The 102,118-nt window shown below is 38.9% G+C and carries 74 protein-coding genes and 1 pseudogene; 44 read left to right on the forward strand and 31 right to left on the reverse strand.

The features are described from left to right. Window positions 1-114 precede the first annotated feature (114 nt). Complete coding sequence (locus EFD62_RS09155; protein WP_069195984.1) at window positions 115-483, forward strand: RNA polymerase sigma factor; 369 nt, start codon at window positions 115-117, stop codon at window positions 481-483. Between the two features lie 43 nt (window positions 484-526). Here the strand turns inward: EFD62_RS09155 and EFD62_RS09160 are convergent, their stop codons facing one another. Genes EFD62_RS09160 through EFD62_RS18050 form a run of 4 tightly spaced genes read right to left on the reverse strand, consistent with a single transcriptional unit; the run spans window position 527 to window position 4,009 of the window. Beyond that, the gene (locus EFD62_RS09160; protein WP_069195985.1) at window positions 527-1,162 is read right to left on the reverse strand and encodes an ABC transporter ATP-binding protein; all 636 of its coding nucleotides are present in this window, start codon (window positions 1,160-1,162) and stop codon (window positions 527-529) included. 38 nt (window positions 1,163-1,200) lie between these two features. Continuing rightward, window positions 1,201-2,076 (reverse strand): hypothetical protein, encoded by an 876-nt coding sequence (locus EFD62_RS09165; RefSeq protein WP_235832612.1) that lies wholly within the window; start codon window positions 2,074-2,076, stop codon window positions 1,201-1,203. Next, entirely contained in the window at window positions 2,073-2,846 is a 774-nt protein-coding gene (locus tag EFD62_RS09175; RefSeq protein WP_194087092.1) for a hypothetical protein, read from the reverse strand. Before EFD62_RS09175 ends, EFD62_RS09165 begins: the two co-directional genes overlap by 4 nt. 2 nt (window positions 2,847-2,848) lie before the next feature. Continuing rightward, complete coding sequence (locus tag EFD62_RS18050; RefSeq protein WP_235832613.1) at window positions 2,849-4,009, reverse strand: hypothetical protein; 1,161 nt, start codon at window positions 4,007-4,009, stop codon at window positions 2,849-2,851. A gap of 654 nt (window positions 4,010-4,663) precedes the next feature. On the opposite strand from EFD62_RS18050, the gene EFD62_RS09195 reads away from it, so the two are divergent. From EFD62_RS09195 to EFD62_RS09205, 3 genes are all read left to right on the forward strand, one after another. Then, a complete protein-coding gene (locus tag EFD62_RS09195; protein ID WP_128706014.1) occupies window positions 4,664-9,340 on the forward strand; it encodes an S-layer homology domain-containing protein in 4,677 nt (1,558 codons plus the stop codon). Between the two features lie 61 nt (window positions 9,341-9,401). Then, the gene (locus EFD62_RS09200) at window positions 9,402-9,818 is read left to right on the forward strand and encodes a hypothetical protein (protein WP_069195990.1); all 417 of its coding nucleotides are present in this window, start codon (window positions 9,402-9,404) and stop codon (window positions 9,816-9,818) included. 428 nt (window positions 9,819-10,246) lie between these two features. After that, on the forward strand, window positions 10,247-13,201 hold the full coding sequence (locus tag EFD62_RS09205; protein ID WP_128706015.1) for a GH36-type glycosyl hydrolase domain-containing protein: 2,955 nt from the start codon (window positions 10,247-10,249) through the stop codon (window positions 13,199-13,201). Between the two features lie 79 nt (window positions 13,202-13,280). Here EFD62_RS09205 and EFD62_RS09210 read toward each other — a convergent pair whose 3' ends face one another. Further along, entirely contained in the window at window positions 13,281-13,496 is a 216-nt protein-coding gene (locus EFD62_RS09210; protein ID WP_069195992.1) for a hypothetical protein, read from the reverse strand. 153 nt (window positions 13,497-13,649) lie between these two features. On the opposite strand from EFD62_RS09210, the gene msrB reads away from it, so the two are divergent. From msrB to EFD62_RS09250, 8 genes are all read left to right on the forward strand, one after another. Continuing rightward, on the forward strand, window positions 13,650-14,651 hold the full coding sequence (msrB, locus tag EFD62_RS09215; RefSeq protein WP_128706016.1) for a peptide-methionine (R)-S-oxide reductase MsrB: 1,002 nt from the start codon (window positions 13,650-13,652) through the stop codon (window positions 14,649-14,651). An 82-nt stretch (window positions 14,652-14,733) separates the two neighbouring features. Next, entirely contained in the window at window positions 14,734-16,671 is a 1,938-nt protein-coding gene (locus tag EFD62_RS09220; RefSeq protein ID WP_069195994.1) for an NAD(P)/FAD-dependent oxidoreductase, read from the forward strand. A gap of 578 nt (window positions 16,672-17,249) precedes the next feature. Then, entirely contained in the window at window positions 17,250-17,687 is a 438-nt protein-coding gene (locus tag EFD62_RS09225; RefSeq protein WP_069195995.1) for a hypothetical protein, read from the forward strand. 220 nt (window positions 17,688-17,907) lie between these two features. Beyond that, a complete protein-coding gene (locus tag EFD62_RS09230; RefSeq protein ID WP_069195996.1) occupies window positions 17,908-18,432 on the forward strand; it encodes an RNA polymerase sigma factor in 525 nt (174 codons plus the stop codon). Between the two features lie 69 nt (window positions 18,433-18,501). Continuing rightward, window positions 18,502-19,560, forward strand: coding sequence for a hypothetical protein (locus EFD62_RS09235; RefSeq protein WP_128706017.1), 1,059 nt, complete (start codon window positions 18,502-18,504; stop codon window positions 19,558-19,560). Window positions 19,561-19,996: 436 nt separating this feature from the next. Further along, window positions 19,997-22,015 (forward strand): hypothetical protein, encoded by a 2,019-nt coding sequence (locus EFD62_RS09240; protein ID WP_069195998.1) that lies wholly within the window; start codon window positions 19,997-19,999, stop codon window positions 22,013-22,015. A gap of 104 nt (window positions 22,016-22,119) precedes the next feature. Then, on the forward strand, window positions 22,120-22,332 hold the full coding sequence (locus EFD62_RS09245) for a hypothetical protein (protein WP_235832614.1): 213 nt from the start codon (window positions 22,120-22,122) through the stop codon (window positions 22,330-22,332). A 138-nt stretch (window positions 22,333-22,470) separates the two neighbouring features. After that, window positions 22,471-23,049 carry a DJ-1/PfpI family protein gene (locus tag EFD62_RS09250; protein ID WP_128706019.1) on the forward strand — a complete coding sequence of 193 codons (579 nt, stop codon included), beginning with the start codon at window positions 22,471-22,473 and terminating at the stop codon, window positions 23,047-23,049. Window positions 23,050-23,158: 109 nt separating this feature from the next. On the opposite strand, the gene EFD62_RS09255 is transcribed toward EFD62_RS09250, so the two are convergent. Together EFD62_RS09255 and EFD62_RS09260 are read right to left on the reverse strand one after the other, a co-directional pair. Continuing rightward, complete coding sequence (locus EFD62_RS09255; RefSeq protein ID WP_128706020.1) at window positions 23,159-24,964, reverse strand: DUF2201 family putative metallopeptidase; 1,806 nt, start codon at window positions 24,962-24,964, stop codon at window positions 23,159-23,161. Window positions 24,965-24,967: 3 nt separating this feature from the next. Further along, window positions 24,968-26,029, reverse strand: coding sequence for an AAA family ATPase (locus tag EFD62_RS09260; RefSeq protein ID WP_128706021.1), 1,062 nt, complete (start codon window positions 26,027-26,029; stop codon window positions 24,968-24,970). A 585-nt stretch (window positions 26,030-26,614) separates the two neighbouring features. Here EFD62_RS09260 and EFD62_RS09265 point away from each other — a divergent pair. Then, on the forward strand, window positions 26,615-28,342 hold the full coding sequence (locus EFD62_RS09265) for an ABC transporter ATP-binding protein (protein ID WP_069196002.1): 1,728 nt from the start codon (window positions 26,615-26,617) through the stop codon (window positions 28,340-28,342). 104 nt (window positions 28,343-28,446) lie between these two features. Here EFD62_RS09265 and EFD62_RS09270 read toward each other — a convergent pair whose 3' ends face one another. Further along, a complete protein-coding gene (locus EFD62_RS09270; protein WP_069196003.1) occupies window positions 28,447-29,019 on the reverse strand; it encodes an N-acetyltransferase in 573 nt (190 codons plus the stop codon). A 266-nt stretch (window positions 29,020-29,285) separates the two neighbouring features. Between EFD62_RS09270 and EFD62_RS09275 the strand changes: the two genes are divergently transcribed. Together EFD62_RS09275 and EFD62_RS09280 are read left to right on the forward strand one after the other, a co-directional pair. Next, window positions 29,286-30,338 (forward strand): inorganic phosphate transporter, encoded by a 1,053-nt coding sequence (locus tag EFD62_RS09275; protein WP_069196004.1) that lies wholly within the window; start codon window positions 29,286-29,288, stop codon window positions 30,336-30,338. A gap of 53 nt (window positions 30,339-30,391) precedes the next feature. Beyond that, a complete protein-coding gene (locus EFD62_RS09280) occupies window positions 30,392-31,015 on the forward strand; it encodes a DUF47 domain-containing protein (protein WP_069196005.1) in 624 nt (207 codons plus the stop codon). A gap of 105 nt (window positions 31,016-31,120) precedes the next feature. Here EFD62_RS09280 and EFD62_RS18320 read toward each other — a convergent pair. Then, a pseudogene (locus EFD62_RS18320) lies at window positions 31,121-34,563 on the reverse strand (NAD(P)-binding protein). Window positions 34,564-34,859: 296 nt separating this feature from the next. Here EFD62_RS18320 and EFD62_RS09290 point away from each other — a divergent pair. Then, window positions 34,860-36,098, forward strand: coding sequence for a LysM peptidoglycan-binding domain-containing protein (locus tag EFD62_RS09290; protein WP_069196007.1), 1,239 nt, complete (start codon window positions 34,860-34,862; stop codon window positions 36,096-36,098). Between the two features lie 164 nt (window positions 36,099-36,262). On the opposite strand, the gene EFD62_RS18055 is transcribed toward EFD62_RS09290, so the two are convergent. From EFD62_RS18055 to EFD62_RS09305, 3 genes are all read right to left on the reverse strand, one after another. Further along, window positions 36,263-36,616, reverse strand: a complete 354-nt coding sequence (locus tag EFD62_RS18055; protein ID WP_235832619.1) for a L,D-transpeptidase — start codon at window positions 36,614-36,616, stop codon at window positions 36,263-36,265. A gap of 559 nt (window positions 36,617-37,175) precedes the next feature. Further along, complete coding sequence (locus EFD62_RS09300) at window positions 37,176-37,868, reverse strand: LysM peptidoglycan-binding domain-containing protein (protein WP_069196008.1); 693 nt, start codon at window positions 37,866-37,868, stop codon at window positions 37,176-37,178. A gap of 108 nt (window positions 37,869-37,976) precedes the next feature. Continuing rightward, window positions 37,977-38,648 (reverse strand): superoxide dismutase, encoded by a 672-nt coding sequence (locus EFD62_RS09305; protein ID WP_128706022.1) that lies wholly within the window; start codon window positions 38,646-38,648, stop codon window positions 37,977-37,979. Window positions 38,649-39,155: 507 nt separating this feature from the next. Here EFD62_RS09305 and EFD62_RS09310 point away from each other — a divergent pair. Continuing rightward, complete coding sequence (locus tag EFD62_RS09310; RefSeq protein ID WP_128706023.1) at window positions 39,156-41,045, forward strand: carbohydrate-binding protein; 1,890 nt, start codon at window positions 39,156-39,158, stop codon at window positions 41,043-41,045. A 180-nt stretch (window positions 41,046-41,225) separates the two neighbouring features. Here the strand turns inward: EFD62_RS09310 and hypE are convergent, their stop codons facing one another. The 14 genes from hypE to EFD62_RS09375 form a co-directional block, all read right to left on the reverse strand. Further along, on the reverse strand, window positions 41,226-42,203 hold the full coding sequence (hypE, locus tag EFD62_RS09315) for a hydrogenase expression/formation protein HypE (protein WP_069196011.1): 978 nt from the start codon (window positions 42,201-42,203) through the stop codon (window positions 41,226-41,228). 4 nt (window positions 42,204-42,207) lie between these two features. Then, window positions 42,208-43,257 carry a hydrogenase formation protein HypD gene (gene hypD, locus EFD62_RS09320; RefSeq protein WP_069196012.1) on the reverse strand — a complete coding sequence of 350 codons (1,050 nt, stop codon included), beginning with the start codon at window positions 43,255-43,257 and terminating at the stop codon, window positions 42,208-42,210. Further along, entirely contained in the window at window positions 43,244-43,471 is a 228-nt protein-coding gene (locus EFD62_RS09325) for a HypC/HybG/HupF family hydrogenase formation chaperone (protein WP_069196013.1), read from the reverse strand. Before EFD62_RS09325 ends, hypD begins: the two co-directional genes overlap by 14 nt. A gap of 5 nt (window positions 43,472-43,476) precedes the next feature. Beyond that, entirely contained in the window at window positions 43,477-45,738 is a 2,262-nt protein-coding gene (gene hypF / locus EFD62_RS09330; protein WP_069196014.1) for a carbamoyltransferase HypF, read from the reverse strand. Then, window positions 45,711-46,364 (reverse strand): hydrogenase nickel incorporation protein HypB, encoded by a 654-nt coding sequence (gene hypB / locus EFD62_RS09335; protein ID WP_069196015.1) that lies wholly within the window; start codon window positions 46,362-46,364, stop codon window positions 45,711-45,713. Before hypB ends, hypF begins: the two co-directional genes overlap by 28 nt. 14 nt (window positions 46,365-46,378) lie before the next feature. Continuing rightward, window positions 46,379-46,717 carry a hydrogenase maturation nickel metallochaperone HypA gene (gene hypA / locus EFD62_RS09340; protein ID WP_128706024.1) on the reverse strand — a complete coding sequence of 113 codons (339 nt, stop codon included), beginning with the start codon at window positions 46,715-46,717 and terminating at the stop codon, window positions 46,379-46,381. Next, window positions 46,662-47,048, reverse strand: coding sequence for a 4Fe-4S dicluster domain-containing protein (locus tag EFD62_RS09345; RefSeq protein WP_128706025.1), 387 nt, complete (start codon window positions 47,046-47,048; stop codon window positions 46,662-46,664). The genes hypA and EFD62_RS09345 overlap by 56 nt, the downstream gene beginning before the upstream one ends. 59 nt (window positions 47,049-47,107) lie before the next feature. Beyond that, window positions 47,108-48,187 (reverse strand): hydrogenase large subunit, encoded by a 1,080-nt coding sequence (locus EFD62_RS09350; RefSeq protein ID WP_069196018.1) that lies wholly within the window; start codon window positions 48,185-48,187, stop codon window positions 47,108-47,110. Continuing rightward, window positions 48,187-48,540 carry an NADH-quinone oxidoreductase subunit C gene (locus EFD62_RS09355; protein ID WP_069196019.1) on the reverse strand — a complete coding sequence of 118 codons (354 nt, stop codon included), beginning with the start codon at window positions 48,538-48,540 and terminating at the stop codon, window positions 48,187-48,189. Before EFD62_RS09355 ends, EFD62_RS09350 begins: the two co-directional genes overlap by 1 nt. A 61-nt stretch (window positions 48,541-48,601) precedes the next feature. Next, window positions 48,602-49,036 carry an NADH-quinone oxidoreductase subunit B family protein gene (locus tag EFD62_RS09360; RefSeq protein WP_069196020.1) on the reverse strand — a complete coding sequence of 145 codons (435 nt, stop codon included), beginning with the start codon at window positions 49,034-49,036 and terminating at the stop codon, window positions 48,602-48,604. 9 nt (window positions 49,037-49,045) lie between these two features. Next, on the reverse strand, window positions 49,046-49,909 hold the full coding sequence (locus EFD62_RS09365; RefSeq protein WP_069196021.1) for a respiratory chain complex I subunit 1 family protein: 864 nt from the start codon (window positions 49,907-49,909) through the stop codon (window positions 49,046-49,048). Next, entirely contained in the window at window positions 49,906-51,816 is a 1,911-nt protein-coding gene (locus EFD62_RS09370; protein WP_069196022.1) for an NADH-quinone oxidoreductase subunit 5 family protein, read from the reverse strand. Before EFD62_RS09370 ends, EFD62_RS09365 begins: the two co-directional genes overlap by 4 nt. A gap of 326 nt (window positions 51,817-52,142) precedes the next feature. After that, a complete protein-coding gene (locus EFD62_RS17775) occupies window positions 52,143-52,301 on the reverse strand; it encodes a hypothetical protein (RefSeq protein ID WP_170176853.1) in 159 nt (52 codons plus the stop codon). 164 nt (window positions 52,302-52,465) lie between these two features. Further along, window positions 52,466-52,963, reverse strand: coding sequence for a GreA/GreB family elongation factor (locus EFD62_RS09375; protein WP_069196024.1), 498 nt, complete (start codon window positions 52,961-52,963; stop codon window positions 52,466-52,468). 404 nt (window positions 52,964-53,367) lie between these two features. Here EFD62_RS09375 and EFD62_RS09380 point away from each other — a divergent pair, with 404 nt between their 5' ends. Then, on the forward strand, window positions 53,368-54,738 hold the full coding sequence (locus EFD62_RS09380) for a citrate/2-methylcitrate synthase (protein WP_069196025.1): 1,371 nt from the start codon (window positions 53,368-53,370) through the stop codon (window positions 54,736-54,738). Between the two features lie 115 nt (window positions 54,739-54,853). Here EFD62_RS09380 and EFD62_RS09385 read toward each other — a convergent pair whose 3' ends face one another. Next, window positions 54,854-56,053: a histidine decarboxylase gene (locus EFD62_RS09385; protein WP_069196026.1), complete on the reverse strand. Its 1,200-nt coding sequence runs from the start codon at window positions 56,051-56,053 to the stop codon at window positions 54,854-54,856. Between the two features lie 567 nt (window positions 56,054-56,620). Here EFD62_RS09385 and EFD62_RS09390 point away from each other — a divergent pair. The 6 genes from EFD62_RS09390 (at window position 56,621) to EFD62_RS09415 (ending at window position 61,980) form a co-directional block, all read left to right on the forward strand. Then, window positions 56,621-57,121: a chemotaxis protein CheW gene (locus EFD62_RS09390; protein WP_069196027.1), complete on the forward strand. Its 501-nt coding sequence runs from the start codon at window positions 56,621-56,623 to the stop codon at window positions 57,119-57,121. Between the two features lie 126 nt (window positions 57,122-57,247). Next, entirely contained in the window at window positions 57,248-59,743 is a 2,496-nt protein-coding gene (locus EFD62_RS09395) for a methyl-accepting chemotaxis protein (RefSeq protein WP_069196028.1), read from the forward strand. 133 nt (window positions 59,744-59,876) lie between these two features. Beyond that, window positions 59,877-60,293, forward strand: coding sequence for a hypothetical protein (locus EFD62_RS17475; RefSeq protein ID WP_069196029.1), 417 nt, complete (start codon window positions 59,877-59,879; stop codon window positions 60,291-60,293). 223 nt (window positions 60,294-60,516) lie between these two features. Beyond that, window positions 60,517-60,957 carry a DUF4190 domain-containing protein gene (locus EFD62_RS09405; protein WP_069196030.1) on the forward strand — a complete coding sequence of 147 codons (441 nt, stop codon included), beginning with the start codon at window positions 60,517-60,519 and terminating at the stop codon, window positions 60,955-60,957. A gap of 154 nt (window positions 60,958-61,111) precedes the next feature. Beyond that, window positions 61,112-61,528 (forward strand): DUF4190 domain-containing protein, encoded by a 417-nt coding sequence (locus EFD62_RS09410; protein ID WP_069196031.1) that lies wholly within the window; start codon window positions 61,112-61,114, stop codon window positions 61,526-61,528. After that, window positions 61,528-61,980, forward strand: a complete 453-nt coding sequence (locus EFD62_RS09415) for a DUF2752 domain-containing protein (protein ID WP_128706026.1) — start codon at window positions 61,528-61,530, stop codon at window positions 61,978-61,980. The genes EFD62_RS09410 and EFD62_RS09415 overlap by 1 nt, the downstream gene beginning before the upstream one ends. 58 nt (window positions 61,981-62,038) lie before the next feature. Here the strand turns inward: EFD62_RS09415 and EFD62_RS09420 are convergent, their stop codons facing one another. Then, the gene (locus EFD62_RS09420; RefSeq protein WP_069196033.1) at window positions 62,039-63,214 is read right to left on the reverse strand and encodes a phosphoglycerate dehydrogenase; all 1,176 of its coding nucleotides are present in this window, start codon (window positions 63,212-63,214) and stop codon (window positions 62,039-62,041) included. A 223-nt stretch (window positions 63,215-63,437) separates the two neighbouring features. Then, window positions 63,438-64,082 (reverse strand): PAQR family membrane homeostasis protein TrhA, encoded by a 645-nt coding sequence (trhA, locus tag EFD62_RS09425; protein ID WP_069196034.1) that lies wholly within the window; start codon window positions 64,080-64,082, stop codon window positions 63,438-63,440. A 172-nt stretch (window positions 64,083-64,254) separates the two neighbouring features. Between trhA and EFD62_RS09430 the strand changes: the two genes are divergently transcribed. The 4 genes from EFD62_RS09430 to EFD62_RS09445 all read left to right on the forward strand — a co-directional run bounded on the left by EFD62_RS09430 (window position 64,255) and on the right by EFD62_RS09445 (window position 68,957). Next, entirely contained in the window at window positions 64,255-64,461 is a 207-nt protein-coding gene (locus EFD62_RS09430; RefSeq protein ID WP_069196035.1) for a DUF896 domain-containing protein, read from the forward strand. A 239-nt stretch (window positions 64,462-64,700) separates the two neighbouring features. Further along, a complete protein-coding gene (locus EFD62_RS09435) occupies window positions 64,701-66,404 on the forward strand; it encodes a methyl-accepting chemotaxis protein (protein ID WP_128706027.1) in 1,704 nt (567 codons plus the stop codon). A gap of 59 nt (window positions 66,405-66,463) precedes the next feature. Further along, the gene (locus tag EFD62_RS09440) at window positions 66,464-68,275 is read left to right on the forward strand and encodes a glycoside hydrolase family 3 protein (protein WP_069196037.1); all 1,812 of its coding nucleotides are present in this window, start codon (window positions 66,464-66,466) and stop codon (window positions 68,273-68,275) included. A 43-nt stretch (window positions 68,276-68,318) separates the two neighbouring features. Next, the gene (locus tag EFD62_RS09445; protein WP_069196038.1) at window positions 68,319-68,957 is read left to right on the forward strand and encodes a nitroreductase family protein; all 639 of its coding nucleotides are present in this window, start codon (window positions 68,319-68,321) and stop codon (window positions 68,955-68,957) included. Window positions 68,958-69,034: 77 nt separating this feature from the next. On the opposite strand, the gene EFD62_RS09450 is transcribed toward EFD62_RS09445, so the two are convergent. After that, window positions 69,035-69,529, reverse strand: a complete 495-nt coding sequence (locus tag EFD62_RS09450) for a hypothetical protein (protein ID WP_083225274.1) — start codon at window positions 69,527-69,529, stop codon at window positions 69,035-69,037. A gap of 326 nt (window positions 69,530-69,855) precedes the next feature. Between EFD62_RS09450 and EFD62_RS09455 the strand changes: the two genes are divergently transcribed. From EFD62_RS09455 to EFD62_RS09515, 13 genes are all read left to right on the forward strand, one after another. After that, window positions 69,856-72,018 carry a DNA topoisomerase III gene (locus EFD62_RS09455; RefSeq protein WP_069196039.1) on the forward strand — a complete coding sequence of 721 codons (2,163 nt, stop codon included), beginning with the start codon at window positions 69,856-69,858 and terminating at the stop codon, window positions 72,016-72,018. 142 nt (window positions 72,019-72,160) lie between these two features. Next, window positions 72,161-73,777, forward strand: coding sequence for an ABC-F family ATP-binding cassette domain-containing protein (locus EFD62_RS09460; protein WP_069196040.1), 1,617 nt, complete (start codon window positions 72,161-72,163; stop codon window positions 73,775-73,777). Between the two features lie 154 nt (window positions 73,778-73,931). Further along, window positions 73,932-76,622 carry a DNA translocase FtsK gene (locus EFD62_RS09465; RefSeq protein ID WP_235832615.1) on the forward strand — a complete coding sequence of 897 codons (2,691 nt, stop codon included), beginning with the start codon at window positions 73,932-73,934 and terminating at the stop codon, window positions 76,620-76,622. A gap of 87 nt (window positions 76,623-76,709) precedes the next feature. Beyond that, a complete protein-coding gene (locus tag EFD62_RS09470) occupies window positions 76,710-77,144 on the forward strand; it encodes a ferritin-like domain-containing protein (RefSeq protein ID WP_069196042.1) in 435 nt (144 codons plus the stop codon). Window positions 77,145-77,222: 78 nt separating this feature from the next. Next, a complete protein-coding gene (locus tag EFD62_RS09475; protein ID WP_128706028.1) occupies window positions 77,223-78,185 on the forward strand; it encodes a 1,4-dihydroxy-2-naphthoate polyprenyltransferase in 963 nt (320 codons plus the stop codon). Between the two features lie 289 nt (window positions 78,186-78,474). Next, complete coding sequence (locus EFD62_RS09480) at window positions 78,475-79,296, forward strand: rhomboid family protein (RefSeq protein WP_069196044.1); 822 nt, start codon at window positions 78,475-78,477, stop codon at window positions 79,294-79,296. A 409-nt stretch (window positions 79,297-79,705) separates the two neighbouring features. Next, window positions 79,706-80,344, forward strand: coding sequence for a hypothetical protein (locus tag EFD62_RS09485; protein ID WP_069196045.1), 639 nt, complete (start codon window positions 79,706-79,708; stop codon window positions 80,342-80,344). 163 nt (window positions 80,345-80,507) lie between these two features. Then, on the forward strand, window positions 80,508-81,275 hold the full coding sequence (locus tag EFD62_RS09490) for a DUF975 family protein (RefSeq protein WP_069196046.1): 768 nt from the start codon (window positions 80,508-80,510) through the stop codon (window positions 81,273-81,275). Between the two features lie 180 nt (window positions 81,276-81,455). Next, window positions 81,456-81,905: an FHA domain-containing protein gene (locus EFD62_RS09495; protein WP_069196047.1), complete on the forward strand. Its 450-nt coding sequence runs from the start codon at window positions 81,456-81,458 to the stop codon at window positions 81,903-81,905. Between the two features lie 11 nt (window positions 81,906-81,916). Further along, window positions 81,917-83,185 carry an FtsW/RodA/SpoVE family cell cycle protein gene (locus tag EFD62_RS09500; protein WP_069196048.1) on the forward strand — a complete coding sequence of 423 codons (1,269 nt, stop codon included), beginning with the start codon at window positions 81,917-81,919 and terminating at the stop codon, window positions 83,183-83,185. Beyond that, window positions 83,178-84,590, forward strand: a complete 1,413-nt coding sequence (locus EFD62_RS09505; protein WP_069196049.1) for a peptidoglycan D,D-transpeptidase FtsI family protein — start codon at window positions 83,178-83,180, stop codon at window positions 84,588-84,590. The genes EFD62_RS09500 and EFD62_RS09505 overlap by 8 nt, the downstream gene beginning before the upstream one ends. A gap of 103 nt (window positions 84,591-84,693) precedes the next feature. After that, window positions 84,694-85,359, forward strand: a complete 666-nt coding sequence (radC, locus tag EFD62_RS09510; protein WP_069196050.1) for a RadC family protein — start codon at window positions 84,694-84,696, stop codon at window positions 85,357-85,359. Between the two features lie 54 nt (window positions 85,360-85,413). Then, window positions 85,414-86,283 carry a VanW family protein gene (locus EFD62_RS09515; protein ID WP_235832616.1) on the forward strand — a complete coding sequence of 290 codons (870 nt, stop codon included), beginning with the start codon at window positions 85,414-85,416 and terminating at the stop codon, window positions 86,281-86,283. A 555-nt stretch (window positions 86,284-86,838) separates the two neighbouring features. Here the strand turns inward: EFD62_RS09515 and EFD62_RS09525 are convergent. After that, on the reverse strand, window positions 86,839-88,614 hold the full coding sequence (locus EFD62_RS09525; protein ID WP_069196051.1) for a tetratricopeptide repeat protein: 1,776 nt from the start codon (window positions 88,612-88,614) through the stop codon (window positions 86,839-86,841). Between the two features lie 294 nt (window positions 88,615-88,908). Here EFD62_RS09525 and EFD62_RS09540 point away from each other — a divergent pair, with 294 nt between their 5' ends. The 3 genes from EFD62_RS09540 to tnpA form a co-directional block, all read left to right on the forward strand. Then, window positions 88,909-100,443 (forward strand): Kelch repeat-containing protein, encoded by an 11,535-nt coding sequence (locus tag EFD62_RS09540; protein WP_235832617.1) that lies wholly within the window; start codon window positions 88,909-88,911, stop codon window positions 100,441-100,443. A 238-nt stretch (window positions 100,444-100,681) separates the two neighbouring features. Then, window positions 100,682-101,191, forward strand: coding sequence for a hypothetical protein (locus EFD62_RS09545; RefSeq protein ID WP_069196052.1), 510 nt, complete (start codon window positions 100,682-100,684; stop codon window positions 101,189-101,191). 650 nt (window positions 101,192-101,841) lie between these two features. After that, on the forward strand, window positions 101,842-102,118 hold a 277-nt coding region (gene tnpA, locus EFD62_RS09550), incomplete at its 3' end, for an IS66 family insertion sequence element accessory protein TnpA (protein WP_128706030.1).

The raw sequence follows: 102,118 nt of genomic DNA on the forward strand, positions 1-102,118 counted from the left end.
TTGACCTGCTTTTTATTTGCTTTTTTTCCGGTAGTATTATGCGTATAGAATTTTATTTTGCTGTTTTCACTGGTATTAAGAGAATTTTAATTTGATTTTTGCTCCGATTTTAAAGTGCTGAACTACACTATAGCAGTAAACGTATCTAAAGATATGCTAAGGCAGAAAATAAAAAATAAAAGCAAAATTGTATACTTATTTGATAAGGATAGTAGTATGTTGGATTATATACATAAAACAGCTTGGGTTGACAGTATAGAAGAACAATATGTAAAGAGAGAAATGTTGAAAGATATATTAGTACATATAGATAAATTGAGTTTGGAAGAAAAGCAAATTTTATATCTGAAACATTATGAAAATTATACATATTTTGAAATAGCGAAACACATGAATATGAAACAAAGTACGGTGGGAATGAAATTATTAAGGATTAAAGAAAAGATTGCCAGCAGGACAAAGGAAAGTACTTGCCAACTTTAACCAAGCCTATATGAGACTTGATTAAAGTTGCAATTAATAATACTTAACGTATTTGAGTCAATTTACCAGCATCCATTTCACAAACGGTATCGCATAAAGCATCTATATCTTCGCTGTAATGAGATGATAGGATAATCGTAACTCCTTGCTTATTTAAGTCTTTAAACAACGCTCTCATTTCAGTAACGCCGTGTTTATCAAGTCCATTCATTGGTTCATCAAGTATTAATAATTCTGGCTTTTCCATTATGGCTTGTGCTATTCCCAGCCTATGGCGCATTCCCAAAGAATATTTTCGGACGTGCTTTTTCATTTGGGGATCGAGCCCTACCTTTAAAAGGGTTTCTTTAATCTCATCGTCACTTACTTTTTTATGTATGTCGGCTAGCAGCTTCAAATTTTTATATCCGCTTAATGAGCCAATAAAGCCTGGGGTTTCCAAGATTATCCCTATATTTTGAGAAACAGATGGCTTCACTTTCTTTCCATTCACGATAATCTCACCTGAGGTGAGCGTCATAAAACCGCATATGCACTTGAATAATACTGTTTTACCCGAACCATTGCGACCGATAATACCATGTATTTTTCCTCTCTCAAAATTAACATTTACATTACTTAAGGCTTGAGTTTCTTTAAATGATTTGTAGGCATTTCTTACTTCTACTATATTATCCATTTATATCATCCCTTCTCTTTCATAAATTGAACAAACCGTCATTCCACACCTTCAGCTATATTTATATCTTTTTTAGAAAATGAGATAGCAGAAATTATGCTGAGTATTATTGATGTTCCTAAAAGAAATATGACAGCATATTGAAGTGACGGAGAGTCACCCGAGTTATACCAATCTATATACTGTAAACTACTCCAGCTAAGGGGTGAAAAATAGTAAACCTTGAGTCCTCTTGTTATGCGGCCTACAAATATGGAGAAGTATGAAATAAAAACTAGTATACCTGCTGTTATTATACCACTCATCTTACCAATTATCAGATTTAAACTAAAAATGACAATTCCTATAAATAGTGTAACCAAGAAAAATAACCCTAAGCTTATCAGTGTAGCTTCAATTGCTGAAAAGGTAGTAACTATACCGTTATTTATTATGACTGTAAGGTGAATTCCTTTCTGAGATGCACTTGAAGGGTTCATAGCCAATGTTCTGATAACTTTTCCCCAGTCGCTGGTAAATTGCATATAGGGAAAAAAGCAAATTACTGTTATGATATAATTGATTAGAGTGTATAATAAGCTCGTAAATAAAATGTAAAACAACTGCCCTAGCACCCAGGAAGTTCTTCCTGTTCGCATCATAAGAAATGGTGTATGTCTGTCTATAAAAGGAGCATCGCAAAATAGAAGCATCGCAAAACAACCGTAAACAGGCATCAGTGTAGGAAAAGTTAATAAATGTGGAAATATCCATGGACTGACACCTTCTCCAACTAACCTTGCATACTCATATACTCCGGAAAAATTCCATATATTAAAGGCTAATATAAGTGCAAAAAGAGTATAGATTTTAATATCTACTATCCACTTTTTATAATTAACAATTGAGCACAATAGAGCGTTTTTTATATTCATGATCTCCCAATCCTTTTCTTAATTTGTTTTATAGTAACATACAAAAGCATACCAAGGATTCCGACTACAGGTATCAACTTGTGCAAGAAAGCTGCTGCAGGGCTTACATCAGAATAAATACCTTCAACCAAAAAACTTGGTTCCAAGAAATTGGGTAACGAAGCTTGTGTAGTCAGCCGCATTAGAACAAAGTATATAACTATAGGTGATGCCATTGTACTGAATTTATTAGGTACGAAAGTTGATATTGTTAAAGCTGTGCCTGCAAATAACGCTCCTGACAATGAATAGTGTGCGGTGAGCACCAAAATGTATATCCATGGCTGATTTTCTTCTAATAACGTTGCATAAGAACTACCACTATTTATCTTTCCATCAAACAATGGAAAAAATATCGACATAATTAATGAGAAAATAACCATACTGCTGGTGACAGATAAAAAACCTGCAACGACCGAAGATGAAAATTTACTGATTGCATATTTTCTTGTTCCTGTGCGTATAATCCAAAATGGCAGAGCTTTATCTTCCAGATCTGATGCAAAAGACATGGCATACGGTAATATAGGTGCAATACATAATATAAACAAAGTAGACCCACTGCCAGTTAAAGCTTTACCGAGCAACTCTAAAACATTGGATGTATTGCTAATGTATCCTGAACAACTGATAAACATAGCAAACATAGTAAATATTATTGATATAACAAAATTAAGCGATAATAAAGCTCTGTATAGATCCATTTTTAACAAAGCTATAAATGTTTTCATTGTTACCACCTTGATTGATATAATTTACCTGTTACGGCATTGACGACATCATATTTATATTGTGTATATAATTTGCTATCATATTCCATAGTTTGACTACTGCAGAATACCCATCCGGGAATCAATTCAAAAATATCACCTTGAGGGATACTTAGATAACATAATTCTGCCGAAACAATACTGACGTCATTTTCTAAGATTGTGAGCGAATAATCTTGTATCAATGTATTCAATGCTTCATAAACATTAATTAGACTATTGGTTTCAATTTCATTGCTAATGTTGAGAATGGAATAAGTACTTATATTCGTTATGCCATTACTGTCATAAACCAAATTAATGTATGTTGGAGGCATCAAATTTCCAAAAGCTGAGCTCTTGGTACCGTCAGGCATTTGCCATTCTCTGTTAATAATTGGTATATTATCAACGAGTTGTCTCAAGGAAAAAATGTAACATTCATCTTCCTTAGTCCAATTTAAGTTTTTTAAATCATCTTCAATTGAAGCACTCTTAAGATATAATTCATAATGAGATTTCATAGTTTTAAGATTCAATGAATAGGACTCTTGAACATCAAATTGAGGTAGCCCAGCTTCATTTAGTATTCTTTTAATGTGAGTTAGCGCTTTTTCATAAGGTGAGAAATCCAAATCAGTATATGATGAATAATCATCATTGGAGTTATAATCATTTTTGGAAAATGATGGATAATAAAAATCGATATTTGCAACAGTAGATAGCTTATTCATCACACCATTAACAGTCCTCCCATAATTAAATCCTCCTTTTAGACCAGTTACAATACCAAAGCTTTTACCACCGTCATATATGCTTAAAAATTCCTTTGTGTTCCCGTCAGATGCAATAAATTGTGGACCTTCCGCCCAGATTTTTTCTTCGGTTATGCTATTTTTAATAAAAGCATTTATAAGCTTTTGATTATCAAAAACAATATGATCTGCTTTATATGTTTTTGCTGTATCAACACCTTTAACATTATCGAAATCTATGTGTATCGATAAATTTTCGGACAGATTTACATGTTCAAGAAAAGTTTTGCTGTCCATATCCTGAAAATTAATAGCTTTTTCAGGGGTATTACATGAAGCCAATATAACCAGTATGAATATTGATATAGAAAGCATAATGTTTTTTTTCATTTTCCTGTTCCTTTCATAATTTTGAGAATTACTTTGTCAACATAAGGTTGCTATTTTTGTTTATTTATCTTCAACTATACATAGTAAAGACCTACGTGATTTTTCTTATTCTATTAATATAAGACTGCCATAGATGATAAATTATCACATAAAAATAAAACATTTTTAAATTTTTTTGATGTCCTTCTTCTTTAAAATATAGTCCTTCATCTCTTTATTGGAGTCCTGAACTGACAAGCTAAACACATAGCCATCTTTAAAGGAAAGAGCGAACTAAATGTTGCTTCCTGTATTAATAGCTTTGTCAGCAACAATCACCACCATATTCTGGCGTTCTCTTAAATAGTTTTAATGAAATACATATTCAACCATAGTTTGATAATATATATGCATTATATCATAATTCGTTAAAATAAGTTGCTAAAATTTTCATATTTTTTCACGGAGAAGCAGCTTGAAATCCAGTTGGCATTTTGGCTTTACGCTCTTAAGATTCATAATTTGGCTGAAAAACAGTTTAGCTCCAATGTTTTTTATTGTAAATACTGAAAGCATATTGTATAATATATAAAAAATATAGATAAGATGCCAATTGGTATCAAAGAAGGGCATTTAAAAAGTGTGCCTAAAAATTAAGATGGGGGGTACCTATTTATGAGGATTTGCAAAAAAGTACTTGCATTATTGCTCGTACTTCTGTTCATCATGAACAGCATGCCGCTGACATTTTCAGCAACTAACCATTACACTGATGTACCATCAAACCATTGGGCAAGCAAGGTAATTGCTAAATGGTCGGGCGACGGCTACGGTGTATTAAAAGGCGATGGAAACGGTTACTTTTTTCCAAGCAAAGGAATCACACTAGGAGAATTGGCTGCTATCCTGTCCCAAACCTTTGGATATACCGAAAGGGTTTCGGCAGAAGTAATCCCAACTTGGGCTGATGAGCACGTCGAAAAAGCTATTGCGGCTGGTATAATTGCCAAAGCAGACAAAATTGACGCAAGTAAAACAGTTACCAGAGAACAAGCTATTAAGTACATAGCCATAGCGTACAATATTGCTCCAGTAGAAGGCGAGACGACTTTTGCTGACAATAAATCAATCGATTCCGAGTATAAACCATACGTAAATGCATTCCAAAAGTTGGGATACATAATAGGTAAGGGAAACAATACTTTTGATCCTAAAGCGGTTTATACCCGTGCGGAAGCAATGCAGGTAATCGAAAACACTACGAGCGAAATCATTGATAAGTCGATTAGTGATCAGATATATGCAAAATCGCTTGTTGTGCGGAAACCTGGCGTTACAGTTAAAAATACCACTGTAAAGCAAAATTTTATAGTTGGGCAAGGCGTAGGCGATGGAGAAGTAACGCTTGATGATGTAACAATAAAAGGGGCACTGATAGTATATGGTGGCGGTTCTAAATCGATTAAGGTAAATGGCGGGAAGGCAGTTCCAACAACGGTGGTAAACAAACCGTTTGGTGAAGCCGTGCATCTTTATGGTGATTTCGATACAATTATAGTTAACGAAGGTTCAAAAGTAATTATAACAGGTAAAGTTGCAAATCTTATAATTCTTGGTAATGCTGAGGTTACGCTAACTAATGCAACGGTAAATAATATTGAGATTAACAATGAAAATGTAAAACTCGTTGTTGACAAAGACAGTACCGTTGAAAATGTAGCTATCAAAGCAAGCAAAGTTGTTATAAGCGGCGACGGCAATGTTAAAAATGTCAATGTTATGGAAGAAGCTAAGAATGATGTTGAAGTTCTTACTGTGCCTACAAAAATTTCAGTGAATGCTAAGGCTGGTGCAGTCAAAACAAAGAATAACGGTTATATACAGCCAGGGAAAACATTCATTACTACAAATCCATCAACATCTTCCGGCAGTAGTAGCAGTAGTGGTAGGAGCGGCAAGAGTGAAACGGTTCCAACACCTACACCTACATCTACTCCTATTCCAACTCCAACAATGAATGATTTGCCTGACGTGCTTAAAGATATGCTTGGTCTTGATAAGAGTAAAGATGATACAGATGGAGACGGCTTGAAGGACTTATTTGAGTTTTCATACCTCACCACAGATCTTTTATTAGTTGATACAGACGGAAACGGCATATCGGATGCTGATGAAGATTTTGATGAAGATGGCTTAACCAATATTCAAGAACAAGAATTGGGAACTCGTCCTGACAAGTTTGACACCGATAGTGATGGTGTGAGTGATGGAGACGAAGTTAATATTTATGGAACCGATCCATTAAATCCTGATACAGATGGTGACGGATTAAAAGATGGCGAAGAAATAAAATTAGGGCTGAATCCTAATAAAATAAAAACAGATGATGTAACGCTTGACAATGAGAAAAAAATCGATCAAGTCGCTGATGACACTGTCAAAGATGATGCCTTAATTAATAGTGAGAATTGGCTTGTTCCGTCAATTTCCGGTAATGTGCCCGGTGATATCTCGAAAAACGTTTTCTTGGAAAAGTCAGATAGTTATATCTTTGAAGATAATCGAGCAGTGTTAAGTGATGTGATAAACGTTTACACTTCATATGAGACATCATTGACTCTTTCGTTTGCATACAATCAAGAATATACAGGGGATATCAAGAACCTGACAATTGTGTCATATGGCGAGGAAGGATTAGAAATTATTGACACAGTTATAGATGAAGCTGAAAAGGTGATTTCCGGTAAAATTACCGGTAGCGGCATGTACTTTGTTATTGACCTTGATGAGTTTTTAAAAGGGTTGGGTATTGACGTTTTTGCAAATATTACACCTGATGATGTTACACACACCGAACCTTTATTGGCAAGATCTTTTAGATTCGATATGGCAACAGCTGGTGTTGAAGCGATTCAAGATGAGTTTGATTACTTTTATGATAACGAAGGAAATGTTATTGAAAAAAGGGAAAAGTATAGCGAGGATGAAGAGAATTTCCTTTTATCGCCACTTTCAGATCCATTTAATATGATGGCTCTGTCGGAAAAAAGTATCGATACTTTCTCTGTAAGTTCAGATGCGACAGGAAAAGCAGATATTGTATTTGTCATTGACACCACCGGTTCTATGGGCAGTGCTATAGCCAATGTAAAGAATAATGTAAATGTATTTGCTGAAAAATTGGTTAATGAATATAATGTCGATGCCAACTTTTCACTTATTGAATTTCGCGATATAAATGTTGATGGGGTGAATAGCACCAAGCAACATAAAAATATGACATCTAACTGGTTTACTAATGTGAATACATTTAAGAATGAAGTGAATAAACTGACTGTCGATGGAGGAGGGGATTTGCCTGAAACTCCTATTGATGGACTGGAGATGGCACGCAGACTTGATTGGCGTGGAGATGCAACAAGATTTGTTGTCCTTGTTACGGATGCAGAGTATTGGACGACCAATAGTTATGGAATCTCTAGCATGGAAGAAATGGTGAGCTTATTTGTGAACGATGGCATAATTGTATCCGCTATAGCTTCCGGTAAAAGCACTTATGCGCCGTTAACAGATAATACTGATGGACTTTATGGATACATATACGGAAATTTCAGTGATATATTGTTACGACTTGCAGATAAAGTTGGAGAAGCTACCAACACAGGTGGAGAATGGGTGTTCCTTAATGATTTCCAAGCTGTGAAACTCAGCGATACACTTGCCAATGCCGCAACTAATGACACGGATAAAGACGGATTAACTGATGCGGAGGAGTTAGGAACAAGCGTTGAGAAGAATATGATTCCATATATCATATCCTTATTGAATAGACATGAGATACCAATAGAATCTTATATGGGGAAAACCAAACTAACTGTTTGGAATTATGTGTCAAATCCTGTTCTGCTTGATACTGATTATGATGGAATTTCTGATGGTAATAAGGACTACGATGGAAAAACCGTTAAGCCTGACCCATTGCCAAAGAGCAATTCATTTGCTGGTAAGCTTCATTGGATAGAAGATGGCAAGGCAAAAGAAAGCAAGGAGAATCTTGAGTTTGTTGTAGATTATAGCTTGTTATTCAAAAACAATACTGTTTATAACAAAAATTTGGCTGTTTTAACGTCATTATATGTTGGTGAGATTTATGATAATACATATTTGACAGTTACTGAAGGGGTGACCGGCGGCGCTGACGATCCTACGGCATTAGGTTCGTTGTTTGGACTGAAGGACGTAGAAGACATTAAAATCAATGGTGCAGATTATGGGGTAGACGTTGACGATAGCACAGAATTTGTTATTGGACATCGCAGTGTTACTTATAAAGGCGCAACAAAAGAAGCAATTGTAGTTATTGTCCGCGGTACAAACGGAACAAATACTGAGTGGTCAAGTAATTTTGATGTTGGTGCAGATACTAGTGAATACTATGCAGCTACGGGTTCAAACCATCCTCATTGGAAAAATAAAAAGAATCACAAAGGATTTGATGTTGCTGCAAATAGAATCATAGACAAAATTGACAATTATTTATCTCGCCACTCGCTGACATCAGAGCCGAAAGCTATATTAATAGCAGGGCATTCTCGTGGTGGTGGGATAGCCAACTTAATTGGTGCATATTATGAAAAAGAGCCGAATTTCACATCATTTACTTATACTTTTGCCGGTGCAAATTCTACGACGGATAGTAACGCAGGAAGCTATAAGACTATATTTAACGTTGTCAACGAAGATGATATTATCACATATCTTCCTCTTTCGAGTTGGGGTTTCAAAAAATATGGGGTAGTAAAAAGCATAAGCGTTGAAAACCATTATGAGAATCACTGGGGAAGTGCTCAAAAAGGCACATGGGAATGGCTTACAGGAAATGACTACAACAATGATGGAGGACTTCAGCGTACATTGGATGCCTTTGCAAAAGTTGCAAGTAGTCGTGAAGAGCTATATATTTTAGATGATTCATCAGACGGGAAGGTTTGGGAAAACAATCTCGGGCACACCACATTAGAAGGCGCAGAAGAGGAATTAGAAGAGTTGACAAATACTTTAAGAAACGAAAAACTCCTCAAGTTCTGTAGTCTTAGCATTGTTGGAGGAGAGCTAATGACACCGTACCATGTTGAAGTAAACTACTCTCCTGCATATTTAATGCAGATACTGGCTAATATGACAACTGGGGTAGGTCCTACATTAGGCCGTGATGTTAAAGGTAAGTATGCGTCAGCAAAAGCTTCCTTTGTTGCATCAAGTGGAAAATTAGGGATTGGTGGAATGACACGTCCGCATTTAACAATAACCTATTACTTGATAGTTTATAACAATTTTGTTGACCATGTATAGTCTATATATAGTGTGTCGGCGAGTTCAATAGTTCTCGCTGACACATTAAATGGGGTGCGTTATGAGAAAAGCCTTATTAATGGTTGTATTGTCGGATTTGGTTTTATATGTGCTTCAATTCTTAATTATCCCATTAATTTATGATAATGTGATTGGGAGAGGGAATGAAGCAATAGCGGTATTATGTATAACCACAGTGTTAATTACAGCAGCAGGAATGATTGTCTTTTCGGATAAATTGCGTTTTTGGTTGCTTGGTGCATTAGTGTATGCATTGCTGATTACTTTGTATAGTCCAGAAGGTGCGTATGGGATAGGAATATCTGGAATTGATTTGGATGGATTGCATTCATACTATGATGCATCGAAAAGATATTTTGGAATCGCTTTAGTTGTTATATTGGTTACGTTTTTGCAACTTTTGGTATGGTGTTTGGTAAAATTATCAAAAGTAATCATAGGGAAATTAAATAATTAGCATTTTCCTGCTTAACCCACAAGGCTCACAAATAAGTCTTGTGGGTTTTATTTTGGCCTCTTGGAATGGAGTGAAAGAGGCAAAAGCAAAGGGACTCGATGTCCCGAGCTTTTATTTTGGCCTCTTGGAATGAAATGAAAGAGGCAAAGTTGTTTTTCCTTTGTAGATGGTAAATATGCTGAAAGTGTTACGATGAGCCTATACTCAGAAGGACTTATACTGTTAAATTCCTATATGGAAGATTTGAACTGTTTATTGATATTAAGGAAATAATTGCCGGCCTCAGCACCTGAAGAAAATGGGGTTGATGCTAAGAAAAGCCATCCGCTTATCTTATATTGACAATTAAAATACCATGTGAGATAATTGTTCTGAGTCAGCCCTACAGTAGGGTTTGGAACAAATACTTTGTTAGTAGGAGAATGATTATGATTACTAAAGTCACATCCAGAAATAATAAAATAGCACCTGTTGATTTACTAACTCAAAAGTTTGAAGGCAAAATTAATTTAGGCGACTTTGCAGATGCAGTTTTTAGTGACCCGACTTTCAAGAATGTAATAGGTATTGCAAATTTGCCTATGAAAGCACCAGTAATGCAGGTTCTTCTGGAAAATTGCATAGTATTGGAATATGTTAAACAGTTTATACCAAATCAATCTGTTTGTTTTGTTAATGAGGGACAGCAATTTTGTATAGTGCTTGAAGACGGTAAAAAAATTGAAGTGCCTCAGGATATAGATAAAGCTATCCGGGCAACTGTAAGTGATGTAGCACATTGGGCCGGCTATTTAACAGAAGAAGGAGAACATGTAATTGACCTTCTAAAACCAGCTCCGGGCCCGCATTTTTATGTAAATTTGCTTTTGGGAAACAGGCTTGGTTTCAATAGAACTTTGCAAACAACTCCTAAAAGTGTAGTTGATAGATTCGGTAGAGGTTCGTTCCGTTCCCATGCAGCGACCCAAGTATTGGCAACTAGATTCGATGTTCGCCAGGATGAAAATGGTTTTCCGGCAAATAGACAGTTCTACTTATATGAGGATGGCAAGCAGATATTTTATTCCGCATTAATTGATGACAATATTGTTGAGGCTACATGTAAGCATTCATGTAACCGCACAGTAATAAAGTATAAAACGGCGTGCAAATTGGAAATTACAAGAACTATTTTCTTGGTACCTCATAAAAAAGGGTTCCCTCTTGCAACAGAGTTACAGAGAATTGAAGTAAAAAATGCATCGGATAAAGCAAGAAATTTAGCTATTACATATACAGGAATGTTTGGGACAGGCGCTACTCATGCGATTTTTGAAGATGTTACATATACAAATGTTATTATGCAAAGCGCTGCCCTGTATAATGATAAGGGCGAGTTTATCGGAATAACTCCGGATTATTATCCTGAAGAGTTTAAACAAGATACACGATTTGTTTCTATGATTGTTCGTAATGGAGAAGAACAATCATTCCCGCAAAGTTTTTGTACGGACTACAATGATTTTATAGGAAAAGGTACATTAGAGCACCCATCTGGGGGATATAATTTGAATAACAAACTGAACCGTAAAGGTCCCGGATTTTTTGCATTGGGTTCACCACTTACGGTTGAGGCTGGTGAAACAGTTATAATAGACACCTTCACCGGGTTGTCTTCGAGTAAGGATAATGCAAATTACAGTGATGCGACAATGTGCAATGAATTGGATAATTTGTTGTGCTACTTTGAAAAAGGTGAAGCTGTAAAAGCAACATTAGATGAAATTATTAACTTCCAGGAAAATTACTGCAAATATTTTGAATTCCAGACAGGAGACAAACTGTTTGATTCCGGATTTAATAAGAATTTATCGTTCCAGGTATTATATCAAACGTTTATGTCTCGTTCTTTCTGTCAAACACAAAAAGGATATCGTGAAATCGGATTCAGAGAAATTCAAGACTTATTTGCCTCTATGTACTATTTCATAAACATAGGATATCAAGAATTTGTCAAGAATCTATTGTATGAATGGACAGCGAATGTCTATAAAATGGGTTATGCAAACCACAACTTCTATTGGGTAGGAAAGCAGCCTGGTCTGTATTCCGACGATAGTCTCTGGTTGTTACAAGCATATTATAGATATATCGTATATACGAAAGATACTTCAGTATTAAATGAAGAAGTAGCAGTTGCCGACGGAAATAACGAAAAGAGAGTTGTACGGGATACATTGCAGGCTATTATCCAGTACTCTGCTTGTATTTCCATTGGTGATCATGGGCTTCCGCTGTTAGACCATGCAGATTGGAACGATTGCTTGAAAATTGATAACAATTATATAGATGGTGCAACCAAAGAAAAATTGTACTACGAGCAATTGAAGAAGACAAATGGTAAGTATGGAGATCGCTTTGTGAGTGATCATTCCGAAAGTGTAATGAATGCTTTTCTCTTGAAGTTGGCAATTGACCATTTGGCTGAAATTGCAAGCTTGGATCAAGATATCCAATTAGCTCAAAAAATGAGCGAACTGTCAGAAGTAATTACAAGTAGAATTCAGGAACATGCATGGAAAGACAACTTCTTTGCTCGTGTTCTTTTGAATCGATATAAGGATGGTTCCTATACTTACTTAGGAGCAATAGGCGATAAGCTTTCCGATGATCCAAATATTGATGGTGTGTACTTCTTAAATAGTTTTTCATGGTCAATATTGTCTGAGGTTGCGACCGATGAGCAAATAGGGATAATGGTAGATACTATCAAAAAATATTTATTGACTAAATATGGCTTGCGTTTAATATCTCCTGCTGACTTAAATAAGCTTGCACATGATACTGCAACAGGACATTACTTCTTTGGTGATAGAGAAAATGGTGCTGTTTTCAAACATGCTTCAATGATGGCAGCTGCTGCACTTGCCAAGGCTGCTAAGAAAGTTAAGGACAATGAGCTCGCTAAAGAAATGACACAAATAGCGTACTTTATGGTGGATTTGGTATTGCCTTATAAGAACCTTGAAAATCCATTCCAAGTTGCAGGAAACCCAAGGATATGTACACAATACATCAATGCTGAGACAGGTGAGAATATTGGACCTTTGTTAAGTGGTACAGCAACTTGGTTGAACTTAACTCTTATTTCTTTGGCAGGAATAGATTATACTAAAGATGGAATTTCTTTCAGCCCGATACTTAGAGAAGAAGACACCCAATTGAATTTTGTAGTAAAGGCACCGAAGTGCTCATATAAATTTAGTATTACAAAGCCTGTTGGATTTATAAGAATGGAAAGCTCAGAATATGAACTTCTTGTAGATGGCAAGAAGGTTGATAGCTCTATCATTCCATTGTATACAGATGAAAAAGAACATACAGTGACTCTTCAGTTTAAATAAAACATTTATTGTATATCAATACTAAAAGAAAAACCTTGGCCAAATGTGATGGCCAAGGTTTTTTGTTAAAGAACTAATGCTACTTGAGGTTTTGCCATGATCCGTCTTCTGTGCATACTGTTTGAGAACCATCTTCATTTTCAATTTTTGAACCTACAGCATGCCTTCTGTGGTCATAAACGCAGAAAGGGTCTTTTCCTGCATTGCCGACAGGCTTATTGGAGACGGATTTGACATTATCCGGTGGTGATATGGTATTTAAAAAAAGTGAATCCTGCTTTTTGCGATTCTTCATAGTATCATTCCTTTCCCATACATATTATTGCTCAAGTAAAGGGAAATTATAAATAATCGGCGGATTAATGATTGGTATTCTTATATGTTTTGATGGTATTAATATTATATGATTCTTTTTGCAAAATCATAAAGCAGGGGAGGGAATTTTATCATGAATAATAACGTAAATGAATTAAATCTTAAACTTGCTGCTTTTGCAGGCGGATGCTTTTGGTGTATGGTTCCTCCGTTTAAGGAGCTTGAAGGTGTATATAAAGTGATTGCCGGTTATACTGGGGGGCATGTTGAAAATCCAACGTACGAGCAGGTTTGTTCGGGGAATACGGGGCACTATGAAGCAGTTCAAATTAGTTATGACCCTGAAGCAATCGGATATGAAAAGCTCCTTGAGGTTTTCTGGAGTCAGATTGACCCAACGGATCAGGAAGGGCAGTTTTTTGACAAGGGGCAGCAATATCAGACTGCTATTTTTTACTATGATGAGGAGCAAAGAGCGCTTGCTGAAGAAGCAAAGGGAAGGCTGGAAAGGGAAGGGGTCTTTGATAAGCCCATTGCAACAAAGATAATAAAGGCATCGGAGTTTTACCCTGCGGAGGAGTATCATCAGGATTATTATTTGAAAAATCCCGAACACTATAAGAGATATAAGATTGGATCGGGGCGGGAGGCATATATACAGAAGGCTTGCAGGATAAGAGGAACAAACAAAAAACAATATGCAAAATTGGATGACGAAACATTAAGGGAAAAGCTGACCAAAGTACAGTATCAGGTCACTCGGGAGAATGCTACAGAACCGCCTTTTGAGAATGAGTACTGGGACAATAAAAGAGATGGGATTTATGTAGATATTGTATCCGGCGAACCATTGTTCAGTTCGCTAGATAAGTTTGACTCCGGCTGTGGGTGGCCGAGCTTTACCAAACCCTTTGTAAAAGAAAATATTAAAGAAAGAATTGACAGAAGCCATTCGATGATACGTACTGAGGTAAGAAGCAAATACGCAGATTCTCACCTGGGTCATGTATTTGCCGACGGCCCGGCTCCTACAGGTATGAGGTATTGCATAAATTCAGCGGCTCTGCGCTTTATACCGGTAGAAGATATGAAGAAGGAAGGCTACGAGGAATATCTTTATCTTTTTGACCAGTAGTTGACCGGTTGCAGCAGTTTATGTATCATTTTGCGTTTTTCCCACAAACTATAGTTATCATATAGTTTGAGGAGGAATCTAAATGGCATATGACAAACTTTTTGAGCCCGGATATATTGGGAAGCTAAAGATTAAAAACAGACTGGTAATGTCACCAATGAATACGCAGTTTTCTACAGGGGACCCCTCCGTGCTGTCCGAAAGGTATTTTGAATACTACAAAGCACGGGCAAAAGGCGGAGTAGGTCTTATAATTACAACCCATGTGAAGGCAGAAAAAAACATTGACCCTTATCCCCTTACCTATGGTTATGCTACCTTGGATACTGCAAGTCAAATAAAGTATTTTAATGAAATAACCGAAATGGCTCATAGGTATGATGCAAAGATTGCAATTGAGCTGTCTCCGGGTACCGGAAGACTGGCGGATGCAACATTGAAAGACCGATGGCCTGTTGGACCTTCCGAAATTGAAATACTGGGTATGCCGGGAGTTAAAACACGAGCTCTTACCAAGGATGAGATACAAGGGCTTGTGGAGGCATATGGAAAGGCAGCGGGACTGGCTAAGCAGGCGGGATTTGACATAATATATGTCCACTTTACTGCATATCTCGGTGACCAATTCCTTTCTTCAGTTTGGAATCACAGAACAGATGAATATGGAGGTAGCCTCGAGAATCGAATGCGGTTTTTGCTGGAATGTATTGAGAGTGCACGTAAGAGTGTAGGAAATGATTTTCCTATGATTGTGGGATTGGCGTTGGATCATGGGTTCCCCGGAGGAAGGGAGCTTGGTGAAACAATAGAGATTGCAAAAAGACTTAAAGGAATAGGCATAGATACATTGCACCTAAGGCGGGGAAGCTATGACAACATGAATCTTCTTATACCGACGGAATATATGGAAGACGGAGTTTCTGTTGACTATGCCGCTAAGGTTAGAGAAGAGGCAGGAGTACAAGTGATTTCGGATGGAAATATTTCGGATCCTGTACTTGCCCATAAGCTGGTGCAAGAAAACAAGCTTGATTTTGTAGGCCTTGGAAGGTCTTTGCTGGCTGATCCCGAGTGGGTGAACAAAGTACGGGTGGACAAAAAAGAGGATATAATACCCTGTGTACGGTGCATGCAGTGCATTAACAGGGTGTTTTTCGGGCAGTTTGCCGCTTGCAGTGTGAATCCTGTTCTTGGAAAGGAGTACCTAAGTCCGATACTTCCTGCAAAGAAGCCTAAAAATGTGCTTGTGATAGGCGGAGGAATGGCAGGTATGGCATTTGCAAAGATGGCTGAAGAAAAAGGACACGATGTTACTTTACTTGAGAGTACATCGAAGCTTGGAGGTCACCTCCTTGAAGGTGCAGTGATGGACCACAAGAAGGAGGTTGACGCATACTGCGAGCACTTGGTAAGGGAGATCGAGGGTTCCGGGGTGAAAGTGAAGTATAATACCCGGGCAACAAAAGAATTGGTGAAGGAGCTCAAGCCGGATGCGGTTGTGGTGGCAACAGGTTCCGTACCTATAATTCCTCAAGTTCCGGGCATTGACAGACCGAATGTGAGGATAGCTACTGCACTTGCTAAAGAAGGGCAGGAAACAGGGCAGAATGTAATTATCGTTGGTGGAGGTCTGGTGGGTTGCGAGACGGGATTGCATCTTGCACAGAAGGGCAAGAACGTGACGATAATAGATATGCTTCCGGAGGTGGCTCAGGATGTTATTTACATGGCGAGATTTTCGCTGCTTGAGGCATTCAGGAATAAAGGGATAGAAACTCAGGGAGGACTTAAGCTGACAGAAATAACCGAGTCGGGTATTATTGTTGAAGATGCCAATGGAAATAAAAAGGAGATGGTCTGTGATACTGTGGTGATTGCTGTGGGATTAAAGGCCGACGACACCTTATATAATGAACTTGTGAATGAGTTTGATGAGGTATATAGAATTGGTGACTGCATTAAGGCAAGAAAGTTTATTGATGCAATACAGGAAGCGTTTCAGGTGGCAGCAGATATATGACAGTTTGAGGAATATAATGAAAAGGCACATACTGTATTAGGTTATTGTAGGAATTGCAAGGATAAGTTGGTAAATGTGAATTTGATTTACTACAATTATATAAAATCCTTTTGGCTAAAGGGCATTAGAAGAGAAGATTGCATAAGCTAATGCCTTGGATAGGTGTAATGCATGAGGATGGAGTGGTTAAATCTGTGAAAATGGATTTAGCCACTTTTTAATTAGACAGGTACTTAAAGAGGGGTACCTAGTGTGAGTTATGATAAGAGGAAATATCGAATATGCTACATCATAAAAAAGATAATAGCAATACAGTAATGCAATAATTGAATGTACTTACAAAGACATTAAATTTAGAGAATGATAGAGTTATACAACAGGTCAGATTTAAAATTTCTTAGGGAACAGGAGGATGGCAAGCTGCAGGAACATTAGGTTCAACAATAATACGGCCACTAAAGATTATTAACAATATTCGGTTTGTTGGTAATAAAAAAATTTGATAATATAGATAATAAATAGATCTTTGTAAAAATTTATATCTGTTATGAGCTATTAGGTCATAGGAGAATAATATCATGAGGGGTGATATTTTGAAGAAGAGGTTAGTATTGATAGTATCTTATTTTCTTGTCGCATTAATTTTCTTTTTTGCAGGATATTTTATTCGTAATTATACCCAATCAATAAAAATAAATGATATTTCATTTGCTACAATAAGTAATGAATTAAGTGAAGATAATTCTATTACAATACTTGATGCTTCAGATGCAAAAGAAATCATTAAAAGATTAAGTACAAAAAAGGATAATAATAGTAAAATGGCAATTGTGTTTCCTATTAGAATAAGAATATATGATTTTTCAGGAAAGGAGATTTATACGTTTACTACAGCAATTGTTGGTGGTGAAGTTGTTTCAGAAATACGCTCAGGAGGAAAATCATATACTACAGATGAGGAATTTACTTCATTTATTGAAGGGATAATAGAAAAATACAATATTAGTATCTGGTGAAATATACAATTCATATTGGCTCTATAAGATGGATATATGCTGCGTTTTGTTAATAGGAAGGGTAGCAAAAATGCAGCGCCCAATTTAGATTTTGTGTATTAGAAAATCAAAAGTCTCCTTCTTGGCAAGGTTGAAAACTGCAAAAAAACTTAGCATCTTCACGTAAAAAATTTTGTTACATTAATCAAAATAGTATATAAATATAATAGAGGTGGCCAAAATGAAAACTTTTGAGGAGCTTTGCCAAGAAAATTATAGTAGAATTTATAAATATATATTTTCAATGACAGGAAGCAAGGAGTCTACTGAGGATTTAATCCAGGAAGTCTTTATGGTTGCGTATGAAAAAGGCGAGACCTTTTTACAACATGAAAAACCTGTTGCATTTTTGTACAAAACAGCACGGAATATGTCGCTAACCCATTTAAAGAATTTAAAGCGCCAAAGGATTTCTTCAATGGAATACCTGTCTGAAAATATTCCCAAAGAAGATACCGACTTATGTGAAACACTCTTAATGGAATTGGACCGGAAAATCGACGAGACAGCCTATACCGGGGAAGTAATCGCCAATTTGAATGCAAACCAGCATAATCTATATAAACAACGTTATATAGACGGTAAGTCAATTAAAGAAATTGCTTCAGAGCAAGGGGTCAGTGAGACAGCAATGCGAATGCGCCTGGTAAGACTACGAAGAGAAATACAGAGTATTATCAAAAAATTGAAACTTGGTGAAAAGTAAGTTACATTGGACAAATTTTAATATATATAAGTGTAAAGCGCTTTACCAAGAAGGTGGAGGTAATTCATTATGGATAATGTTTCGCGATTGAAAAAGGAACTGGAAAAGGCTGTACAGCTCAATGACATCGAAAATGCAGACAAAATATCGGATCAATTGTTTCGGATGCAGAAAGGCAAGGAAGCCGATGCTGTGATGCCGGATCAATTTGTTGAGAAAATTATAGAGAAAAGCAAAGAAAAATCAGGAGGTCAAAAATCTATGAATATGAAGAAGATAATAAGTATAGTTGCTGTTGCGGCCGTTACCGCAACCCTTGGAATTACTGCTTTGGCTACTCGCTGGTATGGGATCAGGGACCTGGTTTTCCAAAACAGTGACAACGAAACGGCTCTGACAGATAATTCCCAAATTTCCGATTCGGAAGATGACATTGAAGCGTCTGCCGGTGGCTATGTGCAAGAAAAAATGGACTTGATTGTCCTGCAAGGATATCCCGACAGTAATGAATACAAAGCCAGTGCCGAATGGAATTTGTTCCTTGCGGGATATGATACCGACGGAAAATTTTTGAGTGAGGTGGGGAACGGTTCCAATGAGTTTACGGAGAAATACCCGATGTACTTGGTTTACACACGGGAAATGGCCGAGAAATTGGAGGAGATTGTTGCCAAATATCAGCTTAAACTCCATAACTCCATGACGATTGTCAACAATCAAAAAGAATTAATGCAAGAAGCCAATATAGGTGAGTTTTCCAAAAATGCCAATACAGTTTTGAGTGGCTATGTTTACGACGACGGTACATTTCATTATGATGGAGAAACACTGCTTAAAAACGGCACACACATTGATTATCAGTTTGGAAACTATGTAAAAGGCACTTTTTCATCTACTTATCTTAACGTCGGTGATGCAAGCTCTTACACGGAGTGGGAGTACAAAACAAGCAGCGGGCAAAAGGTTTCATTGGCTCTAGGCGATACTAAAGCACTGGTTATTACAGATTTGCAAAATTCATACGTTGCAATAAACGTGCTTTCAGGAAGGAATGCAGAATCAGGAGGCCTAACAGCTGAGGACTTGCAGGAATTTGCCGATACCTTTGATTTTATGCAGATAAAATAAGTATTTAAGATTTGAATTTCGATAATATCCCTTCAATAGTTTAAGCAAATTAGAGAGGCGATAATTCCCTGAAATTGCGGAGCTAGAGCCTCTTTTTTATGTCTGTTCAAAACTGTGACGATAAATATACTTTATGTTTACACCTTCGGAACTCTTTGATGCTCAATATAACTGAACCTTCAAGATTGGAGAATTAAAGTTTTAGGCAGATTGACACGAAAAATAATTAGCAGTATAATTACGTCATTAAAGTAAATGGAAGTATTTGCAGATTGATTCCAGTCATTTCCTTATACAACAATTTATTCAGTATCAACCATGAAATCTATGGCGTATAAATGTAAATAAAGTATCTGCAAAGGCAAATGAAAGCTAATGTCTATGACAAGAAGGCAGTCCGCAAGGAATAATATTCTCAATGAGGGAGCTGTGCGTTATGAAAAGAATTTTTCTTTCAATATTTAGTGCTTTAATATTGTTTGCTTTGCTACTTACCGGCTGTTCGTCCGACAAACCGAAAGATCCCAATGAAAATGAATTATACACTCAAAGCCCGGAGCAATCTCCGAATATACTTCCGACCCAGACTAAGACAGGATATAAGAAGTATATGGATTTTCTCGGAATTGATAAAGATGTGGAGAAAATTATAGAGGAGGACATTGATTTAGACGGAAAAACGGAATTTCTAATTGCATGTGAAGCAGATTACGGACTTAAGATTTTTGTGATAAGAGAAGACCTTGATGGTGAACTGCAAAAAATAGGAGAGCTTGGAGGAGCCCCCTATGCAACATCAGGCGTGGAAATAGTCGAAATGCAAAATAAAAAACAGAAATATATTTTAGAAAGTCTTACAAATGGAAGTGCATTATCGGGATTTGCATTGTATGAAATAGATGGAGATGAAATTGGGCAGATAGAATATAGTGCATCTGCTACAGGAGCTGGTGATGACCACTTGGTAGATGCAAACAATGATGGCTTCTATGATGGATATGTTCAAAACAGGTATAGCTATGATGTGTTTCATTTTTATGTATCTAGATTTTATAAGTGGAATGGTAAAGATTTCGTATTTGATTCAGCAAAAATACAGCTTGACGATTATCCGGATAATCCCCGGGATGTTGTTTCCCAGTTTTTAAAGTTAAATGTATTAAACGGCTACGAAGAGAAGATTGATGGGGTTTTAGAAAGATTAAGCGAACTGAATATCTCAAACAGGAAAATAACGTTAGAAAAGTCGGAGGATTGGATAAGTGATTTGCAAATCGATGGCATATATTATGATGCAGATGAGAAGGGAAACACAGCTAAGGTTAGTGTGACTTTGGGGTCCGAGACTATCACATTTGACTTGGCGAAAAAATCTAACAAGTGGCAGATAATCGATATAACCGGTACGAATGTTGTGGGCGCTTCAAAGGATAATTCCACTGACGGTTGGTTTGCGGGCTTTATTGGCAATAAACCGATACATGCAAAGTTTAATATTTCGGAAGGCAAGGTTTCAGGAGTTTACTATTATGATGAGTATAAAACAAGCATAAAACTCGAAGGTTATATTGATTATATTATTCAAATGCAAGATTTCCGGACAATTTATCTTTCCGAAGATACAAATGAAAAAGGAGAAATCATAGGTATATTCAAGACAGATGACTACATACAGGGATGCTGGAAAAATGATAATGTTATTTACCCGATGTATCTGATAAGAGAGGGCGCAGATATTATTCCTCCACAGCAGCCAAGTGCAGACAGCAAGAAGTTTGAGGGCCACTGGACCGGAAAAGAGTCGGCGTTTTTTGGCGGTTCTACAGCAGATATAAAAGTATTGTTCGATGATCTAATCTATTATGAACTGTATGCATTCAACGGTTTAAACACAGGAGTGCTTGAGAACTTCGGCATTATCAAAAAAGGTTCTGCAAAAGCTATTTTCAAGGATGACGCTAATAATGAGAATATCAATGGTGTTTTGTTTAAGTTCAGGGTTGAAAACGATCTATTACATTTAGATTGCGACGATTATAGTTTCGGCTGCGGGATGGGAGTGGCATTTGGCTCCGAGTATATAAAAGGAGAGATAGAAATTAAAATGCCTACGGCATTGGAAGTCGGCATTGTAGACACCAAAGAGCAGGATGAATTGTTTAAAAAGCTAGTTGGCGATAAATATGATGATTTCATTATGCATACATCATATGTGTTTTATTCCGAAGAAATTTGGAACGGTGAAGAAGTAAAGGCTGGTGAGTCCTATTTGAGAGGTTATAGCAACTGCTGCTCATATATTTTATCTAAAGAGCATATATATGCTGCTATTATTGGAGATGATTGTATCTATTATTATACCAATGATAAAAACTATGCAAATAAGATTCCCGAGCCAATGGCTGAATGGGCAAATAAGAGAGGCAAGGTATTCTACAATTACAAGGAAATATAGCACTATAGAGAGTATAAAATAATTTTTGCGAATAAATGAAGCGGTTTTAAGAGATTCTAATATTGTAAGAATACAAATTTTATTTGAAAGGTAGATTCTTTGCCATGACAGAAAATCAACCTGTAAAAGTGGGTTTGAAAAGCAAGATTACCAACAAACTGGTAGCAGTATATCCTCACAGCGTAAATGTAAGCTCAAAAGAAGTTGAAAAACAGGTGTTTGACTGGTATTACGCTCAGGGATGTGCCAACGAGGATGAACTACCCAACCTTTTCGTAGACACATTAACAGATGAAGAGCTAAAGAACTTTCACTAAGTTCTTTAGCTCTTTGCATATTTAATAAAAAGCAATTGGTTTGCTGTTCATAGTTGCAATTATAAGATATTTATGGAATTGTAGCCAACCTTTTGTCATAATAATTCTGTAAGCAAATTTATACAAGGAGGCTATAATATGGGAAAGAAGATACTTATATTGGTAGGGGATTATGTTGAGGATTATGAAGTAATGGTTCCATTTCAAGCTCTTTTGATGGCCGGTTATACGGTCCATGCCGTTTGCCCTGACAAAAAGGCTGGGGAGGTGGTTCGCACTTCCATACATGATTTTGAAGGCGATCAGACTTACAGCGAGAAGAGAGGGCATAATTTCATGTTGAATGCAACCTTTGACGAGGTAGATGAGAGGGGTTATGATGCTCTTGTTATCCCCGGTGGGCGTGCTCCAGAGTATATACGGCTGAATAAAAAAGTTTTGGAAATTGTAAAGTATTTTGCCCAGGAGAATAAACCTATTGCAGCTATTTGTCACGGGCCTCAAGTCCTTGTAGCTGCCGGTGTTGTAAAAGGCAGAGAATGTGCGGCATACCCGGCAGTAGCTCCTGATATTGAAGCTGTAGGGGGTAAATACATAAGTTTGGATATGGATAAAGCCCATGTGGATGGCAATTTGGTTACTGCTCCGGCCTGGTCGGCACATCCTGAGTGGCTTGCTAAGTTTTTGAAGGTGCTCGGTGCAGAAATAAAGATATAAAAAGACGTTGAAAATGTGGAAGAAACTAAAGTTTGACAATGTTTCTTCCACATTTTTTTATTTGTATAATACAATATGCATCCGATAATATGAACCCTGTTTTGTGCCGTCAACTGAACCTAAACACCTTACCCCGTGGGAGAAAAGGAAGGCTATGGCCTTTCGGTATCAAAAAAGCATGTTCCCTGTGAATCCTCAAAGGCTCACAATAACCGTCGGTAATGATCAAAAGGGGTCCGTTTTTCGGGAAATCCTCAGCTTTTTCCAAAAGATCAATACCTGGCTGCAGCAATGTTCCGCCGCGGCCTTTTACCTTTACTCTTTGGGCTATGGCCTCCGGAGCCATATAACCCTGGTCGTAAGCTACCGCATCACAGAAGACCACCCTTACATAGGGAACATCCCGTGAAATGCTGTAGCTGGCAATAGTACCTAATGCCTTTGCCAGCAATACCCGATCCATGGAGCCGGAGGTATCGAGTATGACACCGAAGGTTCGCCCGTCTTCCGCACCCGCCGCCGGCACCCAACGGGGACGGGGAATATCGGGACTGGCTGATTGACGGCGGCTGGGGCGGGCATAGGAACGCACTTTTTCCAACGGAGAAAAATAATTGTCGAACCATTTTGCAAGTTCTACATCCCAAGGGATAGGAGGCTGGTTTAATGCCCGTATTTCCTCTATCAATCCTGCAGGGATATAACCCCGGCCTTGCTCCTCATGATACGAAAGACCCTGAAGCAAGCAGCGGCGACAGAATTCGTCAAGGGTGATTGCGTCATTGGCGGACCACAATCCGGGATTGCCTTTATCAATCATGTCCCCTAGGCCGATTCCCCTCAGTGTTGAGAGCTTTCTGTATTTTCTGATATCCATAACCATCCGGTCATATATGCTTTCGGCCGACATTCCCTTAAGGTCGGGGTCATAGAGGGCTCCTATTTTGGGTAATTCCCCCAGCCCCATTTCTACCAGCCATCCGTTAATAACATAATCGCATGCAACATTCCATAAAAAAGGGTCACGGCCCTGACGCCTTGTATGGTGGCTTAAACCGACGTGCAGCAGTTCATGAGCCATTACAAAGCGGCATTCGTATTCATCCAAGCCGGCAGCCGGGTTGATATAAATTTCCTTCATATAGGCATTGACAGCTGCAACGGACACTTCCATCCGGGCACAAATTACAGGGTCCTCGATTATTGTGAAGTTTGTAGCCAAAGCTCCTAAAAGGGGATAGCTACTGATAAACCAGTTTTTTGACATAACCGCGGGAGTCAGGGATTTCTTTGAAGCCCCAAGAAAAGGTTCTTTGCCCGCAGCCACGTTAACAGCACTGGTAACGGCCATCGAAAGACCCCGGGCAAAACAGGCGGCCCAGTCGATTTTATGCCCGTACCAATCGATTTTTTCAGATGCCATAATCATATCCCCGCAATTTGCTCCGGCTGTGCCAAAGCCGGTCATTGACCGAGGGACACCGTTTTCTGCAAAATTGGCATATAGTTTTTCCTCGGAAGAAACATGAAAGTCAATGCTGTTTTGCATTTCCATCGGTGGTTTCCCCAATTTCATGTCGTACAAAAACCTTGCAATATAACAGTCACAGGCGATATTCCATTTGATAGGATCGGACTTTTCCTGAAAATGATCCAGCCCCAAATGGAGCAAGCAATGGGCAATAACATAAGCCCATTCCATGGGTTCACCCCGGCGAGTGGGATGAACATGGAGGTATCCGTTTCTGGTGATCACTGCCCATGCCTTTTCCGGGCATAAATTGCCTTTGCTCCGAATATCGCGAACGTGGTAGAGAAGGGGAGAAAAAACCGGATGCTGCTGTATAATCTCATATCCTTTAACATAGTTTTCATAAGCAATATCCTTCTGAGAAGAAGCTTTTTTCTTTGCCATAGCCTAATCTTCCTTCCTTTCTACCAGCCTCGGCAAATCCCGGACAATATCGACCATGAACCAACTGGGCAATCCTTCATCGTCGCCGTGTTTTGACACCACCATCTGCGCCATCTCAAGGCTGATGAGAGAAAGCTCCTTAATCAATGCTTTTGCTCTATGGGCAAGCATTTTCTGATTTTCATTCAGTGCATTTTTTTCGCCAGGTAGCTGTTTTATAAGCTGTGAGCGAAAGGATTGAGACAGAAAATAGAGAACATCACGGTCTTCGGGTTTGCCCGGCCATCTCTCTTCACCGTCTATAATAGCCGCCAGTTGATAGCGGTTTTTTATCTGCTTGATAAAAGCCTTGAACTGGCCTGCATGGTGAGGTGACAGGCAGCTATATGCCAATATCTCCAATGCCTCATCGGTTAAGCTGTCCCCATATTCGTTTAATGCGTCACTGAGCATATGCCATGAGCGTGGGGTGGAGAAGGGTTCTTCGGTTTTCGGTGGCTCTGTCCAGAGATGGTCGGGACGCAGGCTTATATACTCATAGACATAGGGGTGAATTCCGTTTGCCGATGCCCATTCCAGCCAATCTCTATGGGAAACCTTTAGCTGTACATGTAACATACGGTTAATCAAGGCCGATGACATGGGCTTTACAATGGCACTGTCCTGCGCCCTGTTGCCGGCACCGATTACAATAGAACCCTCGGGAAGCACATATTCGCCAACCCTGTGCTCATGAATCAGGCTGTAAAATGCCTTTTGGACCTCTTGCGAACAGGCATTCAATTCATCTAAAAACAGACAGTAAGGCTCTTTTCTTGCTATCATCTTCGGAGGACAAAAACGGCTCAATCCGTCAACGATTTGAGGCACACCGATAATATCTTCCGGAGCGAGCTGACTCCCAAGAAGGGAAACGCAGTCAAGCCCCAGCGATTCGGCAAACTGCTGTACCAGAGCGGATTTTCCAATGCCGGGAGGTCCCCATATGAAGACCGGCCTTACTACTGCGGTATTTAAAAGAAACTCTGACAATTGTCTTTGTGTTACGTTTATCGATATATTCATATATTATTATTCCTTTCTAATAAATCTTTCATATTTTTATTCCTTTATTGACAGCTGTGTACCACTGACAGCTGTTTTCGCTGCCCTCAAAAGGGCATAAAAATACCGTGATATGTAACCACGGTACGTTTTTGGCAATAAAAAAACACGATAACCCATCGTGTAGCCTTAAACAGTATATATCTTACTATCAAGTGACGGTTACTTATACTCATAAAGGTTGACCGCAAAAGCAATGAGATGCCTTCGGTCCGATATTAAGTTATATATAAAGCACCTCGCAGCATATTGTTTTTTTCATTTACAACACTCCTTTCACTTGATTTTAATCAATTACTAAATCTTACCTTATAATATTAATACAAAATAAGACTCACAGTCAATACCTGTAACAAAATTATAAAAGATTGTTTGGCATAAAATCATCATGGACAAGTTTGTATTAATATTCCGGTTGGAAGTGTATAGGAAAATATCCCTAGATCATCAAAAAGCAAAAAATATATTGAGATTCAAAACACCAATTGATATAATATATCAAATTTAGTCTTTAAAGCATTCGTGTTTATGAGGAGGGGGCACACTATGAAGAATTTTATCAGAATACTAAAACAAGGACGACAATATTGGAAATATTTAATAATCGCCGGGATAAGCCTGCTTGCAATTACAGCCTTCAATCTTGTTACTCCATGGAAAGTTAGAGAATTGGTTGATATATTGTCAAAAGAAGGCCCCAACGATATGATGAGAATACGCAACATTGCAATAATACTTGCTGCTGCATACGTTGCAAGGGCATTTTTTACTTATCTGTACCGGTATTTCAGCCATGTTGCCGCATGGAGACTGGTTGCGGACATGAGGGTAATTGTATACGAACATCTACAAAAGCTGTCCTTGAGTTTCTATCAAGACAAGCAGACCGGACAACTAATGTCGAGAGCAATAAATGACACGGCAACCTTTGAGGTACTAATAGCCCATGCCGTTCCGGACCTTGTTACCAATGTACTTATTCTTGTCGGTACCGGCGTCCTGTTGTTTATAATAAATCCTTTGCTTGCGGCGCTTACCCTTATACCTATTCCGTTTTTGATATTGGGTTCCGGAATTTTTACCAAAAAAGTGCTTCCGAACTTTCGAGAGGCGCAAGGGAAGCTTGGGGACCTTAATGCAGTGATGCAGGACAATATTTCGGGTATCAAGGAGATTCAGGCTTTCAACCAGCAGTCAAGGGAGAAAAAGCGTATTGAAAAAAGAGCAAGAAAATACACTTCTGCAATACTTCATGCTTTAAAGGTGAGTGCAATATTTCATCCCGTAGTGGAAATGATAAGCTCCCTTGGAACGGTTATTGTTGTGGCCTTTGGCGGGTGGTTTGCTTTGAAAGGTTATGTCAGCACGGCTGATATTGTAGGATTTATAATGTTTCTGGGGCTTTTTTATCAACCTATTACCACTTTGGCGAGAGTAATAGAGGATTTGCAGCAGGCTACGGCAGGGGCGGAAAGAGTGTTTGAGCTTATCGATACCCAGCCGGATATTGTCGACAGCGAAGGCGCAAGAACCATTACAAATTCCAAAGGTGAAATAGCCTTTAAAAATATAAATTTTCACTATATTCCATCAAATCCGGTTTTGAAAAACATAAGCTTTACCGCGAAGCCCGGTCAAATGATAGCGTTGGTGGGTCCGACCGGAGTGGGAAAAACCACTATCATCAGCTTGATGGCAAGGTTTTATGACCCGATTTCAGGAGAAATCCAGATTGACGGTATGAATATTAAAGATATAACAGTGGCTTCATTGAGAAGTCAGATAAGCATAGTGCTACAGGATATATTTCTTTTCAATGGAAGTGTGGCTGACAATATTGCTTATGGAACGAGGGAAGCTTCCTTTGAAGATATTGTGAAGGCGGCGAAAATTGCAAGGGCTCATGAATTTATAATGCAGCTGCCCGAGGGTTATGACACTGTCATAGGTGAAAGGGGAGTAAAGCTCTCAGGAGGTCAAAAACAGCGTCTGTCCATTGCTAGAGCGGTTCTTAGAAATACTCCGATTCTGATATTGGATGAAGCAACTGCATCAGTTGATGTTGAGACGGAAGCAGAAATCCAGCAGGCAATTGGTGAGCTGGCAGGGACCCGTACTATTATTGTAATAGCCCACAGGCTATCTACTGTGAAACAGGCAGACAACATCCTTGTTCTAAAGGATGGGGAGATTGTTGAATCGGGTACGCATGAAGAACTTGTAAAACAGGGCGGATTATACAGATATCTTTGTGAAGTGCAATTCGGAGGATAGCATAACTTGCCTTATTTAATGAACTGCACGAATTTATTTGCTTCGTGCAGTTCCGTTTTACTTAGCCACTATTAGTGAAATGAAAGAGGAAAAGGAGAAGGGGATTATCTATAAGACAGAAATACTTTCTTACCGCGAAGTACTTTTGGAAATATAGCATCATAGATTTTGTCAAGCTCCCTGTAAACAAAGGAGTCATCCCATTCCTTCTTTATAGGCAAATAAAATATGTCAAATTCCACGTCGAACAAGTTGCTGAAAATACCGGTTTTCTGCATGCCGTTTCTCTCATAGAAGGATATCCTTCTCTCCCTTTCTAACCGTTCGGTTTCGTTTTTGGCTGCATTAATGCTTTCTAATTCGACTATAATTCCGGAGAAATCATTAAGTGTTTCCTGTAAATTTTTCAAAAATATGCTTCCGTAGCCCTTGCTTCTGTCTGTTTGAGTTACGGCATAGTAGTCAAGAAGCAAGCAGTCACCTAACAAGGCGTGGCAGAAAAAAGCATATGCCTTTAAAACACCATCCACATAGAGACCATAACATGGATACAAATTTTGCTGCATAAGCTTTTTGATATTACTTAGTGGTCTGATTTCATTTTGAGGAAAATCAAATTGCATTGAATTTTTGAATATATCAGAAACATCTTCTGTTGAAAGGTGCTTTATGTTCATATTTCCAACTCCCTTTATCATATTTATCTGTAAACTCACAAAAAGTATACGAAAAGGCTGTTTTATGTTTAATTCTATCATTACGTTTTATTATTTACAAGGTAAAGCCTTTGTTTGCAACAATATAAAAAAGGATATAATATTGAATATAGACATGACTATTGCGAACCCTACTAAAATATGCTATGCTAAAACTGTTTGATGAATAATTGATAATTATTTATCAAAAAATAGTGAAATACATACATAAAGAAAGTTGAGGGAATATGACTGTAACACTTACTGAATTTTTAAGTCATTTAATATCAAGTCCGGCATTAGTTATAACTACGATTCTTACATTAGGAGTTATAATGGTTAATGGATGGACGGATGCTCCTAACGCAATCGCCACTTGTGTTTCTACACGGTCGGTGAATCCGCGTTCGGCTATAATAATGGCATCGTTTTTTAACTTCCTTGGTGTTTTTGTTATGTCAAAACTCAATGCTAAAGTAGCAGAGACCATTTATAAAATGGTTGATTTCGGAGGCGATTCTCACAATGCGTTGGTAGCACTTTGTGCAGCTCTTTTTGCAATTGTGCTTTGGGCGACAGCTGCCTGGTGGTTTGGGATTCCGACCAGCGAAAGCCATGCGCTGATTGCCGGAATAAGCGGTGCCGCAATTGCCCTTCAGAAAGGCCTGCGTGGTATTAATTTTAATGAGTGGGTTAACGTTCTTTATGGACTGGCACTGTCCCTGATATTGGGTTTTGTAGCGGGATGGACGGTAGTAAAGTTGGTTGAGAAGCTTTTCAGAAGGGTGAACCGGGCAAAAACTTTTTCGTTTTTCAAAAATGCTCAAGTCTGTGCCAGTGCGGGTATGGCATTTATGCATGGTGCACAGGACGGACAGAAATTTATGGGTGTATTTATGCTGGGTATGTTTTTAACCCAAGGACAGGCGAATGTAACAGAATTTATCATACCAAACTGGCTGATTATTCTTTGCTCGGTAGTTATGGCTCTGGGTACTTCCATTGGCGGCTATCGAATTATTAAGGCTGTGGGAATGGATATGGTCAAACTTGAAAAGTATCAGGGATTTTCTGCCGACCTTGCAGGGGTAATATGCCTGTTTATAGCATCAGTTCTTGGTTTACCGGTCAGCACCACCCATACTAAGACAACGGCTATCATGGGTGTAGGAGCAGCAAAACGTATATCTTCAGTTAACTGGGGAGTGGTGAAGGAGATGGTTTCCGCATGGATTCTAACTTTCCCGGGATGCGGACTGATAGGCTTTTTGATGGCGTTGCTGTTTATGAGACTATTTTAACGCCAGATTATTACTAGCAATGAAATATTTTTTTTGAGGAAGAGGTTTGGATTATGGCACGAAAAAAAGATTCATATTATTTTGACACGTTTGTAGAGTTAGTGGACTATTCTTGCCAGGCGGCAAACTTATTGAATCATATTATGAATAACTTCAAGGCAGAGGAACTGCCGGAAAGAATGAAGGAAATGCATGCTATAGAGCATAGCGGAGATGAAGCAAGACATGTAATGACCAAAAAGCTTGCAAAAGAATTTATAACACCTATTGAGAGAGAAGATATCATGGCATTGACGGATGCAATAGATAATGTGACCGATGCCATTGAGGATGTAGTAATGCGTATGTATATGTATAATATTACAAACATCCGCGAGCAGGCTATAAAAATGACTGAAATCGTTGTCAAGTGTTGTGATTCATTAAAGAAAGCGCTCGGTGAGTTTATTAATTACAGAAAGTCTCAGAACTTGCATCAATTAATTATCGATGTCAATCATCTTGAAGAAGAGGGAGATAGACTCTTTACAGAGGCGACAAGAGACTTGTATTGCAATTGTAACGACTTCAAAGAGGTTGCGGCATGGGATACTACCTTCCACTATCTTGAAAAGTGCTGTGACGCCTGCGAAGATGTTGCAGACGCTATAGAAAACGTTATAATGAAGAATTCGTAAATAATCTATGGCTTTATAATATTTCGATTATATAATGTGCATATAAATATAAATGAGGATCGGTTTTATCCGGTCCTCATTTATATTATATATTTTTTAGTTCTCTTATTTCAAGTTGTTTGGCATGCCGCCAAGCATTGGCTCTTCAATCTGTTTTCCGTTAAGGGCAATGTACACTCCTTTGCCGGGATGAGTTTCTTTTAAACGGATTGTCTTAATCCGAACAAACGGCTCCATTTTAAACATCTTTATTTTTGTACTCAAATCATGATACAGGTCTTCCGCACCCTTTTGAATACAGGACTCACACATACAAATCGTAAATTCCTGTACGTCAAATGCTGCGGTTGACTTTTTACGTTCAGGACTGCAGGTGTTGTCGCCATGTTTTGGACTATAATGGGTATGCAGAAGCTCGTGAGCCAGATGTGAATTTGCCTCACCGTAAAATTCTTCATACAGCCTTAATATGTCAGGATTTTCCTGAGATTTTCTGTATTTTGAAACCTTGTCTATGTTTACAAGTACTTGCTGGCGTTTTTCAAGAGAATCTACTTTTTCAGGAACCGGATGTCCTGCACCGCAGATACATCCTCCGGGGCACGCCATTACTTCTATCAGGTCGTATCCCACGTCAACTCCGTTGAGTATTTTCTCGATGATAGGCTCAGCGTTGCTCAGGCCGCTAACAACTGCAACACGGACTTTTGTACCGTTTGCCTCAACAGTGGATTCTTTTACTCCTTCAAAGCCACGAATCTCTTCAAAATCAAGGTGGTCAGTGAGCACATTTCCAGTAAGCTTTTCCACAGCCATACGAAGAGCAGCTTCAGCTACACCACCGGAAGCACCAAAGAGTATGCCGGCACCGGAAACCTGCTTGTAAGGCTCATCAAATTCCTGAGGAACTATTTCCGAAGGTTTGATATCCGCAAGTTCTACCATTTCAAGCATTTCTGTAGTTGTAAGAACTGCGTCAACATCACGGATGCCTTCTGGGGCAAACTCCGGACGGGCAGCTTCATATTTCTTTGCAAGGCATGGAACTATGGACACTACAAAGAGATCCTCTTTATTTATTCCTGCAAGTTTGCCATAGTGGTTTTTAACAGTAGCACCCATCATCATCTGCGGTGATTTGCAGGTGGACAGGTGAGGAATTATTTCGGGATATCTCTTTTCAACAAAATTGATCCATCCCGGACAGCAGGAAGTAAATTGAGGCATTACGCCCTTATTTTCTACCCTTGAAAGGAACTCTGTAGTTTCCTCAACAATAGTAAGGTCTGCTGCAAAGGTAAAGTCAAATACCTTGTCAAAACCAAGCTTTTTAAGCAGTCCCGCTATGAAAGGAGATGCTTCCTCATATGAAACGCCATAGGTATTGGAAATAAGACTGCGAACCGCCGGCGCAACAAATCCGACAACAGTCTTTTTCGGATTGTTGATTGCCCTTACAACTTTTCCTCTTTCGCGACGGTAATCGAGAGCAGCACAAGGACAGGCAGTAACACACTGACCGCAGCTGACACAATCTGTTTCCTTAAGAGGAAGACCGCTCTTGGTACCAACAAGCTGGCGACCGTTTTTCATATAAAAAGTGAGAACCCCTGGGCCTTCAATTTCAGCGCATGCAGCGATACAACGACCGCAGGATATACACTTATTATGATCCCGTACAATGAAGGGGTGGTCATCAACCTTAGGAATATATGGACGTTCATGGACAGGTTGTTCAAATTCAATTCCATGAATGCTTGCTTCTTTTCTCAGGTCGCAAGTAAAACGCGCGCTACAGCCGCACTTGAGGCAGCGACGAGCTTCCTTTCTTGCAATTTCTTCAGATAGACCCAATTCAACCTCATTAAAGTTGGTTTTTCGCTCTGTTACAGAGAGGGATGGCATTGATGCACGAGTCGAGTAACTTTTGGTATTTCACGGAATTCCCATTTTGGGAGATCCTCCATGGAGCCACGGCTACAACTGTAGTCTACGCTTGCTTCCTTAACATAACCCTGCATCAGGAAACTATCCATGGATTCAGCGGCATGACGACCTGCCGCAACAGCTTGAATTACCGTTGCAGGACCTGTTACACAGTCGCCTCCGGCAAATATATTGTATTCAGAAGTCTGCAGAGTCTTGCCGTTAACCTCGATATCCCCCCACTTGTTGAGTTTTACCGGAAGGTCGTTGTAAAGGAACTGGGTATTGGTGCTTTGACCTATAGCTCCAATTATTGTGTCAGCATCAATTTCAATATCGCTTCCTTCAATAGGAACCGGACGACGGCGGCCGGAACGGTCAGGCTCTCCGAGCTGCATCCGGATACAAATGAGTTTCTTTTTACCGTCTTTTAAGATAATCTTTGTAGGTGCCATCAGGAAGAGCATTTCAACTCCTTCATGGATAGCTTCTTCCACTTCGTATGGCTCTGCAGGCATTTCTTCGCGGGTACGGCGATATACAAGCTTTACAGATTTTGCGCCTTTTCTGAGAGCTGTACGGGCGCAGTCGATGGCTGTATTTCCGCCTCCGATTACCACAACATTGTCACCTAACTTGATATCATTATTCTTTGTTACCTGTTCAAGGTAGTTTATACCGGGCCATACACCCTCGAGTTTTTCACCTTCAATATGCATTGGGGTTGCTTGCCATGATCCAATTGCAAGATAAACAGCATCAAAATCCTTGTGGAGGTTTTCAAGATGGATATGGGTTCCTAAAGCCTTCTCCGTCATGATCTTTACTCCAAGATTTTTTATCATGTCAATTTCCCTGTCAAGAGTAGCTTTTGGAAGACGATATTCGGGTATACCATATCTCATCATTCCTCCCGGATGGGGCTGACGCTCAAAAACTGTAACATCGTGACCGTTGATAGCACTATAATATGCAGCAGAAAGACCGGAAGGACCGGCTCCCACTATAGCAATTCTCTTACCTGTTGGAGGATTTTTTACAGGAGCCCAAGACTCAGGTTGAGCCATATCCCAGTCAGCAGCAAAGCGCTTGACATAGTTGATTGCCACCGGTGAATCTACAAGATTTCGACGGCATTGGGACTCACAGGTATGAGGACAAACACGGCCGCATACAACAGGGAAAGGATTTTTTTCTTTAATGACACGAATCGCAGCTTCAAAATCCCCATTGCCTACATGGCGTAGGTAGGATTGAATGTCAATGTTTGCGGGGCATGTCATTACGCATGGGGCAACACAATCCGCATTGTGGTCGGAAAGAAGCTGCTCTAAGCGTATCTTTCTATAATTTTCAAGTCTCGGGCTGTTGGTGCATATTACCATACCCTCTTTGATAGGGGTCTGACATGCTTTGACGTCCCTCTCGCCATCGGTGCCCAAGGTAACCACACACAGTCCGCAGTTTCCGTTTGATCTTTCAAGCCTGATATCATAGCAGAGATGCGGAATGTGTATATCCTCCTGAAGTAGCGCCTGAAGGATAGTGAGGTTGTCATATACTTCCATTTCGCGACCGTTAACAGTCACTTTGATACGATTATGACTCTCTAATGTTTTCATTTTCTTCACCTCAAAAATACATTTCATGAATTTTACAAGCCATCTTATCGCATTAAAATCAAATATTGGAATTTTAATGAACGAGCCTGTACTTCCTACATTTATATATTATAGCTGAGGGATTCGATCTTGTCTTCATAATTTGATAAATTTTTAACTAAATTTTTTAACTTCTTATGTTTGCTTACCACAATTTACACAAAGGATTTGATTAGTGGAAGTCGAATAATTTTTTTATGTAAACCTAATAGCATCCGTGAAAGCAAACTATACACTAATCAAGGGGGATTCAATTAATGGGATTTAAGAAAAATATAATCTGTGGGGTTTTGAGTATAGGGGTCATGACGGGAAGCACAGGATTTGCTTTTGCTCAGAATGTTGACTACAAAGTACAATCCGGCGATACATTTTGGAAGATAGGTCAAAAATATAATATTTCTACAACCAGCCTTATGACAGCAAACAATGCCAATGAAAATACAGTGTTGTATCCGGGACAGACAATAATACTTCCGCTCAAAGACCAGTTGGTGCATGTAGTCCAATCCGGGGATACTTATTGGACTATAAGCCAGAAGTATGGACTGAATTTTCGTGAAGTGCTGACGCTAAACAATGCTAATGACAATTCGATGCTTCGTGTCGGGGATAAAGTAATTCTCCCCAGTACAGTAAATTATACTGTACAGAAAGGAGATACTTACTGGACTATAAGCCAGAAATTCAAGGTGAATTTTACGGAGCTGTTAAAATTAAACGGCGCCAATGACAAAAGCTACCTTGATATAGGTCAGGTAATAAAAATACCTGTATCCAGCACATCACAAACTACGGTAACTCAAAATGATTCTCAAACTGTTTCGCCGACCAAACCATATGTGACTTATACGAATTATACAGTTCAAAAAGGTGATAGTTCATGGAGTGTTGCAGAAAAATTTGGTATTCCTGCGTATGAATTGATGGAAGCAAATAACATTGATTCTTCGACGGTGCTTAACATAGGACAGAAATTAAAAATTCCGGTACATAATGTACCTGTAAAAAGTACTCCAGGTGCAAAGTACGGGGAACTACTGGATTGGTGGACAGAAGCACAATATGTAATTCCAAGGGGAAGCACCTTTGAAGTAGTAGATTTTTATACCGGTAAATCATTTTTCGCAAAACGTACTACAGGTTCGAACCATGCCGACTGTGAAACTCTTACCGTAAAGGACACCAACATTATGAAAGAAATATGGGGCGGCTTTAGTTGGGTAAGAAGACCTGTGATAATCAAATATAACGGAAGAAAAATTGCTGCCAGCATGACGGCAATGCCTCATGCAGGAAATGACAGTGTTGCCGGTGGGGTCTGGACATCATGGAGAAGCGGAGATTATGGTGCAGGTGCAAATTATGACTATATTAAAGGCAATGGTATTGACGGACATTTTGATATACATTTTTATAACAGTACAAGGCATAAGGATGGAAAGCTGGATACAAACCATCAACAGTGCATAAAAATAGCGGCTGGAGTGCAATAATGGGTTAATATGAAATATTGGGAGATAATTTAGCAGAGTATTGCTTGAGGCAGGTTATATTATTAAAATTATAGCCTGCCTTCTTTCTGTTTTAGCCTGTTGGAGTGAAAGGAAAGAGGCAAAAGGGGAGGGAGTCGATGTCTTGAGCTTTACTTTAGCATAATTTAGTAGATGGTTACTACTGTACCGACCGGCACTTGATTAAAGAGCTCATTAACATCGTCATTGTACATTCTAACACATCCATTGGATGCAGCTGTTCCTATGGAAGCAGGATTGTTGGTTCCATGAATACCGTAGTGGGGCTCTGAAAGGCCCATCCATCTCGTCCCAAAAGGCCCTCCGGGATTAACCTGTTTATTTATTATAGTAAATGTTCCTCGGGGCGTAGGGGTTGTCGGTTTACCTGTTGCTACAGGATATGACCTGACAAGTCTTCCTTCACGATACAGTGAAAGGGTTTTAGCAGCTATACTTATTATAATTCTCACGGGGGAGGGAGCTGCGGGTATACAGATTACCTGTCCGACAGAAATAATGTTAGGGTTTATTCCGGGGTTTGCATTTATTAGCTGCTGAACGGTTACATTGAATATTCTAGCTATAGCTGTCAAGGTATCTCCACGACCGATAACATAATAATTCTTCGTAGGACATTCAGGTTCCCCTGATTTTGGCTGTGGAATACAAATTACCTGCCCTATATATAGTCTTTCAGGAACAATGCCGGGATTGGCAGTGAGGATATCACTAACAGTTATGTTGAACCTTGCGGCTATACTTGCTAGCGTGTCTCCACTTTTTATCTCATAAGGAGATGTACCGATAGGGCATACAGTCTGTGGCGGCTGTACTTGTGGCACACAAATCACTTGGCCTATGTACAGTCTTTCCGGAACAATACCTGGATTGGCAGTAATAATTGCCTGAACAGTTGTATTGAACCTGTTTGCAATAAGATAAAGGCTATCTCCTGCACGTACAGTGTAGGAGATGGTGCCGACAGGGCATTGACGATTAAAATATGAATTCATCATTTAATTTCACCTCTTTTGAATGAAGTTGTAACCGCTCTGGTTAGGATACGGTTACAGTTGTTCCTACAGGCACAAGATTAAACAGCTCACTTACGGACTGATTGGACATGACGATACTGTTGCCGGTTGCCACAACGTCAATGAATTCCGGAGTATTTGTACCATGTATGCCAAAACCTGCTTCGGACAGACCTATCCATCTTGCTCCAAACTCAACACCGGCGTCAACTTGTTTGTTTAGAACGGTAAATGTTCCTCGTGGAATTGGAGATGCCGGATTTTCTACGGCTATGTTATACGTTCTGTAGACACTTCCGTTGCGGTATACTGTAAGAATTCGCTCTGCTACATTGACCCTGACGATAACAGGAGAAGGAGCAACAGGTATACATAAAACTTGATCGACATATAAATCGTTGGGATCGATACCATAGTTTGAATACAATAGCTGTTGGGGAGATACATTAAAATAAGCTGCTATTGAATCTATAGTATCCCCTGGCATTACCACATAGTAGTTTGTTGTTGGGCAGGAAGGGTACATCTGTACAATTAGAGGAATACATATTTGCTGGCCGACTCTTAAATAATAAGGATTAATACCTGGGTTTGCATTAATAATTTCCTGTACAGTAGTCCCATATGTACTTGCTATAACGTTCAGCGTGTCCCCGGCTCTTATGGTATAAGGAACTGAGCCCGCGGGACACTGCCTTTGATAATATGAGAACATAAGACATCACCTCAATAAATACACTGATATTATAGTATATTAATTTATGTAAATTGTGTTACAAGGAAGAAAAGTCAGAAGGAATTGCCCTCCTGACTCATTGCGGATTTAAGCGAATCGAAAATTGCTCATTAGAGTAAGGGGTACCTGACCGTTCATTGCGAGAAGAAGCCGTCTTTCAACCTCATTCCAGTTGATTAAGTCCCACCAACGATTTATATATTCCTTTCGCCTGTTCTGGTAGTCTAGGTAATAAGCATGTTCCCAGACATCACAAACCAGAATGGGAATACCGCTCCACTGGGTCAGATTCTGGTGTTTTTCCGCCTGCAAAATCTCAAGTCGTCTCCAAGTTGGCTGCCAAGTCAAAATTCCCCAACCTGATGCTTCCACATTTTCGGTGGCACTTTTGAATTGTTCCTTGAAAGCGTTGAAACTTCCAAAGTAGCTGTTTATCTGGTTTACAGTGTGTATGCCGGGTTGACCTCCCTTTCCCAAAGGTGCCATAATAGTCCAGAAAATACTGTGAAGAATATGTCCCGAGCCATTATAAGCTAGTTTGTTTTCCCAAAATTTTATATATTTGTAATCATTGCTCCTTCTTGCTTCCACTAAGCTGATTTCTGCCTGGTTCAGGCCATCGACATAGGCTTTGTGGAGTATGTCATGATGAATTCTCAAGGTTTCTTCGCCGATTATCGGCTCTAATGCATTGTAGGAGTAGGGAAGAGGGGGTAGCCGATGCTGCCCGGCCGCTACGGGCATCATTGCATATTGCATTGTCTAAATCGCCTCCAGTATAAGTGATTTACAATGCTATATTATTCTTAGGAGCATCGGTTGGTGTAAAAATAGTTTTATACTCCCCAGTCATGTATTTGCCATTCGCTATCAGGGGTGTCCTTTACTAATATGTAGTCTTTGTAGATTATATCGCTTATGACCATTATAAAAAAGCAATTATCTACAACTTTTAGGCTATAAATGCACTGACATTAAAGCATAAATAGTATAAAATAAAGTATAGATAGTCTACAATGATATATTATTTTGTAACATATATATCTATTGATGCTTAATATTATAGCTAATATATAATGAATTGTTGGATGTTCGTGATGTGTATTTTTGTAAAAGATCAAATGCTGATTTAAATTCCATTAACAAATTTCGATAATTAATTTTAAAATTCCGAACTCAAAAAGAAAACTGCATTCGAATATTTAACACGAGTGAAAGTATTCAATTTGCCTAAGGGATTATTTAATAAATATAGGGGGGAATAGTATGTGTAAATTAAGAAGATCGTTGCTATTTACTATTATCTTATCTGTTGTTTTTACCCAACTCTTTTGCTTTGCAATTACGGTAGAGGCAGCAGAAACGGCAACGATTAACTTGTCATCGGAAAAACAGGTGATCCGAGGTTTTGGAGGAATGAACCACCCTGTTTGGATTTCCGACTTAACAGCGGCACAGAGGGATACGGCATTCGGTAATGGTGATGGGCAGTTGGGCTTTTCTATTCTTAGAATTCATGTGGACGAGAATAAAAATAATTGGTCTAAAGAATTGGCAACTGCAAAAAGAGCGATTGAGCATGGGGCAATAGTTTTTGCTTCTCCATGGAATCCACCAAGTGAAATGGTAGAGACCTTCACCCGTAACGGTGTACCAAATCAAAAAAGACTAAAATATGATAAGTATGCGGCGTATGCACAGCATCTTAATGATTTTGTTACATACATGAAGAATAATGGTGTGAATTTGTATGCTATTTCCATTCAGAACGAACCTGACTATGCTCACGAATGGACATGGTGGACTCCTCAGGAAATACTCCGCTTTATGAAGGAAAATGCGGGATCAATTAACTGTAGAGTAATTGCACCGGAGTCATTTCAATATCTGAAAAATATTTCGGATCCGATTTTAAATGATCCTCAGGCTCTTGCAAATATGGATATACTGGGTGCTCACTTTTATGGCACCAGTGTCAATAATATGCCTTATCCTTTATTCCAACAAAAAGGAGCAGGAAAAGACCTCTGGATGACAGAAGTTTATGTTCCGAATAGTGATAATAACTCGGCAGACCGCTGGCCAGAAGCAATAGATGTTGCATATAATATGCACAATGCTTTGGTAGAGGGAAATTTCCAGGCATATGTTTGGTGGTATATCCGCAGGTCATACGGACCGATGAAAGAGGATGGCACTATAAGCAAGCGCGGTTATATGATGGCTCACTACTCCAAGTTTGTACGCCCGGGATATATAAGGGTCGATGCAACAAAGAATCCTACATACAATGTATACGTATCTGCTTACAAGAAAGATAAGAGCGTTGTGGCAGTAGTTATAAATAAAAGTACTGAGGCTAAGACGATTAATATATCTGTCCCCGGGACCAACATTGGAAAGTGGGAAAGATATGTTACTACAGGGACAAAGAATCTAAAGAAAGAATCAGATATAAATGCATCCGGAACCAGTTTTCAAGTTACTCTCGAACCTCAAAGTGTTACAACCTTTGTAGGTGGCTCGGATGGAACGGTTACACCTGTTGAGAGGAGTGCTTTTTCCAAGTTGGAAGCCGAAGAATATAACGATACCAATTCTTCTACCGTACAAGTAGTGGGTGCAAACGGCGGAAGCGGTGTAGGATATATTGAAAACGGTAACTATCTGGTATACAAAAATGTAGATTTCGAGAACGGCGCAGCTTCGTTTAAAATAATGGCTTCAACCACCGGTACTCCAAAAATAGAAATTCGACTAGGCAGTCCAACGGGCACTCTCGCAGGTACATTGCAAGTGGCTTCAACCGGAGGCTTTAACGCCTATAAAGAGCAAAGCTGCAATATTAATAAAGTCACGGGGCTCCACGATGTGTATTTGGTGTTTGGAGGAGCTGTAAATGTTGACTGGTTTACCTTTGGAAAGGAATCGGTGGGAACCATTAAATACGGTGATCTCAATGGTGATGGCAAGGTTAATTCCACTGATTCAACATTATTGTCAAGATACATTCTGAAGATTATTGACACATTCCCAATAGAAAATGGTGATAAAGCTGCGGATTTAAATGGAGACGGCAAAGTAAATTCTACAGACTACAACATTTTGAAAAGATATTTACTTAAAATAATTGATAAATTTCCTGTAGAATCATAAGCTTACAATACATTGTTCAAACAAAAAATGATTATAGTAAATTTTTCTTACCTCTATTAATAATTAGAAAAATCTCCAGTAGGGATTTCAAGTCTCTGCTGGAGATTTTCTTTTTGGCCTCTTGGAATGAAATGAAAGAGGCAAAAGCGAAGTGACTCGATGTCCCGAGCTTTTAGTTGCTTAACAAATTCGGGGAAGTCCTTCGCCATATAGAACATCCAAGATCCTGCTTCCTTGAAGGGTTGTAACCATCGTTACACCGCTTCCGTCCACAACACGGCCGATGATTTGGGCATTTTCGCCGTACTTGCTTTTCCTTACCGCTTGAAGAGCTGTTTCTGCCTGATTATCAGGCACAACGGCTATCATCTTTCCTTCATTTGCCATATAAAGAGGGTCAAGTCCAAGAATGCTACAAAAACCTTTTACTTCATTGCTGATGGGCAGAACAGCCTCGTATATCTCTACGCCGCAGGATGAGGCTGAGGATATTTCGTTGAGTACTGTCGCAAGTCCACCCCGGGTTACATCACGCATACAATGGACATCAATATTGCTTTCAATCAGGTTCTTAACTATTGAGGTAAGGGGAGCGCAGTCGCTCTTTATATTATTTTCTATTTCCATTCGTCCCGACATTATGGCAGCATGGTGGTCTCCCAAATTGCCTGAAAGGATAATGGCATCGCCTTTTTGGCAACTGGAAATACTGATGCCTTCTTTAGCTATTTCACCGATACCGGACGTGTTTATATAGATGCCGCCATGGCCTTCAATTACTTTGGTATCTCCGGCAACAATTTTGATTCCTGCTTCTTCTGCCGCAAGCTTCATTGAAAGGGCAATTTTATCGATGTCTTCAATTTCTGCCCCTTCCTCAATAATGAATCCTGCTGTAAGGTATTTGGGGATGGCACCCATCATGGAAATATCATTTACTGTGCCGCATACGGCGAGCTTCCCAATATCACCGCCGTTGAAAAACAGGGGAGTTACCACAAAGGAATCGGTAGTATAAGCAATCTTACCTTTTATATCCAGTACTGCCGCATCCTCAAGCCTATTTAGTATGTTGTTGTCAAAATGCTTTAAGAATATTTGGTTTATTAAATCTCCCGTCTGCTTGCCACCGCTGCCGTGGGACATATTTATTTTCATTTTTCTACACCTCACTATTTCTGTACCATATTCCGCAGGCGCCCTCAGAAGAAACCATGCAGGGCCCGACGGCATTTAATGGAGTACAGGCCCCGCCAAAGAGAGGGCATTTGGCAGGAGTTATTCTTCCCAATATTACATCAGTGCATTTACAGCCTGGAGGAGTAATATCAACATCTTCGGAAGTTGTGCTTCCCGCATCAAAGTCCTTGTATTCCGGTCTTAGCCTTAGGGCAGAATCTTTTATTATTCCAATTCCCCGCCAATAATCGTCTGCAACTTCAAAATATTTGTCAATCAAAGCTTTTGCCTTTTGATTTCCCTCGGAGCTTACGGCGCTTTGATACATGTTTTTCATATCATATTCCTTGCTTGAAATTTGGCGTACTATTTCATAAATTGCAGCTATAATATGTTCGCCATCAAAGCCGCCTATCACAAAGGGTTTGCGGTATTTTAGCGCCATTTCCCTATAAAGCGAGGAGCCGGTAATGACACTGACATGGCCGGGGCAGAGAAAAGCATCTATATTTTCTTCGTTTACGCAAATATATGAAACTGCAGGCATAATAGTCTTAATCGAAGTCATCAGCCTAAGGTTTTTTATACCATTCTTGATTATCTCCTCCATCATCAGCGCATAGATAGGAGCGGTGGTCTCAAATCCCACTGCTGCAAAAACAAATTGGGTATCAGGGCTTTTTATTGCAGCCTTGATTGCACTAAGGGGTGAATAGAGGATTTTTACGTTTCCACCCATCGCCTTTGCCTCAGTAAGGGATAATTTGCTGCCCTTTACCTTCATCATATCACCAAAAGTCAAAACGCAGTGATTGTCCTTTAGAGCATACTCTAAAAGCCTGTCAATATAGGACGATGCTGTTACACACACAGGACAGCCAGGCCCCGAAATAAGCTGTATTCGGGAAGATATAAGGCTCCGAATCCCATTTTTGAAAATGCTTGAGGTATGGGTGCCGCAGACTTCCATTATTTTAATATCTTTGCCGTCATACTCTTTAAGCTCTCTTTTTATACTCTCAAGAGTCTTCATTTTGCGCCTCCCCAAGTTCATTAAAAAGTGACAATATTTCTTCTGCCATATCCTTTTTAAGAACCTCAATGGCACAACCGGCGTGAATCAATACATAATCGCCGATGGTGGCCGAAACCAGCTTGATATTTGCTTCACAAATATTACCCAGGACGTCAACCTTTGCTGTATCTCCATTTATTTCTACGATTTTACCGGGTACTGCAACACACATATTTTTCACCTCTCTAATCCAATAAAGGTCTGTCCCAGACCAATCGAACCATCATTTGGCGGAACTGACACATTATAGTATACTTCAAAGTTTTGATTTCTTAAAATCTTAAGTGCTTGTTCCATCAGCACAGTATTTTGAAATACACCGCCGCTAAGGGCGACAGTGTTGATATTCTGCTCTGCCCGTATTATCTCGCATACCTCTAATATCATATCTGCAACGGCATAATGAAAACCCAGGGCAAGAGAGCCGATGTCACCGTTGTAACTAAGATGGCAAATGGATTCCAATAACGGTTTTGGGTCTATTTCTATTAAATCACTTTTTCGCTCAATTGCAAAGGCAAGCCTCTTTGGATCTATCCCTTTCCTTAATGCCAAAACAGCCGCTTTTTCCAGCATTGCGGCACATTCTCCCTCATAGCGGTTTTCATGCTGAATCCCCAAAAGGGATGAAAGGGCGTCAAACAGCCTACCCATGCTTGAGGTGAGTACGGTATTGATATTATTCTTCAAAGCTGCCTTTATTATATCTTTGCGGTCGTCTTTTATATATTGGTCAAGGCCGGAGCTTAGCAAAAAACAAGTAGCGGTTTTTGTGGCATCCCGCATTGATGCATCGCCTCCCAAAACTGGGGTATAGCGAAGATGTGCCGCCCTTTTAAACTCTGCACCTTCACAGATTAAAAATTCACTGCCCCATATTTTGCCATCGGTGCCATAGCCCGTTCCGTCAAAGGCAACGCCTATAACCTGCCCCTTTAAATGGTGTTCTGCCATAACCGATGCGATATGGGCATGATGGTGCTGGACATGTATTAGTGGGATGCCCAGGCTTTCGGCAAATTTGGACGAGTGATAGTTGGGATGCATATCGCAGACCGCAATGTCAGGAGTAATTTTTAACAGTTGGGATAGATCCTTAACCGAGGCCTTGTACCGCTCTAGGACTGTCCTTTCCTCCAAGTCCCCAAAATATTGGGACATTACCGCATTTCCGTTCTTATAAAGGCAGAAAGATGCTTTTAAATCCCCGCCCGCCGCAAAAATCTGCAGGCCCTTTTTACTTTTTTGACAGAAAACAGGGTAGGGGACATAGCCGCGGCTTCTTCGAATTAGCTGAGGATTGCTGTCCACGACCTTTGCCACCGAGTCATCGACGGAGCGCACAATTCTTCTTTTATTGTATAAAACACCATTTAACAGGGGCGATTTTAACGACAGTATTTTATAATCGTCCTTGATTATGGGGGTATTGGATATATTGGCGCTTGTCATAATTAATGGTCCACACCTTTTAGCAAGCAATATTTGAAGCGGGGTATAGGGTAAGAAAGCTCCGCAGTATATACTGCCTTTGATGGCAGAATGGGCCATAGAGTCGTTTTTTAAATATAGTAAAACAATGGGCCTTGCCTTTGACTTTAAGAGTTCTTCTTCTTTATCAGACACAATACAGTATTTGCGTACGGAGCTTACCGATTCAAACATTATTGCAAATGGCTTCTCCTCGCGGCCTTTTAGTTCTCTCAGCTTCAACACAGTATCTTCCTTAAACGGGGAACAGGCAAAATGATAGCCCCCTATGCCTTTTACCGCAATTATTCCACCGGACTCTATAATGCTTGCCGCTGCGAAGAAGGCATCCTTTTCAGTAAGCTCATTGCCAGAGGTAGAATCGTTGAAAATCAAATAAGGACCGCAGTCATTGCAGGATATGGTTTGGGCATGAAAGCGCCTGTTCTTTGGGGAGGTATATTCCTTCCTACACGAAGGGCACATATCAAAATCCCTCATGGTGGTGTTGTGCCTGTCATAGGGAAGCTCTTCTATAATGGTATACCGAGCTCCGCAGGACATACAGCTGATGAAGGGATTTAAAAACCGCCTGTCGGTATCGGTGAAGAGCTCCCTTTCACAACTTTCGCAGACCGGAAGATCCGGTGGGATTATGGAGATTTCTTCATCATCTCTGCTTTCGATGATTCGAAATTCTTCAAATTCCCGCTCTTTTATGTCTTCTATCTCGATATTAACTATTTCAGAACCTAGAGGTGGAGCCGTTTTTAAATCCTGTAAAAAATCATTATATTTTTCCTCAGAGGACTGTACTACTATTTCCACCAATCCACCGATATTTCGTACGGTGCCTAAGATTCCATGTTTTTTTGCAATATTATAGACAAAGGGTCTGAAACCGACCCCCTGAACTATACCTAAAACTGTTATTTTCTTTGTTATGATTTTGCTTTTTCGCTTATCCATAGCATCACTTCATCAAAACCCTCGCCTGTCTTGCAGGATACTTTTATCACGGGGGCCGTTTTGTTTAAAGCCCTGACGCCCTTCATAAAGAAACTTTCATCAAAGTCCACATAGGGCAAAAGGTCGCACTTATTGAGAATAATGATATCCGCTTTCTCAAAAGCAAGGGGATATTTATAGGGCTTGTCGCTACCTTCTGTTACAGTGGAAATCAGCATTTTTGCATGCTCCCCAATCATAAATTCCGCAGGGCAGACGAGGTTGCCGATATTCTCTATAAATAAAATCCCTTTTTCAAGATTGAGGTCATCTACTGCCTTGCCAATCAGCGGTGAATCTAAGTGACAGGCTCCTCCTGTGTTTATCTGTATAGTTCTAACACCCAGTGAAAGAAGGGTTTTAGTATCAAAATCCGATTCAATATCGCCTTCAATGACATAGGGGGTAATACTCTCAAGTCTTTTAATTATTTGAATCAGGGTAGAGGTCTTGCCTGCACCCGGTGAACCCATTACATTGACGGCATAAATGCCTCTCTTTGTTAATGACAGATTTATCTTAGATGCCACTTCGTCATTTTTATCATAGACCGATTGCATCACTTCAATTTCTTTATTTTCGGACATTTTCAAAACTCCTATCAAATTTCTATCGATTCTATATAAAATTCGTGCCCTATCTTGGTTGGACTGCCTTGGCCGCCGCAGGAGGGACACTCGAAGGAAAAAGGTTTCCTCTCAAAGAGCATATCGCATTCATTGCATTTTAGCATTGGTTTTATGCGCTTGATATTGAGTTTTGCATTTTCGCACAAGGTTCCTTCTGCAATAATTCCAAAGTATAATTCTATGGAGCTGGCTACATAGCCTGAATAATCGCCCACCACCAAGTTGATTTGCTTTACTTCTTTGGCATTATATTTATTAGCATGCTCCTGCGATATTTCGATTATTCTCTTTGTTATCGGGTACTCGTGCATTGCAGTATTCATCCTCTACATTTTCAAATGACGGAGCAGTATAGTTGTTGCTCATTTTAAGGCACTTTTTTGGGCAAACCTCGCTGCAATAACTGCATTGTATGCAGCGAAGGCGGTTTATGCTCCAACGGGATTCTGCCTTCTCAATATTTATAGCGCCGGTAGGACAGCGCCTTGCACACAAGCCGCAGAATATACAGTCCTGTATATTAATTTCAATTCTGCCTCTTGAAGCCGGGAAGGACTCCTTCTTTTCAAGGGGATACTTAACAGTATATGGTCCATGAAATATACTTTTTATCAGTGTCTTTGTCATACTAAAAAAAGACATTGTTTACACCATCCTATTTAAAGCAATTTTATTATCTATATTTATTGCCTATCTATGTGTCATCTTTCAGTACAGCTAATGCAAGGGTCAATGGTGAGAATCAATACAGGAACGTCAGCAAGCTGACAGCCTTTCAGAGTCTCTAATAGAGCCGGAATATTTGCAAAGGTAGGAGTGCGGACTCTAACCCTGTCCAAAAACTTAGTTCCGTTTGCCTTTACATAATATAAAACCTCTCCGCGAGGCTGCTCCAAGCGGGTAAAATACTCACCTTTGGGATTTCCCATAACCTTTACCTTAATCTCACCTTCAGGGATGAGAGCTATACACTGACGAATCAAGTCAAGTGATTGGAAGACCTCTTTGATTCTGACCGATGTTCTTGCATAGCAATCGCCGGCAGTTTCAAGGATGGGCTCCATCTTTAATCTACCGTATGCTGCATAGCCGCTTTTTCTCATATCAATATCGATACCGCTGGCTCTTGCCATAGGCCCGACTGCTCCCAGATCAAAAGCCGCTTGCTGGGAAAGCACGCCAAGGCCTTGGGTACGAAGGATTACCGAAGAATCATTCAAAAATACCTTTGTAATCTCCGAAACTTCTTGTTCAAAGCCATCCAATATTGAATTGATTTTTTTCAGCGTTTCCGAATCTATATCTTTTCTGACCCCTCCGATATCGCAGACAGAGAATATTACTCTTCCGCTGGTGGTCTCCTCAAATATATCCAGAATTTGCTCTCTGAGTCTCCACGAGTGCATAAACAAGCTCTCAAATCCAAGGGCATCAGCCAATAGTCCCAACCACAGCATGTGGCTGTGCAAACGGGACAGCTCTGCCCAAATAGTTCTTAAAAATTCTGCCCTCTCGGGGATTTGCACCCCCATTATGCTTTCAACCGACATGCAGTAGCCCATGCCGTGCATAAACGAGCAAATGCCGCAAATTCTTTCCGCGACATAGGTATACTGCTGAAAATCCTTTTTTTCTACCAGCTTTTCAAGACCTCGATGTATATATCCTATAGAGGGTATTGCCTCTACCACTGTTTCATCCTCAAGCACAAGATCCAGATGTATGGGCTCCGGTAGAACCGGGTGTTGAGGGCCGAAGGGGATTACTGTTTCTTTGCCCATTATTTGTCACCCTCTTTCATATTAAACGGTGTTTTTACAGATATCTTATAAAGCTTATCTTTGTAATCTGGGGTTATACCCGTTATATTTACCCCGAAAAGCTCTTTTATTTCATTTTCATATAGGAACGAATAGGGATAAATACTGCTGATACTTTCTATCTCATCCTCGGGTCCGGCAATGAATCTAAGATTTATAAAGTCGTTGCCGCCATCAAAGGAATAACTCATCTCTATGCCGTTTTCAACGGTGGTACAGGAAATTGCCACCATACGGTGATTTGTGTTTTTAAGCCGTAGGGCATATGCCAAAAGCTCATTGGCCGATATTGTATTGATTGTTTGCTGCGCCATTATTAATCACTTTCTTTCTTGAAAACTTCTCAATTAATTATTATTACTATTATACTCTTTTTTACGCTTTTTTTCTTGCAAATTTCTGCCTTTCCTCCAATATGCCGAGAGCTTTCACAACCCCATCAATTATTGCTTCAGGTCGCGCAGCACAGCCCGGTACGTAGACATCCACCGGAATAATCCTGTCGACTCCTCCGAGCACATTGTAGCATTCAGAGAAAATTCCTCCCGTTGCAGCGCATATTCCTACGGCTACAACAACCTTTGGGTTTGCCATCTGTTCATAGAGCTGTTTTACTACCGATTTATTCTGTTCGTTGATACTGCCTGTTATGAGTAAAATGTCTGCATGCTTGGGATTGCCGGTATTTATTACTCCAAAGCGCTCCACATCATACAATGGAGTAAGACAGGCCAATACTTCTATATCACAGCCGTTGCAACTGGAGCCGTCATAATGCAAAATCCATGGTGATTTTTTGCTAAAGTTCATATTTTCACCTTACCTAAAAAATGATAAAATAATTAGATTAACTGATGCCAAAACTCCTGTTATAACCCAAGTTGATTTAAGTGCATGTTGCCATTTGACTCGTGCAAATGCATTGTCTATTACAATTTCCAGTAGGTATGCAATAATGCAGGCCAAAATTGCAATAAGATGGCTAACTGGTGAATTGAAGGCAAAAAACAAGTACACAAGGGTAAGTGCAATTATTGTCTCATACCAGTGGGTTATTTGTATTATTGCCAGATCTTTGCCGGAATACTCAGTTGTTATGCCTTGTACAATCTCTTGATGTCCATGATGCGACATACTTAAATCAAAGGGTGATTTTCTAAGCTTAAAAGTCAATATATATATAAGTCCCAAGAAAACTCCCGGTAAATAAACAATCGAAGGAACCCTAGCAGCAATTATATCCTTAATAAAGAAGCTCTTATCTCCGTAATACAGCCCTATAGCCGTAAGGAGAATCATTGGCTCAAAGGCCATCATTTGAAGAAGTTCCCTTTCCGAACCAACGGTGCTGTATGGGGAATTTGATGCATAACCGCCCAGTACGAAGAAGATGGAACCTAATGTCAATGCAAAGAAAGCGAGCAGTATGTCTCCTCCCAGTAGCATTATAACCGTGGTGAAAATAACGAATATAAGGGAGATATAAACGAAAAAGCGGTGCATAGTATTAACTTCTATAGATTCCTTTTGAAAAAGCTTTAATACATCATAAAAAGGCTGCAGTACCGAAGGACCTTTCCTTCCCTGCATTCTTGCAGTTATTACTCTATCAATTCCCGTCAACAGCCCTCCGACCAATGGAGCCAGGACGATAACCGCAATGATATATATAACCAACATCATTTAGTGATTCCTCCTATTAAAAGTAGTACTCCGACTAATATTATGACAATACTCAGCACATTGCTCCAAAAGGCTAATTTTTTCACGCCGAAAAAGCTTTCCATATACCAGTTGTGGAGCTTAACCTTTCGCTTTGCATGCAAAGCACCGTAGAAGCTCTCGTTGTCACCGGTATTTTCGCCAGCCATATAAACAGGTACTATTCTGCGCCGGTCACTTTTATATATTGGAATAAAGCTTATCGGCAGTATTAATAGCATACTGAGCATTATAAGCATAATATTGACATCGCTTATGCCAAGGGGCATTGATACACCTGGACCAAATAAACCCGACAAATATGGTACGAGTACGTATTCGGATATAAGAGGAAAGGTGAAGCAGGACAGCACCACAAGGACTGCATGAATAAAAATTGGAATTTCCTCGTCTATATGAAAAGTATGCTTGATGTGGTCTTTTCTATTGGCATTGGAGACAAGCTTGCCCATCCATTTTGTCCAGTAGAACAGTGTTGTAGCACTGCCATATCCTAAAATAATAACTGTGAGTATATTATTGGAATCAATGAAGGCCTTCATGGCAACCCATTTTGATATGAGCATGCCAAAGGGGGCTAAGAACATTCCTGCAATTCCCACAATCATATACCCGGATAGCCTTCTTGATACCTGCATCAGAATATCCATATCCTCAACATTCCGGCTTCCTATCTGGTGCTCTACAGAGCCAGCGGTCAGGAACAGAAGGGATTTGGAGATGGAGTGGAATATTAATAGCAGTATCGCGGCCCATAGCGATTCCTGTGATCCTATACCGGCACAGGCAACTATAAGCCCTAGATTCGATATGGTTGAGTAAGCCAGAATTTTCTTCGCATCACTTTTGGAAATTGCAATAATGGAGTTTACAAAGAACGTGACAGCTCCCAGCAGTGTAATAACTTTCCCTACGGAAGTCCCTGCAAGCAACGGAGCAAGTCTTATTAGCAGATACACGCCTGCCTTTACCATTGTTGCCGAGTGCAGCAGTGCCGATGATGGTGTTGGTGCTACCATTGCACCGAGCAGCCAAGAGGAAAAGGGCATCTGTGCAGATTTTGTAAGGGCTGCAATACAAAGCAGAAAAACAGGGATAAGAACCATCAATTCAGGTTTCAAAACTGTCAATACCGAAAGCTCCAAGGTTTTAAAGTTCATTCCGATAAATACAATCGCCGATGCAAACGCAAGACCGCCGCCAAGGTTAATTGCCAATGCACGGAAGGAATTGTTTACTGCCTCTGGTGTTTTTGTATAACCAATAAGAAGATAGGAGCACAGCGATGTAAGCTCCCAGCAAAAATACATCCAGAGTAGGTTATTGCTTAAAACTAGTCCGAACATTGCAAAAAGAAAGAGGAAAATTTCTGAGAAAAAGAAGCTTTTCCTTTCTTTATATTCTTCATGATGTACGTGGTACCATTTCATATATCCGACAGTATATATGAGTATGAGACTTCCGATGCATCCAACTATGAGAACCATTACAGCAGAAAGTCTATCGAATACAATATCTGACTGAACGTCAATACCGTGTTTTTGTGTGAATTCAAACCAGAGTATTAGGGTGGTTTGAACAGCGGCGAAAATCGATACAATATACTTTTTGTTTTTTATGCCTATGAGTATTATATATGCGGCAATAAGAACCTCAACAAAAGCTATAATCATATCGATGGTATTCCTGTTGGCAAAGGACAAAGATATTCCGTCCTTAAAATACCGACATACAACAAATAATGTTAGTATGCCGGTAGTAAATGCACAAACTCTTACTATTATATTTCTAACGGCATCCTTTCGAACTAAAAAAACAGCAATGGATGCCAATAACGGAAACAATACCAATATTGAAATTGTATTCATATTTCATCACCTTACACGAAATAATTACCAACAACATTTTATGCTAAATGAACCATAAAGTCATAATAGTGCCAGAAATTTAGTGTTAATAGCTGACACTAGCACTCTATAAGCATCGACCCATTATAACATATCAAATTTGGGTTTGCAAAAGTGAAAATGGCGATTTGAGAATTAATAAGTTGATTATTAGAGATTTAATTAAGATATTTGGTTTAATGTCATTCAATATGCGATTTAATAATTATTACACCCAATTAGGATGCAAAATATCAGTAACGTATTAATAGAAAGACCACCCCGTAAATGAGGTGGCTTTTTTTATTTTACAGGCCGTTTTGGCACTTGCAGTTTTTATCCTTGCTCTTGTCCTTTTGCATCGATGCCCTCATGGGTTCTTTGTTTTTGTCAATCTGATCATTATAAAAAGCCGGATCATTTACACCTTCTTTTACTACATTCTTATCTCTCATCTTCTTATCCACGGAAAGCAAGCCTCCTTTTTTAAATTGTCCGCTATTACGATATTTATCTTCTGCACATTTTAAATAAATATGTATCTTGGTTTTATCTGTTTTGCTGGCTTCACAGAATTCGAGATTTGAGAAAATCAGACAAAAAAATGGGGCTAAATGCCCCATGTTATTAACTACTCAGCAACGGTATATGCTGTTGTGTCAGTTAAAATTGTTGACTTCGCGTCGGGAAGAGTAATGTCCAATATTGCATAGTGCAATACGCCCGTAGGGATCTGCACGCTAACATTGTCATTTACACTCTTGAAAAGCAGGGATCTACCTAACGGAGAAAGGCATGAAGCACAATCAATAGAAGCATCATACTGTTTTGAGAAAGGAAGCACAATACGATACTTGTATTTTTCTGTTTCTTCGGAGTCAAACACTTCAACAATACTGTCTATGATTACAAAAGGACAGCTGTTAGACCCGTTTTTATCAACAGTTGCAGTACTTAAATAATTTTTGATTTGCTCCAGATAATCTCTAAAAAACTCCTGAAAATTGATACTTTCCTTTGTCTCTTCGATATAGTGCTCATTTAAAAGTATGTCCCTTTCCTTCTCCATTTCGCTTATGTGCCATGATAAATAGTCATACATTTCCCTGGACAATAAATTTTTATACATTTTCATCTCCCTTTAGCAAATTAGTGTTATTAAATGGAAAAACTCGTGATAATAGAATGAGGCATCCCGCAATATGAATTGCGGAACGCCTATATTATACATGATAACATAAATGTAAATGTGTGTCAAGAATGTATCGCATTTACATTTAATTGCTTTTTGCCAGTTAAATGGATAGTATTGAATTTAATAACATGAAGGTTGGTTTTCCAAATCCATCAAACCATACAAAATGCAGGGTATCCGATGCATTGATTGTTTTTGATATCAATTAAAATTATAGACTGATTGGCTTATTTGTGATAAAATTAGCTTATTAAAGTTCTGTAATTCAAATTTCTTTTGACATAGGTCGAAATATTACGCAAAGATATACTATATTAATATAAATGTGAGGTATCCTTATGAAGAATACTGAATTTAAAGAATTCGAAAGCAAGAAATTGGAGGAGTTGTGCGGTTTAGCAACAAAAAGTAGCTATATTGATCCTGAGCTTTTTGTTAAATATCAGGTAAAGCGCGGACTGAGAGACTTAGATGGCAAGGGCGTACTTGTGGGTTTGACGGAGATTGGGGAAGTTCATTCGTATATTATTGATGAAAATGAAATAGTACCTGTCCCGGGAAGATTGATTTACAGAGGCATAGACATTTTTGATCTGGTTGACGGCTTTATCAGTGAAGGCCGCTTTGGCTTTGAAGAAGCTACATATTTGCTTCTTTTTGGAAATTTGCCAAACAAAGAGCAGTTGAGTGAGTTTGAAAAGTTTCTTTCTTTCTACCGTCAACTTCCGGAAGAGTTTCTCAAAGATATGATTTTGAATCTGCCGGGCAAAAATATCATGAATGTGCTGGCAAGGAGTGTCCTGGCGTATTACAGCTATGACAGCAATGCGGAAGATACTTCGGTGAAAAATGTTCTAAATCAGTGTATACGTTTAATCGCATGTATGCCTACGATTGCCGTTTATGCCTATCAGGCGTTGTCCCATTACTATGACAAAAAGAGTTTGGTTATTCACACTCCAAGACCTGAGTTGAGCACTGCAGAAAACATCTTGCATATGCTGAGGCCTGACAGTAAATATACGAAGCTTGAGGCATCATTACTTGATCTTTCCCTTGTATTGCATGCCGAGCATGGCGGTGGTAATAATTCATCGTTTGTGACTCATGTTGTTACTTCTTCGGGAACTGACACATACTCTGTTATTGCCGCAGCAATCGGTTCCCTTAAAGGTCCGAGACATGGTGGAGCGAATATAAAGGTTTGCGAGATGTTTGAAGATTTAAAGCAAAATGTTAAGGATGTAAAGGATGACGATGAAGTTGAGAACTACCTGATGAAGCTGTTAAATAAAGAGGCCTTTGACCGTTCAGGGCTGATTTATGGTATAGGTCATGCAGTTTATTCAATATCCGACCCTAGATGTATCCTTCTTAAGGAACAGGCAGAAAAGCTTGCTAAGGAAAAGGGGCTGGAGGACGAATTTGAACTGTATGATAGGGTAGAAAGATTGGCTCCCCAAGTCATTACAAGGGTTCGTAAGATATATAAGGGTGTAAGTGCCAATGTAGATTTCTATTCGGGCTTTGTCTATAAAATGTTGGATCTTCCTTTGGAACTGTATACTCCGATTTTTGCTATTTCGAGAATGGCGGGTTGGGCCGCTCACCGTATAGAGGAGATTGTTAATGCGGGAAAAATCATCAGGCCAGCATATAAGAGTGTTGCCCAAAGGCGTGACTATGTATCCATGAAAGATCGAAAATAATAGACCCGTGAAAACAGTATGCAAAAAAGCCGCTTGGAAAAGCGGCTTTTTTTAGATGGTGCAGCCATGCTGGCGCAGCCTAAAATTCACAGAGTTAGTTCATTAGGCTTGGAGTTTAATTCATAGTGTGTTTGCTACCTAATAAATGCTCGATGAATAGGTCAATATGTTCTTTTGTGACATGTTGCATAATAATAATATGCGCTTTATCCCCTTCGCAAGCTAGTGACCAGTAATTGCATATAGCATCGTTTGGCCTATCAATTACAATAGTGTTTGACCATGGATTCAAGAAGTTGTTCCAACCGATAGAATCCAATCTGGCCTTTGCATATTCGGTCACTTCCATGCACTGTTTAACATCTTGTCTGAACCCTTCTACACCCTTGCGATTTACCTGATACCAAAGAAGTAATGAAGAAAGCCCATTGCGGCAACCGCTTATAGTAGTGTCTTTAGTACCGACATAGGAGACATCCGAATTCTCAAGGATTTTCTGAATGTATTTTTTTCGTGTGAGGAAAATACCTGCCGGCATAGGACAACCTATGAATTTATGCCCGCTGATGGCAATAGAGTCTATAGGCAGACTTTCGAAATTAAGTACCGGTCCGTCTTCCATAAACGGTACCATTCCGCCAAAAAGTGCGCCGTCATAGTGAATGTGGTACTCTTTAATATTATGTTCTTTAAATAAGTCAACTATAGTTTTAACATTATCAATGGCGCCGGACATGGTTGTCCCTAATGTTGCAACGAGTAATACAGGTTTGTTGCCGTTTTTATGTATACGCTCAATTAACGCGTCATAATTAAACTCACCATTGGGCTGGGATGGAATTACCTCACCCGGCTTGCCCAATATCCAGGCATTCTTTTTTATACTGTAATGACTGGCCTCGGAGAAATAAAAAACCCCATCAGGATAACGTTCGCGGGCAACCAGCATCCCACAGAGGTTTCCTTCGGTGCCGCCGTTTCCTATATAACCCCAAGTTTCTTCCCATGGAAGTTTGTATACATCGGCAAAAAACTTCAAAACTTGCCGTTCTTGCTTCTTTGTGTCAATGTTGACTGTGGAAGAATAGAACGCATCACCAAGATTGTTAGGCTGCAAGTTTAGAAATTTACCTAAATCAGCGTATTCGAGGCTCAAATTAAATGGATACCCAAGATAATGCTGGTGTTTTTCATATAAATCTTCATAAATTTTATTAATCTCTTTAAGTAAATCTTCATTTTTACCGGATTCAAAACCAGTAGCAACAGAAGGATTAAGCATTGAATCAAAAAACAAGTTTTGCTGTGTTGACATAATAAAAAATCCCGTCCTCTCATTATTCGATAGAAAGTAATAATAACTGCATTCTTAAAACAAATAATTTTCCGAAACATGTCTCGTTAATGATTCAATCCGTTATTAATCGACAGAAAAATTCTTAATCGCAAATCATTAAATTTGCGGGTAGTGGAATCATACTGTTGATTAACTTATATTAAAGTAATTATCGTTGAACCGAACTCTTAAATATACATAGTTATAACTTAATAATTAAGACTTCTAATAAGACTACAAAAAACTTTTCCTGCACTAAATTACAAATTAGACAATTAAATTGCATGTCTGTATCATAGGCACCTATAAAGGAATTATATACATAAAATTAAAAAAAAATCAACCATTATTGTTAAGAAACTGATAAAACAATACGATATTTACCAATGAAATAAATGTCTAGGACTCTAAAGTGTTACATAAATCATAGACTAAATATGACTTTGCTTCAATTCAGCCGGGTAATCAGCTTCTTGGATACTTTGTAAATGTTAGCAGTTCTAAAGTACTTCCCAGAGAGTAATTACAAAGGAAAGGAGAAGAGAAATGTCTGATATTCAAGATGAAATTTTGGAGATTGAAGAGGATACGCAGAAAGATAAATATCTTATCTTTTTGATTGGCAACGAAGAATATGGCATAGGAATCAATTATGTAACGGAAATAGTTGGTATTCAGAAAATAACTGAGATTCCTGAAATGCAGGGGCATGTCAAAGGAATAATTAATTTAAGGGGTAAGGTAATACCGGTTATTGATGTAAGACTGATGTTGGGGCTAGAAGAAAAGGAATATAATGATAGAACCTGTACTATCGTGCTGAACATCAGAGGAGTTTGTATAGGGCTCATTGTTGATGGAGTTGCGGAAGTTCTGCAAATATATGAGGAGAACATAGTTCCTCCACCTGAAGTAAACGACGGAGGAAAGCAAAAGTATATACATGCTATAGGTAAGACGGAAAGTGGGATAAAACTACTGTTAGATTGTGAGAGACTGTTAAGCAATAGTGCCTTAGAAAACGTACTTGGGAACGCAAAACACTGATGAGCTGAAAAGTATATGGAAAAAAGAGAGGATTAGAGTCCTAGCAGTAGCTTGAATTGATAAAAATCTATAGTAAAGAGCTTCAATAAATCGAAAAATAAAACAACAATCCAGGAGGGATTTAGATTGATTAACAAAATGAATTTGACAACCAAAATGATGGTGCTTATCGGTACTGTTACTGCTGTAGCTTTGGCAGCAACAATTATTATCAGTTATGTGTTATCAAGCAATATGGCAATGGAAGAAGGATTCGATAAAGTAGAAGAAATGGCTTACAGATACAGCAATGAAGTGAAGGCAGAGATAGAAGTTCCTCTCGACACTGCCAGGACTTTGGCTCAAACTTTCGAGGCAATGAGAGCCACGACTACTCCTGATAGAAATATAATGAACAGCATATTAAAAAATGTATTAGAGAAGGATGAAAGTTTTAATGGAGTATGGACATTATGGGAACCCAATGCTCTTGACGGCAAAGATTCAGAGTATGTTGGCAAGCCTGGGTACGATGAAACAGGAAGGTTTTTACCCCTTTGGAATAGAGACGGTGGTAGCATACAGCAAGTGGCAATAGTTGACTATGAGACTGGGGAATTCTATAACCTCCCGAAGCAAACAGGTCAAGAAACAGTTACAAATCCTTACCTATATCCGGTTGACGGTGAGTATGCTCCTATGTCAAGTATTGTTGTCCCCATAAAATACAATGGTCAATTTGTAGGGGTTGCAGGGGTAGATGTCGTCTTAGGCACTTTCCAAGATAAGCTAATAAAAATAAAACCATATGAAAGAGGATATGCTTCGCTTATTGCCAATGATGGTGTATATGTTGCAGATATAAAGGAAGAGAATATTTTCACACCAATAACTGACGAGGAGGCTAAAGCTGCAATAAAAAGTGGCAATGTATACACAAGTACAGAATATTGTGAAATATTAAAGGAAGAGGTTTATAAGGTTTATGTCCCGATAAACTTTGGAAATACAAAGACTCCTTGGTCTTTTGTTATAGCAGCTCCAATGAGCGAAGTTATGGAAAAAGCCAACATGATTAGAAATGCATCACTAATTTTAGGAATTGTAGCATTGTCAGTATTGTTGGTTATTATTTTCTTTATTACGAGAAGTATTGTGGGGCCGATTAAGCAACTTACAAATGTAGCCGAGCAGATAGCGGAAGACAATCTCTCAGCAGACATAAACATAATTAAAACTCAAGACGAGGTCGGTGACTTATCAAGGGCGTTCCATAAAATGCAGCAAAATCTAAAGGATATTGCCCGTATGGCTGAAAAAATAGCCCAGGGTGATCTGGCAGAAGATAATATCTTGAAAGAAGACGGAAAGCATGCCGGAGATTTGACAGGTGCCTTCAATGTGATGCTGTCAAACTTGAAGCAGTTAAAAACTGAAATTGACTCAATAACGATGGCGGTTGAGGAAGGTAAGCTTGGCATAAGAGGAAAAGAGGAGGCATTCAATGGAGGGTGGAAACAGTTGCTAAGAGGTATAAACAAGACCCTTGATGCTGTCATAGAGCCTATAAGGGAAGCTTCGGATGTTTTAAAGGAAGTAGCAAAGGGCAATTTAAATGTTTCTGTAAAAGGGGATTACAAAGGAGAAAATGCCATAATAAAGGAAAATCTCAACATGACTATTGACAATATTAATGAGATTCTGTGGGAAGTGACGGCAGCAGCTGACCAGGTGGCATCAAGCTCAAGACAGGTAGCGGCATCAAGTGAGACACTGTCTCAGGGAACTACTGAACAGGCAAGTACAATAGAAGAAATAACGTCATCGATGGAGCAGATATCAGCTCAGACAAAGCAGAATGCATTAAATGCAAATAAGGCAAATGAACTGGCATTGACTGTGAAAAACAATGCTATGCAGGGAAAAAATCATATGGAAGATATGCTTCTATCAATGCAGGATATAAATAAATCATCGTCAGATATTTCTAGGATAATTAAGGTAATTGATGATATTGCATTCCAGACGAATATATTGGCACTAAATGCAGCAGTAGAGGCAGCAAGGGCCGGACAGCACGGTAAGGGGTTTGCCGTTGTTGCGGAAGAGGTCAGGAATCTAGCTGAAAGGAGCGCAAAAGCTGCAAGGGAGACTACTGAAATGATAGAAGGGTCTATAAGAACTGTGGAAGCCGGAACTAAAATAGCACACGAAACTGCTGAAGCACTGAACAAGATAGCGGATGGAGTGACAGAAACATCCGAGTTGGCAGGAGAAATAGCCGCGGCATCCAAGGAACAGGATATGGGAATTTCGCAGGTAAACCAGGCGATATCACAAGTTGCGGAAGTAATACATACGAATTCTGTGGAAGCGGAAGAAAGTGCAGCTGCCAATGAAGAACTATCAAAACAGGCAAATATGTTGAAGGACTCCTTAGGTAGATTCAAGCTGAAAGCAAATTTTGCGGAATCGGCAAAGATTGATAATATTAAGCCTGATGTGATACGGATGATTGAGAATATGGTTGACCAAAAAATGAATTTACATATAGATGAATCAAAGAGTAAAGTGTATGAGCATAAAGAATGTGACTCAAAAGCCCAAATATCGCTGGATAACAATGAATATGGCAAATATTAATGTAATCTATATAACAATATTTTATTGCTCCTTTTTGCTATCCGGAATTAAGACACAAACCTATGGAACTAAAAAAGATGATTTACATAATATGTAGTAGGAGATAGCAAAATTAAAAGGAGAGAATAAAAGTATGTATGAATACTATCATAGTGAAGAAGAAAGGGCGATACCATCGGAAGAGTTCCGTCAGCAATTTGGACAGCAGTTTCTACCTCCGTTTGGACAGTTTCAGCCGCCTTTTGGGCCGCCTTCTGGAGCTCCTGGTGTATCTCCGGGGACGTCGGGTGGTGCTCCTTCAGGTCCGCCGCCTTCCTTTACACCTCAGCAGTCACAGGCGCAAACACCGGGTTTGCTGGCGGTTGATCCTGGAGCGATAAGACCTTGTACCAATAGATTTGTCTTCATATGGCTTAATACGGGTGAAAGGTTCTGGGCCTGGCTGAACTTTGTCGGAAGAAGATCGGCGGCAGGATGGAGATGGACAGGTTTTCGTTGGATTTACTTCGGTGTTGACTTAAGAAATATTCAAAGCTTTATATGCTTCTAGCGATTATTAGCATAACAAATTCTTGTTTTTCCAATTAAAACTAGAACCAAAAAACTATGAGGGGCGAAAAAAGCCTCTTTTTTTTTGGCGGGAAATTAGCCGATATAAAAAATTTACCTATAGTATTACGGATGATTTGTGTTGAAAAAAACACAAAATTAATATAGAATTAACATGTATGCTAAGATATTCGATGACACATAATCAGATAGGGGGTTAGTAAATGAAATTATGTCCTAACTGCAGTAAATTAAATGAAGATTCTGCTGCTACATGTAGCCAATGCGGTTCTCTTTTAACCAATGAAACAGAGTATAATACATATGCTAGTATTAATGAGCCGCAGCAGGCTAAAACCAATGGTTTTGCCATAGCATCATTGGTACTTGGTATATCATCCTTATTGTTGTCATGCTGTTGCGGTATAAGCATTATACCTTCAATACTTGCTGTTGTTTTTGGTTTTTTGAGTAAAAGTAAGATAAAGAATTCAATGGGATTTGAAAAGGGAGACGGATTGGCGTTAGCGGGGATTATAATAGGCTTTATAGGAATAGCGTTGTCATTGGTTTCTCTCGTGTTGTCTCCAATCTTCTGGGGAGGATTCATGGAAGGATTTAATAGAGGATTAAACGGAGGATATAGTGAGTTCTATTTTGATTAGGTATTATCTATAAAAATTGAGATAGATACAATAGCTTAGGTTTCTCAGCATTTCGTTTTTATGTCAAAAGCCATGAAAGCGAAATGCTTTTTAAATAATATGCAACTATTATGGTTTATGTGAGGCTATGGTAATAGTATGGAAGGAGTTATAAATGAAGAGGTGTCCTAAATGTAATTTTCTTAATGAGGATTTTGCTGCTTCATGTGGAAGTTGCGGTGTTTCCTTTGGTTTTGGAAAAGGCAAAAAATCTAAAAGTTCCAAAACCAATCCTTATGCCAAATATTCCTTGATATTTGGGATTGTTTCAATACCGCTTATATGTTTATGCCTTGGCTGGATACCGGGAGCAATTGCTATTGTTTTTGGTGCTGTGGCCAGATACAGGATAAAGAGGTCCCAGGATACGCAGACAGGAGCTACAATGGCGCTAATCGGAATCATACTTGGTATTGTTTCGGTGGGTGCAGCTGTTGCCCTTCTTATATATGCTGCTGTTAGTACGGACCCTGCAGTACGTGAATTTTGGCAAAATCTTGACGTTCAATTAAAAGAGAGTGGGAATAATTAATGAAGCAGATCTGTGCAAAAGGGCATTTTAGAAGGTTTTTAAATGAAGACTATATTCTGCATCTATCAATTTTATTGCTCTGCTTCTTCCCGGTGATGGCATCCTTCTTTATGGTCACGAATGGAGAGGGGACTGCTTTTGGATTGGGAGGGCATTTATACGGTATTGGGATACCCTGTATTTTTCGGGCATCCACGGGGTACAATTGTCCGGCATGTGGAATGACAAGAAGTTTTATATACATGAGTGATTTTAATATTTCAGCTGCTTGGGCTATGAACAGAGCAGGTGCCCTATTATATCTCTTTTGCGTTCTTCAGATTCCTTACAGAATTATGCTTATATTTAATCGAAAAATACCGCTTGAAAGGATTGTAGTCGCACTAGGTATTGTCTTCCTTATAATCATTGGATCAGTGGCGGTTGGACAATTTACTGTTCAGTTTTTCTAAGAAATAAAAGAGGCTAATAAAAAACTCAGGGACTGTCATATCCCTGAGTCTTTTTGGCTTATTTAGTTTTCTCAATTACTCTGACCATTCTTACTCCTTCGATTGCCTTTATATTATCTACAATCTCAGGGGAAACAGAACCTTCTATATTTAAAATCGTATATCCGATTTTGTCCTTGTGTTTGCTTATCATATCTCCGATATTGATTCCGTTGCGAGCTATAAGAGAAGTGATCTGACCGAACATGTTGGGTATATTGTCGTGGGCAGCAATTATTCTGACGTTTCCTGTGTGAGGAAGCTCACAGTTGGGGAAATTCACGGAGTTTTTGATATTACCGAATTCAAGAAAATCACGGAGCTGGCTTGCAGCCATTACAGCACAGTTCTCCTCGGATTCGGGTGTTGAAGCTCCAAGATGAGGCAAAGTAATAATATTGTCATTGCCAAGCAATTCGTCTTCAGGGAAGTCAGTAACATAACATGCAACAGTACCGTTATCTATTGCTTCAAGCAGATCTTTGTTGACCACAAGACCACCTCTTGCAAAGTTTAGCAGCCTAACACCTTTCTTCATCATGTCAAATTTGTCCTTGTTTATCATACCACTGGTTTTAGAACTATAGGGTACATGTATGGTTATGTAGTCGCAGGTGGAAATCAGATGGTCAAGGCTCATTGCTTTTTCAACGGAGCTGGAAAGTTCCCATGCAGAATCTATGGAGATAAATGGGTCATAACCGATTACTTCCATACCCAGAGAAACAGCATCGTTGGCAACCATAACACCTATAGCTCCAAGGCCGATAACCCCAAGTTTTTTTCCTTTTATTTCGGGTCCTGCGAATTGGGATTTGCCTTTTTCCACTAATTGAGCCACTTCATCACCTTTGCCTTTGAGAGACTGAGCCCAGGAAATACCCTTATAAACTTTGCGGGATGACAGGAACAGTGAAGCGAGAACAAGCTCTTTTACGGCATTGGCATTTGCTCCCGGGGTATTGAAAACCACGATTCCTTTTTCGGTGCACTTATCTACCGGAATATTATTGACTCCGGCTCCTGCTCTGGCAATCGCCTTAAGATTTTTGGAAAAATCCATTTCGAGCATGTTGTAGCTTCTTACAAGAACGGCGTCAGGATTGGATATCTCTGTAGCTATTTCATAGTTATCTCTTGGGAAGAGCTCTAGGCCCTTTAATGAAATCTTATTAAGCGTTTGAATAGTATACATTTTGACTCTCCTTTATATATTTATTGCTATTACTTTAGATGGTTTATTTTTTAACAATCTATGATGAAAAAAATAACCCTCTACGAGCATGTCTTTTAAAAAATATTATTTTAAATATATTATACTACTTTTATATTTGAGGCTTCAAGGGGTGATTGAAAAAAGGCGGAAAAAGGCAGAGCTTTTAAGCCGCCTGAATCGTTGGAGCTTGCGAAGCGCAAGGTCAGTACATGAAAAAGCAAATACCGATAAAATGAGTCAATGCCCCTAGAAATACCGATATATGCCAGACCATATGGTGATATTTGAAGCCCTTTCGCGCATAGATGATTGCTCCGAGGGAGTAGAAAATGCCTCCACCAAGGATCATCCAGAAGAGAGTGGGATTTGCCTTTTCGACAAACAGAGGCATAAAGATAAGCAGAGTCCAACCCATTACCAGATAAATTATCAAGGATACTTTAGGCATAGAACGTCTGGAAATGGATTTATACAGTATGCCGAATAACACCATACTCCACTGGATAATAAGGATTACGACTGCCTGCCAACCTCCGATGACGGAAATAGCAACGGGCGTATATGTACCTGCGATGGCGAAATATATGAAAATATGGTCAAGTATATGAAGGACAGTTTTGTGCGCTGTTTCGTGCTCCATGGCATGGTAGAGGGTTGACATCAGAAACATTAGGAAAATTGAGATGCAAAATATGGTTACACCCAAAACATCAGCGATACTGCCGTTATTATAGGCAGTGATTGCTGCGAAAGGGAAGGCAAACAATACTGCAAGGGATGCAACGCCGTGACTGATTGTGTTTGCGACCTCTTCCCCAAAGGTCAGTTTAATATGCGGTCTTGACATTTATACTACCTCCTTGAAATTCTTATTATCAGACTTAGAAATATTATATCATCATAAAGGAAAAAAACTTTGTAAATTTGCGAAAAATTTATTATACTTTAATAAAAACAAGCTTTGAGTAATGTATCTCTATATTTTAATCATTTATATATGTGAAAGGGGTGACGGAATTATGAATCATCAGGAGTTGATAAACAGAATTAATGAGCTTTCCAGAAAGTCTAAATCTGTTGGACTTACAGATGAAGAAAAAGAAGAGCAACAGACTTTGAGACAGGAATATCTGAAGATTTTTCGAAGTAACTTTAAGGCAACCCTTGACTCTGTAGTTATAGTTGATAAAGACGGAAACAGGAGAGCGTTGAGGAAGGACAACTAATTGGTGCTCATTTGAGATTGTTCTTGACCGTAGATGACTTCCTAAAAAACATAAATATGCCACAAATAATTACCTCTTGTTGATTATTCAAAACATACGTGCATGGGCAATATACGCAGAATTTGATAAAGCTTTAAAACCGTTTGGTCGATAAAATTATATAAACCTTCTTTAATAGAATATGTAGACTTGTAAAGGGGTTGCAGTATAAATCTTAATATGGGAAAGGGGTAATATATGTGTTCAATTCTTTGATGAAAAAAATGTTGGGCACAGTAATATTAATATCTGCAATATGTACTGTATCGTTTTCAATAATTACATCTTATGTAGTGCAGGGAGCGGTTACAAGACAAATGGAGAGTGATGGCAGAGCACTGGTTACATCTATTAGAAGAGAGATTGTAAGCAATAATATTACTGAATTGGATAAAATTGAGAAAATATTCAAGGAATTAAAGCGGGAAAGCAATGGAAATATTCTTTACATGTCTGTCACAGACAATAACCATAATATACTTGTCTCTTCCGATGATGAGAAATCCTATGGAAGTTCAGGGGCTGGAGATGAAAACGTGGATGCCGTATCCGGGGCGACAGAATTAAGCGGTGATAAAAGCAAAATTGATGCTATTACATCTGCTACAGTGGGGCTTATCTCTGAAACAAATCAAGGTCAAAAAGTATATAATGTGTCAATTCCTTTTTCTACTGAGCTAGTAGGATCTGGGAGCCTTAATGTCGGTATTTCTTTAGAAAGAATGTATAGCGAAATTGAAAGTACTTTAATGAATACTATTCTGATTTCGCTGTTAATAGGAATTGTTGCGGTCATTATAGGCTTTGTAATAGCAAAAACAATAATAAACCCGATAAAAGGTGTTATCTTAAGACTTGACGATTTCTCAAAGGGAGATTTTACTGTCGAATTTTACAGTAAGGCTAATGATGAAACAAAAACACTCACAACTGCACTTAACACATCGGTATCAGTCCTAAAGGAAACCATAAAAACCGTCAAGGACAGCATAGGTGTGCTTAATAAATTCTCTGCGGAACTTGCCTATACAAGCGATGAGACCGGGACTACCGGCGAACAGATTTCTCAAAACATAGAAGATGTAACAAAATCAATTGCAGATCAAGCATCAAACATTCAATATATTATTCGTATTTTGGAGGATTTCGGCAGTAAACTGGACAGGATGCTTGATGAAACCAAGAATGTTTTGGACAGCAACAGCAAAATGAAAGAAATCACCGATGTTGAATATATTTCTCTTCAGAATTTGGTGAAATCAGTGGAGGATACGAAGAAATCCTTCAGTTCTACAATGGAAGAGGTAGTGTCCTTAAATAACGATGTCTTTGAAATAAATAAAATAACCGAGGTCATAAACAGCATAGCGGGGCAAACCAATTTGCTTGCATTGAATGCTTCAATCGAATCGGCAAGAGCAGGGGAAGCAGGGAAAGGTTTTTCTGTTGTAGCAGATGAGATAAAAAAACTTGCGGCTCAGGTAATGGGTTATTCCAATAATATTAATCAGTTCATTAATAATATCACAAGAAATACGGAGAAAGTATTTAATAACATACAGATTATTTCCAACAAATTGGATACTCAGATGCAGACAATTAAGTATACTGTTAGCTCTTATGATAATATACGTGTTGAAGCAGATAATGTAATTACTCAAATTGAAAGTGTATCCACATCGGTCAAGAGTTTATCGCAGGAGAAGAATGCTATAATAGGGAGAATTGAAGATATTTCAGGCGTATTTAGCGAGGTTGCGGCTGCAGCAGAGGAGATAACGGCATCGGTTCAAACGGAGGCAGAAAGCATGCAGCAACTTTCTACAATGGCCCAGGAAATGAATAGTCTTGCAAATAGACTGAACCAGGATGTGAGCGTATTTAAGGTTGAAAAACAGAATTAGAATAGGAAGAATTAGAATAAGAAGAATTGGAATAAGCTAAGATATGGGGGGAGAAGATAATGGGGAAATTAGAGAAAATCATTAGTTTTATCATTGCATGTGTGTTGATGGCTTCAATTCTGTCTGCATGTCAGGATACTGACATGAAACAGAGAGAAATTAATGAGAAGACAGAAAACTTAATCAATCAAATGACGCTGGATGAAAAAGTGGGTCAAATGATTCAGGCGGGCAGAAACACAGCTTTGCCCCAAGATGTAAAAAAATATTTCATTGGTTCAATTCTAAGCGGCGGTGGTTCGGCTCCCGGCACAAACACTCAGAAAGACTGGATTAAAATGTGTGAGGATTACCAGAATGCGGCAACATCTACTCGCCTTGGAATCCCGATTATTTATGGAGTAGATGCTGTTCATGGTCATAATACATTGCCTGAAGCGATCATATTTCCGCACAATATTGGACTCGGTGCCGCTGCAAATCCGGAACTAATGTCCGATATTGCTTCGGTTACTGCGGCTGAAATGATTGCAACGGGTGTAACCTGGACTTTTGCACCGTGTGTAGCTGTAGCAAAAGATATAAGATGGGGAAGGACTTATGAGAGCTTCGGTCAGGATCCTGAATTGATAAATATGCTTCTTGTTCCCTATATTAAGACAATGCAGGATAAATTTCAGATTGCAACTTCAGCCAAGCACTATTTAGCTGATGGTGCTACAAAGTGGGGCACCGGTGACAGCGGTTTCCTTATAGATCAGGGAGATGCGCAGATATCGGAGGAGGAGCTTCGAGAAATATACCTTCCGGCCTATGAGGAGGCTGTAAAAGCGGGGGTAAAAACAGTGATGGTTTCCTTTAGCAGTTGGAACGGTGTAAAAAACCATGAGAACAAGTATCTAATTCAGGATATTCTAAAAGGAGAGCTTGGTTTTGAGGGTTTTGTTATAACCGACTATGAAGCTACTCACCAGCTTAGCGGACAGGACTTTTATCACCAACTGGTTGACTCGGTGAACGCTGGAATAGATATGTTTATGGAGCCGGATCATTGGAAGGAAACAATAGACAATATTAAACTGGCCGTAGAACAAGGGGACATAACAGAGGAAAGAATAAATGATGCGGTAAGAAGGATCTTAAAAGTAAAGATTGAAATGGGGCTGTTTGAGAATCCTACCGGAAATAAGCAATTGGCAGCAGCCAAGCTTGGAGATGATAAAAATCGAGAGATTGCAAAGGAAGCTGTGAGACAGTCTTTGGTTCTTCTTAAGAATGAAAACAATATACTCCCTTTAGATAAAAGTGCAAAAATTTTTGTTTCCGGGCCCGCAGCCGACAATATAGGTATGCAGTGCGGAGGTTGGACGAAAACATGGCAGGGAGGCTTGGGAGATAATTGGGTTAACGGTTCCACCATTCTTGATGGGTTTAAGAAGATTGCAGAGGCGAGTGGAGGAGCAATTATTACCGATCCTAATGACATAAAAAGTGCCGATGTCGCAGTTATTGTTATAGGAGAGAAGCCCTATGCCGAAGGACGGGGAGATGATGGAGAGCTTGATCTATATTCGGGCCAGGCTCATCCGGGCAATAGAAAGGCGTTGGAACAGCTACAAGGAGCAGGTATTCCGGTAGTGGTAATACTGGTTTCCGGTAGGCCGAGAATTGTCACAAATGAGATTGCAAATTGGGATGCTTTCGTAGCTGCATGGCTACCCGGAAGTGAAGGGGATGCAGTAGCTGATGTATTATACGGGGATTATGAGTTTAAGGGCAAGTTGCCGTTTGCATGGCCTGCAAGCATTGATAATTTGCCAATACGAGAGGGAGACGACACCAATTTGTTTCCCTTTGGATTTGGACTCTAAGGCCTTAGATTTACTATTAAGTTAATATTGGGGAGATGATGAAATGAACAGTTTTTTAGAACTTGCCACCAAAAGAAGGAGTATCAGAAAGTTTCAAAATGATGATATACCCAACGAGGACATTAAATATTTCATAGATGCTGCTGTAAGGGCACCTAGCGGTTGCAACAGCCAGTGCTGGAAGTTTGTAGCCATAAAGGATAAAGAGATAATAGCAAGAATTGAAGGTGCAGTAATTGAGGAGCTGGAAAAAGTTCTGGAGATTAAAAGAAGCGAATTATCCGAGGATTACTTGAACTCAAAGAGAAAAGCAGTGAGCTTTTTTGCCAAGGCACCTTTGGTAATAGCGGTGTTTATGACAAAAGCCGAATTTTATGACAAGACCATGGTGCTTGCACTAAAGGAGCAGGGCTTAGAGGATGAGGATATTATGAAGCTTTTTGCCAATTACGATTTGTTGTCGATTGGTGCGGCAATAGAGAATTTGCTGCTCGCAGTTGAGGAAAAGGGATATGGTGCCTGCTGGATGAATGAGCCTGCAATTGCGGCAGAGAGAATAAAAGAGATTTTGGAAATGGATGAAGACGACCGGTTTATAAGCCTAATACCTGTGGGAGTGCCTGCCTATACTCCGAGAAGCAAAAACATGAAAGAGCTTGACGAAGTATTTAAGATGCTTTAAGGCAAAACGATATGATAGGTATAAATAATAAAAGCTCAGGGGCTTTCGGCCCGTGAGCTTTTAAAAATTTAATTAGATTATCTTTCGTAGGAAGACATTCTAAAGCCTACATATAAGGCCAGAGCATAGAATAACAGGTCAATAAAGCTGAATGTTAGTCTAAGGTATGCGATGGTGGTCGGAAGATCAGTGGTACCCATCACTTGAAAAAAGGACAAACCCCATGATTTGGCAAGATAAGCATAGATGTAAAAGACGTTACCCAAAATGCATCCAAAAAGAGATAGCAGGGCACCAGCAAGGCGGAAACGGAGTTCCGAACCCTTCCCTAATAATTTCACCGCTAAACCGACAAGAGCTCCCAGTCCCATAGCAACATACCCTATTTGATAACCTGTAAGTATTGCGATTGCTGCCCATAAGGCGGCGCCTATTAGTGCAGCAACAAATCCGCCAAGAATTCCGAGGAAAAAATTAGAGGGTTTTTCTTCTCTTAGCTCCAAAGGAATACTGTACTGAGATTCTGATTGCTCAGTTGTAGGACTGTCGCTGGAATAAAAGTTATCAGACATGATTTACCTCCCCATACATTTTATACTCTAATTTTATCGCCATATGGAATACATAACAAGAATAAGTTATGAAAAATAGTATAATTTCTATTATAATGTCAAAATATGTACTTTGACTATAATGGGAATATGCTGAAGAAAATGATTTTTTATGATATAGTAGATACTAAAGCCTGCAAGGCTTTATACTATATATTTCACAATAAACATTTTGGATATTGCGCAACATATACATTGCTCGATATGTTGCGAAAAATTGATTCGAGCAAAGGTTCATGTAATGTTTTATACATAATGAAAGGATTTATATAGAAAGGATTTTTGCAATGGGTAAAATTTTAGTATTGGCAGAAAAGCCGTCTGTAGGCAGGGACTTGGCGAGGGTACTTAACTGCAAACAAGGCGGCAATGGTTTTCTTTTGGGTTCGAAGTATATTGTAACATGGGCTTTGGGACACCTCGTAACTCTGGCAGACCCGGAAGTCTACGATGAAAAATACAAAAAGTGGGAGTTGGAAGTACTTCCAATGCTGCCCGACAGGATGCAGTTGGTCGTGATAAAGGAGACAGGCAAACAGTTTAATGTCATAAGGGGACTTATGAAAAGGGATGATGTGGACGAATTGGTGATAGCTACAGATGCAGGGCGTGAAGGGGAGCTGGTAGCACGATGGATAATAATGAAGGCGGGCTGGAAAAAGCCTGTGAAACGTCTCTGGATTTCTTCCCAGACGGACAGGGCTATAAAGGAAGGATTCAATAATTTGCGACCAGCCAGAGAGTATGATAATTTGTACAAGTCGGCCCAATGCCGGGCAGAGGCGGATTGGCTGGTGGGGCTTAATGTTACAAGGGCTCTTACGTGCAAATACAATGCGCAGCTTTCGGCCGGGAGAGTGCAGACTCCTACCCTTGCCATGGTTGTACAGAGAGAAAATGAGATAAAAAGCTTTATTCCGAAGGACTATTGGACAATTGAGGCAGGGGTAAACGGTTTTACTCTTCATTGGAGAGATAAGAACGGTCAGACCAGAATTTTTGACCGCGCTCGAGCGGATGAAATTGTTTCCCGGATTAAAGGACAGGCGGGAAAGGTGGCGGATGTTGTAAAAGAGGCAAGGAATGAGCCGCCGCCATTAGCTTATGACCTTACCGAACTGCAGAGGGAAGCAAACCGCAGATACGGTTATTCCGCAAAAAAGACACTGTCCATCATGCAAAAACTGTATGAGACTCATAAACTTGTGACATATCCCAGGACGGATTCGAGATATATAACGGAAGATATTGTTCCGACTTTGACAGAGAGACTCAGAAGTATAGCAGTAGGCCCTTATTCGGCGGCTGTTGCGGCTCTTTTGAGAAACAAGCCCAATGTAACCCGAAGGTTCGTGGACAATAGTAAGGTGTCGGACCATCATGCCATTATTCCTACGGAGCAGAGTGTGAACCTGGGCTCACTGGATAAGGATGAGCGCAATATCTACGACTTGATAGTTAAAAGGTTTATTGCTGTATTGAGCCGACCCTTTGAATATGAGCAAACAACAATAAAAGTTGAGGTGGCTGGGGAGATTTTCATGGCGAAGGGCAAAATAGTAAAATCGCCGGGATGGAAGGCAATCTATGGAAGCCAAACCGAGGAGGACTATGGGGATGACGACGAAAGGGATCAGGTTCTTCCCGATGTGAAAAAAGGAGCTGCATTAAAGCTCAATTCCGTAAAGTCTGTAAACCGCAAAACAAAGCCCCCTGCAAGATATACTGAAGCCACCTTGCTTTCTGCGATGGAACACCCCGGCAAGTTTATTGATGATAAAGCTCTCCGGGAAGTACTGGATAATGGCAGCGGACTTGGTACACCTGCCACACGGGCCGACATAATTGAAAAGCTGTTTGACTCCTTTTATATGGAAAGGAACGGCAAGGAAATCGTTCCGACATCAAAAGGAATTCAGTTGATAAACCTTGTACCGGAGGACTTAAAGTCACCGAAGCTTACCGCAAATTGGGAGCAGCAGCTATCCCAGATCAGCAAGGGTAAGGCGAATGATGGGGCATTTATATCGGAAATGAAGAAGTATGCATCAAAACTGGTGTCTAACGTTATAGCCAGCTCTGCATCCTACAAGCATGAAAATATTACGAGGGAAAAATGTCCCGAGTGCGGCAAGTTCCTTTTGGATGTAAAGGGCAAGAAAGGAAGAATGCTGATATGTCAGGATCGGGAGTGTGGATACCGGAGAGGAGTATCACAGATATCCAATGCAAGATGTCCTGAATGTCATAAAAAGATGGAGATACGCGGCGAGGAAGAGAACAAAACCTTTTACTGTGTGTGCGGATATCGTGAAAAGCTTGAGACGTTTAAAAAGCGCAAGCAAGAACAGGTAAGCAGCAGGGAGGTAAAAAACTTCTTAAAACAACAGGATGAGGATAAACCTATAAATACTGCCCTTGCCGATGCGCTTAAAAAGCTGAAAATGTAAAGGGTATGGGATAAATTATGCGCCAATTAGACATGTTATGTTAACATCTTTTGATGTAAACAATTTACTGCCATTAGACGTATCTTGAATCATATGTTATAATGGTGCGGACAATAACAAGCGTAGAAGGATGGTAATTGATATGATAAGCACCAACGGTATATCTCTAAGATATGGAGGACGTGTACTGTTTGAAAACGTGAATATTAAATTTACCCCGGGGAATTGCTACGGCATTATCGGGGCGAACGGTTCTGGAAAATCTACTTTTTTAAAGATTTTATCGGGAGAAATTGAAGCCAACAAGGGAGAGGTTTTGATAACGCCAGGTAAAAGACTTGCGGTATTAAAGCAGAACCACTTCGAATTTGATGAATATGAAGTCTTAAAGACTGTTATAATGGGCCATAAAAGGCTCTGTGAAGTCATGGACGAAAAGGAATTGCTGTATTCAAAGCCGGACTTCTCAGAGGAGGACGGCATAAAAATATCTGAGCTTGAGGCGGAGTTTGCCGAAATGAATGGATGGGAGGCAGAGTCCGAAGCAGCAACTTTGCTAAATGGATTGGGCATAGGAGAGGAATTTCACAATAGGAAAATGGAGGAATTGGACGGAAATCAAAAAGTAAGGGTTCTATTGGCCCAGGCACTTTTTGGAAATCCTGATATTCTTCTTATGGACGAGCCTACAAACCACCTTGATATTGAATCCATCAGATGGCTTGAGAATTTTTTGTATAACTTTGAAAATACTGTAATCGTTGTATCTCATGACAGACACTTTTTAAACAAGGTTTGTACACACATTGCCGATATAGATTTCGGGAAGATACAGGTATATGTAGGAAATTATGATTTCTGGTATGAATCAAGCCAGTTGGCTCTTCAACAGGCAAAGGACCAGAATAAGAAGACTGAGGCAAAAATCAAGGAACTTCAGGAATTTATCCAAAGGTTTAGTGCCAATGCATCAAAATCGAAACAGGCTACATCCAGAAAAAGGCTTTTGGAGAAACTTACCCTTGAAGATATAAAACCTTCATCTAGAAGATATCCCTTTGTGGATTTCAAGCCTGATAGGGAAGCCGGTAATGATCTCCTTATGGTGAATGGAATAGCAAAGGAAATGGATGGCGAAAAGATCTTAGATGATATTTCCTTTATGGTCAACAAGGGAGATAAGATAGCTTTCGTAGGGCCGAACGGTCTTGCAAAGACAACCCTCTTTAAGATTCTTATGGAGGAAATAAAACCGGATGCAGGAGATTTCAAATGGGGGGTTACTACCTCGCAAGCATATTTTCCAAAGGACAATTCCACCTATTTTGACGGGGTTGACCTGACTTTGGTTGATTGGCTAAGACAGTTTTCGAAGGATCAAACAGAGACCTTCCTTAGGGGATGGTTGGGAAGAATGCTGTTTTCCGGAGAAGAGGCTTTGAAAAAGGCCAGTGTTCTCTCAGGAGGAGAAAAGGTCCGCTGTATGCTGTCAAAAATGATGCTTTCTGGGGCAAATGTTTTGGTGCTGGATGAGCCTACAAACCATCTGGATTTGGAATCAATTACGGCCTTGAACAACGGACTTATAAACTATAAAGGAACTATTCTGTTTGCATCTCATGACCATCAGTTTGTTCAAACAATTGCAAATAGGATTATTGAGATAACTCCAAAAGGCATTATTGACAGGCAGATGACCTATGATGAATACCTTGACAGTGAAGAAATTACGGCTTTAAGAAAGGAAATGTACAGCTAAGTAATGTGCAGCTAAAGGGTATTAATAAAAAATAACAGCAAATTTTACATTCAAGACTTAGGATTTTTTTGACGAAGAAAAACTAGAATGATAAAATACAATTTGCAAGGTTTTTTAAAGCCGTGTGTCTCCAAGAAGGTGGTATGACAAATATATGGGTACCAGAGAGATAAGGAAATCCGTACGTACAAATAAAATGAAAAAGAATCGGCGAAAACGCAATTTAATAATTCTTGCATCTTTTATGGCGGTATTTGGACTTTTGCTTTCTAAAGGTTCAATAGGCCAATTCTTCAAGGTGCTTGCAATTGAGACCGCTTTCGTGCTGGTTCTTTTTTGCCTTTTGAGGGCTTATCAAAGCAAAAATAGGAAAAAGTCAAAAACTGTCACCAGGAACAAAGCTCCTGAAGCTTCCTATGACAGAGTTGACGCAAATAGAGCTGTCAAAAGGAATCAAGATTTGGATTTAAATAGACCGCAGCCAAGGAAAAACAACTACAATTGGGTCATTGATGAGAGTATTGCACAGGAATCTGACAATCATGAGTCCAATTCTTTGCCCAACAGAAAACTGGTTTATGCGGGAAAGATAATGCGAAGTACCGATAGAGCAGATTCTGCCGAGGATGATATCAAAGCTAGAGTAGCAAGCTGGGTTGAAGCTGTGGATTATTCCGGAGATGTGTTTAGGAGAATTATTGAAAGTAGGTTCAAATCGGAGGAAGAATCGGAGGAAGAATCGGATAATACGGTAAGTTGCGATATTGAGAATATTGAGCTTGAAAAGCCTTTTCAAGATGGGGCAGAGGAAAAAGTGGATGCCGAAAACCTAGGGACAGAAGAAGAGGTGGAATATTGGAAGGCGGAAACCGAAGAACCCCACAGGATTACGAAATCGGAATACATGGACGAGTACAGGCAGTTTGAAGCATCACAGAGGATAGAAGGCATATTCGAAGTGGACCAAATACAGGAGTTTGAAGATATGAGACCTGTGGCTACAGCGGAAGAAGCTGAGGTGCGGGAAGAGTTTGCTGCGGATATTAAAAATATACAGTACATGAAAGAAATAACAGAAGATGAAAGAAGTGTAGAGGAACTAATAGAATATGAGGTAAGAGATGAAGGGGTAGAAGATAGCATAATAGACGCAGAAGAATTCATAGAATTCGAAGGTATAGATGTGGATGTAGAAGACATAAGAGAATTAATAGAATATGATGTAAGAGATAAAGAGGTAGAAGATAACGTAGAAGCTGTAGAAGAATTCATAGGATTTGAGGACATAGATGAAGATGTAGTAGATGTATATGAAACAGAAGGAATACACCATATAGGTGATGAAGACAAAACAGCACAGAGAAATGAAGCCGAGGAAATTGGAAAGGTAGGACAAACTAGGTATCCAAGGCAGACAATAGAGCCTGTATTTCCTCCGATAGAATTGCTAAAGCAAATAGATAATAAGAACGTGCCAGACGATACGGGTTTTAATTCCGAAACAAGGGCACGGAAGCTGATTGATACCTTAGAGAGCTTTGGTGTGGGGGCAAGGATAATAAATATAAGTGAAGGCCCTGCTGTAACAAGGTATGAGCTTCAGCCGGATTATGGAGTTAAGGTAAGCAAAATTGTGAGCCTTACAGACGATATTGCATTAAACCTCGCAGCTGTAGGAGTCAGAATAGAGGCGCCTATACCTGGTAAGGCGGCTATAGGGATTGAAATACCAAATACGAAGGTTACCCCGGTTTGGCTTCGTGATGTAATTGAGTCGGAAGAATTTCGGAATCACCCGTCAAAGCTTGCTTTTGCTGTGGGAAAAGATATTGCCGGAAAACCTGTGGTTGCTGATATTGCCGCAATGCCCCATCTACTTATTGCAGGGGCAACGGGTTCGGGAAAGAGCGTTTGCATTAATACATTGATAACTAGTATCCTCTATAAGGCATCGCCTCATGATGTGAGACTTTTGATGGTGGATCCGAAAGTTGTGGAACTAAGTATTTACAACGGGATACCACATCTCTTGATTCCGGTGGTTACTGACCCCAAAAAGGCCGCAGGAGCATTAAACTGGGCGGTGCAGGAGATGACAAACCGCTATAAGCTTTTTGCGGAAAATAATGTTCGGGACCTAAAAGGATATAATCATTTGATGCGAAGAGAAGGAAGCGAAACCCTTCCTCAGATAGTAATTATAATTGACGAGTTGGCAGACCTTATGATGGTTGCACCTAATGATGTTGAGGATTGTATCTGTAGATTGGCACAAATGGCCAGAGCGGCAGGCATGCACCTTGTGATTGCAACGCAAAGGCCCTCCGTCAATGTCATAACAGGAGTCATAAAGGCAAATATACCCTCGAGGATATCTTTTGCAGTATCATCCCAGGTTGACTCAAGGACCATACTGGATATGTCCGGAGCCGAAAAGCTATTGGGCAAAGGGGATATGCTGTTTTACCCTCTTGGTATGCCAAAGCCTGTGAGAATACAAGGGGCGCTGATAACTGACACCGAAGTTGAGAATATAGTATCCTTTATCAAATCCACGCAACAGGCGCAGTACGACGATGAAATCATTGATAAAATCGACAGCCACACTGACGATACCCAGCCCATTTCCGAAGGTGATGATGAGCTGCTTCCGCAGGTGATAGATATGATAATCGAACAGGAACAGGCATCGACATCATTGATACAAAGAAAGTTTAAGATAGGATACTCAAGGGCAGCGAGAATAATTGACCAATTGGAGGCAAATGGTATGGTGGGACCTTTTGAAGGTAGCAAGCCGAGAAAGGTATTGATTACAAAGCAGCAGTGGCAGGAGATGAGCTGATATCCCAAACGTTATCCATTGATTTTGAATAAAGTCAATTAATTTTGGAAAACTAACTCTAAAAATGTTTTTGAGGAGATAATGACAATGGATAATAAGGATAATGTGGTTATTAAGGAATTGAATTCTTTTCTTGAAGGAAATTACATGGCGGTACACGGGTATGAAAGGTATATACAGCATGTAAAAGACCAGAATGTGAAAAAGGAGCTTCAGAGGATTCAACAGGAGCACAAGCAAAATTCAGCACTGATTGCTGAGAGGATTCAAAACTTAGGGGGAGTTCCGGTGGATGGGCCCGGCTTTATGGGCAGTATGGCTGAGACTATGAATAAGCTTAAGGGAACTTCCGACGATACCGCGTTTATTCTAAAGGATGCTGCGGAGAGTGAGAATAAAGGCATAAAAATGGGCGAAGAAGTTGTTAGAGGAGACTTGGATACTGAAAGCCGTAAGATTGTTGAGAAGGTTCTGGATGTAAACCGACAGCATGTATCACAGCTCAATAATCTTCTTCAGTAATGAGGTGTATTATATATTTTGTGTTTAATATACCTTATATTGCTTTAAAAATCGGGTATCTGTGAGGAGAACTACTTGATGAGAATAGACAGCTTTTTGAAACTGGTGGAGATTAGGACGAAGATTGCCAGCATGGTGCCGCTCATGCTCGGTACGGTATACGCAATATACCGTTTTGATACATTCAACATTAAAAACTTTGCATTGCTGTTTATATCACTTCTGTCCTTTGATATGGTGACAACAGCTGTTAATAACTACTTTGATTATAAAAGAGCAGCAAAGAAACAGGGATATAATTACGAAGAGCATAATGCAATAGTGCGGGATAAGCTTGGTGAACCACTGGTAATTATGGTTATACTGCTTCTTTCGTGTATAGCGGTATTGTTTGGAATATTACTTTATATCAATACAAATATTATTGTACTATTGGTGGGGGTATTATCCTTTGCTGTCGGGATTGCTTATTCCTTTGGCCCCCTGCCAATTTCCAGAATGCCACTGGGAGAAGTTGTTTCGGGCTTTTTTATGGGCTTTGTAATAGTATTTCTTTCTGTATTTGTACATATTTATGATCGGGATATTGTCTTGTTTGCCCTTGAGGGACAGTCAATTCTCTTGCGGCTAAATGCTGTAGAGGTATTATCTATTTTTGCTTTCTCAATTCCGGCCGTCTGCGGAATTGCAAATATTATGCTTGCAAATAATATATGTGATATGGAGGATGATATAGAAAACGGGCGATATACACTGCCGATTTATATAGGGAAGCAAAAAGCTCTCTGGCTATTTGAAGCTCTCTATTACATTGCTTTTATTGATATAATACTACTTGTAATTTTCAGGATTGTGCCTTTGACATTGTTGTTGGTATTGCTTGTCTTTGTACCCATAAAGAAGAATATAGGCCTTTTTAGAAAGACGCAGACAAAGAAAGACACCTTTGAGCTTGCGGTCAAAAACTTTATTATAATGTGCGGATCTCAACTGCTATTACTCGCTGTTTCGACGATTGGATTCTTTGTAAATTTACTTTAACTTATATTCTGATTCAAACTTATAATCCTATTCTAATTAATAAATTTACTTTAACTTATAGTTTGACTCAAACTTATAATCCTATTCTAATCAATAATTTTACTTTAACTTAGACTTATAGTAAAACTTCAACTTGCATCTAAATTCAAACTTGTATTCTTATTCTAAGGATTATATATTTATATTTTAGGCAATAATTTTTTATAGAGGATTTTTTGGGATGAATGTCGAATAAATAATTTGGTAATTTTATTTGCACATTGAAAACGTGGCGAAAGGATTGTTATTATTGAATTGGATTGATAGACTGGAACGTAAATACAGCCGCTTTGCTATTAAGAATCTAACAAAATACTTGATAATCGGTACTGCCTTTGTTTTTGTTTTAAGTCTTTTTAATGATTTTAGATACATTGCATCTTTGTTTACCTTGCAGCCTTCTTTGGTGATGAAAGGGCAGATATGGAGGTTAATAACCTTTATTTTTGTGCCTTTTGTGGGAAACTTCTGGGTAATTTTTGTGTTATATATTTTCTATACATTCGGCACGGCTCTTGAACGCTACTGGGGAAGCTTCAGGTTCAATCTCTACTACTTTATTGGCGTTGTGGCAGCAATTGCAGCTGCATTTTTGGGTGAATTCTGGGGTGGCAGGGTAACTTCGGAGTTTCTATACATGTCTGTTTTCCTGGCTTTTGCCTATCTTAACCCAAACTTTGAGCTTCTTTTGTTTTTCATAATTCCGGTCAAGGTTAAGTATCTTGCATGGTTCGATATTATCTTTACAGTCCTGTCCATCATTTTCAGACCGGAGACACGAATTATCGCTTTATTGTCCTTCACAAGTTTCATAGTATTCTTTGGAAAGGAGGTTTTTGAACAGTACTTGTCTCCAAACATAAAAAAACTTGACAGAAAGCGCAGACGCAGAAAATTTAAGGTGATTGCAGCTTCTGTTAAGACTCCGGAGATAATCTACACTTGTTGCATATGCGGCAGAACATCAAAGGAACATCCTGATCTAAAGTTTGCGTACTGTTTTAAATGCGGTAGTGATTATGAATATTGTCAGGAGCATCTGACAAATCATGAACATATCCTTAGACACTGATTTTTCGACTTACTTTACACCAAAAATCATGTCCAATTCATTTGATGCAACATTTAGTTTATTAATAAAATGTTTACAATTCTTTAATTGACAAATTAATATTTTTTATAATAGAATTAAAATTGTTAAAGCTAATTGTTGTTATTCTAGATTGTTTTAATAATGCTAAAAGTTATCATCGTTGCCGAAAACTATTAATTTTTATTGCTGTTTACTATGAATATTCGTTCCAATTTATAGATATAGTTACAGAGGGAGTAACGTTTTATATTCAACATGATGATAAAACAACCCGGTTTTCTTTGGAGATTCGTGATACTCTACATCTTGCATTGATGGCATAGGTGTGGAGTATTATTAGCGCTTGATTCACATTTATTAATTTACTGCCCGGAAAGGAGCGGATTTGATGAAACAAGATATATTCCCTCGAAACAATGTGTTTAGGATTGACAGTCCTAATGTATTGATCGCAGAGACGCCTGTGAAATACAGGGTCGAGGAGATATACCTTGATGGTAAACTAAAAAAAGCGGAGGATGTTGATGAAGAAGAGAAGAGCTATGGAATTTTTATGCACTCCCTTGTGCTTAGCAACTATGCTGAGGTAATGAATGTTAATAACAAGAGATTAGACATTATTCAAGATGAGAGGGAGAAAGCAATTTTCTACTATACAGAAGAAAAAGGCTTTGACAAGAGCCTTATTGAGAGTATAGTTCCTAAAGTTGAAGCCTTTACCTTTGAAGAAAAAAGCCTAAAAGTGTCCACCCACATAATAAACGAAAAAATGCGTATAGTTTCAAGAGGCACACCGGAGGAGCTAATGAAAAGGTGTTCATATATACTTTTAGATTCAAAGTTTGTAAAAAAGACCCGGACCATTTATAAGGAAGTTAATAGAGTGCTAAATGACATGATAAAGAGATGCTGTACGGTATATGCACTGGCAATTAAGGATGTAACAAAAGCCAATATAATTGCGAATGTTGATGCTTATGTCAATGGTATGACTCTCGTAGCCCTTATTGGAATGTGCCGTGCCTAAGAAGGCTTGGATATATGCGCCAATTCTTAACAGTGATATTGTGAAGGTGGTCTATATCTGCTATAATTTTAATATTGTATTATATAGCAAAAATGACTTTAAACAGTAAGCTATATGATTGCATTAATTCACCATATTATGTAATAAGCATTAGGAGGATATTATGTGGACTAGAGAGTATCTGAAAACGAGGGCAAAAGCTGTTTTGCGAGTGTCTTACTGGAAGGCTTTTTTGGTTAGTATTATTTTGGGAATAGCAGGTGCAAATGGCGGCGGAGGCGGAGGCGGAGGCGGCGGCTCCGGAGATTACAGTGGATATTCATCTTCTGGAGAAATGATTGCGGCGATAATTTTTATTTTAGTAGTTGTAGCTATAGTTATGGCATTAGCTTTGGCATTTCGAGTTTTTCTCGGTTATCCTCTCGAAGTTGGAGGAAGGCGTTTTTTTGTACAGAACGCACAACTAGAGGGTATGAGCAGTGAAGAATTGGGAGTTTTGGGTTACGCGTTCAACAAGGAAAGATACATGGATATAATAAAGGCCATGCTTTATAAAGGAGTTATGAATTTTCTGTGGTATTTGCTTCTCATAATTCCAGGTATAGTGAAAAAATATTCTTATATGATGGTACCGTATATCCTATCCGACAACCCGAATATCGGGTATAAGCGTGCTTTGGAATTAAGCGAACAGATGACTTATGGCCATAAATTTAATATTTTTATATTGGAGTTATCATTCATCGGATGGTATCTGTTGGGTTTATTGGCTTGCTGTATAGGTATAATATTTGTAACTCCTTATGTGGATGCTACAATGGCTGAGCTATACTTGGTGCTTCGTCGGCAAGCAATTGAGAAGAATCTGTGTACCTGCGAAGAATTAATGCTGGATTCAATATTACATGATGACGGAATTAGTGAGTATTAATACTATATGTACATATGTTTGCAATTTGCATTAAGAAATGTGCTTTCAAAAGTTAAACGGGTTTTATCCACTGCCCGTTTAACTTTTTGTAATATACACTAGGTGTCAGTTACGTGAATGCTGCCCGGAGTTTTGAGTTTACCTGCAGCATAAATAATTGCAGATAAGGATGGCATGGGTATGTTTGAAATAATACTGCTTCTTGTTAAGGTTGTTTTTACTTTGGTTATATACCTGTTTATTTTTGGGGTAATACGATTAATTTATCTTGATATTAAATCCATGAGCATCAGCAAAACCGATAACGTGGGTTTTTATCCGTACCTTAAGCTCATAAACCAACGGGAGATGTTGGACTTTAAGGTTGAGGAAAATTATACCCTCCGAAAAAGTGTGATTATCGGGCGCAATGATAAGAATGATATAGTAATAAAGGACCCGTTTATTTCAGGGATTCATGCATATATTATGGCTGAAGGAGAGTCAGTCCGTATAAAGGATATGGGAAGTAAGAATGGAACGTTTGTTAACGGCGTAAGACTTAATGAAGGAGAAATAATTCCATTAAAAGATGGCGATAACATTAAGATCGGACATGTGAAATTCCTGTTTGTTTCGATTGGCAAATGAGGTGTATTCTAATGCTTGGAGCAATAACATACCGCCGACCTTTAAACTTAATAGCCGCATTTAATATTATTGGGTATCTATTCCTGTTCTTTAGCGATGAACCCTATAACTGGATGACCTTGGCGGTGGGAGGAGCGGCAACTTTTATCATATGTTCTGCATGTTTAATAATCATTAAAAGGAATCATGGGGATGAATATCTTATCTTGATAGTATCTATGCTATTGAGTGTCGGATTGATGATGATTTACCGCCTTGACGAAAGGTTGGGGCTAAAGCAGTTGGTGTGGATAGCAGTAGGCCTGGGACTGTTTTTTGCTTTTTATCATATATATATTAAAGTCGACAAATGGGATAGATTTGCCTATGTATATATAGCCCTGTCTGCTGTTTTGTACCTTGTTACATTGGTTTTGGGAAGGAATATAAACGGTGCAGTAAACTGGATAGTAATTGGCGGCTTTTCGTTTCAACCGTCGGAGCTGTGTAAAATTCTGTTTGTTTTTTTCTTGGCGTCCTATTTTAAAAATCCGGATAATTTATTTTTAGAAAAATATATACAAGATAAAAGGTTAAGAGTTCTTTTAAATAAAGTATTGCTAATGCTTGTTGCTTATTGCAACATAGGCTTTCTTGTTCTTCAAAGGGAGCTTGGGACAGCTCTTTTGCTGTTTTTAACTTTTCTTCTTGTTCTCTATGTTTTTAGCAAGGATTTGAAGCTGTTTTTGTTAAATTCTGCCTTCATAGTTCCCGGCGTGATTTTTGGATATTTTATGTTTTATCATTTGAGGGTCAGAGTGGATGCCTGGCTCAATCCATGGGCAGATATTACAAATAAAGGCTACCAGATAGCCCAGTCCTTGTTTGCCATTGCCTCCGGCGGATTTTTCGGTACGGGAATAGGCATGGGCAGGCCGGATATGGTGCCGGCAGTGAGTACCGACTTTATTTTTTCCGCGATATGCGAGGAGATGGGGATTTTTGGCGGAGTTGCAGTGGTTCTTTTATGCATGCTCTTTACCTACAGGGGAATAAAAATAGTACTTGGCTTGAAGGATAGGTTTAAAAAGATATTGGGTTTGGGAATTGTGACGATGATTGGATTGCAAACCTTTATTATCATTGGTGGAGTCATAAAGCTTATTCCGTTGACAGGAATAACGCTTCCCTTTGTAAGCTATGGAGGAAGTTCCCTTATAACGAGCTTTATTGCATTGGGGATTCTTCAGGCAATATCAAACCCGAAATTTGATAGAGCGGGCGGTGAGGCTAATGGATGAAAATAGAAAGATTATTCAGGTGCTAATTGCAATATGCTCCCTCTTTTTTATTATAGTGGGCTATCTTACTTATATTCAATTGTTTAGAAGTCGGGATTTTATGGCCAATACCTACAACAGAAGACAATACAAAATAGAGGAGAATACGTCAAGGGGCAATATATATGACAGGAACGGGGTACTGCTTGCTTACAGTAAATTGGAAGGGGAGGAACAGGAGAGGATTTATCCTTATGGGGCTCTGTACAGCCAGGTAATCGGTTATAGCTCAAAAGTGTATGGCAAGTCGCAGATTGAAGCCGCTTACAATAATGAGTTATTGGGAATTGATGATCTTAGCCAGGTATTTGGAATGGTTAGCGGCTCCAACTATCCTACCCGAAAGGGAAACAATCTTTATCTGACCATTGATCATAAGCTTCAGGCCCTTGGGGGAGAGCTTCTTAATGGGCGAAAGGGAGCTGTGGTGGCTATGGACCCCAAGACTGGAGAAATCCTTGCTTTGGTAAGTAGCCCGAATTTTGACCCCGGAGCGAAAAAGCTGGAGGAAAACTGGCAGAGTATGGTTGAATCCGAGGATGCTCCTTTTCTTTGCCGGGCTGCTCAAGGTCTGTATGCACCGGGCTCAACTTTTAAAATACTGATTACAGCTGCAGCTATTGAGAACGGCATGGAAAATGAAGTGTTTGAGGACAACGGTTCTATAATTATCGATGAAAGAGAAATTAGAAACTCAGAAAGCAAAGCTTATGGAAAGATAGATTTGAAAAAGGCCCTTGCATTATCAAGCAATGTGGTATATGCCCACCTAGGTACGGAGCTTGGTATGGGAAGCTTTATGGATATAACCAATCGTACGGGATTTGAAAAGGAAATTCCTTTTGATATTCCAATGAGCAAAAGCCGATTCCCGTATGAAAGCATGGATAAAACAGACTTGGCCGAGGCGGCTATAGGACAGGGAAAGGTTCTGGTAACTCCCCTTCACATGGCAATGATTACATCGGGAGTTGCCAATGGAGGTATCATGATGGAACCAGTGCTGGTTAAAAGCATTGCACATGCTGAAGGTAAATCGAACAAAGAACTAAAAGCTGATAAGCTGGGTAGGATAATGGAATCGGATGTAGCTGAGAAAATCAGAGTAATGATGCAGGAGGTTGTGGCTTCCGGTACAGGACATAATGCAGCAATTAAGGGAATTAGTGTTGCCGGCAAGACGGGAACCGCGGAAAACGAGCTGTCGGTGAAAAAGAAGGCGAAGGAGCATTCGTGGTTTGTGGGCTTTGCTCCTGCGGAAGACCCGAAAATTGCTGTGGCTGTCATTGTTGAGTATGGAGGCTCCGGCAGTGAGGCTGCAGTGCCCATAGCAAAGAGGATAATGAGTCAATACCTTTCACAATGATTGCAGTAAAAATAAAATATTTATTCTTGATTTTTCCTTTGAAAAAATATACAATAATCACAGAACAATTGTTCTGTGATTATTGATGTATTGGTGAGGGAGAATGAAGAAAATTAGTGATATACCTAAGTTTGAGAGACCAAGGGAAAAGCTGTTTGAAAGGGGTGTCAGGTCGCTTTCGGATTTGGAACTGCTTGCAGTTTTGATTGGAAGCGGTACAAAAGACTGTAATGTAATGACTGTTGCCAGCCGGATATTGAAGGTTCTGGACAAAGGCTGTGACAGGGTCAGTGCCAAAGAGCTTCAGGAAATTGAGGGAGTTGGCCCGGCAAAGGCGTCGGTTATTGCTGCAGCTCTTGAGTTTGCAAGACGCAGAATTAGACCGGAGGGCATTAAAATATCTTCTCCTTCGGATATATTGCCTCTGATTTCATATATGTCCAACCGCAAGCAGGAGCACTTTATTTGCGTGTCATTAAGTGGAGCAAGCGAAGTTATTGCCACAAGGGTTGTATCGGTTGGACTAGTAAACAAGGTGCAGGTGCACCCTAGGGAGGTATTTGCTGACCCCATAACCGACAGGGCAACGGCAGTCATAGTGGCGCATAATCACCCGTCAGGTTCTCTGTCGCCAAGCGAGGAGGATATAGAGGTGACAAAGCTCCTAAAAGAGGCTGGAGATACCCTGGGTATAACGCTCACAGATCATATAATTTTCAGCCGCAAGGGCTATTTTAGCTTCCTTGAGAATGGACAAATGCCCAACTAATATAGATAGACGTAGCTGATGGCCTATTATTTTAGATATATGGGGGTAAGAGATTTGAAGCAAATTAAAGGGGACGATGCATCCAAATTGCTCAAGCCAATTAAGAGAAGCCGGGCAAGACTTGTACTGGGAAGATTGTGGTACACGTATTCTAGGTGTTTTGACTGGTATTTCGGGGATAAGAAGTATTGCAGAAAAAGGAGCACCGAGCTTTTGGATTATTCCGTATTTACCCATAGAACACCTCTTTTAAGGAAGTTAAAGGATGTGGACATGTGGATGCAACACAACAAGATTATTAATTTACGGATAGCGGCAGAACGGCTGGACGGTATTATAATAAACCCCGGTGAAACCTTTTCCTACTGGAAGCTTATAGGAAGACCAACGGCCAATAAGGGCTATGTCGATGGAATGGTTCTTTTCAACGGGGGCTTTAAGCCCGGTATTGGAGGCGGTCTGTGTCAATTGTCCAATCTTATTTACTGGATGACGCTGCATACCCCCTTGACGGTTACCGAAAGACACAGGCACAGCTATGATGTTTTTCCGGATTCGGACAGGAAGCTTCCCTTTGGAAGCGGTGCCACCTGCGTATATAATTACAGGGACCTTCAGATTTTTAATGGTACAGACTGTCCTTTTCAGTTGAAGGTCTTCTTGGACGAAACCCATCTGAACGGAGAGTGGAGAGCTGCGGAAAAACTTGGAGTAACTTATGAGGTATACGAAAAAAAACACAGTATAACCCATGAATATTGGGGCGGATATATAAGACACAATGAAATTCGAAGGCGCGTTTATAACATGGAAAGGGAGCTAATTGAGGATGAATATGTAACTGAAAATCATGCACTGATGATGTATCAGCCCTTTATAGAGTATAAACCGGATGAAAAAATCAAAAATAAAGAGAGCTCATGATGATCTGCGCGCCAGCTGATATAAATCTCTACACACCTGTAAACAATCTTTCGACTGCCTACAAGCATTGCAAAACCCATACCAACCTTTGCTCGACTATCAGAGATACCTTAGAAACCCATTACAATCTTTCGACTGTAATAGACCTCCAGCATGTAATGTTGCTCTCACAGGGATTACTACACAAGTTGGATTACCACAAAAGTCAGTAAGCTAATGAAAGCAAAGTTAATGCCTGCGGAACCTATGATAATCTTAGCTCGAGTATTATATATCCCTTGCGACCACATTATAGTACCTATTGGAAACAATCAAAACTATCTGAAAATCACCAATTATTTTTACTATAATATAGCCTTTGAGGACATATAATATTCTTCCCTCCGGCTAATACCAAGCTTTAAGAAACCTGTCATTAACCTTTGGCCGACCATTATAAAGCCGATTTAAAGACCTTATAAGGATCTTGGCTCAACCATCATGAACCCTACGCTAATTATTATGAACCGTTTTTGAATATAAATTCATGGTAAAATGTAGAAACTTATGTTGGCGTTATTTTTGGTTCAGTTCATCATAATTGACAAACGGTTCAGGCATAGGAGGATTGCTGCTTTGCGTTCCGGCTTTTCTTTTCTTTAAGACAATCAAAATTATGGCTGTTATAGCCATTACTGTGATAAGTGCAAATATAGCAAAGATGATTAGCACTCTTTTTATAGTAAGTTTTGTTGAAACTCTTTGGATATTGTCTTTGGCATCTTTATAATCGGGATTGAGCTCAACACTCTTATTGAATGCTTCCAATGCCTTGTCAAGTTTACCCTGACCTTCCAAAGCGAGCCCTTTAATATTATAGATAGTGTAATCAGCTATGTCTAACTTGATGGACTCGTTACAAGACTCAAGAGCTTCATTATATCTGGATAATTCTAATAAAGCGACGCCTTTGTTACCATATCCCTTTGTATTATTAGGATCTGCTTCAATAGCTTTATTAGCATATTCTAGAGCTTCTTCAAATTTTTCAAGCCCAATCAATGCAAATGCTTTATTTGAATAAGTAACAGAAAAAATAATTGGATTTTTTAACGGTAATTCCAGAGCTTTATCTAAATTTGTTAGAGCTTCTTCATACATTCCTTTTTTAGATAGAGAACCTCCAATATTTGTGTATGCCTGAACACAAAGGTTAATGTCTTTAGGATCTAACTCAATGGCTCTTTTGGACGCTTCTATCGATTCGTCAAGTCTATCAAGAAAGAATAATGAAGTGCCTTTTGCAGCGTAAGCTGAGCCAAGAGTCGGATCAATTTCAATAGCCTTGTCACTGAATACAAGAGATTCATCAAACCGGTTTAGCATGTTTAGAGCAAAGGCTTTGTTGGCATATGCAAGACTGTTTTGGGGATCTAACTCGATGGCTTTTTCAGTAGCTTCAAGGGCTTCTTCGTAATTATGTAGAGAAAGTAATGCTACTGACTTGTTTGAAAGGATGAGTGATTCATGTACGGGATTTTGTGCAATGTTTAATTCTAAAGCTTTGTTGCAGTAATCAAGGGCTTCTTCGTATTTTCCTAAATTTACTAGATAATTAGATTTATTAATGTATGCCTCAGGCATGTTGGGACTAATTTCGATAGCTTTGTCGCACCAATTGAGAGCTTCGTCATAATTACCCAAAAAAGAATATGCCACGCTTATGGCTATATATGCGTCGATATTATCGCTAGAAAGCTCTAGAGATTTATTACCTACTTCGATGGCTTCTTCGGGTTTGTTTAGCCAAGCCAAAGCATAAGCTTTGTTGGAGTATGCAACGGAAAGGGTATATTTATTATTGGGATTCATGGCAATTACTTTGTCTGATACATCTAGAGCTTCTTCATACTTTTTCATCAGTATAAAAATAGATCCTTTTATTGTGTAACCAGTAGGTTCGTTGGGAGATATCTCAATGTATTTGTTACAGGTTTCAAGAGCTTCTTCGAGTTTGTTGGTGAACATCAGACATACAGATTTGTTTATATAGGCATCTTTAAAGTTGGGTAGTAATTCTATTGAACGATTGTAGCATTCGATTGCTTCGTTGTATCTTTCCAGATTGTACAAAGCGAGTCCCTTATTGTAGTAAAGCTCGGGAATATTAGTATCCAGTTCAATGCCCTTATTGTAACTTTGGATTGCTTCCTCAAATTTTCCGGATTCAAACAAAGTATTTCCTTCATCAAAATATTGCAAGGCTGAGGCGGCATGCGATATAAAGGTTGGGAAGGTAAGAGAAATCAGCAAAATACTGATTGTGATTATTAATTTTACTGTAGTTTTCATAATATACTCCTTTACTACTTTAGTATTTTACGGCTAATTATACCATAAGTGGGGATTTGCAATCAATGCAGTTTGGAGTATATTTATTTGAGATGCTTCCTGTAAAGGTATGCTGTAAGAATACTGAAAAATTAATATAAAAATCAAGTTTTGCATTGACCAATATAATGTTTTATGTTATAAATTCTAAATAGTTACATAATGTTTTAATTATTTTACATAGATGCTTAGATTTTGTAAACAGTCTCGCATTATATGATAATTAATTATTTTTACAAATAGGGGGAAATCACATTGAATAAGTGGGAAATTATTAAGAAAACAATATCAATCTGTCTTATTTTATCCATAACACTTTCGGTTTTTATTAGTCCAGATGTAGTTCAGGCATTGAGTCAAGAAATGAATGTAGAACTACCTCAAGCTGCTGAGGACAAAGCAATTGAATTGGTATATAGTACACCTTCGGGGATTGTTGTTCCAACTCCAATGGAGAGTGGGATGTCGACAGTGACAGCATCACCTGCAGTTACACCTACACAAGAAATATCGCCGTCGCCAACTCAAACACTGTTATTTACTCCTATGCCATTATTGTCTCCATTACCATCACCGGAGTTTACTTCTACGCCATTTCCATCGCCTTTACCATTTCCATCTCCGGAATTTACTTCTACGTCAACACCAGACCCAGATTCAACTCCAACTCCAACAGTTTCACCTACTCCATTGGATGTGGAGGCACCATCAAAACCGGAATGTATAATCAGTACGGATAGAACTGACACAACTATTTCTTTGTCGTGGAGTCAGTCGACTGACAATGTTGGTGTAAAGGGTTACTATATATACAGAGACGGAGTAAAACTAAATGTTGATGTTACAGAACCGTATTTTACTGATGAAGGGTTAACCGAGAATACTACATATAAGTATTGTGTAACAGCTTACGATGAAGCAGGCAATGAATCGGAGAGAAGTACGGAACTTGTAGTTATGACCCTTGCGAATAATATTACGGAGCTAAATGCTGTTGTAAATGAGGATGGAAGTATATTGGTTTCGTGGAATCAAGTAGCAAGAGCTGCGGGGTATGAATTAATTATAGATGAATTTGAATCTAAATATATCAATGAGACAAGTTATTTGCATACAGGTCTTTTACAAAATACACGTCATACATATAGAGTTAGAGTTAAGTTTGCTAGCAACAGTTATGGGGCATGGAGCGAGAAAAAGGTAGTTTTCAGCTTCCCGGGCAAGCCTATGGATGTAGATGCTGATATTATTGACGATAATTCTGCGAAGATATTCTGGAATGGAGTTCAGGGGATAAGCAAATATAACGTATATAGAAATGATGAATTGGTAGCGGCTGAAGTGACAGCGGTTGAGTTTACAGATACGGGTTTGACTGCGGGTACAGATTATGAATATGAGGTAAAGGCGATTTCCGGAGGAAGTGAATCTCTGGAGAGCCAAAGAGTAATTGTTAATACTGGTGCAGGAAGCATATCTGCAAATACGGTGTTGAATGAAAATAGGGTATATAAAAGCTTTAATTTAAAAAGCAGGATTATTAATTTAAATGTCTATAAGTGTAAAGTAGATGGTGACCTTATACAGATCGGAGGTACGTTGGATGTAAATGGAGGAAGGTTGGAGATAGCAGGAGACTATAGGATAAGCGAATATTCATACTTGGAGATGACAGAAGAGGATGATTACGTATTAGTAAGAGGGGATTTTGAGACAGAGAGCAAGCGTGAACATAAGGATAAATTAACAGCAGGGACAATGGAAGTGAAAGGTGATTTTACACAGGTAAGAAACACGTCGAGCTCGAACTCTAATTTTAAAGCGAGTGGAACGCATAGGGTTGTATTAAGTGGAGAAGAGCAACAGACAGTAAGCTTTTCAAGTGCAGATATATCGCAGTTTAACATATTAGAGAACAGAAACGCATCAGGTAAAGAACTAATATTTAAAAATCCATATAATGCAAAGACATTTATAAACAATACACCGGGGCTATCACCGATGACAGTATATTATCATGATTGGAATCTGACAGGGAATGAAGTAATAAATGGAGATTTGTATATAAAAGGACGCACGTTGAATCTTGCAGGAAAAACGCTAAAGGTAAATGGGGATTTGATACAAACCGGAGGTACATTGGACGTAAATGGAGGAAGGTTAGAGGTAGCAGGAGACTATAAAATAAGCGAATATTCATACTTGGAGATGACAGAAGAGGATGATTACGTATTAGTAAGAGGGGATTTTGAGACAGAGAGCAAGTGTGAACATAAGGATAAATTAACAGCAGGGACAATGGAAGTGAAAGGTGATTTTACACAGGTAAGAAACACGTCGAGCTCGAACTCTAATTTTAAAGCGAGTGGAACGCATAGGGTTGTATTAAGTGGAGAAGAGCAACAGACAGTAAGCTTTTCAAGTGCAGATATATCGCAGTTTAACATATTAGAGAACAGAAACGCATCAGGTAAAGAACTAATATTTAAAAATCCATATAATGCAAAGACATTTATAAACAATACATCGGGGCTATCACCGATGACAGTATATTATCATGATTGGAATCTGACAGGGAATGAAGTAATAAATGGAGATTTGTATATAAAAGGACGCACGTTGAATCTTGCAGGAAAGGCTCTAAAGGTAAATGGAAATTTAATACAGACAGGAGGCACATTAGATATAAATGGAGGGGTTTTGGAAGTAACAGGGAATTACACAATGGGCGGAAGAGCATATTTGGAAATGACACAAGAGGATGATTACATATTAGTAGGAGGGAATTTTGAAACAAAAAGCAGTTATAGTCATGAAGGAAAGTTGACAGCAGGAACAATAGAGGTGAAAGGGAATTTTGCACAAAAAGTTGGTAATAACTCTAATTTTAAAGCGAGTGGAACCCATAAGGTAATATTAAGTGGAAGTGAAGTGCAAAATATATATTTTGACAAAATAGCTTATTCCAAAATTAATATCCTTATCATAACCAAACCACTGAGTGAAGGGTACACATATAATGTGCGAGAGATATACGATTCCAAAACAAAAACATACTACTACGAACTACCATGGAAAAACCTAATTGAACAATTTGACCCAAACCCCCAACCGGGTACAATGATATCAAAAGCATCCCTTGAACCTGCAAGGAAAGGACTGGGACTTGCTGAGGTAAATGCAAAACTATACGCCTTTGGAGGAAGCTCTCCTGATCCGAAAAGCAAAGGTACTACTATATACCTTGACACAGTATCGGAATATGACCCTGTAAAAAACAGCTGGACAGAGTATGCACCGGGTTCATCACCCAATCCAAATAAAAAGATGCGTGAGCCAAAATCAAATATGGCTGTAGCTGCAACCGACAACAGAATCTATGTGGTTGGTGGATTTAATGGCTTTAATTACCTTAATACTGTAGAAGTATATAATCCATCAATAGCTGAATTTGATAATTCCATAGCTTTTCCTGCGATTAGCGAGGCAAAAAGCGGAGCAGGAGCTGTGGTAATTGGAAACAAACTATATGTTATCGGTGGTTATAATGGCTTAAAATACAGTGATACGGTTGAAGTGTGCGACCTGTCGGCGGACAACCCGCAGTGGACTGGTAAACCAAAAACTTCAAATTGGATGACTCCAAGGGCAGACTTTGGTATAGCAACCTATGGAGGTAAAATATATGTATTTGGTGGACGTGGTGAAAGCGGATATCTATCATCTATCCAAGAATATGACCCAGAAACAAATACATGGAAAACAATGAGCGCAAAACTGACAGAAGCAAGGTCAGAGCTTAAAGCATTGACAATGAGCGGAAAGATATACATTTTAGGAGGTACCAACAATAGAGCTTCAGACATCGTTGAGGAATTTGACCCTTATGAAAAAATCATAAAGAAATTGCCTCGTCTTAGCAGAGCAAAGAGTTCGTTTGGAGCAGTTGTGGCATACAACAAAATCTATATAGTGGGAGGTACAGATGGGTATAATGTTCTGAGCGAAGTCCACGAATATTTTACACAGGTAATACCGGGGTTGACATACCTCGATGGCTTAAATGGTCTTGAGAGCAATAGTGGCATCTTTGATCTCAATGGTGTTAACAACGTTTCCGGAAGTTATTCTACTCAGGTAGAGGACTTCAGTATCGATAGTCCTGCAATGACTGTTAGCATTACGAGGACATACAACTCAAACAGCATAAAAGTGGTTAATGGAACAGTTCAGGAGGATGGTTGGAGCTTTAATTTCGAATCTTCAATCAGTGAAAAGAGTGATGGTATTTATAAGAGAGTAACGGCGTCAGCTCTTAACTTAAGACAGGAGCCTCCCAATATTGAACAGCTTACTTATTTAGATCCAATGCAATGGCGTATAATAAAGAGCCTTGCCTATGGAAGCATTGTAGAATTTGAAGGTTATACACTAGGAAATAAATGGATAAAGGTAAAGACTATTGATGGACTGCATACTGGTTGGGTGTGTACTGACTATATTGAAGATGCTGATGGTATGGAGGTAACTTATCCATCAGGAGCAAAAGCAATATTTAGACCCACTGGAAATGGTAAATACCTTCCGCCTCCAGGGATATACGATGAACTGCGGGATTTAGGCAACAATGTATTCAGGCTTACAACCAAAGAAGATCAAATAACCTACGAGTATCATGACGGCAACCTTGTAAAGATGATTGATAGGTATGGCAATATAATCAAATACCATTACGAAGATGGAAAGTTAAAGAAATTATATGATTGTGAGCCGAACAATGAAAGCAATTCAATAGGAAGAGTACTTACCTTTAACTATGATGGTAATAAATTGAGAAGCGTACAGGATAATTCCGGAAGGACAGTGACTTATACATATGATAAAAATGGAATGCTGGAAGCAGTAAAAGACCTTAACGGCTATACTACAAAATATTTGTACTACAATGCTGATGACGAGATTGAAGGGCAGAGATATAAGCTAAAAACGGTTTCAAAAATAAATGATTCGGGTGAAGAAGTTAAAATTCTTACAAATGTATATGATGGCTATGGACGTATGTACAAGCAATATGATACTGAAGGAAGGCCCACATACTATCTTTATACGGATTTGATTTGCGATGAAAAGGGAGAACAGCCTACAGATAAAAATGAGGTTGCACGCACCGTTTTTGATAAAAGAGGTAAAATATCAAAAGAGATATATAACATTAACTTTGCAGGAAAGCCTCTAAAGACAATCGATGCAAAAGGCAGGGAGACAACCTATAAGTATGAAATTAAGCATGATACCGGTATAATTGACATTACAAACTTCACATATAATGATTTGAAAAAAAGCCCGGCATATGATGATATTCGAAATAAAAATCTGCCGGAGATAGTTACAGCAACATTTAATGAAAGCACGACTAAAGTGGAGAAAGATGGAGATGGCAATATTATATTGATAACTTACCCGGACAATTCCACAAGAAAGTATAGCTATTATGAAAATGGGGACCTAATGTATGAAATTGACCAGATGAATCAACAGACATTTTATATGTATGAAAACTATGAGCCATACCAGGAAAAGGGGATTACAAAATACAGAAGCAGACTGACAAGAATTGTAAAGCCAGTGGAATCCGGAGTGGTATATACAAGTACAAAACTGCCGACAGATAGTGTGCTTAAAGCAGGAGATGCCGTAACTCGCTATAAATATGTTACCGGTTACAATAAAATAAAGGGATGTTTGATAGAAAAAATAACATATCCAAACGGTACATGGACTACATACAAATATAACAACAACGGAAATTTATTGGCAACAAGCGATAAAATAGACCTTACTGTGTCTAACGATATTGATGCTGCTTATAAATATGAATACGATAATTGCTTTAGAGTAAGTTCGGTGTCAAGTCCGATAGGATATAAAACAGAATATCGCTACAACAACACAAACCAGATAACCCATACCATAAAGAAAGACTTGGTTGGAGAAACGGTTAGTATTCACAGGACTTATTATGATTATGACGGCAGGAAGAAGAAAGAAGTTAATCCTGTAATGTATAACAGCTTGTATGATACAGGGAAAGACTACATTGGAACAGCATCTATGGTTTATGAATATGATGTATATGGAAGAGTAACCAAGCTTACAAACAATGTTCAAGGCTTAAGCCTTTCAAGCACTATCACTAAATATGAATATGATGCAGAGGGAAATATTATTGGCAAGAAAAACTACAGTAAGGCTTCAACAGGCGCAGATGAGGTCTTAGAGTCCTATTACATTTATGAATATGATTCTCTGAACAGGCTGGAGGCTACTTATTTCAAGGACGATGATAGTCCTGATACAAGCGCAGTTAAGCTTGAGGAGTATATTTATGAAGATATATATGGTGACAATATTCGGAAATCAAAGAAGATATATAAACAGTATCTCAATGACGGCAAGTTTTCAAAAACCGAATATATTTATGACCATGTCGGAAGGGAAGTAGAGGTAATACATCCTGACGAGACTAATGTTATAAGTACAGTCACTACATATTATCCTGATGGAAATGTAAAGACTGTAAAAGACCCAAGGGGAAGCATCAGTCATTATACTTACAGGAATTACGACTCGAGCAGAAATTTATACTATGATGAAAAGTATACTCCTGTAGAAAAGCTTAACAGCAATAATTACGAAATATCTTATTCAAGGGTTAATTACGACAGAGCAGGAAGAAAAGTCGAAGAGATAAAGTATGTTGATCTGATTGCAGCTACACTAAATAGTGACGGTACATACAGCATGGGATCGGATGCTCTTGCCGGCAAGAAATACAACAGTATATCGTACTTATATTACAACGATAACAAGGTAAAACAAGAAAACAGTTCGAATGGCAAGAAAGTAGAGTATTTCTATGATGATGACGGCAATCTTATTGAAGAAAGGACAACCTTTGACAAGGATGTTTATGGACGCGATAGGAAAAGATCAGTTCTATACCTTGACTACAATGCCTACGGCAAACCGGAAAAAACTGCAGTATTGGTAAAGAACGAAGATATTTCAAGGGATATGGTATTAAATGGAGATAATGTTGTACCCTTTGAAAGATTGTTTCCTGTAAATAACCAAGGTATAACGGACTATGGCTCTTATGAATATCATGACAACTGTAGCGCAATTGTTACAACTTATACTGATTTTGATGCCCAGGGGAATGCCCGAAATATAACATACCCAAGTAACTTTACTGAGAAATATTCTTATGACAGTCTTGGAAGAGTAATAAAGAAGAGTATAACAATCAGGGATATGGAAAATCCGGAAAGTTCAGGGCGTTATAAGACCGTCGAGAACATTACAACTTACAACTGGGAAGGTAAAATTGTAAAAGCTGAGGTTCTGTCCAAGTACGAGAATATAGTTGAAAAGTTGAGCAGCACAGCGTATAAATATGATGGCAGAGGATTCATGGTAAAAACAACTACAGACGTTATGCTCAACAAATATGATGAGGTTAATAAAACCGTAAAGCAGGAGAAAGAAAGTGTAACTACCGCATATGAGTATGACACTGCAGGAAGATTGATAGCTGAGGTGTCGGCACAAAACTATATTGAAGCAAAGAAACCATCAGAGACAGGAAACCATGTAAAATATACCTACTATGACTCGGGAAGGTTGAAGGCAAAAAGCTTCGAGGGTATTACAAAAAAATACAATCCAACAACCAAAGCATTTGAGGATGTTGCCTCGAGCATTGTAATTGAAGCTTATGCTTATGATGAAAACGGCAATGTCACCAAAAAAGTGGACGGTGAAGCATATAACAAAGCAGGAGGTTCAATTGATAATGCTTATGGTATAGAGTATACATATAATCTTGCCAGTCAGGTAAAGACTGAAAAGGATCCTGAATTTACAAATGCCGGCGCTGGCAGGAACTTCAATAAGAAATATCTTTATGATGGAGTTGGAAGAGTGGTTCAGGAGTATTCAGCTTATGGCAAGGACTTAGTAGTTACGAAATATGACTCGACAACACCAGAGGTAGCTTCTTCAAAAGTAGGAGTATCAGGCCTTGGCTATGCGTTAACAAGATATGCTTATGATGATGCAAACAGAAAAGTTGACGTATATGTTTTGGAGGACATTGACAATCCTTTGGGAGAGGAAGTTAGGGTTAAAACTGAAATTTATGACTATGCAGGAAATATAAAAAGTATTACTGATGCCAAAGGAAATCGGACGGTCTACGAATACAATAATTCGGGTAATTTAAGGAGCGTAACCTATCCTTCTGATGAATCGATTGAATCGAACACAGTGGAATACAAATATGATTCCATGGGTAATGTCAAGAGTGAAAAGAACGGTCTTGATGTAATTAAGGAGTATGAGTACGATGAGCAGGGAAGATTACTCAGCAGCAAAATCTATGGCAGCAGTGGAATAAGGAATGAGACAACAACACGCTACGGCTATGATTTATTAGGTAATTTGGTATATGAAATCGATCCAAACGGTAATGTTACCAAACATCAGTATGATGAGCTTGGAAGAGTAATAAAAACAATAGTGAATAATAAGAAATTGGTCAACCCTGACACAAAGGAAGTAAGTACTTCAAGAGCATCACAGCACGAGGAATATATATGCTATGACAAAAATGGAAATGTTGTAAAAGAAGTAGAAGTAGTTAAGTCTATAGGAAAAACAACAAAATCATCTGTTAGAGTATATGCCTATAAATACGACAATATGGGAAGGCTTATTGAAAAAGTTGACCCGTCTGGCGCGGCAATAGAAAAAATCAACTACAATTTAAACAGTGCCCAGATTCAATCCTTTGACGGTGAAAACCATATCAAGGAATTTGAGTATAATAAAAATGGTATGCTTGTAACTACAAGGGATTACCATGATGGCAACGTTGTGCATGAATGGAAGCAGACATATGATGCGGCAGGCAATATTCTTACAAAAGATGACGGATGTGGAAATGAAACGGTGTATATTTACAATGGGTATGGTCAGTTAACTGAAGTCAAGCTGATGGAATATGACTCCGTAGGCAGTAACGGGCAAAAGAGGTTCAAGGACATAAAGACCCTGACCCGCTACAGCTATGATGCCAATGGCAATATGGAATCCCAAAGTTTCGAGGGAAAACCTGCTGTTGGATATGAGTACAATGCGATGAATCTTATAAAGAAAAAGATTTATCCGGGTACTGTTGATAATGCTGAAACTTATAGCTATTATAAAGATGGAACGTTAAAACAGAAAATTGACAGAAATAATGTAACCACAACATATCAGTATTATCCGCAGGGATGGCTGGCTGAAGAGAACGCAGTTAAGTCAGGAGATTATACAAAGAGAATCTATACATACGATAATAACGGAAATATGTTGGAGGCAACTGTTGAGACATCGAGAGGAACAGGAAACAGCGTAATCAGAACCTATGATGATTTAAACAGGGTAATAGCAAAAGCAGTAACTGGTGTAACAGGCAAAACGGTTTACGTATACGACATTATAACTGACTATGGAATGATTGCTGAGACAGCAATTGATCAGAAGTCAAATATGACCACAAAGGTTTACGATGCTGTGGGAAGACTTGAGTATGTAAAGGATGGAAGTGAAACTGCAGCCAATATTGCATACTATACTTATTATAAGAATGGTGCAAGAAAGAGTGTCGTATATAAAAATGGTGCCAAAGAAGAGTATGAATATTATGATGACGGACTTTTGAAAAAGCTTGTAAATACAATGTCCGGATACACAGAAACCTATGTGTATACTTATGACGCAAGTCATAACATCACATCAAAGGTGGATGGAAAGGGTAAAACAGTATATACTTATGATGCACAGAACAGGCTGAAGTCGGTAGACGAGAACTACATCAACAAGGTGACTGTGTATTCATATGATGCTGCGGGCAATAGAGAAAAGGAAGAAATACAGTTAAATGGTTCAATAGCCCAGACAAATACCTATCATTATAACGAATTGAACCGGCTTGAGCGTATTGTCATGGTGGGCCAGACCAATAAAACCGTTTCATATGGTTACGACAACAATGGCAACCAGATAAGCTGTTCGGATACTGGAACAATAAATGAATATGATGAATTTAATCAATTGATAAGCACAACCATTACTGGTGGCTCTACTGTTGAAAATATATACAATGCAGAAGGCTATAGGATAGGGAAAAAAGTTAACGGAACCTTGACAACCTATATATATGAGTACGATAAGGTAGTGCTTGAACTGGACGGCAGCGGAAACGCCAACCGCAACGTATATGGATCGAATCTGCTTATGCGTACTGTAGGGGAAGACAGCTATTACTATATGTACAATGGACATGCGGACGTAACAGCACTTATTAATGTTGCTACAGGAAAAGTAGATGCTACCTACTATTACGATGCATTCGGCAATATCCTTGAGTCAACCGGAAATGTAGATAACAACATAACTTATGCCGGATATCAGTACGATGAGGAGACAGGCTTGTATTACCTGAATGCGAGGATGTATGACCCGAAGATTGCAAGATTTTTGCAGGAGGATACATACACTGGTGATGTTAATGATCCGTTGAGTTTGAATTTATATACTTATTGTGCAAATAATCCAATAATTTATTGGGATAGAACAGGTAATGTTCCTGCATATGTGCAAATTGGTGAATTTATATATGAAACTAGTGATTTTACAAATGGTATTACTACAGTTACAGAACAAGAATTCTTTAGAAAGAATGGATATGGTTTGTTATTCGTAGCAGATGAAGATATGATAGTTATAGGAGAAGATGGGGAAAGAAGAATCAAAGTAAGAAAGCTTTGTCAAAAAATCGGAATAGAAGATACGATTAGCTATTGGACTGATGTTAACGGAAAAATGAATGTTGTTGTACGACCAGAAACGAAGAGTGCACCAATAAAGGTAAAAAGAGCTGAAAATGATGTTAATATTATTGCATATATCAATTTTACAGGGGATGCAGATAAAATAATGCCATCAACAGTAACATATTATATTAGCAATCTAGGTACACAATCTGTATATCCAAATGGTTACTCATATGCAGAAATTGCTGCTTATGGTATTCAATCTGTATGGAGTGGTAATTACTCTGTGGATGGAATGAATATTAATTTGACTACTACAGTTTATAGTAATAATTCAAGTCCAAATGGTGTAATACAGAATGTTCCTTTAGCTACTTTTTCTAATCAGCAGTATTTAAACATAGAGGTTAAAGATAAAATTGGAAGATCAAATCAGAATGATACAAATGTTTTTACTAATATATGGGATTTCTTGTTTGGAGATAAATATATGTCTGGTGACACTATATATGATAATTGGTCGATAACAAATCCTGGTAAGATAACGATTTATACAAAAACAAAATACAGTAACACAAAATATAATCCAAAAGACCCATCAACATATAAAGTATATAATAAAGAAGAACTAGCGAAAGTTGTTGCTCATGAGTTTGGACATAGTTTAGGATTAGGTGATGCATATGGAGAAAACGGTTATAGGTTTGCAGCTCCAGAATTCTATATTATGAAAAATGGAATTACTTTAAGTATACCTTCTGATGATATAATGAGAAATAGTTATGGAAGGGTTAGCGATGCAGATGTTACATTTATGTTAAAAGCATGGCAAATTAACGAGTTTCAACCTTTTCCTGAAACAACTAGTTTTAACTTTACACCTGGTAGCACTGTTTCTCAGAAATAAAACAAGGTAAAAGCTTCACTATTCGTTTTGAAAATTAAGAGGAGCATTCCTTATAATGAAAAAAAGTAGATTTTGAAAAAATATACCTAACTATAAAATTTGAAATGTGAGTTGCAATCATTCATGATTTTGAAGTGGTGCTATATATCTAAATGACTTGTTTCGAAAAAGAGTAAAAATTATGATTTAGTGAGTATGGAGTAAAAAAAACGAGAGATTATTGGGGAGGAAATATGAAGTGGATAAAAAAAAGATATTGTCGGGGCTAATTATTATATTTTTTATGATGATAGCTTCGCTTAATTGTATTGTAAGAGTATACAATTTAGCATCGTATAAGAATTTGATATATTTATTGATTAGAATCGGAGTAGTGTCATTGCTTTTTGGGGCAATTTTATTTGTTCTGAAAAAAGGTAGATATGTTATGATTTTTTCAGCGATATTTCTGATAATGCTGTTTATTTCGAACTCATTAAGTATATCGATTATCAATAAGCAACGACAAAGTGTTTTTGATAATGGTATTCGTATAGTTAATGCATTAAGTAGTTATTATAAAGACAATAATAAATATCCAGAGGATTTAAAAGAGTTAATGCCAAAGTATATTGATAGCATTCCCAAAATAAAAACTTCATATTATGAAGGGGAGTTTTTATATTATGTTAAGGATGAAGGAAAATCATATTATTTAGGTTTTGAACATTATTATTTTGATGGAAAAGGTTGGCTTGAATTAGAATAGTGAATTGAGTGAAAATGAATTTAATATTTTTGGAGAAATTCAAGATTTCTTTTATTTTTTAGCGTTAAAGTCTGTCCTGAAGATGAAAGGAGAATAGATCGAATAAATCATACTTTCTAGGGGATGAGTGTAGGCCTCTCGAAATCGGCATTTAGGTTCAGGTTTTAAACAGCCTGTTGGTGCTGCAGTCAAAAGCTGTGGTATTGAGCGTAACAGGAAAAGGCTGATGAATCAATCAAGTGCGTACCAAGAAGTTGAATGAAAATGAACAATCGAGGAAGCGTCGTTATTACGTAAATACAGTCGAAACCGGGTGTTTTTGACCACGCGGGATAAATCTGAAAGGAACCTGATTACTGTTCAGATGGCTGTCGGCGTAAAGATTGCAGGATCTTGGTACAGGCTCTTACAAGGAACAGGAGAAGTCTGTGCTCTAATGTAAAGTGAAAAATCAAAGCGAAGGAATGACAAGGATGAAAGTAGCGATGTAGAGCATAGATGCGGAAGAATTCGTAGTAGTGAAGAAGTTACTGTAATAGTAATGGAGTGAAGGGGTTCTGTTATAAGTAACCGTCAAATAGATCATCACATAGTAGAATTGTTACGCAGTTGATACAATCACTGTAGAAATAATTAAACGGGGTGATTGTATGGACATTCAAAAAGTAACATCTGAACAACAATTATCTAAGTGGGCGGAATTAATACAAAGCCGGCTTGAAAGTGGGCAAAGTATCAAAGAATTTTGCCTAATAAATGGAATAAGCAAAGCCACATACTATTATTGGCAGAAGAAAGTGAGTAAAGCAAAGTGTACAGTACTTGGAGGAGAAAAAGAATCTAAAACCGAAGTACCAAGCGGATGGATGCAGCTTGCACCGAAACCGGCACACTCCGCAAAAGCCACATTGGAAATTAAAATTAATG

The sequence above is a fragment of the Acetivibrio mesophilus genome (assembly GCF_004102745.1).
Taxonomy (GTDB): Bacteria; Bacillota; Clostridia; order Acetivibrionales; family Acetivibrionaceae; genus Hungateiclostridium; species Hungateiclostridium mesophilum.

Excerpts from the sequence above, each read along its gene's own strand:
- EFD62_RS09160 (WP_069195985.1), bottom strand. The coding sequence starts at position 1,162 with ATGGATAATATAGTAGAAGTAAGAAATGCCTACAAATCATTTAAAGAA.
- EFD62_RS09165 (WP_235832612.1), bottom strand. The coding sequence starts at position 2,076 with ATGAATATAAAAAACGCTCTATTGTGCTCAATTGTTAATTATAAAAAG.
- EFD62_RS09175 (WP_194087092.1), bottom strand. The coding sequence starts at position 2,846 with ATGAAAACATTTATAGCTTTGTTAAAAATGGATCTATACAGAGCTTTA.
- EFD62_RS18050 (WP_235832613.1), bottom strand. The coding sequence starts at position 4,009 with ATGAAAAAAAACATTATGCTTTCTATATCAATATTCATACTGGTTATA.
- EFD62_RS09195 (WP_128706014.1), top strand. The coding sequence starts at position 4,664 with ATGAGGATTTGCAAAAAAGTACTTGCATTATTGCTCGTACTTCTGTTC.
- EFD62_RS09200 (WP_069195990.1), top strand. The coding sequence starts at position 9,402 with ATGAGAAAAGCCTTATTAATGGTTGTATTGTCGGATTTGGTTTTATAT.
- EFD62_RS09205 (WP_128706015.1), top strand. The coding sequence starts at position 10,247 with ATGATTACTAAAGTCACATCCAGAAATAATAAAATAGCACCTGTTGAT.
- EFD62_RS09210 (WP_069195992.1), bottom strand. The coding sequence starts at position 13,496 with ATGAAGAATCGCAAAAAGCAGGATTCACTTTTTTTAAATACCATATCA.
- msrB (WP_128706016.1), top strand. The coding sequence starts at position 13,650 with ATGAATAATAACGTAAATGAATTAAATCTTAAACTTGCTGCTTTTGCA.
- EFD62_RS09220 (WP_069195994.1), top strand. The coding sequence starts at position 14,734 with ATGGCATATGACAAACTTTTTGAGCCCGGATATATTGGGAAGCTAAAG.
- EFD62_RS09225 (WP_069195995.1), top strand. The coding sequence starts at position 17,250 with ATGAGGGGTGATATTTTGAAGAAGAGGTTAGTATTGATAGTATCTTAT.
- EFD62_RS09230 (WP_069195996.1), top strand. The coding sequence starts at position 17,908 with ATGAAAACTTTTGAGGAGCTTTGCCAAGAAAATTATAGTAGAATTTAT.
- EFD62_RS09235 (WP_128706017.1), top strand. The coding sequence starts at position 18,502 with ATGGATAATGTTTCGCGATTGAAAAAGGAACTGGAAAAGGCTGTACAG.
- EFD62_RS09240 (WP_069195998.1), top strand. The coding sequence starts at position 19,997 with ATGAAAAGAATTTTTCTTTCAATATTTAGTGCTTTAATATTGTTTGCT.
- EFD62_RS09245 (WP_235832614.1), top strand. The coding sequence starts at position 22,120 with ATGACAGAAAATCAACCTGTAAAAGTGGGTTTGAAAAGCAAGATTACC.
- EFD62_RS09250 (WP_128706019.1), top strand. The coding sequence starts at position 22,471 with ATGGGAAAGAAGATACTTATATTGGTAGGGGATTATGTTGAGGATTAT.
- EFD62_RS09255 (WP_128706020.1), bottom strand. The coding sequence starts at position 24,964 with ATGGCAAAGAAAAAAGCTTCTTCTCAGAAGGATATTGCTTATGAAAAC.
- EFD62_RS09260 (WP_128706021.1), bottom strand. The coding sequence starts at position 26,029 with ATGAATATATCGATAAACGTAACACAAAGACAATTGTCAGAGTTTCTT.
- EFD62_RS09265 (WP_069196002.1), top strand. The coding sequence starts at position 26,615 with ATGAAGAATTTTATCAGAATACTAAAACAAGGACGACAATATTGGAAA.
- EFD62_RS09270 (WP_069196003.1), bottom strand. The coding sequence starts at position 29,019 with ATGAACATAAAGCACCTTTCAACAGAAGATGTTTCTGATATATTCAAA.
- EFD62_RS09275 (WP_069196004.1), top strand. The coding sequence starts at position 29,286 with ATGACTGTAACACTTACTGAATTTTTAAGTCATTTAATATCAAGTCCG.
- EFD62_RS09280 (WP_069196005.1), top strand. The coding sequence starts at position 30,392 with ATGGCACGAAAAAAAGATTCATATTATTTTGACACGTTTGTAGAGTTA.
- EFD62_RS09290 (WP_069196007.1), top strand. The coding sequence starts at position 34,860 with ATGGGATTTAAGAAAAATATAATCTGTGGGGTTTTGAGTATAGGGGTC.
- EFD62_RS09300 (WP_069196008.1), bottom strand. The coding sequence starts at position 37,868 with ATGTTCTCATATTATCAAAGGCAGTGTCCCGCGGGCTCAGTTCCTTAT.
- EFD62_RS09305 (WP_128706022.1), bottom strand. The coding sequence starts at position 38,648 with ATGCAATATGCAATGATGCCCGTAGCGGCCGGGCAGCATCGGCTACCC.
- EFD62_RS09310 (WP_128706023.1), top strand. The coding sequence starts at position 39,156 with ATGTGTAAATTAAGAAGATCGTTGCTATTTACTATTATCTTATCTGTT.
- hypE (WP_069196011.1), bottom strand. The coding sequence starts at position 42,203 with ATGAAAATAAATATGTCCCACGGCAGCGGTGGCAAGCAGACGGGAGAT.
- hypD (WP_069196012.1), bottom strand. The coding sequence starts at position 43,257 with ATGAAGACTCTTGAGAGTATAAAAAGAGAGCTTAAAGAGTATGACGGC.
- EFD62_RS09325 (WP_069196013.1), bottom strand. The coding sequence starts at position 43,471 with ATGTGTGTTGCAGTACCCGGTAAAATCGTAGAAATAAATGGAGATACA.
- hypF (WP_069196014.1), bottom strand. The coding sequence starts at position 45,738 with ATGGATAAGCGAAAAAGCAAAATCATAACAAAGAAAATAACAGTTTTA.
- hypB (WP_069196015.1), bottom strand. The coding sequence starts at position 46,364 with ATGTCCGAAAATAAAGAAATTGAAGTGATGCAATCGGTCTATGATAAA.
- hypA (WP_128706024.1), bottom strand. The coding sequence starts at position 46,717 with ATGCACGAGTACCCGATAACAAAGAGAATAATCGAAATATCGCAGGAG.
- EFD62_RS09345 (WP_128706025.1), bottom strand. The coding sequence starts at position 47,048 with ATGTCTTTTTTTAGTATGACAAAGACACTGATAAAAAGTATATTTCAT.
- EFD62_RS09350 (WP_069196018.1), bottom strand. The coding sequence starts at position 48,187 with ATGGGCAAAGAAACAGTAATCCCCTTCGGCCCTCAACACCCGGTTCTA.
- EFD62_RS09355 (WP_069196019.1), bottom strand. The coding sequence starts at position 48,540 with ATGGCGCAGCAAACAATCAATACAATATCGGCCAATGAGCTTTTGGCA.
- EFD62_RS09360 (WP_069196020.1), bottom strand. The coding sequence starts at position 49,036 with ATGAACTTTAGCAAAAAATCACCATGGATTTTGCATTATGACGGCTCC.
- EFD62_RS09365 (WP_069196021.1), bottom strand. The coding sequence starts at position 49,909 with ATGATGTTGGTTATATATATCATTGCGGTTATCGTCCTGGCTCCATTG.
- EFD62_RS09370 (WP_069196022.1), bottom strand. The coding sequence starts at position 51,816 with ATGAATACAATTTCAATATTGGTATTGTTTCCGTTATTGGCATCCATT.
- EFD62_RS09375 (WP_069196024.1), bottom strand. The coding sequence starts at position 52,963 with ATGTATAAAAATTTATTGTCCAGGGAAATGTATGACTATTTATCATGG.
- EFD62_RS09380 (WP_069196025.1), top strand. The coding sequence starts at position 53,368 with ATGAAGAATACTGAATTTAAAGAATTCGAAAGCAAGAAATTGGAGGAG.
- EFD62_RS09385 (WP_069196026.1), bottom strand. The coding sequence starts at position 56,053 with ATGTCAACACAGCAAAACTTGTTTTTTGATTCAATGCTTAATCCTTCT.
- EFD62_RS09390 (WP_069196027.1), top strand. The coding sequence starts at position 56,621 with ATGTCTGATATTCAAGATGAAATTTTGGAGATTGAAGAGGATACGCAG.
- EFD62_RS17475 (WP_069196029.1), top strand. The coding sequence starts at position 59,877 with ATGTATGAATACTATCATAGTGAAGAAGAAAGGGCGATACCATCGGAA.
- EFD62_RS09405 (WP_069196030.1), top strand. The coding sequence starts at position 60,517 with ATGAAATTATGTCCTAACTGCAGTAAATTAAATGAAGATTCTGCTGCT.
- EFD62_RS09410 (WP_069196031.1), top strand. The coding sequence starts at position 61,112 with ATGAAGAGGTGTCCTAAATGTAATTTTCTTAATGAGGATTTTGCTGCT.
- EFD62_RS09415 (WP_128706026.1), top strand. The coding sequence starts at position 61,528 with ATGAAGCAGATCTGTGCAAAAGGGCATTTTAGAAGGTTTTTAAATGAA.
- EFD62_RS09420 (WP_069196033.1), bottom strand. The coding sequence starts at position 63,214 with ATGTATACTATTCAAACGCTTAATAAGATTTCATTAAAGGGCCTAGAG.
- trhA (WP_069196034.1), bottom strand. The coding sequence starts at position 64,082 with ATGTCAAGACCGCATATTAAACTGACCTTTGGGGAAGAGGTCGCAAAC.
- EFD62_RS09430 (WP_069196035.1), top strand. The coding sequence starts at position 64,255 with ATGAATCATCAGGAGTTGATAAACAGAATTAATGAGCTTTCCAGAAAG.
- EFD62_RS09440 (WP_069196037.1), top strand. The coding sequence starts at position 66,464 with ATGGGGAAATTAGAGAAAATCATTAGTTTTATCATTGCATGTGTGTTG.
- EFD62_RS09445 (WP_069196038.1), top strand. The coding sequence starts at position 68,319 with ATGAACAGTTTTTTAGAACTTGCCACCAAAAGAAGGAGTATCAGAAAG.
- EFD62_RS09450 (WP_083225274.1), bottom strand. The coding sequence starts at position 69,529 with ATGTCTGATAACTTTTATTCCAGCGACAGTCCTACAACTGAGCAATCA.
- EFD62_RS09455 (WP_069196039.1), top strand. The coding sequence starts at position 69,856 with ATGGGTAAAATTTTAGTATTGGCAGAAAAGCCGTCTGTAGGCAGGGAC.
- EFD62_RS09460 (WP_069196040.1), top strand. The coding sequence starts at position 72,161 with ATGATAAGCACCAACGGTATATCTCTAAGATATGGAGGACGTGTACTG.
- EFD62_RS09465 (WP_235832615.1), top strand. The coding sequence starts at position 73,932 with ATGGGTACCAGAGAGATAAGGAAATCCGTACGTACAAATAAAATGAAA.
- EFD62_RS09470 (WP_069196042.1), top strand. The coding sequence starts at position 76,710 with ATGGATAATAAGGATAATGTGGTTATTAAGGAATTGAATTCTTTTCTT.
- EFD62_RS09475 (WP_128706028.1), top strand. The coding sequence starts at position 77,223 with ATGAGAATAGACAGCTTTTTGAAACTGGTGGAGATTAGGACGAAGATT.
- EFD62_RS09485 (WP_069196045.1), top strand. The coding sequence starts at position 79,706 with ATGAAACAAGATATATTCCCTCGAAACAATGTGTTTAGGATTGACAGT.
- EFD62_RS09490 (WP_069196046.1), top strand. The coding sequence starts at position 80,508 with ATGTGGACTAGAGAGTATCTGAAAACGAGGGCAAAAGCTGTTTTGCGA.
- EFD62_RS09495 (WP_069196047.1), top strand. The coding sequence starts at position 81,456 with ATGTTTGAAATAATACTGCTTCTTGTTAAGGTTGTTTTTACTTTGGTT.
- EFD62_RS09500 (WP_069196048.1), top strand. The coding sequence starts at position 81,917 with ATGCTTGGAGCAATAACATACCGCCGACCTTTAAACTTAATAGCCGCA.
- EFD62_RS09505 (WP_069196049.1), top strand. The coding sequence starts at position 83,178 with ATGGATGAAAATAGAAAGATTATTCAGGTGCTAATTGCAATATGCTCC.
- radC (WP_069196050.1), top strand. The coding sequence starts at position 84,694 with ATGAAGAAAATTAGTGATATACCTAAGTTTGAGAGACCAAGGGAAAAG.
- EFD62_RS09525 (WP_069196051.1), bottom strand. The coding sequence starts at position 88,614 with ATGAAAACTACAGTAAAATTAATAATCACAATCAGTATTTTGCTGATT.